89 protein-coding genes, 3 tRNA genes and 2 pseudogenes (2 of these 94 only partly in view) are annotated in these 115,343 nt (G+C 66.4%); 59 read left to right on the top strand and 35 right to left on the bottom strand.

The window, feature by feature from the left end:
• The 4 genes in view from G6N50_RS12290 to G6N50_RS12275 are tightly spaced (at most 18 nt apart) and all read left to right on the top strand, a layout consistent with a single transcriptional unit that may run on beyond the window.
• On the top strand, positions 1-898 hold the 3' portion of the coding sequence (locus G6N50_RS12290; RefSeq protein WP_083094247.1) for a flavin-containing monooxygenase. It extends 725 nt beyond the left edge of the window; the window shows 898 of its 1,623 coding nt (coding positions 726-1,623); its start codon lies off the left edge, out of view; it ends in the stop codon at positions 896-898.
• A gap of 18 nt (positions 899-916) precedes the next feature.
• Positions 917-2,059 carry a PHB depolymerase family esterase gene (locus G6N50_RS12285; RefSeq protein ID WP_083094346.1) on the top strand — a complete coding sequence of 381 codons (1,143 nt, stop codon included), beginning with the start codon at positions 917-919 and terminating at the stop codon, positions 2,057-2,059.
• Entirely contained in the window at positions 2,059-2,439 is a 381-nt protein-coding gene (locus tag G6N50_RS12280; RefSeq protein ID WP_083094246.1) for a nuclear transport factor 2 family protein, read from the top strand. The genes G6N50_RS12285 and G6N50_RS12280 overlap by 1 nt, the downstream gene beginning before the upstream one ends.
• Positions 2,436-3,500, top strand: coding sequence for a TIGR03857 family LLM class F420-dependent oxidoreductase (locus G6N50_RS12275; RefSeq protein WP_179970120.1), 1,065 nt, complete (start codon positions 2,436-2,438; stop codon positions 3,498-3,500). Before G6N50_RS12280 ends, G6N50_RS12275 begins: the two co-directional genes overlap by 4 nt.
• Before the next feature lie 31 nt (positions 3,501-3,531).
• Here the strand turns inward: G6N50_RS12275 and G6N50_RS12270 are convergent, their stop codons facing one another.
• Complete coding sequence (locus G6N50_RS12270; RefSeq protein WP_083094244.1) at positions 3,532-5,028, bottom strand: acyl-CoA carboxylase subunit beta; 1,497 nt, start codon at positions 5,026-5,028, stop codon at positions 3,532-3,534.
• 139 nt (positions 5,029-5,167) lie between these two features.
• On the opposite strand from G6N50_RS12270, the gene G6N50_RS12265 reads away from it, so the two are divergent.
• From G6N50_RS12265 to G6N50_RS12255, 3 genes are all read left to right on the top strand, one after another.
• Positions 5,168-6,190 (top strand): LLM class F420-dependent oxidoreductase, encoded by a 1,023-nt coding sequence (locus G6N50_RS12265; RefSeq protein ID WP_083094243.1) that lies wholly within the window; start codon positions 5,168-5,170, stop codon positions 6,188-6,190.
• Between the two features lie 11 nt (positions 6,191-6,201).
• Entirely contained in the window at positions 6,202-7,422 is a 1,221-nt protein-coding gene (locus G6N50_RS12260) for a cytochrome P450 (RefSeq protein ID WP_083094242.1), read from the top strand.
• A gap of 113 nt (positions 7,423-7,535) precedes the next feature.
• Positions 7,536-8,357, top strand: a complete 822-nt coding sequence (locus G6N50_RS12255) for an SDR family NAD(P)-dependent oxidoreductase (protein ID WP_083094345.1) — start codon at positions 7,536-7,538, stop codon at positions 8,355-8,357.
• A 15-nt stretch (positions 8,358-8,372) separates the two neighbouring features.
• Here the strand turns inward: G6N50_RS12255 and G6N50_RS12250 are convergent, their stop codons facing one another.
• Both G6N50_RS12250 and G6N50_RS12245 read right to left on the bottom strand, forming a co-directional pair.
• Positions 8,373-9,530, bottom strand: coding sequence for a Zn-dependent alcohol dehydrogenase (locus G6N50_RS12250; RefSeq protein WP_083094241.1), 1,158 nt, complete (start codon positions 9,528-9,530; stop codon positions 8,373-8,375).
• Entirely contained in the window at positions 9,527-10,759 is a 1,233-nt protein-coding gene (locus tag G6N50_RS12245; protein ID WP_083094240.1) for a cytochrome P450, read from the bottom strand. Before G6N50_RS12245 ends, G6N50_RS12250 begins: the two co-directional genes overlap by 4 nt.
• Positions 10,760-11,115: 356 nt before the next feature.
• Here G6N50_RS12245 and G6N50_RS12240 point away from each other — a divergent pair, with 356 nt between their 5' ends.
• From G6N50_RS12240 to G6N50_RS12230, 3 genes are all read left to right on the top strand, one after another.
• The gene (locus tag G6N50_RS12240) at positions 11,116-12,075 is read left to right on the top strand and encodes an alpha/beta hydrolase (RefSeq protein ID WP_083094239.1); all 960 of its coding nucleotides are present in this window, start codon (positions 11,116-11,118) and stop codon (positions 12,073-12,075) included.
• A gap of 213 nt (positions 12,076-12,288) precedes the next feature.
• Positions 12,289-13,440, top strand: coding sequence for an acyl-CoA dehydrogenase family protein (locus tag G6N50_RS12235; RefSeq protein ID WP_083094344.1), 1,152 nt, complete (start codon positions 12,289-12,291; stop codon positions 13,438-13,440).
• Between the two features lie 10 nt (positions 13,441-13,450).
• Positions 13,451-14,695, top strand: a complete 1,245-nt coding sequence (locus tag G6N50_RS12230; protein WP_083094238.1) for an acyl-CoA dehydrogenase family protein — start codon at positions 13,451-13,453, stop codon at positions 14,693-14,695.
• Here G6N50_RS12230 and G6N50_RS12225 read toward each other — a convergent pair.
• Positions 14,692-16,659 carry a SpoIIE family protein phosphatase gene (locus G6N50_RS12225; RefSeq protein WP_083094237.1) on the bottom strand — a complete coding sequence of 656 codons (1,968 nt, stop codon included), beginning with the start codon at positions 16,657-16,659 and terminating at the stop codon, positions 14,692-14,694. The two genes, G6N50_RS12230 and G6N50_RS12225, sit on opposite strands and share 4 nt — an antisense overlap.
• Before the next feature lie 258 nt (positions 16,660-16,917).
• Between G6N50_RS12225 and G6N50_RS12220 the strand changes: the two genes are divergently transcribed.
• Genes G6N50_RS12220 through G6N50_RS12210 form a run of 3 tightly spaced genes read left to right on the top strand, consistent with a single transcriptional unit; the run spans position 16,918 to position 19,246 of the window.
• On the top strand, positions 16,918-17,418 hold the full coding sequence (locus G6N50_RS12220; RefSeq protein ID WP_083094343.1) for an oxidoreductase: 501 nt from the start codon (positions 16,918-16,920) through the stop codon (positions 17,416-17,418).
• Positions 17,419-17,430: 12 nt separating this feature from the next.
• Entirely contained in the window at positions 17,431-18,921 is a 1,491-nt protein-coding gene (locus G6N50_RS12215; RefSeq protein ID WP_083094236.1) for a molybdopterin-dependent oxidoreductase, read from the top strand.
• A 1-nt stretch (position 18,922) separates the two neighbouring features.
• On the top strand, positions 18,923-19,246 hold the full coding sequence (locus G6N50_RS12210; protein ID WP_083094235.1) for a hypothetical protein: 324 nt from the start codon (positions 18,923-18,925) through the stop codon (positions 19,244-19,246).
• Here G6N50_RS12210 and G6N50_RS12205 read toward each other — a convergent pair.
• The 5 genes from G6N50_RS12205 to G6N50_RS12185 all read right to left on the bottom strand — a co-directional run bounded on the left by G6N50_RS12205 (position 19,194) and on the right by G6N50_RS12185 (position 24,629).
• Positions 19,194-19,562 (bottom strand): hypothetical protein, encoded by a 369-nt coding sequence (locus G6N50_RS12205; protein WP_083094234.1) that lies wholly within the window; start codon positions 19,560-19,562, stop codon positions 19,194-19,196. The genes G6N50_RS12210 and G6N50_RS12205 overlap by 53 nt on opposite strands.
• Positions 19,563-19,703: 141 nt before the next feature.
• Positions 19,704-20,909 (bottom strand): amidohydrolase family protein, encoded by a 1,206-nt coding sequence (locus tag G6N50_RS12200; protein WP_083094342.1) that lies wholly within the window; start codon positions 20,907-20,909, stop codon positions 19,704-19,706.
• Between the two features lie 165 nt (positions 20,910-21,074).
• Complete coding sequence (locus G6N50_RS12195) at positions 21,075-22,106, bottom strand: hotdog fold thioesterase (RefSeq protein ID WP_083094233.1); 1,032 nt, start codon at positions 22,104-22,106, stop codon at positions 21,075-21,077.
• Between the two features lie 490 nt (positions 22,107-22,596).
• Entirely contained in the window at positions 22,597-22,878 is a 282-nt protein-coding gene (locus G6N50_RS12190) for an SRPBCC family protein (protein ID WP_142275482.1), read from the bottom strand.
• Positions 22,879-23,108: 230 nt separating this feature from the next.
• Positions 23,109-24,629: an HNH endonuclease signature motif containing protein gene (locus tag G6N50_RS12185; protein ID WP_083094231.1), complete on the bottom strand. Its 1,521-nt coding sequence runs from the start codon at positions 24,627-24,629 to the stop codon at positions 23,109-23,111.
• A gap of 290 nt (positions 24,630-24,919) precedes the next feature.
• On the opposite strand from G6N50_RS12185, the gene G6N50_RS29360 reads away from it, so the two are divergent.
• Both G6N50_RS29360 and G6N50_RS29355 read left to right on the top strand, forming a co-directional pair.
• Complete coding sequence (locus tag G6N50_RS29360; protein WP_232068952.1) at positions 24,920-25,390, top strand: IS110 family transposase; 471 nt, start codon at positions 24,920-24,922, stop codon at positions 25,388-25,390.
• Between the two features lie 43 nt (positions 25,391-25,433).
• Positions 25,434-26,135, top strand: a complete 702-nt coding sequence (locus G6N50_RS29355; protein ID WP_232068951.1) for a transposase — start codon at positions 25,434-25,436, stop codon at positions 26,133-26,135.
• A 40-nt stretch (positions 26,136-26,175) separates the two neighbouring features.
• Here the strand turns inward: G6N50_RS29355 and G6N50_RS12175 are convergent, their stop codons facing one another.
• From G6N50_RS12175 to G6N50_RS12155, 6 genes and pseudogenes are all read right to left on the bottom strand, one after another.
• On the bottom strand, positions 26,176-27,675 hold the full coding sequence (locus tag G6N50_RS12175) for a class I adenylate-forming enzyme family protein (protein WP_083094230.1): 1,500 nt from the start codon (positions 27,673-27,675) through the stop codon (positions 26,176-26,178).
• 185 nt (positions 27,676-27,860) lie between these two features.
• Positions 27,861-28,796, bottom strand: coding sequence for an acyl-CoA dehydrogenase family protein (locus G6N50_RS12170; protein ID WP_083094229.1), 936 nt, complete (start codon positions 28,794-28,796; stop codon positions 27,861-27,863).
• Positions 28,793-29,950 (bottom strand): acyl-CoA dehydrogenase family protein, encoded by a 1,158-nt coding sequence (locus G6N50_RS12165; protein ID WP_179970119.1) that lies wholly within the window; start codon positions 29,948-29,950, stop codon positions 28,793-28,795. Before G6N50_RS12165 ends, G6N50_RS12170 begins: the two co-directional genes overlap by 4 nt.
• Positions 29,947-30,366 (bottom strand): annotated as a pseudogene (locus G6N50_RS30240) (acyl-CoA dehydrogenase family protein); the annotation flags it as partial. The gene G6N50_RS12165 and the pseudogene G6N50_RS30240, both read right to left, overlap by 4 nt.
• 57 nt (positions 30,367-30,423) lie before the next feature.
• Positions 30,424-31,035, bottom strand: a pseudogene (locus G6N50_RS30235) (acyl-CoA dehydrogenase family protein); the annotation flags it as partial.
• A gap of 8 nt (positions 31,036-31,043) precedes the next feature.
• Positions 31,044-32,114 carry an acyl-CoA dehydrogenase family protein gene (locus tag G6N50_RS12155; RefSeq protein ID WP_083094227.1) on the bottom strand — a complete coding sequence of 357 codons (1,071 nt, stop codon included), beginning with the start codon at positions 32,112-32,114 and terminating at the stop codon, positions 31,044-31,046.
• Positions 32,115-32,188: 74 nt separating this feature from the next.
• On the opposite strand from G6N50_RS12155, the gene G6N50_RS12150 reads away from it, so the two are divergent.
• The gene (locus tag G6N50_RS12150; protein ID WP_083094226.1) at positions 32,189-33,040 is read left to right on the top strand and encodes an LLM class flavin-dependent oxidoreductase; all 852 of its coding nucleotides are present in this window, start codon (positions 32,189-32,191) and stop codon (positions 33,038-33,040) included.
• Here the strand turns inward: G6N50_RS12150 and G6N50_RS12145 are convergent.
• Both G6N50_RS12145 and G6N50_RS12140 read right to left on the bottom strand, forming a co-directional pair.
• Positions 33,018-33,749 carry an SDR family oxidoreductase gene (locus G6N50_RS12145; protein ID WP_083094225.1) on the bottom strand — a complete coding sequence of 244 codons (732 nt, stop codon included), beginning with the start codon at positions 33,747-33,749 and terminating at the stop codon, positions 33,018-33,020. The two genes, G6N50_RS12150 and G6N50_RS12145, sit on opposite strands and share 23 nt — an antisense overlap.
• A gap of 19 nt (positions 33,750-33,768) precedes the next feature.
• Positions 33,769-34,590, bottom strand: coding sequence for a FadR/GntR family transcriptional regulator (locus tag G6N50_RS12140; RefSeq protein WP_083094224.1), 822 nt, complete (start codon positions 34,588-34,590; stop codon positions 33,769-33,771).
• Between the two features lie 94 nt (positions 34,591-34,684).
• Between G6N50_RS12140 and G6N50_RS12135 the strand changes: the two genes are divergently transcribed.
• Complete coding sequence (locus G6N50_RS12135; protein WP_083094223.1) at positions 34,685-37,078, top strand: CaiB/BaiF CoA-transferase family protein; 2,394 nt, start codon at positions 34,685-34,687, stop codon at positions 37,076-37,078.
• Between the two features lie 18 nt (positions 37,079-37,096).
• Positions 37,097-37,288, top strand: coding sequence for a ferredoxin (locus tag G6N50_RS12130; RefSeq protein WP_067829038.1), 192 nt, complete (start codon positions 37,097-37,099; stop codon positions 37,286-37,288).
• A 57-nt stretch (positions 37,289-37,345) separates the two neighbouring features.
• Here the strand turns inward: G6N50_RS12130 and G6N50_RS12125 are convergent, their stop codons facing one another.
• Complete coding sequence (locus tag G6N50_RS12125; protein WP_179970118.1) at positions 37,346-38,644, bottom strand: cytochrome P450; 1,299 nt, start codon at positions 38,642-38,644, stop codon at positions 37,346-37,348.
• Positions 38,645-38,737: 93 nt separating this feature from the next.
• Between G6N50_RS12125 and G6N50_RS12120 the strand changes: the two genes are divergently transcribed.
• The 5 genes from G6N50_RS12120 to G6N50_RS12100 all read left to right on the top strand — a co-directional run bounded on the left by G6N50_RS12120 (position 38,738) and on the right by G6N50_RS12100 (position 42,886).
• Positions 38,738-39,847, top strand: coding sequence for an aromatic ring-hydroxylating oxygenase subunit alpha (locus G6N50_RS12120; RefSeq protein WP_179970117.1), 1,110 nt, complete (start codon positions 38,738-38,740; stop codon positions 39,845-39,847).
• Positions 39,847-41,412 (top strand): AMP-binding protein, encoded by a 1,566-nt coding sequence (locus G6N50_RS12115; protein ID WP_083094220.1) that lies wholly within the window; start codon positions 39,847-39,849, stop codon positions 41,410-41,412. The genes G6N50_RS12120 and G6N50_RS12115 overlap by 1 nt, the downstream gene beginning before the upstream one ends.
• 62 nt (positions 41,413-41,474) lie before the next feature.
• Positions 41,475-41,900: a nuclear transport factor 2 family protein gene (locus G6N50_RS12110; RefSeq protein WP_083094219.1), complete on the top strand. Its 426-nt coding sequence runs from the start codon at positions 41,475-41,477 to the stop codon at positions 41,898-41,900.
• A 12-nt stretch (positions 41,901-41,912) separates the two neighbouring features.
• A complete protein-coding gene (locus G6N50_RS12105) occupies positions 41,913-42,443 on the top strand; it encodes an FAS1-like dehydratase domain-containing protein (protein ID WP_083094340.1) in 531 nt (176 codons plus the stop codon).
• The gene (locus tag G6N50_RS12100; RefSeq protein WP_083094218.1) at positions 42,440-42,886 is read left to right on the top strand and encodes a MaoC/PaaZ C-terminal domain-containing protein; all 447 of its coding nucleotides are present in this window, start codon (positions 42,440-42,442) and stop codon (positions 42,884-42,886) included. The genes G6N50_RS12105 and G6N50_RS12100 overlap by 4 nt, the downstream gene beginning before the upstream one ends.
• 13 nt (positions 42,887-42,899) lie before the next feature.
• On the opposite strand, the gene G6N50_RS12095 is transcribed toward G6N50_RS12100, so the two are convergent.
• On the bottom strand, positions 42,900-44,372 hold the full coding sequence (locus G6N50_RS12095) for an aldehyde dehydrogenase (RefSeq protein ID WP_083094217.1): 1,473 nt from the start codon (positions 44,370-44,372) through the stop codon (positions 42,900-42,902).
• Between the two features lie 139 nt (positions 44,373-44,511).
• Between G6N50_RS12095 and G6N50_RS12090 the strand changes: the two genes are divergently transcribed.
• Positions 44,512-45,861, top strand: a complete 1,350-nt coding sequence (locus G6N50_RS12090; RefSeq protein ID WP_083094216.1) for a secreted hydrolase — start codon at positions 44,512-44,514, stop codon at positions 45,859-45,861.
• Here G6N50_RS12090 and G6N50_RS12085 read toward each other — a convergent pair.
• The gene (locus tag G6N50_RS12085; RefSeq protein WP_083094215.1) at positions 45,841-46,998 is read right to left on the bottom strand and encodes an aromatic ring-hydroxylating oxygenase subunit alpha; all 1,158 of its coding nucleotides are present in this window, start codon (positions 46,996-46,998) and stop codon (positions 45,841-45,843) included. The genes G6N50_RS12090 and G6N50_RS12085 overlap by 21 nt on opposite strands.
• 40 nt (positions 46,999-47,038) lie before the next feature.
• Here G6N50_RS12085 and G6N50_RS12080 point away from each other — a divergent pair, with 40 nt between their 5' ends.
• From G6N50_RS12080 to G6N50_RS12030, 11 genes are all read left to right on the top strand, one after another.
• Entirely contained in the window at positions 47,039-47,932 is an 894-nt protein-coding gene (locus tag G6N50_RS12080) for a MerR family transcriptional regulator (RefSeq protein WP_083094214.1), read from the top strand.
• 60 nt (positions 47,933-47,992) lie between these two features.
• Positions 47,993-48,715 carry a DUF1906 domain-containing protein gene (locus G6N50_RS12075; RefSeq protein ID WP_083094213.1) on the top strand — a complete coding sequence of 241 codons (723 nt, stop codon included), beginning with the start codon at positions 47,993-47,995 and terminating at the stop codon, positions 48,713-48,715.
• A 531-nt stretch (positions 48,716-49,246) separates the two neighbouring features.
• A complete protein-coding gene (locus G6N50_RS12070) occupies positions 49,247-58,513 on the top strand; it encodes a type I polyketide synthase (protein ID WP_083094211.1) in 9,267 nt (3,088 codons plus the stop codon).
• Between the two features lie 85 nt (positions 58,514-58,598).
• Complete coding sequence (acpS, locus tag G6N50_RS12065; protein ID WP_083094210.1) at positions 58,599-58,991, top strand: holo-ACP synthase AcpS; 393 nt, start codon at positions 58,599-58,601, stop codon at positions 58,989-58,991.
• A gap of 78 nt (positions 58,992-59,069) precedes the next feature.
• Positions 59,070-60,395, top strand: coding sequence for a dipeptidase (locus tag G6N50_RS12060; protein WP_083094209.1), 1,326 nt, complete (start codon positions 59,070-59,072; stop codon positions 60,393-60,395).
• Between the two features lie 325 nt (positions 60,396-60,720).
• Positions 60,721-62,481: an NAD(P)/FAD-dependent oxidoreductase gene (locus G6N50_RS12055; protein WP_083094339.1), complete on the top strand. Its 1,761-nt coding sequence runs from the start codon at positions 60,721-60,723 to the stop codon at positions 62,479-62,481.
• Positions 62,482-62,677: 196 nt separating this feature from the next.
• Complete coding sequence (locus tag G6N50_RS12050; protein WP_083094338.1) at positions 62,678-68,227, top strand: type I polyketide synthase; 5,550 nt, start codon at positions 62,678-62,680, stop codon at positions 68,225-68,227.
• Between the two features lie 32 nt (positions 68,228-68,259).
• Positions 68,260-69,105 carry an ABC transporter ATP-binding protein gene (locus G6N50_RS12045; protein ID WP_142275488.1) on the top strand — a complete coding sequence of 282 codons (846 nt, stop codon included), beginning with the start codon at positions 68,260-68,262 and terminating at the stop codon, positions 69,103-69,105.
• The gene (locus G6N50_RS12040) at positions 69,105-69,962 is read left to right on the top strand and encodes an ABC transporter permease (RefSeq protein ID WP_083094207.1); all 858 of its coding nucleotides are present in this window, start codon (positions 69,105-69,107) and stop codon (positions 69,960-69,962) included. The genes G6N50_RS12045 and G6N50_RS12040 overlap by 1 nt, the downstream gene beginning before the upstream one ends.
• Positions 69,963-70,164: 202 nt before the next feature.
• Positions 70,165-71,520, top strand: a complete 1,356-nt coding sequence (locus G6N50_RS12035; RefSeq protein WP_083094206.1) for a cation:proton antiporter — start codon at positions 70,165-70,167, stop codon at positions 71,518-71,520.
• Between the two features lie 199 nt (positions 71,521-71,719).
• A complete protein-coding gene (locus G6N50_RS12030; protein WP_083094205.1) occupies positions 71,720-73,084 on the top strand; it encodes a cytochrome P450 in 1,365 nt (454 codons plus the stop codon).
• Here G6N50_RS12030 and bcp read toward each other — a convergent pair.
• Complete coding sequence (bcp, locus tag G6N50_RS12025) at positions 73,081-73,554, bottom strand: thioredoxin-dependent thiol peroxidase (protein ID WP_083094204.1); 474 nt, start codon at positions 73,552-73,554, stop codon at positions 73,081-73,083. The genes G6N50_RS12030 and bcp overlap by 4 nt on opposite strands.
• Positions 73,555-73,658: 104 nt before the next feature.
• Between bcp and G6N50_RS12020 the strand changes: the two genes are divergently transcribed.
• Positions 73,659-73,886, top strand: a complete 228-nt coding sequence (locus G6N50_RS12020) for a DUF3618 domain-containing protein (protein ID WP_083094337.1) — start codon at positions 73,659-73,661, stop codon at positions 73,884-73,886.
• A 47-nt stretch (positions 73,887-73,933) separates the two neighbouring features.
• Here G6N50_RS12020 and G6N50_RS12015 read toward each other — a convergent pair whose 3' ends face one another.
• From G6N50_RS12015 to G6N50_RS12005, 3 genes are all read right to left on the bottom strand, one after another.
• Positions 73,934-74,200, bottom strand: coding sequence for an Ntn hydrolase family protein (locus tag G6N50_RS12015; protein WP_083094203.1), 267 nt, complete (start codon positions 74,198-74,200; stop codon positions 73,934-73,936).
• A gap of 142 nt (positions 74,201-74,342) precedes the next feature.
• Positions 74,343-74,418, bottom strand: a tRNA-Lys gene (locus G6N50_RS12010).
• Positions 74,419-74,627: 209 nt separating this feature from the next.
• Positions 74,628-75,866 (bottom strand): GNAT family N-acetyltransferase, encoded by a 1,239-nt coding sequence (locus G6N50_RS12005; RefSeq protein WP_083094202.1) that lies wholly within the window; start codon positions 75,864-75,866, stop codon positions 74,628-74,630.
• 206 nt (positions 75,867-76,072) lie between these two features.
• Between G6N50_RS12005 and G6N50_RS12000 the strand changes: the two genes are divergently transcribed.
• The 3 genes from G6N50_RS12000 (at position 76,073) to G6N50_RS11990 (ending at position 80,804) form a co-directional block, all read left to right on the top strand.
• Positions 76,073-78,430 (top strand): MMPL family transporter, encoded by a 2,358-nt coding sequence (locus tag G6N50_RS12000; protein WP_083094201.1) that lies wholly within the window; start codon positions 76,073-76,075, stop codon positions 78,428-78,430.
• A 77-nt stretch (positions 78,431-78,507) separates the two neighbouring features.
• Entirely contained in the window at positions 78,508-79,410 is a 903-nt protein-coding gene (locus G6N50_RS11995) for a DMT family transporter (RefSeq protein ID WP_083094200.1), read from the top strand.
• A gap of 197 nt (positions 79,411-79,607) precedes the next feature.
• Positions 79,608-80,804, top strand: coding sequence for a L,D-transpeptidase (locus G6N50_RS11990; protein ID WP_083094336.1), 1,197 nt, complete (start codon positions 79,608-79,610; stop codon positions 80,802-80,804).
• Between the two features lie 8 nt (positions 80,805-80,812).
• On the opposite strand, the gene G6N50_RS11985 is transcribed toward G6N50_RS11990, so the two are convergent.
• The 3 genes from G6N50_RS11985 to orn all read right to left on the bottom strand — a co-directional run bounded on the left by G6N50_RS11985 (position 80,813) and on the right by orn (position 82,109).
• A complete protein-coding gene (locus G6N50_RS11985; RefSeq protein ID WP_276053453.1) occupies positions 80,813-81,160 on the bottom strand; it encodes a hypothetical protein in 348 nt (115 codons plus the stop codon).
• Between the two features lie 170 nt (positions 81,161-81,330).
• Positions 81,331-81,406: transfer RNA gene (locus tag G6N50_RS11980), tRNA-His, on the bottom strand.
• Positions 81,407-81,461: 55 nt separating this feature from the next.
• On the bottom strand, positions 81,462-82,109 hold the full coding sequence (gene orn, locus G6N50_RS11975; RefSeq protein WP_083094198.1) for an oligoribonuclease: 648 nt from the start codon (positions 82,107-82,109) through the stop codon (positions 81,462-81,464).
• A gap of 120 nt (positions 82,110-82,229) precedes the next feature.
• Between orn and G6N50_RS11970 the strand changes: the two genes are divergently transcribed.
• The gene (locus tag G6N50_RS11970; protein ID WP_083094197.1) at positions 82,230-83,810 is read left to right on the top strand and encodes a helicase HerA-like domain-containing protein; all 1,581 of its coding nucleotides are present in this window, start codon (positions 82,230-82,232) and stop codon (positions 83,808-83,810) included.
• 3 nt (positions 83,811-83,813) lie between these two features.
• Here the strand turns inward: G6N50_RS11970 and cmrA are convergent, their stop codons facing one another.
• The gene (gene cmrA / locus G6N50_RS11965; protein ID WP_083094196.1) at positions 83,814-84,620 is read right to left on the bottom strand and encodes a mycolate reductase; all 807 of its coding nucleotides are present in this window, start codon (positions 84,618-84,620) and stop codon (positions 83,814-83,816) included.
• Positions 84,621-84,689: 69 nt separating this feature from the next.
• Here cmrA and G6N50_RS11960 point away from each other — a divergent pair, with 69 nt between their 5' ends.
• Positions 84,690-86,042 (top strand): MFS transporter, encoded by a 1,353-nt coding sequence (locus G6N50_RS11960; protein WP_083094195.1) that lies wholly within the window; start codon positions 84,690-84,692, stop codon positions 86,040-86,042.
• 15 nt (positions 86,043-86,057) lie between these two features.
• Here the strand turns inward: G6N50_RS11960 and G6N50_RS11955 are convergent, their stop codons facing one another.
• On the bottom strand, positions 86,058-86,831 hold the full coding sequence (locus G6N50_RS11955) for an MmpS family transport accessory protein (protein ID WP_083094194.1): 774 nt from the start codon (positions 86,829-86,831) through the stop codon (positions 86,058-86,060).
• Positions 86,832-86,894: 63 nt separating this feature from the next.
• On the bottom strand, positions 86,895-87,551 hold the full coding sequence (locus G6N50_RS11950; protein ID WP_083094193.1) for an SACE_7040 family transcriptional regulator: 657 nt from the start codon (positions 87,549-87,551) through the stop codon (positions 86,895-86,897).
• A 195-nt stretch (positions 87,552-87,746) separates the two neighbouring features.
• Between G6N50_RS11950 and G6N50_RS11945 the strand changes: the two genes are divergently transcribed.
• The 8 genes from G6N50_RS11945 (at position 87,747) to G6N50_RS11910 (ending at position 97,375) form a co-directional block, all read left to right on the top strand.
• Positions 87,747-89,327 (top strand): carboxyl transferase domain-containing protein, encoded by a 1,581-nt coding sequence (locus tag G6N50_RS11945; RefSeq protein ID WP_083094335.1) that lies wholly within the window; start codon positions 87,747-87,749, stop codon positions 89,325-89,327.
• A 5-nt stretch (positions 89,328-89,332) separates the two neighbouring features.
• Positions 89,333-91,321, top strand: coding sequence for an acetyl-CoA carboxylase biotin carboxylase subunit (locus G6N50_RS11940; protein ID WP_083094192.1), 1,989 nt, complete (start codon positions 89,333-89,335; stop codon positions 91,319-91,321).
• A 6-nt stretch (positions 91,322-91,327) separates the two neighbouring features.
• On the top strand, positions 91,328-92,494 hold the full coding sequence (locus tag G6N50_RS11935; RefSeq protein ID WP_083094191.1) for an acyl-CoA dehydrogenase family protein: 1,167 nt from the start codon (positions 91,328-91,330) through the stop codon (positions 92,492-92,494).
• Positions 92,491-93,000: a MaoC family dehydratase gene (locus G6N50_RS11930; protein WP_083094190.1), complete on the top strand. Its 510-nt coding sequence runs from the start codon at positions 92,491-92,493 to the stop codon at positions 92,998-93,000. The genes G6N50_RS11935 and G6N50_RS11930 overlap by 4 nt, the downstream gene beginning before the upstream one ends.
• A complete protein-coding gene (locus tag G6N50_RS11925; protein WP_083094189.1) occupies positions 92,997-93,818 on the top strand; it encodes an HpcH/HpaI aldolase/citrate lyase family protein in 822 nt (273 codons plus the stop codon). Before G6N50_RS11930 ends, G6N50_RS11925 begins: the two co-directional genes overlap by 4 nt.
• A 258-nt stretch (positions 93,819-94,076) precedes the next feature.
• Positions 94,077-95,144, top strand: a complete 1,068-nt coding sequence (gene pdhA, locus G6N50_RS11920; RefSeq protein ID WP_083094188.1) for a pyruvate dehydrogenase (acetyl-transferring) E1 component subunit alpha — start codon at positions 94,077-94,079, stop codon at positions 95,142-95,144.
• Positions 95,145-95,153: 9 nt separating this feature from the next.
• Positions 95,154-96,209: a 3-methyl-2-oxobutanoate dehydrogenase subunit beta gene (gene bkdB / locus G6N50_RS11915; protein WP_083094187.1), complete on the top strand. Its 1,056-nt coding sequence runs from the start codon at positions 95,154-95,156 to the stop codon at positions 96,207-96,209.
• Positions 96,206-97,375: a dihydrolipoamide acetyltransferase family protein gene (locus G6N50_RS11910; RefSeq protein WP_083094186.1), complete on the top strand. Its 1,170-nt coding sequence runs from the start codon at positions 96,206-96,208 to the stop codon at positions 97,373-97,375. Before bkdB ends, G6N50_RS11910 begins: the two co-directional genes overlap by 4 nt.
• A gap of 131 nt (positions 97,376-97,506) precedes the next feature.
• Here G6N50_RS11910 and G6N50_RS11905 read toward each other — a convergent pair whose 3' ends face one another.
• The 3 genes from G6N50_RS11905 to G6N50_RS11895 form a co-directional block, all read right to left on the bottom strand.
• Entirely contained in the window at positions 97,507-97,674 is a 168-nt protein-coding gene (locus G6N50_RS11905) for a hypothetical protein (protein ID WP_158086048.1), read from the bottom strand.
• A gap of 95 nt (positions 97,675-97,769) precedes the next feature.
• Positions 97,770-98,540 carry an enoyl-CoA hydratase gene (locus G6N50_RS11900; RefSeq protein ID WP_083094185.1) on the bottom strand — a complete coding sequence of 257 codons (771 nt, stop codon included), beginning with the start codon at positions 98,538-98,540 and terminating at the stop codon, positions 97,770-97,772.
• A gap of 436 nt (positions 98,541-98,976) precedes the next feature.
• Positions 98,977-99,387 (bottom strand): hypothetical protein, encoded by a 411-nt coding sequence (locus G6N50_RS11895; RefSeq protein ID WP_083094184.1) that lies wholly within the window; start codon positions 99,385-99,387, stop codon positions 98,977-98,979.
• 622 nt (positions 99,388-100,009) lie between these two features.
• Here G6N50_RS11895 and G6N50_RS11890 point away from each other — a divergent pair.
• Positions 100,010-100,213, top strand: coding sequence for a hypothetical protein (locus G6N50_RS11890; protein ID WP_083094183.1), 204 nt, complete (start codon positions 100,010-100,012; stop codon positions 100,211-100,213).
• A gap of 570 nt (positions 100,214-100,783) precedes the next feature.
• On the opposite strand, the gene G6N50_RS11885 is transcribed toward G6N50_RS11890, so the two are convergent.
• Entirely contained in the window at positions 100,784-101,467 is a 684-nt protein-coding gene (locus G6N50_RS11885) for a cutinase family protein (RefSeq protein ID WP_163650842.1), read from the bottom strand.
• Positions 101,468-102,306: 839 nt separating this feature from the next.
• On the opposite strand from G6N50_RS11885, the gene G6N50_RS11880 reads away from it, so the two are divergent.
• Positions 102,307-102,615 (top strand): hypothetical protein, encoded by a 309-nt coding sequence (locus G6N50_RS11880; RefSeq protein WP_083094181.1) that lies wholly within the window; start codon positions 102,307-102,309, stop codon positions 102,613-102,615.
• Between the two features lie 282 nt (positions 102,616-102,897).
• On the opposite strand, the gene G6N50_RS11875 is transcribed toward G6N50_RS11880, so the two are convergent.
• Positions 102,898-102,971, bottom strand: a tRNA-Arg gene (locus G6N50_RS11875).
• A gap of 191 nt (positions 102,972-103,162) precedes the next feature.
• Between G6N50_RS11875 and lipQ the strand changes: the two genes are divergently transcribed.
• From lipQ to G6N50_RS11835, 8 genes are all read left to right on the top strand, one after another.
• A complete protein-coding gene (lipQ, locus tag G6N50_RS11870) occupies positions 103,163-104,410 on the top strand; it encodes an esterase LipQ (RefSeq protein ID WP_083094180.1) in 1,248 nt (415 codons plus the stop codon).
• A 128-nt stretch (positions 104,411-104,538) separates the two neighbouring features.
• Positions 104,539-106,014, top strand: a complete 1,476-nt coding sequence (locus tag G6N50_RS11865) for a WS/DGAT/MGAT family O-acyltransferase (RefSeq protein WP_083094179.1) — start codon at positions 104,539-104,541, stop codon at positions 106,012-106,014.
• A complete protein-coding gene (locus G6N50_RS11860; RefSeq protein ID WP_083094178.1) occupies positions 106,011-107,825 on the top strand; it encodes an HAD-IB family hydrolase/lysophospholipid acyltransferase family protein in 1,815 nt (604 codons plus the stop codon). Before G6N50_RS11865 ends, G6N50_RS11860 begins: the two co-directional genes overlap by 4 nt.
• Complete coding sequence (locus tag G6N50_RS11855; RefSeq protein ID WP_083094177.1) at positions 107,822-110,176, top strand: glycerol-3-phosphate 1-O-acyltransferase; 2,355 nt, start codon at positions 107,822-107,824, stop codon at positions 110,174-110,176. The genes G6N50_RS11860 and G6N50_RS11855 overlap by 4 nt, the downstream gene beginning before the upstream one ends.
• 28 nt (positions 110,177-110,204) lie before the next feature.
• Positions 110,205-112,271, top strand: coding sequence for a cytochrome c oxidase assembly protein (locus G6N50_RS11850; RefSeq protein WP_163650841.1), 2,067 nt, complete (start codon positions 110,205-110,207; stop codon positions 112,269-112,271).
• A 129-nt stretch (positions 112,272-112,400) separates the two neighbouring features.
• A complete protein-coding gene (locus tag G6N50_RS11845; RefSeq protein ID WP_083096926.1) occupies positions 112,401-112,907 on the top strand; it encodes a single-stranded DNA-binding protein in 507 nt (168 codons plus the stop codon).
• Between the two features lie 91 nt (positions 112,908-112,998).
• Complete coding sequence (ettA, locus tag G6N50_RS11840; RefSeq protein ID WP_083096928.1) at positions 112,999-114,675, top strand: energy-dependent translational throttle protein EttA; 1,677 nt, start codon at positions 112,999-113,001, stop codon at positions 114,673-114,675.
• Between the two features lie 78 nt (positions 114,676-114,753).
• On the top strand, positions 114,754-115,343 hold the beginning of the coding sequence (locus G6N50_RS11835) for an NAD-glutamate dehydrogenase (RefSeq protein WP_083096929.1). The gene runs 4,261 nt beyond the window's last position; 590 of the gene's 4,851 nt are visible here — the first part of the coding sequence; its start codon is at positions 114,754-114,756; its stop codon lies off the right edge, out of view.

Raw genomic sequence — 115,343 nt, 5'->3', positions numbered from 1 at the left:
CCACCCGATCGGGGCGGCGCGGTTGAGCGCCTTCTCCGTCCTGCTCGAGATGCTCGGCAGGCCACCGCTGAAGTCGGCGACACGCGAGGAACAGCTGCGCGCCATCGAGGAGAACGGTGTGATGGGCGCGTTGAACTGGGGCGACATCTTCTTCGACATCGAGGCCAACCGGATGGCCGCCACACTGTACGGCGAGGCGGTGGCCCGGATCGTCAAAGACCCGGACACCGCCGCGTCATTGGTGCCGGTGCATTCCTTTGCGTGCAAGCGACCGATCATCGACCAGGGCTACTACGAAACGTTCAACCGGGACAACGTCACCCTGGTCGATCTGCGGAAGTCGCCGATCCGCGAGGTCACACCGGGCGGCATCCGCACCGAGAACCAGCTGCACGAACTCGACGTCATCGTCTACGCCACCGGATTCGATGCCATGACAGGCGCGCTCAGCCGGATCGACGTCCGCGGTCGAGGCGGGATGTCGCTGGGCGAATTCTGGGCCACCGAAGGACCGCTGTCGTATCTGGGCATCGCGGTCGCCGGCTTCCCGAACCTTTTCACGGTTCAGGGCCCGGGCAGCCCGAGCGCCGCCACGAACTTCGTCGCCGCGCTCGAACAGCACGTGGAGTGGATCGGTGACTGCATTGCGTATTTGCGCGCCAACGACCTTCGCACCATTGAGGCGCTGAGCACCGCTCAGCAGGGTTGGATCGAACACGCCACCGCGCTGGTTGCGCCGACGGTGTTGGTTCACCAGTCGTGCAACTCCTGGTACAACGGCGGCAACGTGCCGGGCAAGAAGCGGATGTACAAGGGTTATACCGGCGGCATTCCCGAATACCGGCGCCGCTGCGACGAAATCGCGACCGGCGGATACACCGGTTTCAAGCTGGCCTAGCTGGTGAAGGTGAGCGACATGGCAATGGCATTGAACGGACTGGGACTGGCCAAAGACGTGGCCCGCGAACTGGGAATGCTGGTGCCGCGCACGGTCGCCGGGCTGCAAGAGTCGACCGGCTGGGCGCCACTGTCGCCACGCGGTGCGCGCCAGTTCGGCGAGGCGATGCTCGACGAGCTGGTGCTGAGCGGCTTTTCGCTGCTGGGCAGAAGCCCCGCGGCGATGCGGCCGTTGGATGCGTGCACCGCCGCGGCCGAGGAGCTTTCGTCGCTCGGTATCGACCGCGCCCATGTCGACCCGAAACCGTTGCGGGCAACCTCCATACACAGGCGCAGCATCGCGGGTCTGGCGTATGAACGGATGGCCTTCGAGCACGACCCGGCGTTGCCCGCCACGCTGGAGGCCGACGGCCTTGGCGGGCCGGCTCGGGCGGTGGTGCACCTGTGCCGGCACCACGACGGGCCCAGGCCGTGGTTGGTATGGGTACACGGCGCCGGCCAGGGTGGCACCGAAGACCTGCTGCTGTCCCGGATCGGACGGCTGCATCACAAGCTGGGGTTCAACGTCGCGCTGCCGGTGCAGCCCGGCCACGGTTGCCGACGGCGCCAATGGCCGGTCTATCCCGACATGGATCCGCTGGGCAATGTCGCGGGAATGATGCGCGTGGTCTCCGAGGTGCGCGCCGTCGTGCGCTGGGTGCAGCCGCAAGCCACCGCCGTTGTGGTGGCCGGGATTTCGATGGGCACTCCGGTGGCCGCGCTGGTTTCGCACCTGGAGAAGCAGACCGACGCCGTCGCCCTCTACACGCCCATCCTGGGGCTCAACGCCATGATCGCGCGGCACCTGCAGCGGTGGGGCCCGTCGCGGGACGGGTTTCGCGAACTGCTGGAATCCCCCGTGGTCAGCCAGCTGACGTCGGTGATCGATCCCTTGGCGGTCACTCCGGCCCCGCCGCCGGATCGCCGGCTCATCGTCGGAGCGTGGCACGACCGGATGGCGATGCGCGAGCCCACCGATGCCTTGCAGGAACGGTGGGGTGGTCAACTGTACTGGTATGACGGCAGCCACGTCGGACACATCTTCTCGCGGCGCGTGCAGTGCGTCACCGACCGTTTTCTGCGCGACGTCGCCTCGCGCCAAGACGACCCGGTGCCCGACTGATGGCGGCCACGTGGACGGCACGTACGGTGGTCGAGCTCTACAACCTCGTCGTGTGGAACGAATGCAACATCGGCCTGGCCGCGGAACTGTTGGCCGACACAGTGATTCGGCACGAAGTCGGCGGGGCGCGCACGCTGACCCACGCCGAAGCGGTGCAGCGGGTGGCGGACATGTGGCAGATGGCCGACTCGCTGCACTTCGACCTCAACGTTGTCATCGAGGGCGACGACGGCGAGCACGTGGCGATCGTCTACGACTCGACGATCACCACCAAGGACGGCACCGAGACCAACATCGCCAGCATCGAGGTGTTCCGCGTCGTCGATGGCAAGATAACCGAGGTGTGGAACTGCGGCTACCAGCAAGGGGTTTGGAATTGAGTGAGCGTTCGCTTGACGAATTGGGCTTCTACCTGCTGGCCGGGGCCGGTGGTGAGGGCCCGGCAACCTTGATGGACGAGGCCCGTCGCGGCGAGGAACTCGGCTTCGGCACCGCCTTCATCTCCGAGCGGTGGAACGTCAAAGAGGCGTCGTCTCTGGTGGGGGCGGCGTGCGCGGTGACCAATCGAATGCAGATCGCCACCGCCGCAACCAATCACAACACCCGCCATCCCTTGATCACCGGCTCGTGGGGGACCACGATGCATCGCCTGTCCGGCGGCCGGTTCACCCTGGGCATCGGCCGTGGCATCGCCGCGATCTACGGGGCCTTCGGCATCCCGCCGGTGACGACGGCGCAGATGGAGGACTGGGCCCGGGTCATGCGCCGGCTGTGGCATGGCGAGCTGATCTTCAACCACGACGGCCCGATGGGCAAGTACCCCATCCTGTTCCTCGATCCCGACTTCAACGAAGACATACGGTTGGCGCTGGTGGCCTTCGGGCCCAACACGCTCGCGCTAGGGGGACGCGTGTTCGACGACGTCATACTGCATACCTACTTCACCCCCGAGACCCTGCAGCACAGCGTCAAAACCGTGAAGTCGGCCGCGGAGAAGGCCGGCCGTGACCCCGACAGCGTCCGGGTGTGGTCGTGTTTCGCCACCGTCGGTGACCATCTGCCCGAGGAACTGCGGTTGAAGAAGACCGTGGCGCGCCTGGCCACCTATCTGCAGGGCTACGGCGATCTGCTGGTCGAGACCAACAACTGGGATCCCGCTGTGCTGCAACGCTTCCGGGAAGACCCGGTGGTTACCTCGATCGCGGGCGGGATCGATCACAAGGGCACGGCCGAGCAGATCGAGCACATCGCGACGCTGATTCCCGACGAATGGCTGGAACCGTCGGCCACCGGGTCGGCGCAGCAGTGCGTGGACCGCATCCGCAAGGAATTCGACTACGGGGCCGACGCGGTCATCATGCACGGTGCCACACCCGACGAGCTCGAGCCGATCGTCGCTCATTACCGCGAGACTGTAACTACCGACGCTCCCACTCGGTAAACGCGTCGCTAGTTGCAGTTTCGCGGCAGTCCTAAGGCATGATGACGGTCCGGGTGACCGGTTCGGCGGCCGCCTGCCTGCTGGACAGGCCGCGCTTCAGAGAGGCGAGCAGGGCGTCACGCGTCTCCCGGGGATCGATCAGTTCGTCGAAGCCCATGTGCTCGGCGGACCGGAAGGACGCCTGCAGCTCGGCGTCGCGCAGCTTGACCGAGAGGTCTTCGCCGGCGTGTGACGCGCGGCTGAGCGCCGCGGCGCTCATGGCGCCCATCGTCGCGCCGGGGTACGCGAAAGTCGCGACCTGATGGTCGAAGCCCAACAGCGACATGACCATGGACCCGAACCCATACGCCTTGCGCAGCGTGACATGCAGTTTCAACGTGGTGGCGGCGGTCTGCGCGGCGAACATCCGCGCGCCGGCACGTAACACACCGCTGCGCTCGGAGCGGCTGCCGGGCAGCATGCCGGGATTGTCGGCAAGGAACACGATGGGCAGGTGAAACGAGTCGGCCACCATGATGAAGTGCGCGGCCTTGTCGGCGGCGTCGGCGTCGATGGAGCCGGCCAGCACCTGCGGCTGGTTGGCCACTACCGCGACCGGATGGCCGCCGAGGCGGGCGAGCCCGCAGATGATCGCCTTGCCGAACTGCGGCTGTACCTCGAACCAGTCGGGGATGTCGAATACGACGTCGAGCACGGCACGCATGTCGTAGACGCGGCGGTTGTCCCGGGACACGATGTCGAGCAGCTCCGGCGTCTGCCGCGGCCCAGTGGTCCCGTCCGCGGGCAGTGGTGGCGGGTAGGACCAGGCGCTCGGCGGGAAGTACGACAGATAGCGCCGGACGTCGTCGAGGACCGCCGCGTCGTTGTCGGCGACGTTGTGGATCACCCCGCTGGGCAAAGCGACGGTCGGCCCGCCGAGGTCTTCCTTCGAAATCTCTTCTCCGGTGGACTCTTTGACGACGGGTGGTCCGGCGGTGAAGATCGCCCCCTGGGCGCTCATGATCCGGAAGTCGCAGACCGGGGCCACCAGCGCGCCATGTCCGGCGGAGGGGCCGAGCACGGCCGCGACGGTCGGCACCCGGCCCGAGCACTGCGCCTGGGCGAGCAGATCGGTGGGGGTGCGCCCGTAATGCGCGCCGGTGGGGCGAAAGCCGGCGCCTTCGAGCAGCATCACCAACGGAATCTTGTCTCGCAGCGCCAGTTCGGCGATGCGGTACCGCTTCGAGTTGCCGCCGGGCCCGATGCTGCCCGCCATGGTGGTGAAGTCCTCGGCGCCCAGCATCAGCGGTGAGCCGTTGATCTCACCGGAGCCGACGACCAAGCCGTCGGCCGCGATCTCGCCACCAACCAGGGTGCCGAGTTCGCGGAATGTGCCCGGATCGAGGAGGTACTCGATTCGCGCCCGCGCGTCGAGCTTGCCCTTGCTGCGATGTTTGTCGAGCCGCTCCGGCCCGCCCATGTCCCACGCCTGCTGACGGCGCCGCTCGAGGTCCTCGAGCGTTTCTCCCCAGTCCTGGGCTTTCGGCATGCCTATGTCCTACCTCATGGAGATTCGTCGCGCGACCAGTCCTACGGTGGCGACCCGCTGCGTCCGGCTACGCCGAGCTTTGCGATCGCCACAGATTTGTAGGGTCACATACTGGATTGCTTACTGTAAAGTTACCCGCATGCCCGACGCCGCCCGCCTCAAGGTCGACGGGGGCATCCCCAATCGGCTTGCACAGGTGGCCGATGCGTGCGCCGTTCTAGAAGAGCAGGGGTACGACGGGGGCTTCACCGCCGAAACCAGTCACGACCCTTTCCTCCCGCTGCTGCTGGCCGCGGAACACACGTCGCGGCTCGAACTGGGCACCAACATCGCGGTGGCGTTCGCGCGCAATCCCATGATCGTCGCCAACATCGGCTGGGACCTGCAGGCGTATTCGAAGGGCCGGTTCATCCTGGGGCTGGGAACGCAGATCCAGCCACATATCGAAAAGCGATTCAGCATGCCGTGGAGTCATCCGGCGGCCCGGATGGCCGAATTCGTGTCCGCGTTGCGGGCGATCTGGTCGGCGTGGACGGACGGCACCAGGCTTCGTTTCGAGGGCCGTTTCTACACCCACAAGATCATGACTCCGATGTTCACCCCTGAGCCCCAGCCATATCCGCCGCCGAAGATCTTTCTGGCCGCCATCGGTGAGGCGATGACCGAGATGTGCGGCGAGGTCGCCGACGGTCACCTGGGGCATCCGATGGTCTCCAAGCGGTATCTCGACGAGGTGACGGTGCCGGCGCTGCTGCGCGGCATGCAGCGCGGCGGCCGCGATCGCGGCGACTTCGAGGTGTCGTGCGAAGTGCTCGTCGCCACAGGTCGCACCGACGACGAATTGGCCACTGCCGCCGCCGCGGTGCGCAAGCAGATCGCCTTTTACGGCTCGACGCCGGCCTATCGCAAGGTCCTCGACCTGCACGGGTGGGGCGAGCTGCACACCGAACTGCACCGGCTTTCGCTGTTAGGGGAGTGGGACGCGATGGGATCGCTGATCGACGACGAGGTGCTCGGGGCGTTCGCCGTCGTCGGGCCGCTCGACACCATCGCCGCCGCCCTGAAAACCCGGTGCGAAGGTGCCGTCGACCGTGTCCTGCCCATCTTCTTGACCGCGTCGCAGTCCTGTATCACCGCCGCATTGAAGGAGTTTCACCAGTGAGCGCAACGACGATGGACGAGGCCGCGAAGCTTTTGGCGGACCCGTTAGCGTACACCGACGAGCAGCGGCTGCATGCAGCGCTGACGCACCTGCGCGCCAACGCCCCGGTGTCCTGGGTGGAGGTGCCCGACTACAAGCCGTTCTGGGCGATCACCAAACACGCCGACATCATGGACATCGAACGCGAGAACATGCTCTTCACCAACTGGCCCCGGCCGGTGCTGACGACTGCGGAAGGCGACGAGATGCAGGCCGCCGCCGGCGTGCGCACGCTGATTCATCTCGATGATCCGCAGCACCGGGTGGTGCGCGCGATCGGCTCAGACTGGTTTCGTCCAAAGGCGATGCGGGCGTTGAAGGTTCGCGTTGACGAGCTGGCCAAGATCTATGTCGACAAGATGATGGCGGCCGGCCCGGAATGTGACTTCGTCCAGGAAGTCGCCGTCAATTACCCGCTCTACGTCATCATGTCGCTGCTGGGCCTGCCCGAGGCCGACTTTCCGCGCATGCTCAAGCTGACCCAGGAGTTGTTCGGCAGCGACGACTCAGAATTCAAACGGGGCAGCTCGAACGAGGATCAGCTGCCGGCGCTGTTCGACATGTTCCAGTACTTCAACGGTGTGACGGCGTCGCGCCGCGAGCATCCGACCGAGGACCTCGCGTCGGCGATCGCGAACGCCCGCGTCGACGGCGAACCCTTGTCCGACATCGACACCGTGTCCTACTACCTGATCGTGGCCACCGCCGGGCACGACACCACCAGCGCGACTATCTCGGGCGGGCTGCACGCGCTCATCGAGAACCCCGACCAGCTGCGGCGCCTGAGCGACAACCTCGACTTGATGCCGCTGGCCACCGAGGAGATGATCCGCTGGGTTACCCCGGTCAAGGAATTTATGCGGACCGCCGCCAAGGACACCACCGTGCGTGGAGTGCCCATCGCCGCCGGGGATTCGGTGCTGCTGTCCTACGTTTCGGCCAACCGTGACGAGGACGTGTTCAGCGACCCCTTCGGCTTCGACGTCGGCCGCGATCCCAACAAGCACATGGCCTTCGGGTACGGGGTGCACTTCTGTATGGGCGCGGCGCTGGCCCGCATGGAGGTCAACAGCTTCTTCTCCGAGCTGCTGCCCCGACTCAAATCCATTGAGCTGACCGGTGACCCGGAACTGGTAGCCACCACCTTCGTCGGCGGACTCAAGCATCTGCCGGTTCGGTACTCGCTGGCCTGAGAGCGGCCGGCGCCTCGATCGGGAGCGTCGGCGCCCTGACGGTGTGAGCGGTCCGCTTTATTGTCGTCGACGTCACAGCGCCTATCGCTACACTCCCGGTGGAGGTCTCGGCAATGACGCGCAGAACGATGGTCATCACGGGCGCCAGCGACGGGATCGGTGCGGCGGCGGCCCGCCGGCTCAGCCGCGGCGGTGACAACGTGGTGCTGGTGGGACGCTCGGAGAGCAAGACCGCGGCCGTGGCCGCGGAGCTCGACGCCGACTACTTCGTCGCTGACTTCGCCGACCTGTCCCAGGTGCGGGCCCTTGCGGACAAACTCCGGTCCGAATACCCGCGCATCGACGTGCTCGGTAACAACGCCGGGGGTGTGTTCTCCAAGCTGCGGCGAACGGCCGACGGCCATGAGATCACTCTGCAGGTCAACTATCTGGCGCCGTTCCTGCTCACGTCGCTGTTGCTGGACGTGCTGGTCAGTTCGCGGGCGACGGTCGTCAACACGTCCAGTTCGTCGCAGCGGCTGCTGCGCAACGTCAAGCTCGCCGATTTCGACACGACGGACCGGCGCCGGCCCAGCGCCGCCTACGCGGTGGCGAAGTTGGCAAACATTTTGTTCACCAAGGAATTACATCGTCGCTTCTGCGCCGACGGACTGTCGGCGGCGGTCGTGCACCCCGGTTTCGTCAACACCAACATCGGTCACTCGTCCGGATCGTGGTTCCTGACCACCATGCAGCGCACGCCGGTCAGCCGAATGATCAAGACCGCGGATCACGGCGCCGACCAACTGGTCTGGCTGGCGACCAGCCTGCCCGGTGTCGACTGGGCGCCCGGCGAATACTATGCGAAAGGCAAAGTCGCCAAAGCCAATCGGGCGGCCTATGACCCCGTGCTCGCGCGTGAGCTGTGGGATCACGCCGTCGCGAAGCTCTTCTGAGCGGTACCCGGAGCCTTAGCCGACGCCGAAATCGATGATGCCCCGGACGATCTTGCCGTTGAGTAGATCGTCGTAGGCGTCATTGACCTCGTCGAGTCGATAGCGCTTGGTGATCATCTCGTCGAGCTGAAGCTGACCGGTCTCATAAAGTCTGGCCAGCCGGGCGATGTCCGCCTTCGGGTTGCACGAGCCGAATATGGTGCCCGCCAACGTCTTGTTCATCAGGATGAAGTCCTGCAGGTCGATTTTGACCGACCGGGTCAACTGCGACGTCATGCCGGTGAGGACGCAGGTGCCGCCCTTGCGGGTGAGCTTCACCGCGTCGCGGACGTCCTCGGGGGTGATCAGCGACGGTGAGACCACCACCGCGTCGGCCATCACCCCATAGGTCAGACCGCGCACCAGGTCCAGCGCCTCGTCAATCGTTGCCGTGCTGTGCGTCGCGCCGAATTGCAGCGCCGATTTCTGTTTGAAATCCACCGGGTCGACGGCCACGATCTGGGCGGCGCCATTGATCCGGGCACCCTGGATCGCGCCCGTGCCGATCCCGCCGACGCCGATCACCGCCACGGTATCGCCGGCGCGCATGTTCGACCGGTTGGCGACCGAACCGTAGCCGGTTGGAATGGCACAGGACAGCAGCGCGCTCGACGCCAGTGGCAGGTGTTCCTCGATCTTCACCAGCGAATTGGTCGACACCACAGTGTGTTCGGCGAATGCGCCGACCTTGGCGATATGGCCCAGGTTGCGGCCGTCGGCGGTGTGGTGGCGGAACGTGCCGTCCGTCGGCATCCCCGGGATCATGGTGCCGATGCCGACGTCGCACAGGTATTCGATTCCGCTGGCGCACCAACGGCATTGGCCGCACACGGCGACGAAGGACATCACCACGTGGTCACCCGGTGCGAAATCGGTGACGCCGGGGCCGACCTCGCGCACGATGCCCGAGCCTTCGTGGCCCCCGATGGTCGGGAACATGGTCGGCAGCCCCATGGATCGCATCACCTCGTTGGGCGCCGACATGTCGCCTTTGAGAATGTGGTCATCGGAGTGACACAGGCCGGCGGCCGCCATCTGTACCAGTACCTCGCCGGCCTTGGGGGGATCGAGCTCGAATTCCTCGACAGACCAGGGTCCGCCGACGTCGTGCAGGATCGCTGCGCGGCTTCTCATGCGGCGGGGGCGAAGGTGACCGGCAGCTTGTTCGGCGACCGGAAGGTGAGCCCGACGATTTTGGATTCCTCGCCGGTTCCGTCGTCGGGCACGAACGCCAGATCGTCGACGCGGTCGAGGAGGCTGTTCAACATGACCCGCGTTTCCAGCCGGGCCAGATGCATGCCGAGGCACATGTGGATGCCGCCGGCGAAGGCGATGTGGGATTGCCGCGGCCGGCGGATGTCGAACGTGTTGGGATCGGTCCAGCGGCTCTCGTCGCGGTTGGCCGAGCCCATGCACATGTCGATCTGGGCATCGGCCGGGATTGTCTTTCCGCCGATTTCGACCTCTTCGGTCGTGGTCCGCATGACCATGGTCAGTGGCGTTTCGAACCGCAGGCCTTCCTCGATCGCCATCGGTATCAATGACCGGTCCCGGTTGACCATTTCCAGCTGTTCGGGGTGGGTCAGTAGCAGGTAGAGCAGATTGCCCGATGAGCGGTAGGTGGTCTCCAGACCGGCCGGCAGCAGTAACCGCAAGAAGGCGATGATGGCCTCGTCGGTGAGTTTCTCCCCGTCGATTTCGGCGGCGACCAGGTCGCCGATGATGTCATCGGTGAGCTTGCGCCGGCGCTGCTCGACTTGTTTGAGGAAGTAGTCGTAGAGCTCCGTCGCGGCGTTCAACCCCGCCATGATGTCGGTGGGGATCGAGATCAGGTCGAGGGACAGCCGCCGGAACAGGTCCAGATCCTCGGCGGGCAGGCCCAGCAGCGTCGAAATGATGCGTGTGGGAAATTCGAAGGTCACGGCCTTCACCAGGTCAGCATGACCGTCATTCTTGATTTCGTCTACCAGTCGATCGCAGACCGGCCCGATGACCGACGGCTCCCAGCGTTCCAGCGCGGTCGCGCGGAACGCCTTGGCCACCAGGTTGCGGTGGTCGTGGTGTTCCCTGCCGCCCATCGCCAGGATGGTATGTCCCATCACCAGCCCGATCGTCTTGTCGTAGGCGGCCGACGTGAAAACCCGGTCATCGCGAAAGGCTTGGTGGACACCGTCATAACCGAAAAGGACCCACTCGTCGCTGGGCCTCAGCTCCTCCGGCAACTGCGTGTTGTCCGAAAGCGACCCGTGCCATACCGGGTCGGTGTGCCGCATGTGTTCGAAGAACGGGTAAGGGCTGGTTTCGCCGGTGAAATCGAGCGGGGGTACGACGGGCTGACCGTTCGGGCCAGTGCTGAGCGTCATCAGCGCTCCTCCTGAAACAACCGATAAGGCCGTTCACGCGGACGGGTTTACGAGTGCCCGCGGGATCCACGGCGGGGATGTACCGAGCGGAAAATAGCTATCATAGTATAAATAGCAACGAAGCCCAACGGCGTAGGCAACGCCACTTGAACGGTGACCGATGTGCGGCATGCGCGGACCCACCGACGTGGCTTCAGTTCCGTCGCACGCCGGTCCGCCGGACTGGAGTCGCGGTGCCGAGCACCTCGTGTGTCACCCGCTAAAAGCGCAGGTCTATCTTGAAGGTGGTTTCCGGCACGGGGCACCGTCCGGGACCGCCGAAGCGCCCGCACGACGAGCCCGAAAAACGAGTTGACATGACACAGACGAACCTGGCCCGGCCGCACGGCCTCAACCGCATCGATCCGGTGTTGCGGGACGCCGCCGTGGAGTTGGGCGCCTTCGAATTTCGCGCCGAGACACTGACCGCCGAGCGGGAACACGCCAACCTGCTGGGCGCGCAGCGCGCGGCATCGGCCGGCACCACGGGCGTCTCCATCGATTCACGATCCATCGCCGGGCCGGACGGTCAGCAGCTGGGCCTGCGGCTGTACCGCGGCCGCACGGAATCCTCCGCGCCGCTGGTGGTGTACGCCCACGGTGGCGGGTTCGTCACCGGGAACCTCGAGACCGACCATGCGCACTGCGTGGAGCTGGCCCGCGACGGTGGCTGCCTGGTGGTTTCGGTCGACTACCGACTGGCGCCCGAGAATCCCTGCCCGGCGGCGCTCGACGATGTCGAAGCGGCCTTCCGGTACGCCGTCGAGAACAGCGCGGAGCTGGACGCCGACGCCGGCCGCATCGCGGTGATGGGCCGGGATGCCGGCGCCGCGCTGGTCGCGGGCCTGACCCAGCGCATGTTCGACCAGGAAGGCCCGAGGATCCTGATGCAGATCCTGCATCAGCCGATGCTCGATTCCGATGCCACGCCGTCGCGTCGCGAATTCCAGCGCACCCCGGGCCTCAACGGCCCGGCCGTCAGCCGGGCGTGGAACCATTACCTCGGGCACGCCGGCGCCAACGGTCAGCATGTGCCCGCGCACCGAGCCAATCTCGAAGGTCTGCCGCCCACGTTCATCAGTTGCTCCGAGATCGATCCCTGCCGCGACGAGGCCATCGACTACGCCAACCGGCTGCTGCACGCGTACGTCCACACCGAATTGCACGTGATCGCCGCGACCTTCAACGGCTTCGACTCGATGGTCCCCGATTGGGTTGTTTCCCAGGAGAATCGGGCGCTGCACGCGCAGGCGCTGCGCCGCGTGTTCGCCATATAGGTCCGACCGCGCCCCGCTGAGCCGGCGCCTTGTCGAGTTGGTGGTCGACGGTCCCCTTTTACCGATTGAACTCCGGTATCTCTTACCGTATTGCGCGTTGCTAACATCGGAAATGCCAGCCAACCGAGGACCGGTCGGGCGGATGATCAAATATTCAAACCGTTTCCGTTGCAGCCGCAGCGATCGAATGTCAAGAAGGATCCCCTCGGCACCATGACCACCCTCGACTCTCCCGAAAAGATTCTTTTCACCTCGACCACCCAAGCCTTTCTGGAGAAGGAAGCGCCGCTGCGACGGGTGCGGGAGCTGCACGCCGCGGGTATGTCGTTCGACCCCGACTGGTGGCAGCGCGCCGCCGAGCTCGGCTGGACCGCCTTGCTCGTTCCGGAGGAGCTGGGCGGCGGAAGCGTCTCGGAAAACGGCTTCGCCGATCTGGCGATGGTCGCCGAACAACTCGGGAAGACGGTGGCGCCCGGACCGCTGTATCCGGTCAGCACCGTGCTGGCGGGCCTTGTCGAGTGCACAAACTCCGGCGAGCACGCCGACACCATCGAGGCGCTGATATCCGGTGAGACCGTGGCGTCGTGGGCGGTCTGCGAGCCGGGCCAGGGGTGGGCACCGCTGAATCCGTCGGTGACGGCCACCGAGACCGACTCCGGTTACCGCATCGACGGCATCAAGGACCGCGTCGAGGCGGGGGCCCAGAGTGCGGCGCTGCTGGTGGTGGCGCGCGGCGCCGCGAACGCCGGTGAGATTCGCCAGTTTCTGGTCCCGACGGACACGCCGGGCGTCCGGATCGAGCCCCAGCAGTCGGTCGATCTGGTCAAGCACTACGCCCGCGTGCACTTCGACGGTGTCGTGCTGCCACGCTCCGCGGCCGTCGGAAGCGCCGACGAGACCCCCGCGCTCGTCGATCGGCAAAGCCAGATCGCCCAGGTGCTGCAGTGCGCCGAGGTGACGGGCGCCCTGCAGACGGTGTTCGACCTCACCGTGCAGTGGGCGCTGGACCGACACACGTTCGGTCGTCCGCTGGCCTCGTATCAGGCCCTTAAACACAAGTTCGCCGACATGAAGCTCTGGCTGGAAGCCTGTCGCGCCACCACCGTGGCGGCGGTGGCCGACGTGGCCGCCTGCTCGCCGGAAGCGAACCTGTCGGCCAGCATCGCCAAGTCTTACGTCGGGGAGATGGCCGGCCAGATCGTGCAGGCGTGCGTGCAGATGCACGGCGGAATCGGTGTCACCTGGGAACACGACCTGCATCTGTATCTTCGTCGGGTCACCTTGTACCGCGGCATGTTTGGGACGCCGGAGGAGCACAATCTGCGCGTCTACGAGTTCGAGAAGGCGGGTCGTTCGGCGAAATGAAGAACACCAGATGACGTCGACGGAATCCGTTGCGGAATTCGCCGCGCGGGCCAGGGCATGGCTGGCGGACAACATGCCGCACGTCGACCGTGAGGCCCCGCCCGCCGCGCCGCGTGACGAGGAACGGTCGTGGTTGAGGGCTCGAGAACTGCAGAAGAGGTTGTATGACGGCGGATTCGCCGGCATCTGCTTTCCCCGCGAATACGGCGGCCTCGGGCTGGACTACGAATATCAAAAGGCATTCGACGTCGAATCCCTCGATTACGAAATGCCGTTGATCCTCAACACTCCGACGTTCACCATCTGCTGCGCCACGCTGCTGGACACCGGCAGCGAAGACCAGAAAAAGCAGCACATCGCCGCCGCGCTGCGTGGCGAGGAAGTCCTGGTGCAGTTGTTGAGTGAGCCGAGCGGCGGATCGGATCTGGCCGGGGTCCTCACCCGGGCCGAGCGGCATGGTGATCGTTGGATCATCAACGGCGCCAAGACCTGGAGCACGAGTGCGTTCGCCGCCGATTACGGCCTGTGTCTGGCCCGCACCAACTGGGACGTCCCTAAGCATGAGGGCCTGACGATGTTCCTGGTGCCCATCGCGCATCCGGGAATCACATTGCGGCACATCACGATGCTGAGCGGTTCCACCGAATTCTGCGAGGAGTTCCTGGACGGGGTCGACGTCGGAGATGACGCCGTCGTCGGGGAGGTCAACGGCGGCTGGGCGGTTGCGTCACGTCAGCTGTACCACGAACGCCGAGCCGTGGGGCAGGGATCCGAGTTCGCCAGCGGGAGCGGCAGCGAGGGTGGCACTGCGATTCCGGTCGATTACGTGGCCCTTGCGGAGAAGACCGGGCAAGCCGACGACGAACGCGTGCATGAGATGGCCGGTCGCGCCCTGGTGCATCGTGCGGTAGCCGAGCAATTGATCGGTCACGTGTACCGCAGCGTCAGGGACGGCGCGCTGCCGCCGGCCGCGGGAACGCTCATCAGGCTGTTCCACGCGGAGACCACTACGACAGATGTCGACACGGCCCTGGCGATCGCGGGCAGCGCCGGCGTGGTGGGGGAGCAGGGTGCCGGACTCGAAACGGGCCTGCGTTATCTGTCTCGGCAAACCGTCGCCATCGGCGGCGGCACAACGGAGATGGCCCGCAACGTCATCGGCGAGCGGGTGCTGGGCTTCCCCCGGGAATACGCCGCGGACCGCGGGGTGCCGTTCAACCAGGTGCGGCACGGCGAGCGGTCCGACCGGGTCTAACCCTCGGCGACCAGATTCTCGGCGAGGCCGCTGACCACCGGGATCTGCACCAGTGACAAGACGTGGTGCGCCGGGCTTCCCGGCGGAGCCACCAGTACGTACTCGCTGCCCTGTCGCTGCGCCCGTTCGCGGGCGGCAGCCAGCGCGCTGACGCCGGCCGATCCGAGCTGGGTGACAGCGCTGAGATCGACCGTCAACGGTGCCACGCCGGAACGGCTTTCGACCGCGATCTGCCGGTCCAGGGTGGATGCGGTGTTGGAGTCGACGTCGCCACTGACCACGATGCGGCCCGGTTCGCTGACCTCGGAGACGAATTCTGCGCTGACCGGCCGCCGACCGGTCGCCCGGCTGACCACCGAGTCCGCTATGAAATTCGCCGGCCGCGAAAGTTGGTGCGTCACACTGGCGGTCGTCCCCCCTGCGCCATGACTGACATGCGCCTCCGACACCAGGGCCTCGGCCATGGCGAGGCCGCGGCCCCGGCCCGTCTCGCCCTCGCGGTGATCCTTCCACCGCCCACGGTCGCGCACCGACGCGTGCAGGTTGCCATCGCCGGACAGCGTCGCCTCGACGACAACGCCGTCGGTGACCTCGGCCGCATAACCATGTTCGACCGCGTTCTCGACGAACTCCGAGATCGCGTGCACCACATCGGATATGTCGTCGGCGTCGGCGCCGATCTCCGACAGCCACTCTCGCAGGCGGGTGCGCACGGTGCGCGCGGCACGGATCGTCGCGTCCAGTGTCAGGTGCAGTGGTGCGGGTGGCGTCCTGCGTTGTGCGGCAAGAAGTGTCACGTCGTCGCTGTAGCCGGTCGAGCGCAGCAGCAATTCCAGAGTCTCCGAACAGATGCGGTCGATCGGCCGCACCGACGACTCGATGACGAAGCCGCGCTGGCCGCCGACGATATTCGCGGCCAGCTCGGCGAATTCGGCGGTGCTGGCGCCCAGGGGCCGGCCGGGTCTTTCGATCAGGCCGTCGGTGTACAGCAGGATCGAGTCGCCCACGTCGAGGAATTCCGTGCGTACCGGGAAGCCGGTGCCGCTGCCGAGCGGACCCGCACCGGACGGCTCGAGATAGCGTGCGGTGGCGTCCGCCGTCACCAGCAGCGGGGGCGGGTGTCCGGCGGTGCAGTAGCGGAATTCGCCGGTGCCGAAGTCGAGCGAGGCGACGCAGATCGTGGCCGTGTTCGACCCGGGGACGTGCTTGCGGAATCGGTCGACGGCCTCGAGCGCCGCGGCAATCGGATATCCCGCCACGACCTGCATCCGCAGCGCGGTCCGCAGCTGCGACATCACCGCGGCCGCTTCGACGCCGTGGCCGACGACGTCACCGACGACGAGCACCAGCCGGTCGCCGAGGGGTATCGCGTCGAACCAGTCGCCACCAGCCGCGGTGTCCTCTGCGGCCACCAGATACTGCGCGGTCACGTCGGCGCCGGGAATGACCGGCACCGACGGTGCCAGCAGCGCCTGCTGCATGACGGTGGCGGAGTCGCGGACGTTGCGGTAACGCTCGGACAGCTCCTCGAGGCGGGCTTCGGCGGCCATCCGCGTTTGCACCCGGGTGGTCACGTCGACGAAGGCCAGCTGGACGCCCTCGATCGAGCCGTCCTCCGCGCGGCGCGGCGTGACGATGAAGTCGAAGAAGTGTTCCTGTGCTTGCCCGGTGCCATCGAAGTCCGCCTGTACCCGCCATTCCGTGCCCGACTGCGGTTCGCCCGTCTGATACACCCGGTCGAACATCTGGATGATTTCCTGGCTCTCCAGCTCGGGGTAGATGTCGCGGACAAATAGCCCGATGGAGTCAATCGGCGGACTGAGCGTGCGGTAAGCCGCATTGACCGCGACAAATCGGTGGTCGGGCCCCTCGAGCCCGACCAAGAGCGCGGGGACGTTCTCGAAGACGCGGCGTACGTCGTCCGCCGCGCCGACGGTTCTGTCCCAGTCCTTTTCGGCCGCCATTTGGCCGTTCCTCCTAGCAGCCCCGAAGGCCCCGCAAAGCGGGGCTGAGTCGAAAACCGGGTCAAATGGGCTGACCTAATTGCACACGTAGATGTTCACATTAGCAATCAATCCGGCATACGCATTGCAATGGTTTGGTACCCGTCGGATTGGTGTCGCCGAATTCGCGGAGAAATGCGATTGACGGCGGCGAAAAGCGGGGTCAGCTAACCCCACAGCGGCCCGTTTGCGGATGTGCGCGGCGGGTACCACGCAATCGTGGCCGATCTTGTGGCACGACACGCGACGGGGTTCTGGCGGCGCCTCCTGTCGTCGCCGGCGCTCACCCTGAACGGCTGGGTGGCGTTCAACCTGCCGCGCACGGTGACCGCGCTGGGCGGGGCGCTGCTGACCGGTCTGGTGGCGGTGCACGTCTACACGCTGACCGCCGAGCCTGACCCGCCCCGGTACTTCGTTGCCTACGTGCTGGTGCTGGCGGCCGCGTGTCTGATCGCAGCGAGCGCGATGCTGGTCGGCATCAAACCGTCTGTGCCCCAGGCTGGCTGGTTTCTCGGCAGTTTGGTCTGCGTGGCTTTTCTCGGCGTGTATCTGGTCACTCGGTGGGTCAGTCTGCCCGGGCTCGCCACGGTGACCGCCCGATGGGACTTCGCGCCCGGAACATTGGGAATGGCTAGCGCGGCAGCGTTCATCGCCGTGCATACGACCGTGTTGTCGGGCATCAACGTCGCCTACCCGCAACGGCAGCAGTGGTATGACTGACGGAGCCCGGGCATGACGACGTTGGATTATCCGGTATGGCTGCGCGTCGATCATTGGCTGAACGTCTTGTTTGTGACGCTGATTCTGCGCAGTGGTATCGAGATTTTGGCCACCCACCCAAAGTTGTACTGGAACGACGACAGCAAGCCGGGCACGGAGTGGGCACGCTTCACCCGAAAGGTGATGCCGCGGGACAGGCTCTACGACACCCTCGACGAAGAAGAGGACTACAGCCCGTTCATTTCGCTGCCCGGGCGCGCGCAGCTGGGTGTGGGCCGTCACTGGCACTTCTTTGTGGTCATCGGCTGGATTCTGCTGGGCCTGTCGTACTACATCCTGTTGTTCGCCACCGGCCAATGGCACCGGTACTGGCCGGCTTCCTGGTCGATCTTCCCCGAAGCGTGGGACGACATCGTCACCTACCTGACGTTCAACTTGCCGCCGGTGTTGCCAGGTGAGCCGCTGGACGCCATGCAGAAGCTGACCTATGCCGGGGTCATCTTCGTCCTGGCGCCGTTCCAGATCCTGACCGGAGCCGCTCAGTCCCCGGCGATCGAGGCGCGGTTCCCGTGGTACGTGCAAATGTGGGGCGGTCGGCAATGGGCCCGAAGCCTGCATTTCCTGGGGCTGATCGCATTTCTGGCCTTCATCGTGATTCATCTATCGATGATTTTCTTCTGGGGCTGGGGCAGGCTAACCGCGGCAATGATTTTCGGCGCCGTCCGTAACACGCACTGGGCGACCGCGATCTCCCTTCTGATCATCGCGGCGATCATCGCCGTCCATGTCGCGGCGACGATCTGGAGTCTGCGCAACCCACGGTCGGTGCAGCGCGTGCTGGGGGCGGTGGTCACCGCGGCCCGACTACTGCTGCTGCGGCCACTGAACTCACGGCAGAACTATCCCGCGCACAAGATTTCCAAGCAGCACCGCATCAACGGAAAGCCGCCCACCAGCACGGAATACAAGGTGATGGCGGTGCACAACTTCGTGGACTGGCGACTTCGGGTCGGCGGCCTGGTGGAGAACCCGGTGACCCTGGACCTCGGTGCGCTGCGCGCGCTGGCCGAGTCCGAAACGCAATGTGTGATGCACAATTGCGTGCAGGGCTGGACCAGCATCGGCGAATGGACCGGGGTTCATCTGCATCAGCTGGTGGACCTGGTGCGGCCGCTGCCGCAGGCGCGGTACATCTGCTTTTTGACCATGCAGGACAACAGCACCGACGAGCCGGCATCGCACGGCGGCGGCCAGTTTTATGAGGTGCTGGACCTCGAATTCGCCGACAAGCCGCAGACCCTGCTGGCCTATGAAATGAACGGCGCGCCGTTGCCGATCCAACACGGTGCGCCCTTGCGCCTGCGGGTGGAAACCCAGGTGGGTTTCAAGATGGCCAAGTGGATCAACCAGATCGAATTCGTCGAGGACTACGCCGGGATCGGCATGGGTACGGGCGGCTGGCGCGAGGATCGCGTCTACTACGACAAGGACGTGGAGATCTGAGATGGCCGAAACAGCGACCGACGGGGTGAGGGTACGCCCCGAGCTGATCAGCTTGGAGACGGTGGCCCGCCATCGCGTTCTCGAACAGGTCGCGGCGAAGGGCGGCCATTGTGAAGCCTGCGGCGCAACCGATTTCGCCGTAGGCGACGCCCTCTACCTCGGCTTCCTGTTTTTGAACGAGGAGGCCGATGCCTACATGGTCGCGCTGACTTGCCGCAATCCGAGCTGTTCCAAGCCGCGAACCGCGATCAGGTTGCGCGACAACGAGTTTCTCACCTACGCAGGAACCGACTCGGGCGCTTCCGGGCCTGACGCCCACCGCTAGCCTGACCGTCCGTGGAGCCCGGAAGCTGCGGCCGGGCCAGGTCGAAACGGTCTATCAGAGGGGACAATTCGCGTAGCTGATCGCACAGCGACTGAAACCGGCGCTGATCGTCGTCAGCGAGGCGGCCCAGCGAACTGTAATGCGCCACCCGGGGTAGCCGTCCCGCAAGCGCGGTACCCCACCTGATGCTGAGGTCATAGATCTCTTCGTCGTCGACGTCGTCACGCTGTCCGAGTTGTCGCAGCGCTTCGATCTGCTCGGTGACAAATGCGACGTCGTCATCGATGCTGACCGGGGTCCCGTCGTGCGGTGCCACGCTCGTCTGCCCTCCATCCGCCGGAGACTCGTCGACGCGATGGGCGCACGGACGTGTGATCGCGCGCGAAGCCGTCGACGGTTATGCCGACGAGTACCCTCCGGCCGTCCGGCTACACCCATCCGGCGGGTCAGGCCGGGGTCAGGCCGAGACCGGCTTTTTGGCCGGCGCGGAAACCTTCATGAGCTTCATCAGGTTGCCGCCCATGATCTTGGCGATGTCCTCTTCGGAGAAGTCGCTCAGCTCGTCGACGAAGGAGATGGGGTCCTTCAGGCCCTCGGGGTGCGGCCAGTCGGAGCCGAACAGCACCCGGTCGGTGCCCACCATGTTGACGATCTCGGTGAACCGGTCCTCCCAGAACGGGGTGATGTACACGCACCGCTTGAACGCCTCGATCGGGTCCTCGAGGAATGCTTGGGGCATCTTCTTGTAGACGCCTTTGAGGCCTTTGAACAGGTCCGGCACCCAGTCGGCGCCATTTTCGATCGACAGGATCCGCAGCTCGGGGTTGCGTGACAGTGCGCCGTGGCACACCAGCGCACCCATGGCGTCCAGGATCGGCCGGTGGCCCATCGCGAAGCTGCGGAAAGCGGTCGGCTTGAACGGCAGGAACTCGTCGCCGGGCTCCCACACGTTCGCGAATTCGGAGTAACCGCTGTCCGAGGCGTGCATCGAGACCGGGATCTCGGCCTTGATGCAGGCCTGCCAGAACGGGTCGAACTCCTCGAGCCCAAAGGATCGGCTGCCCTTGAAGCCGGGCACCGGCGCCGGGCGAACCAGCACGGTGCGGGCGCCGCGCTCGAGGCACCACCGGAGCTCTTCCAGTGCGCGGTCGACGATCGGCAGCGTGATCACCGGGGTGGCGAAGATGCGGTCCTGGTAGTTGAACGTCCACTGCTCGTGCATCCACTCGTTGAGCGCGTGGATGACGTCGTGGGTCATCTCCGGGTCGTCCTTCATCCGCTCCTCGACGAGGCTGGCCAGGGTCGGGAACATCAGGGCGTAGTCGATGCCGAGCTCATCCATGACCTCAAGCCGCGCGCCCGGTTCGCGGAACGCGGGGATGGACTTCATCGGCTCGCCGAGGATCTCGCGGTAGGTCTTGCCCTGCGCGCCGTTGCGGAAGTAGTCCTCCTGGGCGCCCGGCTTGGCGACCTTCTCGAAGGTCGGGTTGGGGATGTACTCGCTGATGTGGCCGCGCACGACGATCTTGGTGCGACCGCGAACCTGCACGTAGTCGATGACGTTCTTGCGCTTCTCCGGGAGGTACTTGGTCAGCGCTTCCTGCGGCTCGTACATGTGGTTGTCGGCGTCGAACACGGGGAAGGAAAGTTCGCGAGAGGGCATGGCGATCTCCTTGCAGAAGTCCTGATTCTCACTGTGTGGTAATGACGTTACCACTTTGGTCCGGTCGCGTGTAGCGCCCTCAACCGGCTCGGTCGCGCTGAACGTCACGCTGGCGTGACGTTCGATGGCGGCTGCCACGCTGGCGTGACGCTCGCCGTCGTCGGCTCAGGCGTCCGGCCAGCTCGGCAGCTTGGGTGTGGCCCCCTCGATCACGGCGAAATTGACGGTCGCCGTCGCCAACAGCTCGTCGTCGCAGTCACCGTAGATGTCGATTTGCATGACCATCGCTCGCCGACCGGAGCGCAACATCCGGGGCACTGCGAACGCCACGCCCTGCCGGATCGGTCGCAGGTAGCGGATGAACAGATCGGCGGTGGTCATCGTGGTGCCCGGCTGCAGGTAGCTCAGCCCGAATTGTCCGCCCGCCACATCGACGAGCGTGGCGATCAGGCCGCCCTGTAACGCGCCCGAGGTGTTGACGACCGCGGGACTGACCGGCATGGTCATGGCGAATTCGCCGTTGCGGATGCTCGGGCGCATGCCGATCTGACTGAACAGCTCGCCCAGCGACGGGGCGGCCGATTCCTCGTCGGTGTCGCGGATGCCCAGGGCGCGGCTGCAGAAGTCATAGAGCTGGCCGTCATCGACCGGTGTTCCGTTCAATTCCGAGCCCAGCCAATGCAATCGCTGCGCACCCATCACCGTCTGCATCACGATGGCGGCCGACGCGCCGACGTCCAATCCGGGGTTGAAGACGCCCTCGGTGATGCCCTGACCGACGATGTCGCGGATCAGGCCGTGCAGGGGAGAGAGCACCCGGGCGTATTCGCGGGGCCGGGTCTCGGCCAGGTGCTGGTTGTAGAGGGTCAACGCGCGGTTGAGGCTGTGCTGGGTGCTCGACTCCGGTTGCTGGCTGAGTCGGTCGATGAGCAATTTCAGTGCCGAGGTGCTGTCCAGGCCAGTGGTTTCGGCGCGCCACGTCTGCACCGATTGGGCGATGGTTCGATCGAACAGCGCCAGCAGTAGCTCGTCCTTGCTGCTGAAGTGTTGGTAGAAAGCCCGCAGCGACGTCTTCGAGCGGGCGACCACCTCTTGCACGGTGAAGTCGGTGCGTCCCGTTTCGCCCAGTATCGCCACGGCGGTCTTGATGAACCGGTCGCCGCGCGGTATCTCAACGTCGTCGCTGGGGTCGGCCATGAGCGATTGGTCCTCTTCCATAGGGCGCTGCGCGCTATGAGAATGAGGTTACCGCGCGTCACCACCGGCTGTGACAAGACGGTGCCGGCCGAGCTATGCGCTTGTTGGGATTGATAGCGGAATGGCCCTTGTGTCCTTGTCAGGAGTACACCGCCCGAGGCGGGGCGGGCAGAAAGGGAAACCCGTCATGGCAACCAATCGGATCATCGCCCCCCGCATGCTGGGGTTGGGCGGTGTAGCGATCCTGGCTTTGGTCTGGCCGCACCCGCTCGGGCCGACCCGTCCTATTGGCACTATTGCCCAGGGCATTGGCAGTACACCGTTCCGGTTCCGGCGGGAACCGACATGAGCGTGTGCCATTGGTTCGCCGTTACCGTTGTTCGCGGTCCGTCGGGCCCGGTCTACAACTTCGTCGAAGTTGATCAGTCCCAAGTGCCTGCGCCCGCGCCTGGCTTCCCTTGCCCATGAAAGTAACTGGGAAGGGCCAATTTCACTCGCGGGGTGCGCGCTCTGCCTCGTGGGCCAGGGCCTCGGCCAGGCGCGCATAGGACGCGCCAATCCTGGACTGCATGAAATTTCCGAAGCCGGGGATGCGCGGTGTGCACCTCACGGTCCATATGATGCGGCACCCGTTCGGGTGATCTTCGATGCGGATATCGCCCCGGTAATCCTTCAGCCCCATATACCAAGGAAGTGATGCGACATAGGCCTGATGACATGGTCGCGTTCCATCGACGATCGTGTCGCGAATCACGCTGTGTCCGATGCGCATTCACCTGATGCCACCCCTCTCGGTGTCGGGCTCTCCGGGCCGTTCCCATGATGCGGCGGACACTGTTGGCAGGAAATCTGACCAACGCTCGACATCCATGAGTACGTCGCATACCGCTACAGGTTTCGCGGTCGACAGCTGTTCGGCCCGGCGTGACAAGGACCTACTCATGCTGCCGAAACGTAATACAGGAGCCCGGCTCCACGCGGTGATTCGGGCGAATCCCTCGCTCAGAATGGCGGCGGGTCGTCATCGCCGTCGCCCGGTGGGGCGGGGCCGGGTGACGCGGCGTGCTGTGCGGATTGGCGGGCTTGACGTACTGCGCGGTTATGCCGGCGCTCGTCGGCAATGTACTTCGCGCGGTTCTCGGCGCGGGTGCGCCGCCGCCTGGGCATCATGGCGGTCCGATCGGTAACGCGATCGCGCTGGCGCGGCTGGGCTATCTCACCAGTTGGTGCGCATAAGGACGGAAACAACAGCGCACTGCCCGGCGTGGTCACGTAGGTGTCCCCCGACGGGGAGCGCCAGATCACCGTTCCGTTGGCCAGCTGCTGATCCTGCCATCCCCAGAAGGTTTTGATCAGATGATGTTGGCGACAAAGACATTTCAGGTTGGATGCGTGCGTCGGGCCGCCCTGAGAGTGGGGAATCGTGTGGTCGAGATCGGCTTCGGTGGCGGGGCAGTCACAGCCGGGGAAGCGGCAGGTTAAGTCGCGGCAGCGCACGAAGTCGGCCAGCGTCTGCGAAGGGACATACCCGCGCTCAGGCGATGCTATCCCGGGATGCACCAGCGGTCGCAGTCGCGACGAGTCGGCAAGCTGCGCAACCAACTCCGCAGGGATCAGCACGTCGGTGCCGACGATCGCGCCAGGGTCTGGCGCGGCGCCGTCAACGGTGGACTGATTGGCCACTACGTGGATCACGACCGGGCCGGGCACCGGGCTCGCACCGGCGGAACAATTCGGCTGCCCGCAGCGGCACTGCAGACTTTCGGCTCCGGCCGCCAACGCCCCCATCGCATCGGCGCGACGCTGCTGCAGAGTTCGCGGGTCGCTTTCACAAACGGTGCCGGCCAAGGCATTCAGCCGGGCGTCCACGGCGTGGGCATCGGTGGCGAACAGTCTTGCGTGAACCTCCGACAGGCCGTCGCCCCCGTCCCAAATGGAGAACTCACGACTCGCTTGCTGCTCGCGGCGACGCCGGACCGCGTCGCGGTCGGCCCGGGCCACGACCCGGTCCACCGCGGCGGCCAGTCGTGAGCGCGTCATCGTCGGCCATCGTTGGACCCTCAACGCGAGCGCAGTATCGACCGCGGCCATCACCTCGGCATCGTCGATCAAGTCGGTGCGGAACACGATCGTCTGGAACGCCGAATAACTGATGTCACCGGAAACCAACGCGGAGCCCACTTTTGGTAGGCGATTGCGCATGGCGCGCGAGTAGTTGAGGTAACTCGACGCCTGCGCGTGGCTTATTTCCAGCGCCGCTGCGATCTCTGCGGATATGGAATCCCACGTGTCGGTCCACCAGGTCTCGCGTTCCCCGTACTGGCGCAGCCGCAGCGTATCGAGTTCGCCAATTGCCGCCAGTCGCTCACCGGCCGCCTGGTTCTCCGCACGCGACCACGAACAGATCCGTTCCAGCAAGGCCGCCGACTCCGGCGTCGAAGCCGGATAGAGGCGCTCGAACATCGCGTCCAACCGCGTGATCACCTCGGGCGGAGACCCGCGACCCCCAGTCGATTCGAACATACATTCGACTATAGGTCGCCGGTCCGACATTGATTTTGTTCAACTGGTTCGGGTGAGGATGGTCTTGCCCGTTCGCCGTTGGTGATGGCCCTCGCTCCGACTGACGCCCTGTTGGGTTGTCCTCCAATTGATTTGTCTCACCAGCGACGAGCGGGCAAGCACCGCCAGAGAGCCCGGTGGGGCGGACATGACCTAATCAGGAGCCTGGTCGTTCCTCATCAATGTCTTGTCTGCCCGCCCCGCCGGGTTGTCATCACCGCGACATCACCTTCGGAGAGGACACCACCATCGTGACATCCCCACGGCGCATCGTCATCGGCGTCGACACCCACCTGGACACCATCCACGTTGCGGCCATCACCGATACCTGCCGACCCCTCAGCGACGCCGAATTCCGCACCAACCCGACCGGGTACTACATCGCCGTCCAGTGGGCACGAAGCTTGGGGGAAGTCCTGATCGCCGGCGTTGAGGGTACCAGCAGCTACGGCGCCGGATTCACTCAAGCATTGCAGGACAATAACATTCACGTCATCGAGGTCAACCGCCCCGACCGCGCCGCCCGTCGTCGCCAGGGCAAATCCGACCCTCTGGACGCTTATTGCGCCGCCTGCGCGGTGCTGGCTGGCCATGGCCTGACTGTCCCCAAAGACCCCAACACCGGCGCACTGCGCGCTGCTGACCGCGCGCCGCGGCGCCGTCAAAGCCCGTACCGCGGCCATCCAGCAGATCAAAGATCTGCTCATCACCGCACCGGCTGACCTTCGCGAACGCTATCGCCGCTACACCACCACGCTCAGGCTGGTGCAAGCTCTGTTGACGTGCCAGCCGACCGCGCATGACGATGCGACCACGGTCGCGGTGCTGATCGCCTGCAAAGCTTTGGCTCAGCGCATCGAGTTCCTCGAACGCCAAACCGACGATCTGACCGCCCAGATCGACACGCTGACCACCCGCCTCAATCCCGCTCTCCGGGCCGCTTTCGGGGTGGGCCCCGACACCGCCGCTCAATTGCTCATCACCGCTGGCACCAACACCGACCGACTGCGCAGCGAAGCCGCGTTCGCCAAGCTCAGCGGTGCTGCCCCGATTCCGGCCTCCTCCGGGAAAACAACCAGACACCGGCTCTGCCGAGGCGGCGACCGTGCCGCCAACAATGCCCTGCACCGCATCGCCCTGGTCCGCTGGTCGCATGACCCACGCACCCGCGACTACATCACCCGCCAACTGGCCGCCGGTCGCTCCAACAAAGACATCCTGCGTCTGCTCAAACGCGCCATCGCCCGCGAGATGTTCAAACACCTCACCGCGCCCTGCCCAATCGACGACTACAGCGACCTACGCCCCACCCGACAAGCCAGAAACATCACCCTGACCAGCGCCGCAGCACACTTCGGCGTCTGGCCCAACGACATCTCCCGACTCGAACGCGGACTCAAACGCGACGACACCCTCGCCGCGAACTACCGAAGGTGGCTAAACAACCAGGTCATCGACGCCGCTTGACCCCGTAACACAGATAGGAGCATCACCCGGCTCCGAGCGCTCAGCCGCCCCGCGCTTCGATCATCGCCGAGCGGTTGACCTTGGTCGCCGCGGTGCGGGGAATCGCGTCGACGAATTCGACGGTCTTGGGGGCCTTGTAGTGAGCCAGCCGGCCCTTCGCGTACTCGATCACCTGTTGTTCGGTCAGCGGTGCGCCCTCCGCGGCCTCAATCACCGCATGCACCCGGCGTCCCCACTGCGTATCGGACAACCCGATGACCACCACGTCGGCGATGTGGGGGTGGCCGGCGAGCGCCGACTCGACCTCGGCTGGAAAGACGTTGGCTCCGCCGGTGACGATCATGTCGACGCGGCGATCGACGATGTAGAGGAAGCCGTCCTCGTCGAGGTGGCCGATGTCGCCCGCGGAGCGGAAGCCGTCCTCGGTCGAAGGCAGCGGTGCCGCACCACCCAGGTAGCGGGATCCCGCACTCATCGGTGCGCGCAGGTATATCTCGCCGTGTTCACCGGGGCCAAGCGGTTTCCTTGCGGCGTCGAGAATGCGAATCTCGGTCTCCCGGAAACCGCGGCCCACACTGCCCGGATGAGCGAGCCACTCGTCGCCCCGCAGCGCGGTGAGCCCGAGGTTCTCCGTCATGCCGTACGCCGACACGATCTGCTCCGGGCTCAGCAGTTCAAACCAGGTGTGCATCAGCGACGGCGGCATCACAGCGGCGCCCTGCAGGATGAAGACGACGCTGGACAGGTCTCGCTGCCGAACGTCGGGCCGGGCCGCGATGCGCGCCAGCATCGTGGGCGTGGCCGTGAAGTTGGTGATCCGAAATCGTTCGATCACATCCAACACCAGTGCGGCGTCGAACTTTTCGAGGATGACAAGGTGGTCGCCGGCCAGCAGGAAGAAGAAGGTGGCGAAGCCGTTGGTGTGATACATGGGCGCGGGCACCATGATGGTCTGCGGCTGCGCCACCGGCGTCCAGTTCGACAGGAACGGCTCGCCGTGCTGAGGCGTCCACAGCGACGGTGCCAAGCTGAGGATCACTTTGGGGACGCCGGTCGAACCGCTGCTGCAGATGCCGTTGACATGCGGGGAAACGACGGGGGGCAGCGGGCTTGCGGACTCGCCGGCGGCGCAGGTCTCCAATTCCCACCGTGTCTTTTCGTCGACGACGACGGCGGGGTCGATTACGTCGCGCACCCGGTCCCGCTCCCATTCGGGGAGATCCCAGTGCATGGGGACGGGAACCGCGCCGATCTTCCAGCACCCGAGAGTCGCCAGTACCAGATGCACCGAGTTCGGAATGGCCAGTGCCACAAGGGAACCCTTTTGCGCTCCTTTGCCGGCCAGTGCCCGGCCCCACTGGTTGGCGCGGGCATCGAGTTCACCGAAGGTCAGCGAGGTCGCGCTGCCGTCGAGCGCGACAATCGTCACCCCGAGATCGTCGCGCCGCTCCTCGGCGAGCTGTTGCAGCTTGATCCCGAACGGGATCCCGTCCTCGAGCGGGTTGGGTGTCACCGCGGCCGCGACGGGTTCGGTGGTCATCTGCGCCGCTCCTCCTCATCGCGTTGCTCTGCATCGTCGCGGGCGGTGGTCATCTGCGCCGCTCCTCCTCATCGCGTTGCTCTGCATCGTCGCGGGCGGTGGTCATCTGCGCCGCTCCTCCTCATCGCGTTGCTCTGCATCGTCGCCGGCGGTGGTCATCTGCGCCGCTCCTCCTCAACGCCGGCTCATGCGGACACCGGCTCGCTGAACAGTGTCTCCAATGACCCGTCCGACACGCAGGGAATCAGGCGCAGGGCGAGTTCCTCGGTGCCCAGCGGCAACCGCATCAGCGGTTGGGTGTGCCGGTCCAGCACGCTGACGTCGGACTCGTCGCAGAAGCCCAAGGCTCCGAGCAACTGGTGGGAAGTGCGCATCACCTGCCGAGCCGTGTCGGCGGCCTTCAATCGAAGAACCAAAGCATCGGCCGAATGAATCTGCGCTGGAAGGGTTTCGGGGCGGCAGATGGTGAACTTCGCGAGCTCGTGCAGGCCGCGCACCGCCACGGCCGCATCCGCGACGGCGAACCGAACGGCCTGAAAGTCCGCGAGCGGCTTGCCGAACTGAATCCGGGCGCGCACGTGGTCGGTGACGATCCGCAACGACTGCTGCACCGCTCCCAGAATCCACCATGATCCCAGCACGAGATGAAGGTTAACGTCGGCGGCGGGCACGGTTCCCTCGGGTGCGCTCAGGGTGGCCGGGACCAGGAACGGCCCCAGCTTGGCGCCGGTCCGCGAGGCCGGCTGCGGCCGGTACCGGTTGCCATCCAGGTCCGCGGCGATCCAGTCACCGGCCAGGTCGCCGTGGTCGATGCGCGGGGCCGTCGGATTGACCAGGGTCAGACGCGCGCCGTCGATCGCCAGCAGCTCCTCCACCAATGGATAGGGGAGCACGGTGGCGCCGGCGGCCTGGCAGAGCACCGCGCCGGCCATCAGGTCATCGGACGCCGAGCGTACGTCGAGGTCGAACGCGCCGACATCGTTCAGCGCCGTACGCGCCGCATCCCGGACGGCGTCATCGGTCTCGGCGCGCAGCGCGGCCGGCGGCCCACCCAATCGGATGAGCCGCTTGCCGGCGACCGCCGCGAAGTCACTGATGTCTTGTGGTAGATCGGTTTTCACCTGTGTTCTCCCAATACGTCTCGTGCCACCAGCATGCGTTGCACCTCGATGGTGCCCGATGCCACGGTGGCCGCCTGCGCGTAGCGCCAGTGGTCTTCGATCGCTCCGTGCAGTGCCGCGGAGGTGCCGCTGTCCAGCGCCGTCGGGCCCAGCACGTCGAACAGCAGCTCGGCGACCAGTTGATCGCACGTCGTGGTGATGATGCGCGCGGCACTGGCTGCCGCCCCCGCCGCCGGATCGTCCTGCAGCGATACGGCGCGATAGGCCAGCAACCGGGCGACCCGCAGGTCGACGAGCGCGCGCACCCACCGGGTGCGGATCGTTTCGGGCAGCCGGTCCCAGTCTTCGCCGAGTTGTGCGCGCATCCGTTCGAGCAGCGACTCGCAACGTGCGTAGCGCGCGATGCCCACCCGCTCGAAAGCCAGGGCCTCGCGCATCACCCGCCACCCGTCGCCGACCTCGCCCAGGACGTCGCCGGGAAACGCCTGCACGTCGTCCAGGAACATTTCGTTGAGGTGGTGCGGTCCCAGCATCGACGGAATCGGCCGTACGGTGAAGCCCGCACGGTCCATCGGAATCAGAAAAAGGGTGAGCCGCTTGTTCTTTGGGGCCTCGGGGTCGGTGCACGCCGCCAACACGCACCAGGATGCCATCAGCGCATACGACGTCCACACCTTCTGGCCGGTGATGCGCCACCCGTCACCGTCGGCAACTGCGCGGGTGCGCAACGACACCAGATCGGTTCCGGCCTCCGGCTCGGAAAAGCCCTGGCACCAGATCACGTCTCCGGAGGCGATGGCCGCCAGGTGCTTGGCCTTCTGTTCTTCCGTCCCATAGCGCATGAGTGCCGGACCGACCCAGTTGATCCCCATGTACTGCGGACCGCGCGGCTCGTGCTGGGCCCACATTTCCTCGCGCAGCACCGTCTGCTGCCAGACCGAACCACCGCCGCCGCCATGCTCTTTCGGCCATGCCAGCGCCAGCAGCCCCTCGGTGGCCAGCAGTTTGCAGAACGTCTCGGTGGTGGCGAGGTCCTGAGGGTTTTCGGTGCAGGCACCGAGGAAGTCGGCCGGGATGTGGTTGGCAACCAGCTCGCGCAGATGGCTGCGCAGTTGTCCGGCGTCGTCGCCGAGGTCGTAGTCCATTGTCGTCATCCCTTCGGCAGCCCGAGCAGCCGCTCGGCGATGATGTTGCGCTGAACCTCCGACGTTCCGCCGTAGATGGTCGCGGCCAACGCGTCCTGACGTTCGAACAAGAGATCCGGATCGGTGGCCGAACGGGGGCCCGCGGCGGCCGCACTCAGTTCCCAAACACGCTGCAAGGTAAGCGATCCGAGTAGCTTCATGGTGTCGGCCTCCGGGCTGGGCCGGCCCGCGAGTTCGTTGCCCAAGGCGCGATATCCGGTGGCCCGCAACGCTTCGGCATCGGCGAGCAGCGAACCGAGTTCGGCGTACACGTCGTGGCTCGCTGCGCCGGCATCGCGCACCGAGTCGAGTCCGCGTTTGATCTCGACCCAATTCATGATCCAGATCATCTGGCGCTCATGGTGCAGCGACGACATCGCGACATTCCAGCCACCGTTGAGTGGTCCCAGCAGATTCTCGGCCGGCACCGCGACGTCATCGAGAAAGACCTCGCAGAACGTCTCGTCGGAGATCGACGCCATCCGGATGGGCTCGATTCTGACCCCGGGCGAATGCAGATCGAGGATGAAGCACGAAATGCCACGGTGCTTCGGCGCATCCGGATCCGTGCGGGCATACAAGGTGCACCATCGCGACTCGTGCGCTTGCGTAGTCCAGATCTTGTGGCCGTTGACCCGGAACACGTTGCCGTCGCGTTCCGCGCGGGTACGCAGACCGGCGAAATCCGACCCCGCCTCGGGCTCGGACATGCCCAGCGCCCACCACTCGTCACCGCGCAGCAGCGGAACGAGCAGCCGCTCGACCTGGGCGGGCGTGCCGAACTGACGGATGCCGGGTGCGGCTACACCGGGGCCTTGAATATTCGGCAGCTTGGGCGCGGACCGCAGCGCCGCCTCGATCCGGACTTCCATCGCGTCGCGCAAGCCCAGCGATCGGCCACCGTGCTTGCGCGGCCAGGTCGGTTGTAGCCAGCCGGCCTCGAACGAAGCCCGCTGGTAATCGCGCCGCAAACCCAGGTCCCAGCGGTACTGCCGATAGTTCGCGTAGTAGTCGTCGGGCAGAAACTCCGCCAGCCACGCGCCGAATTCCTCCACCACCGGGCTCACGCCGCACCCCCACAGAATCGGCGACCCGCCTCGTAATACAGGGCGCGGCTGTCGCCCAGCAGGGCGGCGCCCTGCCAGGCGCGCCTGACATAGAGGTGGGCGTCGTGCTCCCAGGTCTGCCCGAGCGCGCCGTGCACCTGGACCGCGGTGCGCGCACAACTGGCCGCCGCGTCGTTGGCAGCCGCTTTGGCCAGCGCGGCGGCGGTCCACACCTCGGCGGGCGGGGTGGTCGGGTCGGCGAGCCGGGCCGCGGCCGCATAGGTCAGGCTGCGGGCGCGCTCGACGCCGACGTAGTTGTCCGCCAGGGCGTGTTTGATGCCCTGGAATGCGCCGATCGGCCGGCCGAACTGGCTCCGCGATTTTGCGTGCTCGACCGATCGGTGCAACGCCGTGCTCGCCACGCCGAGGAGGTCGGCGGCCGAGGCCACCCACGGCGCCGTCAACGCCGCCTCGAGGTCGACCGGCGCCACGGCGACGGGCTCGGTGTCGATCTCGAGGTCGGCCAATGGCTGAGCGGGATCGGTGGATTCGGACGCCGGCGCCGCGGTGATTCCGTCGCCGCAGCGGGCGACCGCCACCACGGTGTCACCGTCCTCGGAGCGGGCCAGCGTGACGACGAACTCCGCGCGCGAGAGGTTGGGGACCGCGACCGCCGTGCCGCGCAGGCGTCCCTGACCCATGGTCATCGGCGCCCCGGGCAGTCGGGATCCCGGGGCGTGCAGGGCCACGGTGGCCACGGCACCACCGGCGATGTCGGTCAGCACCGAGTCGAGCCCGCTGTTGCGCAACAGGCCCGCGGCCAGACCGACGCTGCTCAGCAACGGAATTGGTGCGAGGGCGGCGCCGCACTCCTCGAGAACCACGACCAGCTCGACCGGTCCGTAGTCGGGGGCGTCCGGGGCGGCGAGCTCGGTCCAGCCGAGGTCGACGACCGTCTTCCACAGCGTGCGCCAGCGCTCCGGATCGGTCATCGCTTGACGAGCGGCATCGGTCGGACACTCCGTACGTAATATGCCGCGTACGGTGTCGCGCAGCGAGAGCTGCTCCGAGTTCAGCCCGACATCCATAAGACCTCTAACATAGTAAAGATAATAAACTAGCCGTGCCGTCAATCGCACGGGTCCGGACGCATAGGTGGCGCATGGCTGAGTGGTATCTGTTCCTGCCGCAGGTGAGGTTGGCGGCGGCCGACATCGCCGACCGGGCACGTCACGCCGAGGCCAGCGGCTTCGACGGCATCGCCTTCATCGACCACCTCGAGGCTCCCGGGCTGCCCGACGAAAGCATCTGGGAGGCAATGGGCATTGCCACCTGGGTCGCGGCCAGGACCGAGCGGTTGCGGATCGGGCATTTGGTGCTGTGTGACGCATTTCGGCATCCGGCCGTGCTCGCAAAGCAGGCCGTCACCTTGTCGGAGGCCTCGGAGGGCAGGTTCGAGTTGGGCCTCGGGGCGGGATCGTGGCCCTCGGAATTCGCCAGATTCGATATCGGCCAGCAGGATCCGCGGGCCAGGGTCGAACAACTCGGCCGTCACCTGGAACTCATCAGGGGATACTGGGGCGACGACGACGAACAATCCGGCCAGGCTCCGCGACGGTCGTACCCGATACCGCTGGTTCTGGGTGGGAGCGGACCCAAGATGATGGAACTCGTTCGCAGATACGCGGATTGGTGGAATCTGCCGGCCAACCAGCTCGACAGGCTGCCGAAGCTCGCCCCGTCCGCGGGAACCGCCCGGATGTCGATTCAGCAGATGGTGGGCTTTGTGCGGTCGGGCAGCGATCCCGACACCGTGCGCGAGGTCAGCACCCGGCGATTCGGCAACCTCGGGTCCGGACTGGCCTGCGGCGACGCCGACGAGCTGATCGGGCACTTCCGTGGGTTGGCCGCGCAGCGGGTCGAGCGGTTCTACGTCTGGTTCGCCGACTTCGCCGCGCCGGACTCCCTGCGCGAGTTCGGCGAATCGGTGATCAAGGCCTTTCCGGCGCCGTAGACCTCGCGCGGCGACGGGCTTCGGTGGGCACGACCGGCGGTCGCGCGAAGGGGCCGCGCCCCACGGCGGACAGCCGGATCTCCGGCAGGTCGACCGAGGGGTCGACGGTATCCAGCCAGGCAACCGCCTCGGCGACATCCGACACTTGAATCGCGTACATCTCGAAGGGAACGTCCTGCAGCATCTCGGTGGCCACCGGGCCCGGCGTGACGATGTGCACGCTGATGCCGTCGCGGTCGACTTCGAGCGCCAGGGCCCGCGCGAACGCGTTCATGCCGGCCTTCGACGCGGAGTAGGCGGTGCGGGCCGGCATCGGCTCGTGCGCCGCCGACGACGAGATGAACACCAGCCGCGAGCCCGCTGTCATCTTGGGCAGCACCGCGGACGTCACCACGAAGCACGAATCCAGGTTGGCCGACATGATGGACTGCCACTGCTCGAAGGTCTGCTTGCGTGCGTAGGTTCCGCCGAGTGCGCCGGCCGCGTGCACGACCAGGTCGACCGTCTCCAATGTGCTTATGGCAGTGGAGAATCCGTTCGGATCGGACGCGTCGGCCACGATGTGGCGGGCACCGATCTCCTCGGCGGCCGCGCGCAACGGTGCCTCGCGGCGGGCCGAGAGCACCACGTCGTAGCCGCGCTCAACCAGCTTGCGGGCGCACCCTTTTCCGATCCCGCCGCTGCCGCCGGTGACCAATGCGGTTCGCATGACCGTTGCAGGCCGCCCTTCAGGAGTGCCGGACGTCCCGCGGCCGCGACAACGCCTGCGGGGAGAGCGCGTAGATGCGTTGATCGTGCTGATCGGACAGGACGTAGGTCTGCGTGTCAGCCAGATGGCGACCCGCGATGCGGCGGGCCCGGTCGACGTTGCCCTCGGCGATCGTCTCGGTCAGCTTGACGTGCGTGTTGAGCACCGCGCGGCGCTGAGTGAGCGAGGGGTAGGTGCCGCGGGACGCGCTCTCGTCGGCCCACTGCCGCTCGTGGCTGCTCCACAGTGTCTCCAGGCTGCCGACGACGGCGATGATCGTGTGATTGCCGCAGCCACGGACGACCTGGTCGTGGAATTCACGGCCGATTTCCGTGAAAAGCCTTCCGTCGTCCAGGTTTTCGGCCATCGAGTCATTGATTCGCGTCAGTTCGGGCACCAGGGTGTCGGCCCGGTCCGGCCGGCGGGCGGCCAGGGCGGCGCAGGCGGGCTCGAGCTCCTGCAACGCCATGCCGAGGTCGGCGACCTCAACGGACTCGCTCTGCAGCAACAGGCCGAGCATGTAGGCGGCGCTGGTCTTCGCCGGGGCGTGCACGACGGCACCGCCACGGTTGCCCCGCCGCACCGAAACCAGCCCCTCGGTCTCGAGAATCCGCAGGGCTTCGCGCAGCGAGACCAGGCTCACGTTGAACTGTTCGACGAGCACCTCTTGGCGTGGCAAGAGATCGCCGTCCGCGAGCTCGCCGTCGATGATCTGACGGCGCAACTCATCGGCTACGATTTCGGCGATCCGCGGCGCCGACAACCGGCGCCGGGCGCCGGGGCCAATTCCCAAGGCGGTCATCCGATCCTCGAAACACAAGCAACTCGCTGGCTTAGCTATTTTAGCAGTAATGATATAAATAGCTTCTCTGATCGCATGTCGATCGGAAGGGCGGGTGCAATTGAGCGAGCGGTCCGACAGCCGGCCGACACCGCTACACGATTTGCGTGTCGTCGAGATCAGTGACCGGATAGCGGGCAGTTACTGCGGGAAGCTGTTGCTCGACGCCGGTGCGCAGGTGCACAAAATCGAGCCGCCGCAAGGGGATTCGCTGCGGCGGTACTCTGCCAGCGGTTCGTCGGTTCCGCCGGGGGACAGCGCGCCGTTTTTCGGCTATCTCAATGCGGGCAAGCGCAGCGCGACCTTCGCGCCCGGGTCACAGCGCTACCGCGACGAACTGGCCGCCGCCGACGTCGTGGTCGTGACGGCCGGCCCGGCGCGGGCCGCGGCGCTGGGCATCGACCCGCAGCAACTGCTGGACCGCTCGCCGCGGGCAATCGTCGTCACCATCTCCGACTTCGGCTGGACCGGCCCCTACGCGGATCGGGCCGCCACCGAGTTCACCTTGCAGGCGTGGGCGGGCTCGCCGGGCTTCCGCGGCGATCCCGCCGGGCCGCCGATTTCGATCGGCGGTGATCTCGGCGAGTACATGGGTGGGGTGTTCGCCGCGTTCGGCGTCCTGGCGCTGCGCCGCCGCGTCGAGCGCGGCGGCCTGGGCGAACACCTGGACCTGTCCATGCTGGAAGCGATCACCACGATGCAGAGCAGCGAATGGCTGCATTCGCAGCTGCTGCGCGTCCCGCCGATCCGCCGCACCACCGAGGTGCCGTCGATCGAACCCGCCAAGGACGGCTACGTCGGCATCACCATGGTCACCGGTCAGCAGTGGCTGGACTTCGCCGCGATGGTCGAATGTCCGCAGCTGGAGCAGATCGAACAGCTGCGGTTTCAAATCGGCCGGTGGCAATACCGCGACCTGATCCGCGAACAGATCCATCCCTGGCTGGCCGAACGCACCGTCGCGGAGATCGTCGAACTCGGACAGCTGTTCCGGCTGCCGATCGCCGCGCTGGGCAACGGCTCCACCATTCGGGAGCTGGAGTACGTGCGCGAGCGCGGGGTCTTCACGCAAAACCCCGCCGGCTTCCACCAGCCCCGGCCGCCGTGGCTGATGTCGGTGTGTGCGCCCGCACCCGTGGGTGACACACCCCTGCTCGGTGAGGCGGACAACGAGTCCCCTTGGTGCCGTGCGGAACTCGAAGCGGATCCGACGCTGGACGGACTACCGCTGGCCGGAGTTCGCATAATCGACCTGACCGCGTTCTGGGCCGGCCCCGCCGCAACCCACCTGCTGGCCGCGTTCGGCGCCGACGTCGTCAAGATCGAATCGATTCAGCGCCCAGACGGCATCCGCTACTCGGGCGGGATGCGCACGGATGTGGACGACTGGTGGGAGTACGGCTGGGTGTTCCACGCGATGAATACCAACAAGCGTTCCGTCACACTGGATCTGGGATCCGAGCCGGGTCGCCGCCTGTTCACCGAGCTGGTCGCCGGCGCCGACGTCGTGATCGAGAACTTTTCGCCGCGGGTGATGGAGCAATTCGGACTCACCGACGACGTACTGCGCAAGGTCAACCCGAAACTGGTGTTCGCGCGCATGCCCGCGTTCGGAGTGGAGGGGCCGTGGCGGGAACGGGTCGGGTTCGCCCCGACCATGGAACAGATCGCCGGCTTGGCCTGGGTGACCGGCCTGCCGGACGCCCCGCCGGTGACACCGCGCGGGGCCTGCGATCCGCTGGCCGGCGTGCACGCCGCGTTCGCCGTGCTGGCCGCGCTGAACTTCGCCGAACGCACCGGGACGGGCCAGCTGGTCGAGCTGCCGATGCTCGAAACCGTGCTCAATGCCACCGCGATCCAGGCGATCGAGTCGGAAGTCTTCGGGGTGACGCTGAGCCGTCGCGGCAACCGCGGCCACAGCGCGGCGATCCAGAACATCTACCGGTGCGCCGGTTCGGACGACTGGATCGCGATCACCGTTCGCGACGATGCGCAGTGGACCGCGCTGGTGGACCTGATGGATCGACCCGGGTGGTGCGACGACGAGGGCTTGTCCACAATCGCCGGACGCCACCAGCGAGCCGACGACATCGATGCCCGGCTGGCGGACTGGTTCGCCGGGCAGCCGCTCGACCCGACCGTGGAGCGTCTGGCGGGCGCGGGCGTTCCCGCGGCTCCCGTCGTATCGCCGTCGCTGGTCACCGACAATCCGCAATTGCGCGAGCGCGGCTTCTTCGAGGCGTTGCATCATGCGAGTACCGGACTGGGTCTATACCCCTGCCCGCCGTTCGCCCGCCTCGCCGGGCAGGACACTTGGCTGCTGCGGCCGCCGCCGAAGCTGGGCGAGCACAATGAAGAGATCCTGCACGACCGGTGCGGGTTGACCGACGAAGAACTGACACGCCTCGCGACCAGCGGGGTGATCGGGATCCGACCCAAGGGCCTCTAGAGAAGTGGAGGGTATCTGATGCGCGTAACGGTCGACGAGAACTTGTGTGAGGCCAACGGCTTCTGCGAATCGCTTGCGGCGGAAGTGTTCGAGCTGGGTGACGCCGATGTGGTGCAGATCGCGGACGGTCCCGTGCCGCCGCGCCTGGAAATCGACGTGCGCGCCGCGGTGGACCAATGCCCCAAGGCCGCGTTGCGGCTGCTGGACTGACTTGCCCGACGACGGTGAGCGCGGGACGGCGCGAGTGTGGGGGCCGCGCTATCTGAGTCAGCGCCGCTCGGTCAGCGATATGGCCATCTCGTCGTAGATCGACATGTTGGTGGTCAGGTTCGGATGCGCCACCCTGGCCGGACCGATCTCGATGTCATCGCAGCGCAACAACAGTTCGTCGAGGACCGCGCGGAGTTCCGCTCGGGCCAGCATCGCGCCCAGGCAGTGATGCGGTCCGCCGCCCCCGAATGCCACGTGGGGGTTGGGCTGCCGGCCGATGTCGAAGACGAACGGCGACTCGAAGACCTCCTCGTCGCGGTTGGCCGAACGCAGCGTCGACACGACGCGTTCGCCCTTGGCGATGTGTTGGCCGTCCATCTCGACGTCGACCTTCGCGGTGCGAGTCCAGTACGCCACTGGCGACGCCCAGCGCAACACCTCCTCGACCGCGCCGGCCCGCAGGGCTTCCTCCGAGCGATACCGCTCGATCTGCTCGGGGTTGGCGACGAGGGCTTGCAACCCGATGGCCAGGGCGTTTTTGGTGGTGTCGCTGCCAGCGAACGCCAGCACAAAGAAGAAGAATTCGAGTTCGTTGGCGGGCAGGCTGAACGGCTCGCCGTCGTCACCGGTGATGACCGCCGACGCCAGCGTGCTCCAGATGTCGTCGGTTGGGTTGCGCCGCTTTTCGGCGGTGAGCTCCATCGCGTACTCGAAGACCGAGCCGAAGAGCTCGAGTTCGACCTGACCACTCGGGTGGTCCTCGGGCGCAAGCGCCTTGAGGATGCGGTCGAATATGTCGAAGATCCGCGGCCGATCCTCCTCCGGAATGCCGATGATGTCGCCGATCACCGTCATCGGCAACGCGTCGGCGACGTCCTCGATCCAGTCGCCACCGCCCTGGGCGAGCAGCCCGTCGATCATCCGCGCCGCGCGGGCTCGGATGCCGTTCTCCAGCTTGGCGATCGCCCGCGGATTGAACGCGTTGGAGATCAGCTTGCGGCGCTTGTTCAGTGCCGGCGGGTCCAACGTGATGATTGTCGGGAACGACGAGAACATGGCGACAGGTTGAATGAGTGGGCCGTCGGCCGCGGTAAACGAGTCGGTGTCGCGGTGCAGGCGGACCGCGTGCCGATGTTTGGTGGCGACCCAGAATTGGCGCTTGACGGTGGAGGCGACACCCGGCGTCAGGTCGTGCCGGAACAGCGGGTTGCTGCGCCGCAGTTCGGTGAACAACTCGTCGGGAAAGCCGTTACGCCACAGGGCGAAATCGGAAAGATCGACTGCCGCGGCCGTCATGCACCACCCCGCTTGCTCAGGCGTCACGCGACCACCGGCGGGCGCCGCGTTGACGTTCAATGTCTAAAATAGTAAAAATAGACTTTAGTCGTCGAAACGCGGTGGGGTAAGAGCGGCCCAATTGCGCCCGGCCGCGTGGGAAACGGAGTTCTCGTGACGAATACGATTCCAGAATCAGACCCTTCAGAACGGGAGTTCGGGCAGGCCGGCATCGCGCTGTCGACCTACCGCTTCCCGACGGGCTGGTTCATCGTTGCTTTTGGGACCGATCTGGCTCCCGGCCAAGTCAGGCGCGCGCACTACTTCGGTGAGGAGTTGGTGCTGTTCCGCACGCAGTCCGGCCAGGTCCACGTGATGGAGGCCTACTGCCAGCATCTTGGCGCTAACCTCGGCGTCGGCGGCACCGTGGAGGGCGAAAACATCGTCTGCCCCTGGCACGGGTGGCGATGGCGCGGCGACGGAACCAACGCGCTGATTCCCTACAGCAAGATCGGCTGCAAGAACAACGTCCGCATCCGGACTTACCCGAGCATGGAGTGGTACGGCTTCATCCTGGCGTGGCACGAGCGGCACGGCCGGGCGCCGTACTGGCAGCCCCCGGTGCTGCCCGAGCTGGAAACCAACGAGTACTACCCGCTGCACCCGCACACCCAGATGCTCAACCGGGTCAAGGTGCACCCGCAGATGATCATCGAGAACGCCGCCGACCCCTACCACGTGCAATACGTGCACAAGGCCGCCAATCCGGCCACCACGGCGTCGTTCGAGGTCGCCGGGTATCACCTGCACGCCACGGTCAACGCGCATTTCGGCGGGGGACGGGCGCAGACGTGGCTGACCCCGAACGGTCCGGTCGACGCCAAGATCATCTACGACAACTACTCGCTGGGCCTGGGCGTGGTGCGGTTCCCCAGCGAGTTGGTGGCCACCGTGCAGGTCACCGGTCAGACGCCGGTCGACGAGGACTACACCGATTACTTCTACACGCAGGCGTCCGTCCGGGAGCCGGGCGACAGCGGTGACGTGCCCACCGGACGTGCCGCCCGGTTCCTGGCTCTCCAGCAAGAGGTCATCAAACAGGACTTCTTCACGTGGGAGAACATGAAATACCTGGAGAAGCCGAACCTGGCGCCCGAAGAGGCCCACGACTACGCGGCGCTTCGCCGCTGGGCATACCGCTTCTACCCGGGGCAGCAACCATCGCCCTCCGACTTCGGCTATAACGCCGACGGAGAGCCCGACCCCTCGGCCGCGAAAGCTTGATGCGGGGCCCCGCCGACTTCGGCGTCGACCGTTTCACCGTGCCGGCCGTGCTGGATCGCCGCGCGCAGCAGTATCCCGACCGGGTGATGATGTCGATTGCCGGCGTCGACGTGACCTTCGAGCAGATGCGCCGACGGTCCTGCGCCGCGGCAAACATGTTGACCGACTTGGGTGTCGGGCGGGGCGACCGCGTCGCGTTGTTCACCGGCACATGCCCGGAATGGGTGTACTTCTGGCTGGGCGCCGCGCGAATCGGAGCGGTGAGCGCGGCGATCAATGCCGCGAACAAGGGCGACTTCCTGCTGCACGCCCTTCGGTTGTCGCGGGCCAAGGTGCTGCTGACCGACGCCGAACGCCGGCCCCGCGCCGCCGAGGTCGCCGACGCGGTGGAAACCCTGACGAGCGTTGTGGTGCAGGATGATTCGCTCACAGCGACAGTCAGTCAAAACACCGACGGTGCACCGGCCGGGGGCCCCGGTCAGGCGGACGACCTCGCCTGCCTGTTCTACACGTCGGGCACCACCGGCCCGTCCAAAGCGGTCGCGACGACATGGCAATACCTCTTTTCGGTCGCCGCGACGGCCTCATCGGCCTGGGAATTTCGCGAGGGTGAGGTGCTGTGGACGGCGATGCCGCTGTTTCACCTCAGCGCGGCGCCCAGCATCCTGGTCCCCATGCTTGTTGGCGCAACCACGGTGCTGGCGGGGGCTTTTCATCCCGGCGAGGTCTGGGACGACATACGCGCCCGCGGTGCCATCGGGTTCGCCGGCGCCGGGGCGATGGTTTCGATGCTGCAGAACATGCCTGCGGATCCGCGCGACGCACAGCTGCCGTTGCGGTTCATCTCCGCCGCTCCGATCGATGCGGGTTCCTACCGCGCGATCGAAAAACGCTACGGCTGCCGCATCGTCACGATGTACGGACTCACCGAGGCATTTCCCATCGCGGTCAAGGCGGTGGCCGACAGCGGGGTTCCGGGCACCTCGGGACGGCCGAATCCCGATTTCGAGGTGCGCATACTCGACGAACAGGGAAACCCGCTGCCCGCCGACACCGTGGGTGAGATTGCTTGTCGACCCAGGCATCCGCATGTGATGAGCGAAGGTTATGTCGGCGCGGATTCGCAGATAGCGCCGCACCCGGAATGGTTTCGCACCGGCGATCTCGGGAGGCTTGATCGCGATCAGAATCTGACATATGTGGACCGACTCAAGGATTCTTTGCGCCGCCGCGGCGAAAATATCTCTTCGGTCGAAGTGGAGAGCGTCGTCATGTGCCATCCCGCCGTGGCAGAGGCCGCGGCCGTCGGCGTGCCCAGCGACCTGGGGGAGGACGACGTGCTGGTGGTCATCACGTTGCGGCCAGGCGCCACACTGGATTTCGCGGAATTGCTGGACTTCTGCTCGGCCCGCATGCCGTACTTCTGCGTGCCTCGATTCGTCGAGACGGTCAATGAACTGCCGAAGAACATAATCGGACGAATACGTAAAGATTTGTTGCGTGCTCGTGGCTTGAGTGAGGCTACTTGGGATCGCGAAGAACACGGTTATGTCGCTCGCCGCTGAGTTAAGTTACTGTTACGTTAGGCAATTTCCCGTCATTTCCCTACAGAGGCTGGAGAGCCACCATGACCCTGACCTATCAACAAGAGCAGTTCCTCCACGCCGCGACGGGACGCGCTGCCATCCTGGATCTGAACGCCCGCCACAACCGGGCCTACTCGGCCGGCGATCGCGACCGCTGGATCTCCACCTTCCGCCATTCCGGCGCCAGCTATACCCGCGACGGTGAGCGGTTCGACGACCTGCGTTCGGCCTTCGACGGCGGCGACGGTCAGCGACTGGTCACGGTCGATCACGAGATTCGCATCGACGGGGTCAACGCGTCCCAGCATTGTGTCGTCGTGCTGTTCGCCGCCATGTACGGCGACACCACACTGCGGGCCACCGGGACATTCCGCGACACCCTGATCTACGAGCGGGGCGGCTGGTACTTCACTTCCCGTACGTTGCAGTGGGATTCGGTCCCGAGTCGGCACCCGCTCGTCATGTGAGTGGCCCAATACGTGGATCAGGACTTCAGCCAGCGGCTGGCCTTCGGCACCTATCAGGATGCGCTGCGGATGGTCGGCACGAAAGGCGAGCCCCGCACCGCGGCCACCGCGGTCAGCGCCGCCCGCATCCAGTTGTTCGCCGCGATGGTCCGCGACGGCAATCGCTCCTATTGGGATCCCGAGTTCGCCCGCCGGCACTGGGGAGGCCTGCTGGCGCCGCCGGCGCTTTTGATGGGCTGGCTGATCGCGCCGCCGTGGCAACCCGGAGGCAGGAGGTCGGGTTCGCTGATCGCCCTGCGGGTGCCGCTGCCCGGCACCACATTCATCAACGCCGCCAACACGGTTGAGTTCCCCGAGCCCATCGTCGAAGGTGACGTGCTGACCGTCGTCGACGAGCTGGTGTCGGTGTCGCCGGAAAAGCGGACGCGGCTGGGCGTCGGCCACTTCGTCGAGACGCTGGAGACCTACCGCCGCCAGGACGGGACCGTGGTGGCCACCTGCCGCAATACCTTGTTCCGCTTCACCCCTGGGATGTCCTTGTGACCGGCGACGGCCTGGACTGGAACCGGATCACCGTTCCCGCCGAGCTGCCGGAGGTGGTCGACCACATCAGTTACCAGCGCGTGGTGGAGAACGCCGGAGCGACGTGGGATTATTTTCCCGGGCATTTCGATCCGAATTATGCTCAGGGCCAGGGCAATCCGACGATCTACGTCAACACGATGCACCTGGCCGGTTTCGCTGACCGGGTCGCGACCGACTGGGCGGGCCCGCGGTCCCGGGTGGTACGCCGCTCCATGCGGCTGGCCGGCTCGGTGCATGCCGGGGACACGATGATCGGTCGGGGCCGGGCCGTCGCGAAGCGGCGGGACACCACGGTGGACCCGGCGCGCTGCCTGGTCGACATCGAAATCCAGGTGACCAATCAGCATGGCGCCCTGTGCTGTCCCGTCGAGCTGACCCTGCAGGTGCCCGAAATAGCTTGAGCGCCCGTGCGTTTCAGTTGGACATCGGCGGCAGCTGGCCCTTGCAGATCAGCGTCTGCAGCTCGACGTACTCGTGCAGCCCCTCGGGCCCGAACTCGCGCCCGATGCCGGACTGCTTAAAGCCGCCAAACGGTGCCCCGATGTCGAGGGTGTACATGTTGATGCCATACGTCCCCGTGCGGACGGCGGCCGCGACGTCCAGGCCGTGTTCGATGTCGGCGGTCCACACCGAACCGGCCAGCCCGTAGTCGGTCTCGTTGGCGATGCGGATCGCGTCGTCCTCGTCGCGGTAGCGCAGCACCGTCAGCACCGGACCGAAGATCTCCTCCCGGGCGATGCGCATGTCGTTGGTGGCGTCGGCGAACAGCGTGGGCTGCACGTACCAGCCGCGCTCGGACGGGCTCTGTTCGCCACCGAGCACGACGCGGGCGCCTTCGCTGCGGCCCGACTTGATGTAGTCCTGGACGCGGCGCTGTTGTCGTTGCGCCACAAGCGGTCCGATGTCCGTCGCCTCGTCGGCCGGATCGCCGACATTCAGCGCCGACATCATGCCGGCCAGCGCGTCGACGACCTCGTCGTGTTTACGGTCGCTGACCAGGATCCGGGTCTGCGCGACGCAGGCCTGCCCGTTGTTCATCAGCCCCGCGGACTTCAGGCCGGCCACCGTCTTCCCGATGTCGGCGTCGTCGAGGATGATCGCCGCGGACTTGCCGCCGAGTTCCAGGCTCACCCGTTTGAGCTGCTCGCCGCACAGGGCGGCGATCCGGCGCCCGACGGCACTGGAGCCGGTGAACGCGACCTTGTCCACCCCGGGATGGCGCACCAGCGCCTCGCCGATCTCGGGGCCGCCAGGCAGCACCGACACCACGCCTTCGGGCAGACCGATCTGCTCGATCATCTCGGCCAACCACAAAGCGTCCAAGGGTGTTTCGGGCGCGGGCTTGATGATGACCGTGCAGCCCGCGATCAACGCCGGGATCAGCTTGGGCATGATCAAAAACTGTGGGACGTTCCACGGCACAATCGCTCCAACCACCCCGACCGGGGCCCGGCGCAGGTGCACTTCGCCGAGCACGCCCTGGCGGCGCTCCTCCCACGCGAAGTCACGGGCGGCGGCCAGCGAGAGGTGGATCAGCGCGGCGGCGGCCGCCCCCTGGCCCATCCGGCTGAAGCTGCGCGGCGACCCCATCTCGTCGGTGATGAGGTCGGCCATCTCGTCGGCGTGGCCGGCATAGATTCCGGCGAGCTGTTCGACCTTGGCCATCCGGTCGGCATGGCTCATCCGTGGCCACGGGCCGTGATCGAACGCGTGCCGCGCGGCGGCGACGGCGGCCTCGACGTCCTCGGGGCCGGCGACCTGGACATGGCCCACCGGTTCCTCGGAATGCGGCGAGATCACAGCGAGCTGCTGGGGATTGGCGGGCTTGCGCCACTGCCCTCCGATGAACAGTTCGTCATAGGAACGATGGTCGGAGTTGTTCGTCATCAGGGCACTTCCTTGGGGGGCGGCGGGTGCAGGATGAGACGGTGTCCGCAACTTTCTATTGACGCTAACATAGCGAAATAAGGACTGGTCAGAAATCCGCGGGCGGATCATCAGCGACGATGGCGAGGCGAGGCGCGACATGAATAACGACTGGCGCAGCTATCCATTTCAGTTGGTGGCCGGCGACAATCAGTTGGAGTTTCCCGCCGCCGAAGGTGAACACCCCGATCAGGAGTCGGACACGTGGTTCATCGCCGGTCAGCTCGACGCCGCGGAGACCGGTCGGTCGTTCGCCTTCCTGACCATCTTCAACAAGAACCGCCCCGGAGGGACGGTCGTCGCGGACTTCTACACGATGGCGCTGTTCGACCTCGACACCGGCGATTACGGCACCTTCACCGATTACGACATGCCGCCGGCCAATATGGAGCCGGGCGCCCAGCGCAAGCTGACGATGGCGTCGGGACATCTCGACATCACCTACCACAGCAGGGCGGGAACCGCGTCGTGGACTACCAGCCGCAACAGCGACGGCGAACTGCTGCCCTACACCTATCGGGTCAGCCTGGTCGGTATGGATCAGTCCGGTCGGCCCATGCGACTGGATCTGGCCGTAACACCAACGCGCGCACCGACACCGGTGGGTGCATCGACGTATAACGGAAAGATCGTCTGCTTCGGTCAGAGCGACACCTATTCCTACTTTCAGACCGGTATGGCGATGACCGGCACCTTGCGTTGGGGCGACGTGGTCCAGCAGGTATCCGGCACCAGCGGGCACGTCGATCGGCAGTGGTTCCCGAAGTACGCCGGCGGCGGTGGGTCCGGGGGAGACCCGCGGGCCAGGTCGCACGAATGGCGCACGATCAACTTCGACAACGGTGTCGACCTGAGTATCTGGCGCCAGTTCGACCGCGCAGATGGCAATGCGCTGCAGCCTTTTACCGGTGTCACGACCAGCCACCCTGACCCCGCGATTGCGCCGGAATGTGCCGAAGACCTCGAGGTCACAGTCACCAGTTATGTGCGCTGGCCGGAGGCCATCCGTCCCCTGGTGCGGCCGCTAGCCCCGGCTCGGTACATGCCCGACCGGCACCGGATCACTTGTCCCACACTGCAATTGGACCTCATCGGAGAGCCGTTGGTGGCGGCCCCGGCGCACGGCCTGCCGATCGAGTACATGGAGGGTCCCTACCGCTACCACGGGACGATGTGGGGAAACCCGGTCACGGGCTTCGCGTTCAATGAACGCTCGCTGGCGCTGTACCGGGATTGGGAACTGATCGAAGTGCTTTCCACCACCGTCGCGAACCTGGCGCCGCCGGCCCCCGAGCTGCAGACCATGGTGGATCAGGTCGTGCCCCTGGTGGCCGCCGGCCATCGCAAAGCGGCCGTTGAGCTGCTGTTCAGCTCGGCGCCTGTCGAAAGTGACGCGCTGGCAATGCTTCTCGATGACCTGATCACGGTGCTATCGGCTGACGGCAGTTGACTGCTGCGACAGCGCCCGGGCCCACATGATGTGGCGATGCTGCAATCCCGGCTCGTTGCGGCCGAACACCAGGTGGTCGCGGGCTCCCGACTCGAGATTGGCTTGCAACCCCTCGGCCAGCCGGTAATCCTCGTCGCGCACGGTGGCGTGCGCATAGTCGAAAACTTGTTGGACGGCTGTTGCCACCGCTTCATCGGAGACGTCTTGCGGTGTTGCGTTCTGGTGGACGGTGATTGACCTGCCGGGCCGATCCCCGGGGTAGACCCGGAACAGCTCACCGTTGGCGATCGTCACCGAGATCACGATGTTGGGGAACAGCGCATAAATCATCACCACGTTGTAGAACGGACTCCACTGATCCTCGGGCACGTCATCGAGCTCCAGGATGGTGTTGAGCGGAAAGATCAGCCGGTGGTGCGGCCCGTAGGAGTCGAACACCGTGCAGTTGCTCCGTGCGATCGTGGCGAAGGTCTGCTGATGGACGGTGGCGAAATGATAGTTCTCGGCGAAGGTGTCGATCGCCAATTTCCAGTTGATCGGGGAGTCCAGCACCTTCTCACCCAATGGGGACCAGCGCCCGATGCCCCACGAGTCGAGTTCGTCGCTGAGCGGGCCCAGGTGCGCGGCCACGTCCAGCGTCGCCCCGGGATCCAGTGCCACCCAGAGGAATCCGGCGAATTCCGTGGCCGGGAGCTCGGTCAGGCCGGCGGACCCCAGCGGTACATCAGGAAACCCCTCGCGTCCCGGCATCCCGGCCAGCCGTCCGGTGTTGTCGTACGTCCAGGCGTGGTACGGACAGGTGAACCGCTTGGCGGTGCCGCATCCCGACGCCACCTGCGACTGGCGGTGCAGGCAGACATTGTTGAAGGCCCGCACCGCTCCATCGGCGGCTCTGGTCAGCAGGATGGATCGCCCCATCACCGTCTTGGTGCAATACGCGCCGGGGGCGGGAAGTTCCGAGACGTAGCCGACCAGCTGCGGGCTGGCCAGCAGCATGGCCCGGTCCTGGTTGTGCCGCTCGATGCCGGTGTAGTCCCGCGCCTCGACCGTGTGCTGGGCGGGAGCGAGATCGGTCGTCCTGTCCCGCGCCAACTTCAACGCGCGCCGGGTCAGGTCAATGAGCTGGTGGTGTTCCATCTGCTGATTACAGACCTTGTGACAGTTGTAAGGTCAAGGAGTGGCTGAGCAGTTGCTGATCGGCGACGTCACGGCCTTGACCGGCATCGCTTCCGGCCGTATTCGCCATTACGAGAAAATTGGGTTGCTGCACGCGCAGTACCTGTCCAACGGCTACCGGGTCTTCGACGTCGAGCAGGTCCTCGACTTGTTGCGCATCGACCTGATGCGGAGCCTCGGCCTCGGCATCAACGACATTCAGCGGCTGATCGAAGGTGGGCACAGCACGCTGGCCGGCCTGCTCGACGAGCACCGCACGTTGCTGATGCAGCAACGCGAGCGGCTGGACCGGCTGATCCAGGCCATCGATGCCGCCACCGACTGCGGCGGCGGGGACCTCAACGAACACATCCTGCGGCGGTTGGCGACCACACACCGCGACAGCATCGGTGTGATCGGGCGGCTCAGCGCCCCGCTGTCGGCACCCGTCGCCGCGATGTACGCCGATCTGTTCGACGAGTGGGACCTCCCGGTCCCGGCGTTGTTCGGACAAATGGTGCTGCCGACCGCGGCCAGCACCCTGTTGTCGCACCTGGCCGAGACGCCGCGCCGCGAGGTGCTGTTCGCTCGGTTGCGCGACCTGGCCGCCAATGTGATCGCGTTGGGCGAGGACGTTGCGGCGGCGGACAAACTCGCGCGCAGCTGGATCGACCAGCAGCTCGCCGATCCCCTGCCCGAAGATGTGGTGGCCGTGCTGCGGGGCGTGCAACCGCTGCTGGAGCGCGATCCGGTGATCGTGCAGGGGTTTCGCGCCTGGGCGGGCTCCATCAGCCCGGCTGCCGCCCGGTTCATCGAGGAGATCGCCCAGCAGACGGCTTGCCGCGGATTGGAGGCCGTGAGCGTCATCGTGCTGCCCGCGCCGGAACCCGTTCAAACCGACGATGCGGCACTGTGATGCAGATGTGACCAGTGTGGTCAATGTGGCATATGGGGTCTCTGTCGTACCCTGTGGCTTGTGTCATCCGTTTCGCGACGCGAGCTGCTCAAATTCGCGGCCACCGCCCCGGCCCTGCTCGGCCTGGGCGCCGCGGGCGCGTCGCTCAGCGCCCCGCCGGCATCGGCTTCGCTCGGCACCCTGCTCGACTACGCGGCCGGAGTCATTCCGGCCAGCCAGATCCGGGCCGCGGGCGCCGTGGGATCGATCCGGTATGTGTCGGATCGTCGCCCCGGGGGCAACTGGATGCTGGGCAAGCCGATCCAGGTTGCCGAAGCGCGGGACCTCAACAGCAACGGCCTCAAGATCGTGTCCTGCTATCAGTACGGCAAGGCCAGCACCGCGGACTGGCTGGGCGGCGCCAACGCCGGCCTGCAGCATGCCCAGCGTGGGATGCAGTTGCACGCCGCGGCCGGCGGGCCCGCCTCCGCGCCCATTTATGCCTCGATCGACGACGATCCCTCCTATGAGCAGTACAAAAGCCAGGTGGCTCCCTATCTGCGTTCGTGGGAGTCGGTAATCGGTCATCAGCGCACAGGCGTGTACGCCAATTCGAAAACCATCGACTGGGCGCTGCACGATGGATTGGGCTCGTACTTCTGGCAGCACAACTGGGGTTCGCCCAAGGGGTACGCCCACCCGGCGGCCAATTTGCACCAGGTTGAAATCGACAAACGCACTGTCGGCGGGGTCGGCGTGGACATCAACGAGATCCTCAAGCCCCAATTCGGTCAGTGGGCCTAACGCCCGACGCCGTCGTCCGGCGCCGCCGAAACGCTGGCTCTTAGAAATCCAGCAAACACTCGTTCGCTCATTTCGGAGACGGGCGCGCGCGGGCGATCGCCGTCAAATGCTGCCGATGGCGCCACGACGGCACTCCGCGGCCCAAAATTTTTATGTAACGATTCGATAACAAGACTGCCTTGATCTGCGCAGTTATAGCTACTCGACCGTAACCACCTGCATGCAGCAGGTTTGTTAATCGGGTCCGCGCCGCCGGTGAAACCGCGTGTTACCCAGGACACGGTTACCCATGCGTAGAACTCATCAGTAACCGATCAGCACGCAAAACGAGGGCTGATCCTTATGACACTCTTAGTACAGCCGGTGGAGTCCGTCGCGCCGCTCAGCACCACCCGGGCGGTCCGCCGATCAACACACCGGCCAGCCGTTTTCCCGGCTGCGATTCGACGCGGAATCGACAGAACCCCCGCCCGGCGGTGGTGACCGCCAGACGAACGAGACCTAAAGACGCATACAGGGGAGACAGACAAAGTGACGATCCACGAGCACGACCGGGTGTCCGCCGACCACGACGGGCACGGCCCGCAGGGAGGCAAGCACCCGCAAGCCGGGGACACCCACGCTCTTGTCGACCGCCTGACGGCCGGCGAGCCCTACGCCGTGGCGTTCGGCGGCCAGGGCAGCGCCTGGCTGGAGACGCTCGAGGAACTCGTGTCGTCGGCCGGCATCGAGTCCGAGCTGGCGACGCTGGTCGGCGAGGTGAACCTGCTCCTCGAGCCGGTCGCCAAGGAACTCGTCGTGGTGCGTCCAATCGGCTTCGAACCGCTGTCGTGGGTGCGTGCGCTGGCGGCCGAGGATCCCGTCCCCTCGGCCAAGCACCTGACTTCGGCCGCGGTGTCGATACCGGGCGTGCTGCTCACCCAGATCGCGGCCGTGCGGACGCTGGCACGGCAGGGCATGGACCTGAAGGCGACGCCGCCGGTGGCAGTCGCCGGACACTCCCAGGGTGTGCTCGCCGTCGAGGCGCTGAAGGCGGGGGGTGCCCGCGATGTCGAGCTGCTGGCGCTGGCCCAGCTGATCGGTGCCGCCGGCACGTTGGTGGCACGCCGGCGCGGGATCTCGGTGCTCGGTGACCGCCCGCCGATGGTGTCGGTCACCAACGCCGACCCCGAACGCATCGGCCGGCTGCTCGACGAGTTCGCGCAGGACGTGCGCACCGTGCTGCCGCCCGTGCTCTCCATCCGCAACGGCCGCCGTTCGGTCGTCATCACCGGCACCCCGGAACAGCTGTCCCGCTTCGAGCTCTACTGCCAGCAGATCTCGGAAAAGGAAGAAGCCGACCGCAAGAACAAGCTGCGCGGCGGCGACGTCTTCTCGCCGGTCTTCGACCCGGTCCAGGTCGAGGTGGGCTTCCACACGCCCCGGCTGGCCGACGGCATCGACGTCGTCGGCAGCTGGGCCGAGAAGGTCGGCCTGGACGTCGAGCTGGCCCGGCACCTGACCGAGTCGATCCTGGTGCGTCCGGTCGACTGGGTGGAGGAGATCACCCGAGTCAACGACGCCGGCGCTCGCTGGATTCTCGACCTGGGGCCCGGTGACATCCTGACCAGGCTGACCGCGCCGGTGATCCGTGGGCTCGGTGTGGGCATCGTGCCCGCGGCGACCCGCGGCGGGCAGCGCAACCTCTTCACCGTCGGCGCCGTCCCCGAGGTCGCGCGGGCCTGGTCGAGCTACGCCCCGACGCTGGTTCGCCTGCCCGACGGCAGGGTCAAGCTCTCGACCAAGTTCACCCGGCTCACCGGCCGCTCGCCGATCCTGCTGGCCGGCATGACCCCGACCACCGTCGACGCCGCGATCGTGGCCGCCGCGGCAAACGCCGGGCACTGGGCCGAGCTGGCCGGCGGCGGGCAGGTCACCGAGGAGATCTTCGCCGACCGCGTCGAGCAGCTGTCCGGGTTGCTCGAGGACGGCCGTACCTACCAGTTCAACGCGCTGTTCCTGGACCCGTATCTGTGGAAGCTGCAGGTCGGCGGAAAGCGGCTGGTGCAGAAGGCGCGCCAGTCCGGCGCGGCCATCGACGGCCTGGTGATCAGCGCCGGCATCCCCGATCTCGAGGAGGCCGTCGAGCTGATCGAGGAGCTGGGCGAGGTGGGCATCAGTCACGTCGTCTTCAAGCCGGGCACCGTCGAGCAGATCCGCTCGGTTATCCGCATCGCGACCGAGGTGTCCACCAAACCGGTGATCGCGCACATCGAGGGTGGACGCGCCGGCGGTCACCACTCCTGGGAGGACCTCGACGACCTGCTGCTGGCAACCTACTCGGAATTGCGGTCGCGCCCCAACATCACCGTCTGTGTCGGCGGCGGCATCGGCACGCCCGAGCGGGCGGCCGAATACCTGTCCGGGCGCTGGGCGCAGGAATACGGCTTCCCCCTGATGCCGATCGACGGCATTCTGGTCGGCACCGCGGCGATGGCGGCCAAGGAGGCCACCACGTCGCCGTCGGTCAAGCGGATGCTGGTCGAAACCCAGGGCACCGATCAGTGGATCGGCGCCGGAAAAGCTTCGGGCGGAATGGCTTCCAGCCGTAGCCAGCTCGGTGCGGACATCCACGAGATCGACAACAGCGCCTCGCGATGCGGCCGGCTTCTCGACGAGGTCGCCGGTGACGCGGAAGCCGTCGCGGAACGTCGCGACGAGATCATCGCGGCGATGGCCACCACCGCCAAGCCGTACTTCGGCGATGTCGGGGAGATGACCTACCTGCAGTGGCTGCAGCGGTACGTCGAACTGTCCATCGGTGACGGCGATTCGACCGCCGACACCGCATCACCGGGCAGCCCGTGGCTCGCCGACACCTGGCGAGACCGTTTCGAGCAGATGCTGCAACGGGCCGAGGCGCGTTTGCACGCACAGGATTTCGGTCCCATCGAGACGCTGTTCGACGGCTCCACCGACGACGGCGCGCGGCTGCTGGAAAATCCCGCCGAGGCCATCGCCACCCTGCTTGCGCACTACCCCGACGCCGAGCGCGTACAGCTGCACCCGGCCGACGTCCCGTTCTTCGTCACGCTGTGCAAGATGCTGGGCAAGCCGGTCAACTTTGTGCCGGTGATCGACAAGGACGTGCGGCGCTGGTGGCGTAGCGACTCGCTGTGGCAGGCGCACGACGCCCGTTACGACGCCGATCAGGTGTGCATCATTCCGGGTACCGCGGCGGTGGCCGGCATCACCCGGATGGACGAACCCGTCGGTGAACTTCTGGACCGCTTCGAGCAGGCGGCCATCGACGAGGCGCTCGCCGCGGGAGTGGAGCCCAAGGCCGTCACGTCACGCCGCACCGGCCGCGCCGATGTGACCGGTCCGTTGGCCGTCGTGCTGGACGCCCCCGACGTGCTCTGGGCCGGCCGCACCGCGACCAACCCGGTCCATCGGATCGCCGACCCCTCCGACTGGCTGGTGCATGACGGACCCGAGAGCCGCCGCGCCACGCATTCGTCCACCGGGGCGCGGCTCCAGGTCGACGGCGACCGCGTCGTGCTCAGCGTTCCGGTGTCGGGCACCTGGATCGAAATCCCATTCACCTTGCCCGCCAACACTGTTGACGGTGCCACCCCGGTGGTCTCCACCGAGGATGCCGCCACCGCCATGCGCGCGGTGCTGGCCATCGCCGCCGGGGTCGACGGGCCCGACTTCCTACCCGCGGTCACCGACGGAACGGCCACCGTCACGGTGGACTGGGACCCCGAGCGGGTCGCCGACCACACCGGCGTCACGGCCACATTCGGAGAACCGTTGGCGCCCAGCCTCAAAACCGTGCCCGACGCGCTCGTCGGCCCCTGCTGGCCCGCCGTCTTCTCGGCGATCGGCTCGGCCGTCACCGACGCCGGCGTTCCGGTTGTCGAGGGCCTGCTGAGCCTGGTGCATCTCGACCACGCCGCCCACATGGTCGGCACTCTGCCGAAGTCCCAGTCGCAATTGACCATCACCGCAACGGCTTCGGCGGCCATCGACACGGACATGGGCCGCGTCGTCCCGGTTTCGGTTGTCATTGGCGACGCCGACGGTCACGTGATCGCCACGCTCGATGAGCGTTTCGCCATCCTGGGACGCACCGGCTCCGCCGAACTGACCGACCCGGCGCGCGCCGGCGGTGCGGTCTCACAGAACGCGACCGACACCCCGCGTCGGCGCCGCCGCGACGTCACCATCACCGCCCCGGTCGACATGCGGCCGTTCGCGGTGGTCTCCGGTGACCACAACCCCATCCACACGGACCGGGCCGCCGCGCTGCTGGCCGGCCTGGAATCGCCCATCGTGCACGGCATGTGGCTGTCGGCCGCCGCCCAGCACGCGGTGACCGCCACCGACGGCCAGGCCCGCCCGCCGGCGCGACTGATCGGCTGGACCGCGCGCTTCCTGGGCATGGTGCGCCCCGGCGACGAGGTCGCGTTCCGGGTCGACCGTGTCGGAATCGACCAGGGTGCAGAGGTTTTGGAGGTCGCCGCCCGAATCGGATCCGACCTGGTGATGTCGGCGACGGCACGCCTGGCGTCCCCGCACACCGTCTACGCCTTCCCCGGCCAGGGTATCCAGCACAAGGGCATGGGCATGGACGTCCGGGCCCGGTCCAAGGCCGCCCGCAAGGTGTGGGACAAGGCGGACAAGTTCACCCGCGACACCCTGGGCTTCTCGGTCTTGCACGTGGTGCGCGACAACCCGACCAGCATCATCGCCAGCGGTGTGCACTACAACCACCCCGAGGGCGTGCTGTACCTGACGCAGTTCACCCAGGTCGCGATGGCCACGGTGGCCGCCGCGCAGGTCGCCGAGATGCGCGAGCAAGGCGCCTTCGTCGAGGATGCGATCGCCTGCGGCCACTCCGTCGGTGAGTACACCGCGCTGGCCTGCGTGACGGGCATCTACGAGCTGGAAGCCTTGCTGGAAACGGTGTTTCACCGTGGATCGAAGATGCACGACATCGTGCCGCGGGACGAGCTCGGCCGGTCCAACTACCGGCTGGCGGCGATTCGGCCGTCGCAGATCGACCTGCCCGACGATGAGGTTCCGGGGTTTGTCGCCGGAATCGCCGAGAGCACAGGCGAGTTCCTTGAGATCGTCAACTTCAACCTGCGCGGCTCCCAGTACGCGATTGCCGGCACGGTGCGCGGCCTGGAAGCGCTCGAAGAAGAGGTGGAGCGGCGCCGCGAGATCACCGGCGGCAAGCGCTCGTTCATCCTGGTGCCCGGCATCGATGTGCCGTTCCACTCGCGGGTGCTGCGCGTCGGTGTGGCGGAATTCCGGCGGTCGCTCGACCGGGTCATGCCGCGCGACAAGGACCCCGACGTCATCATCGGCCGCTACATTCCGAATCTGGTGCCGCGTCCGTTCACCCTGGACCGCGACTTCATCCAGGAGATCCGCGACCTGGTGCCGGCCGAACCGCTCGACCCGATCCTCGCCGACTACGACACTTGGCTCGCCGAGCGCCGCATCGAGATGGCACGCACCGTCCTGATCGAGCTGCTGGCATGGCAATTCGCCAGCCCGGTGCGCTGGATCGAGACGCAGGACCTGCTGTTCACCGAAGAGGCCGCCGGCGGTCTGGGTGTGGAACGGTTCGTCGAGATCGGTGTGAAGTCCGCACCGACCGTCGCGGGCCTGGCCACCAACACTCTCAAGCTGCCCGAATACGCCCACAGCACAGTCGAAGTGCTCAACGCCGAGCGCGACGCGGCCGTGCTGTTCGCCACCGACACCGACCCCGAGCCCGAGGACGAGCCGGAGGTCGCGCAGCCGGTCGCCGAATCGGCCGAGGGGGCCGCTGTGGAGGCCGCACCGGCGCCGGCTCAGGTCGCCGCCCCGTCGGGGGGCCCGCGCCCCGACGACATCGGGTTCGGCGCCGCCGACGCCACCCTGGCTCTGATCGCGTTGTCGGCCAAGATGCGCATCGACCAGATCGAGGAGCTGGACTCCATCGAGTCCATCACCGACGGTGCGTCGTCGCGGCGTAACCAGCTGCTGGTGGACCTGGGTTCGGAGCTGAACCTGGGCGCCATCGACGGCGCCGCCGAAGCGGACCTGGCCGGGCTGCGCGCGCAGGTGACCAAGTTGGCGCGCACCTACAAGCCTTACGGCCCAGTACTTTCCGACGCGATCAATGACCAGCTGCGCACGGTGCTGGGACCCTCGGGCAAGCGGCCCGGCGCCATCGCCGAGCGGGTCAAGAAGACCTGGGAGCTGGGCGAGGGTTGGGCCAAGCACGTCACGGTCGAGGTGGCGCTGGGAACCCGTGAGGGAACCAGCGTGCGGGGTGGCGCCATGGGCCACCTGCACGAGGGCGCACTCGCCGACGCCGCTTCCGTCGATAAGGCGATCGACGCCGCGGTGGCTTCCGTCGCCGCGCGTCGTGGCATCGCGGTGTCGCTGCCGTCTTCGGGCGGTGCCGGCGGCGGTGCGACCGTCGACGCGGCCGCGCTAAGCGAATTCACCGACCAGATCACCGGCCGCGACGGCGTGCTGGCCTCGGCGGCCCGCCTGATCTTGGGTCAGCTGGGCCACGACGACCCGGTAAGCGCACTGCCGGCGGCCACCGACGCCGAGCTCATCGATCTGGTGACCGCCGAGCTCGGCGCCGACTGGCCGCGCCTGGTGTCGCCGGTGTTCGAGCCGAAGAAGGCAGTGCTGTTCGACGACCGGTGGGCCAGCGCGCGCGAAGACCTGGTCAAGCTCTGGCTCAGCGACGAGGGTGACATCGACGCGCGGTGGGTGGACCTGTCCGAAAGGTTCGAGGGCGCAGGCCATGTGGTGGCCACCCAGGCCACCTGGTGGCAGGGCAAGGCCCTGTCCGCGGGCCGTCAGATCCACGCATCGTTGTACGGCCGCATCGCGGCCGGCGCCGAAAACCCGGATCCGGGCCGGTACAGCAACGAAGTTGCCGTGGTGACGGGCGCCTCCAAGGGCTCGATCGCCGCGTCGGTCGTCGCGCGACTGCTCGACGGCGGTGCCACCGTCATCGCCACGACGTCCAAGCTCGACGACGAGCGCCTGGCGTTCTATCGCGGGCTCTACCGCGACCACGCCCGCTACGGCGCGGCGCTATGGGTGGTCGCCGCCAACATGGCGTCCTACTCCGACATCGACGCGCTGGCGGAATGGATCGGCACCGAGCAGACCGAAAGCCTTGGGCCGCAGTCGATTCACATCAAGGACGCGCAGACGCCGACGCTGCTGTTCCCGTTTGCCGCACCGCGGGTCGCGGGTGACCTGTCCGAGGCCGGATCTCGCTCCGAGATGGAGATGAAGGTGCTGCTGTGGGCGGTGCAGCGGTTGATCGGCGGGTTGTCGAGGATCGGCGCCGAGCGCGACATCGCGTCGCGGCTGCACGTGGTGCTGCCGGGCTCGCCGAACCGCGGAATGTTCGGCGGTGACGGCGCTTACGGTGAGGCCAAGTCGGCGCTGGACGCCTTGGTGAGCCGTTGGCACGCCGAGTCGTCGTGGGCGACCCGGGTCAGCCTGGCGCACGCGCTGATCGGCTGGACCCGCGGCACCGGGCTGATGGGCCACAACGACGCCATCGTCGACGCGGTCGAGGAGGCCGGTGTCACCACCTACTCGACCGATGAGATGGCGGCAATGTTGTTGTCGCTCTGCGACATCGAGTCCAAGGTGGCCGCGGCGAGTGCGCCGATCAAGGCCGACCTGACCGGCGGGCTGGGCGAAGCGAACCTCGACATGGCCGAGCTGGCCGCCAAAGCCCGCGAGCAAGCCACCTCGAGCGAGGAGGCCGACGAGGCCGCCACTGAGGGCACCATTGCCGCGCTGCCGTCCCCGCCGCGCGGCTTTACCCCGGCACCGCCTCCGGAATGGTCAGACCTCCACGTCGACCCGGCCGACCTGGTGGTCATCGTCGGTGGCGCGGAGCTCGGCCCCTACGGCTCGTCGCGGACCCGCTTCGAGATGGAGGTCGACAACGAACTGTCGGCGGCCGGCGTCCTGGAGCTGGCCTGGACCACCGGGCTGATCCGCTGGGAGGACGACCCCCAACCCGGTTGGTACGACACGCAATCCGGTGATCTCGTCGACGAATCCGAGCTGGTCGAGCGCTACCACGACACCGTCGTCGAGCGCTGCGGCATCCGCGAGTTCGTCGACGACGGCGCGATCGACCCCGACCACGCGTCGCCGCTGCTGGTGTCCGTGTTCCTGGACAAGGACTTCGCCTTCGTGGTGTCCTCGGAGGCCGACGCGCGCGCCTTCGTCGAGTTCGATCCGGAACACACGATCATCCGGCCGGTGCCCGACTCCAGTGACTGGCAGGTGATCCGCAAGGCCGGCACCGAGATCCGGGTGCCGCGAAAGACCAAGCTGTCGCGGACCGTCGGCGCGCAGATCCCCACCGGGTTCGACCCGACCGTGTTCGGCATCAGCCAGGACATGGCCAGCTCGACCGACCGAGTGGCGCTGTGGAACATTGTCGCGACCGTCGACGCGTTCCTGTCGTCGGGCTTCACCCCGGCCGAGTTGATGCGCTGGGTGCACCCGGGGCTGGTGGCCAGCACGCAAGGCACCGGCATGGGCGGCATGACGTCGATGCAGACGATGTATCACGGCAACCTGCTCGGCCGGAACAAGCCGAACGACATCCTGCAGGAAGTTCTGCCGAACGTCGTTGCCGCGCACGTCATTCAGAGTTATGTCGGCAGCTACGGCGCGATGATCCACCCGGTGGGCGCCTGCGCCACCGCGGCGGTGTCGGTCGAGGAGGGCGTCGACAAGATCCGTCTCGGCAAGGCCGAGCTGGTGGTCGCCGGCGGATTCGACGACCTGACGCTGGAAGCCATCATCGGCTTCGGTGACATGGCGGCCACCGCCGACACCGGCATGATGCGGGGCCGCGGCATCCACGACTCGAAGTTCTCCCGGCCCAACGATCGACGCCGGCTGGGATTCCTCGAGGCGCAGGGCGGCGGCACCATCCTGCTGGCGCGCGGCGACCTGGCGCTCAAGATGGGCCTGCCGGTGCTGGCCGTGGTGGCCTACGCGCAGTCGTTCGCCGACGGCGTGCACACCTCGATCCCGGCACCGGGGCTGGGCGCGTTGGGTGCCGGTCGCGGCGGCAAGGATTCGGCGCTGGCGCGGTCGCTGGCCAAGCTCGGCGTGGGCGCTGACGACATCGCGGTGATCTCCAAGCACGACACGTCGACCCTGGCCAACGATCCCAACGAGACCGAACTGCACGAGCGGCTCGCCGACTCGCTCGGTCGCTCCGAGGGTGCGCCGCTGTTCGTGGTGTCGCAGAAGAGCCTCACCGGGCACGCCAAGGGCGGCGCGGCGGTCTTCCAGATGATGGGGCTGTGCCAGATGCTGCGCGACGGGGTGATCCCGCCCAACCGCAGCCTGGATTGCGTCGACGACGAACTGGCCGGCTCGGCCCACTTCGTCTGGGTGCGCGAGACCTTGCGGCTAGGGGAGAAGTTCCCGCTCAAGGCGGGGCTGTTGACCAGCCTTGGGTTCGGCCACGTTTCGGGGTTGGTCGCGCTGGTGCACCCGCAGGCGTTTGTCGCCGCGCTGGACCCGGAGCAGCGTGCGGACTACCAGCAGCGCGCGGACGCACGCCTGCTGGCCGGTCAGCGGCGGCTCGCGTCCGCGATCGCCGGCGGCGCGCCGATGTACGAGCGGCCACCGAACCGTCGCTTCGGCCATGACGCACCGGAGAAGCGTCAGGAGGCGGCGATGCTGCTCAACCCGGATTCGCGCCTGGGTGACGGCGAGGCCTACCAGGTCTCTGCCGGATGACGCCGGGTTATTGCCCGGCTTCGCACCGGTCGGCCACGCGGACCGCATCCTCGCCGCGCCCGGCCATCCGTTAGCCTGGCGACCCATGGGAATTGTCGGTGTGGGGATCGACCTCGTCTCCATTCCTGATTTCGCCGAGCAGGTCGACCAGCCGGGAACCGTCTTCTCCGAGACGTTCACTCCGGGGGAGCGCCGCGACGCGTCGGACAAGAGTTCGTCGGCGGCGCGTCATCTGGCGGCCCGCTGGGCCGCTAAGGAGGCGGTGATCAAGGCCTGGTCGGGGTCGCGGTTCGCGCAGCGCCCCGTGCTTCCGGAGGACATCCACCGCGACATCGAGGTGGTCACCGACATGTGGGGACGCCCCCGGGTGCGGCTGAGCGGCGACATCGCCAAACACCTGGCCGACGTGACGATCCACGTGTCGCTGACGCACGAGGGGGATACCGCCGCCGCGGTGGCCATCCTGGAGACGGCGTGAGCGTCACGCTGGCGTGACGGTCGACGTCCAGCGTCACGCCAGCGCAACGCTCGACGACCGCCTACTAGCCTCGAGATCATGAGCGATCTGGTTGAGCGCGTCCGCGCGGTGCTGCCGTCGGTGCGGCGCGACCTCGAAGACCTGGTGCGCATCGAATCGGTGTGGGCCGACCCCGGCCGCCGCGACGAAGTACACCGCAGCGCGCAGGCCGTCGCGGACCTGTTGTCGCAAGCCGGTTTCGGCGACGTGCGGATCGTCAGCGAAGGGGGAGCGCCTGCGGTCATCGCGCACCATCCCGCACCTCCCGGTGCGCCGACCGTGCTGCTGTACGCCCACCACGACGTGCAGCCCGAAGGCGACCGCGGCCAGTGGGTGTCGCCGCCCTTCGAGCCGACCGAACGTGACGGCCGGCTCTACGGGCGCGGCAGTGCCGACGACAAGGCGGGCATCGCAACGCATTTGGCGGCGTTTCGGGCACACGGTGGTCAGCCGCCGGTGGGCGTGACGGTCTTCGTGGAGGGGGAGGAGGAATCCGGTTCGCCGTCCCTGGGCCGACTGCTGGCCGCCCACCGCGATGCGCTCGCCGCCGACGTGATCGTCATCGCCGACTCGGACAACTGGAGCACCGAGGTCCCGGCGCTGACGGTGACGCTGCGCGGGCTGGTCGACTGCGTCGTCGAGGTCGCCACCCTCGACCATGGGCTGCACTCCGGCATCTGGGGCGGGGTGGTGCCCGACGCGCTGAGCGTGCTGGTGCGGCTGCTGGCCAGCCTGCACGACGACGACGGAAACGTGGCGGTCGCCGGACTGCACGAAAGCACCGCTGCCGCAGTCGATTACCCGCCAGCGCGGGTGCGCGCCGACTCCGGTCTGCTGGCCGGGGTGGCCGAGATCGGCTCGGGTTCGGCGCCGCAGCGGCTGTGGGCCAAACCCGCGATCACTGTGATCGGCATCGACACCACACCCATCGAGAAGGCTTCGAACACGCTGATCCCGCGGGCGCGGGCCAAGATCAGCATGCGCATCGCGCCCGGCGGAGACGCCGCGGCGCACCTGGACGCCTTGACCTCCCACCTACAACACCACGCGCCGTGGGGTGCGCAGGTCAGCGTCACCCGTGGCGACATCGGCGAACCCTACGCCATCGACGCCACCGGCAGCGTCTACGACGCCGCGCGGTCCGCGTTCCGGCAGGGGTGGGGGACCGATCCGATCGACATGGGCATGGGCGGATCGATCCCGTTCATCGCCGAGTTCGCCGAGGCGTTTCCGCAGGCGAAGATCCTCGTCACCGGCGTGGAGGACCCCGCGACCCAAGCGCACAGCGTCAACGAGAGTCTGCACCTGGGCGTGCTGGAACGCGCGGCGATCAGCGAGACGCTGCTGCTGGCCAACCTGGCCTGAGCCCGTCGCGCCGAGGCCTCGGCAACATCGCGACAATAGTGCTGTCCACCTCAAGGTGAGGTTTAATCCGTCGAGTACCGACTTTTGTTTCCTCTTTGTTCAATCACGCAGTTCAAGGGTCGATAGACCTCTGAGGCCTTCCGGGAAGATTTCCCCCAGGTCCTGAAATTCAGTCTGCCGCAACGAATCTGGTGGGACAGTTCTCCGGTGGCCTGCCTCAGCGGGCGCAAGTGCTCATCCGCTTGCCACCGCCCCCATTTCGTGTAACCTTCTTAACTATTAAGTAAGTGAACTGACTCTCTTGGTAAGAGGGGGACGCGTGGACGTGCGAGCGCAGCTGTCGCACTTGAGCTCGGAGGAACGCGAGACCCTGGCGGCCAGAATCATGACCCGCTTGGACGCCGATTCAGCCTCCGCCGATCACGACGTCACCATTCTCGGAGGCGGCGTCGCTGGCCTCACGCTGGCGCTTGAGCTCCGTAGCGTGCGTCCGCAGACTCGAATCCTCATCATTTCTCCGACGTCGCACCCCGTTCCGGAGGTCACCCACACGGTCGGGGAGTCGACAGTCGAGGTTTCCGCTCATTACCTCCGGGATCGGCTCGGATTGGGCGATCATCTGCATACCGCCCAGATCCGCAAAATGGGGTTGCGGATGTTTTTCTCGCACGATGGGAACACGGATATCGCCCGGCGGTTGGAGCTCGGCAGCTCCGCATTCATACCGCAGGTGACCTATCAAATCGACCGCGGCAGGTTGGAGAACGAGCTTTACCGGCGTTGCCTGGCCGCAGGTGTTGCCATCCTCCGCGGTCGAGTCCTGTCGGTCGGGGGCGGCCAAGGGGGGCGCGCACACACGGTCTCCGTGCAGAACGGTGAAACGATCACCCACACCACGGCGCGCTGGATCGTCGACGCATCGGGCCGCAACCGGACCCTGCCCCGCCAACTCGGCCTGAAGCGCCCCAACAAACACAACTGCAATGCGGTGTGGCTACGTGTCGCGACTGAAATAGACATCGGTCAGTGGAGTGATGATCCAGCTTGGCAGGCGCGCCTCATCGAAGGCGATCGTGCGCTGTCCACGAATCATCTGATGGGCGAGGGCTATTGGGTCTGGCTGATCCGGCTCGCGTCGGGATCGACCAGCGTTGGGATCGTTGCGGACCCCGCCTTCCACGAGTTCGACCGCTTCAACACGCTCGCTAAAGCCCGAACGTGGCTGCGCCAATACGAGCCGCAGTGCGCAGCGGTCCTGGCAGAGCACGAACACCTGATCAGAGACTTCAGGGTGATGAAAAACTACAGTCACGGCGCCACCAAGGTGTATGACGGCCGTGACCGTTGGTGTCTCACCGGCGACTCGGGAATCTTCCTGGATCCCCTGTATTCGTCGGGGCTCGACCTGATCGCGATCGGCAACGGCCTGATCACCGACATGATCGCCCGCGAGCTTGACGGCGAGGATGTCGTGGCACGATCCGGCATCAGCGATTCTCTGTTCCGGTCCCTCACCGACATGTGGCTTGCTGTCTACCGCGACCAATACCAACTGATGGGCTCGCCCGCCGTCATGTCGGCCAAAGTAATCTGGGATATCGCGTTCTATTGGGGCTTCGTGGGCTTGCTCTACAGAAACGGTCGATTCGTCAGTGTGGCAGACGACCCTCAGGTGGTGCCCCACCTGGAAGGGCTTATCGCGCTCAGTAACCGCACGCAAAGATTCTTCCGCGAGTGGGCCTCGGTCGAGATCGCCTGTCCGGCAGCGCAATTCGTCGATTTGTACTCGCCGTTGAATTTCATGGTGACGCTCCACATCGCGATGATGAAAGAAACTGCGGACTTCGCCGCACAGTTCGATGCGAACGCCCGGCTCCTGCGTCAGCTTGCAGGCCACCTGGTCGAGACCGTGGTGTCGGAGAAATGTGTTGATTTCGCCGAAGACGGCGTGATGCGGCAGGTGCAGGCCTGGCAACAAGACCCTCTGCTGCGCGAGCTCCGATCCATCTATCGCCATGAGCAGGCAAATAATCCGATCAGCCAAGATTGGATTCTCGGCACCGTACCCGCACTAGAAGCAAGTTGACCCGAAGAAGAATCGCCCGCGGTCTGGCTCTCGGAGCCTTGCACATTCGCCGGCCCAGCGTTCCCTTTGCTCTCGGCGGAGAGCACGGCGAACCACAGGCGTCCGCAGATGCACACAAACTCCGAATACGCACGCAACGGCCTGCCGCGGCAATCCCGCGCAAGCTGGACAAAGGCCGTACGGGGAAAGGATGAGCATGCCCGCCGAACACAGCACTCGCGAACCCTTGGCGATCGTCGGCATCGGGTGTCACTTTCCGGGCGGCGCCCACACGCCACACAGCTACTGGAACCTGCTGTGCAGTGAAATCGACGCGACGTGCACAGTCCCCGAAACACGATGGAATGCCGAGAAATACTACGATCCGAACCCGGCGAAGGTCGGCAAGATGGTTACCCGTCGAGGCGGATTCCTCAGCGAGATAGACCAATTCGACCCGCAATTCTTCGGTATCTCTCCACGAGAGGCGAACTTAGTCGATCCACAGCAACGCCTTCTGCTTCAAACGACGTGGGAGGCTCTGGAAGACGGCGGAATAGCCCCGGACAGCCTGGCGGGCACCGAGGTCGGCGTCTTCATCGGTGGTTTCACCCTCGACTACCAACTTCTGCAAAATCAGGGACGCGCCAGCCGGTACCGATTCAAAACCCATTCCGCCACCGGAATGATGATGACCATGCTGGCGAACCGGATCTCGTTCGCCTTCGATTTCCGCGGACCAAGCATGACGGTCGATACGGCATGCTCGAGTTCACTGGTCGCCGTTCACCTTGCGGCGCTGAGCATCTGGAACGGCGAATGCGACCTCGCGCTAGCCGGTGGCGTCAACATCATGATCGGCCCGAATACCGCCATCGCCGAATCGAAGAGCGGATTTCTCAGCCCGGACGGCCGCTGCAAGGCCTTCGACGATTCCGCTGACGGCTACGCGCGCGGAGAAGGTGGCGCGGTCGTCGTCATCAAACCACTGCAGCGGGCGCTGGCCGACGGCGACGAAATCTACGCCCAGATCCTCGGCACCGCCGTGTCGCAGGACGGGCGCACCGACGGCATCACCGTCCCCAGCGCCGAAGCACAAGAAGCGGCGATCACCACCGCCTTGCGACGAGCGGGCGTTCGGCCCGGCGAAGTCGGGTACGTGGAGGCGCACGGCACTGGTACCCCCGTCGGCGATCCCATAGAGGTCCGCGCCCTCGCCAATGTCCTTGCCGCAGAACGGCCGGCATCGGATCCACTGCTGATCGGATCGGTCAAAACCAACATCGGCCATCTTGAGGCCGGCGCGGGGGTAGCCGGGCTGATCAAAGCGGCACTAGTGCTCAAACACGGCTACATCCCGGCGAACCTGCACCTGAAAAACCCGATTGCCCTGGGGAGCTCGGGCCTTGCCGTCGCCGGGACCAGTCGCCCGTTTCCGGGCGACGGGCGACGCGTGGCGGGGGTCAACTCGTTCGGCTTTGGCGGCACCAACGCCCACGTTGTGCTCGCTGAGCCCCCGGCCGCAGTTCGCGCCGAAACCTCGAATCACGCTCAGCGGCCGCCGCTGGCCGTGCTGCCGATCTCCGCGCGGACAGAGGAGGCGTTGGTGGCGACGGCCGGCCGATTGGCCGAGCACCTGCGCGCCCACCCCGACCTCGCACTGCACGACCTCGGCTACACCCTCAGCCGGCGTCGGTCGCACCTGAAATATCGCGGTGCCCTCGTCGCGGACAGCATTGCCGACGCGCTTGACCAGCTCGAGGCTTTCGCCGAAGGCCGGCGGAGCCCCGCGGGCCGCACACCACCAACTTCGCCCAAGTTGGCGTTTGTCTGTACCGGGATGGGACCCCAGTGGTGGAAGATGTGCCGCGGACTGCTGGACGTCTATCCCGCCTTCACCGACAGCATTCTGCGAAGCGACCGCGAGCTCGCTCGTTACGCCGACTGGTCATTGATCGACGAGCTCCGAGCCGACGAGCCCGGCTCTCGTATGGCGGAAACGGACATCGCGCAACCCGCCAACTTCGCCATTCAGATAGCGATCGCCGAGCAGCTCAAGCAGTTCGGGGTCAACCCCGACGCCGTGATCGGACACAGCGCCGGTGAGGTCGCCGCTCACTACCTGGCCGGTGTCCTCACCTTCGAGCAGGCGATCCGCGTCATTTATCACCGGAGCCGCCTCCAGCAACGCACGCGCGGGCTGGGCCGGATGCTCGCCGTCGGCCTCAGCGCCGAAGCGCTCACTCAGTGGATCGACGGCGCGACGTTCGACCACGTCGGGGGGCGGGTGTCTATCGCCGCGGTCAACAGCCCATCGGCGGTCACCGTCGCGGGAGACAGCGATGTCCTGGAAGAGATCGCCCGCCAACTCGATGAACGCAACGTCTTCAACAAGTTTCTCGCCGTGGAAGTGCCATATCACACTCACTACATGGACGCGGTGCGAGACGATCTGCACAGCGCCTTGGACGGGCTGTCATCGAAAGCGGCGACGATCCCGCTGTACTCTACCGTGACCGGGGAACGGTTGGAGGGATACGCCGCCGGTGCCGCCTACTGGTGGCAAAATACTCGCGCCACAGTACTTTTCGAGCCCGCGGTCACCCGGATGCTCGATGAGGGATACACCCACTTCGTCGAGCTGGGACCACATCCCGTTCTGGCGCCGTCGATCGCCGAGATCGCCGCAGCCCAGAACAAAGACATTGTCGTCCTGGCGAGCCAGCGACGCAACGAGGACGATAGCCGCACGCTGATGAATTGCGTTGCCGCACTGCACTGCCACGGCCACCCGGTGGGATGGGACGCTTTATACCCGAGCCAGGCGGCGCGGCCGGTGAAGCTCCCTTCCTACCCATGGCAATTCAGACGGTATTGGAACGAGACCCAGGAAGCCGCGGAGGACCTGCACTACAACCCGGTGCATCCGCTGCTCGGGCAAGCGGTGAGCGCCGTGCACCCCACTTGGGAACTGGAGTTGAGCACCGCCACCGTCCCCTTCATCGCGGATCACCAAGTCCAGGGAAGTGTTCTGCTGCCCGGGGCGGCATACATCGAAATGGCCTTGGCCGCTGGTGAAGAAGCCTACGGGTCAGCGGACCACAGGGTGGAGAACCTGACGCTGCATCGCGCCCTCATCCTCGACGACACATGCGACCCCATCCTCAGGACAACCCTCAACCAGGACACTGGGATGCTCGAATTCGCGGCATTCACCGCGACGGCGGGCGGCGAGCTGAAGTGGACGATAACGGCGACCGCGGAACTCAATGCACGTCCGCGATCGCCCGGCCGTCACGATTTCCCCAGCGCGACAGGGCAAGTCATCACCATCGACGGCGACGAATTCTATTCCCGCACCCGAGCCGTCGGCTTGGCGTACGGTGACGCGTTCCAGACCATCACCGATGCCACTGCCGGAGACGGCTGGGCGACAGCCCGGATCGCCATTCCCGCGAGCCTCACCGGAGAAGTCGCCAGATACCGATTCCATCCGGCTCTCATCGACGGCGCCTTCCAAACGCTGCTGGGCACATCGCTTTTCCGGCGGGACGCGAACGAGAGTCCCTACCTTCCCGTTCGGATCCGCCGGAGCGCCATATACGGCGCGCCCGAAGAGAACATGACCGTTCAGGTACGGGTCGTATCGGCCACCGAAGACGAGATCGCGAGCGACATCGCGATCGTCGGCGACGACGGGCAACCGCTCGCCGTCTTCAACGGATTCACGGTGCAATCGCTCAGTGCGTCGTCTAGCATGTCGCCCGAACGTGTCGACAAGGGATTGTATGAAATCGAATGGGTCGCGCAGTCCGGCGTCGAACATGATCACCGCGAGAATCCGGTTACGCCCGAGGGAATGTCGTGGCTGATCTTCATCGATGCCGCCGGCGTGGGCTCAGCGCTCGCGGAGCGGATGCGGCGCAGCGGCCAGCGCGTCCGGACAGTAGAGCATCGACACGTCCAGTCGCTCGCTGAGCTCGATGACGGGTACGCGCTGAACCCGCGGCAGCCCCGGCAACTGCACCAGTTGCTCGAAACACACCTCGCCAGGGAAGGCCAACTTGCCGGCATCATCAACTGCTGGCCGATGAACATCCGTCCACATCCCGACGTGCCCGAAACTAATGACCAGATCGGCGTTTTCGCGATACTTCATCTCGTCAAGGCCCTAGCAGAACACGACATCGTCCAGCCCCGCCTCTACGTCGTCACGGCCAACGCGCAGCCGGCGCCCGGGACCGAAGCGCTGGCCGTCGAACAAGCGGTCGTCTGGGGACTCGGTCGCGTCGTCGGCCACCAGGAATTTGTCAAGCAATGGGGTGGCCTTATCGACATCGACGCCGCCGACGATCACGTGGAGACCGCCACGCGCATCTGCGAGCACGTTCTCGGCGATGATCCAGAGGACCAGATCGCCGTGCGGGGCAGCAAGACGTTCGTTCCGCGTCTTCGCCCGAGCGGCAGTCTCACGAAAGTCTTTCCAGCCAAACTCACACCCGACGCGACCTACGTGGTCACCGGTGGAGCAGGGGCCCTGGGCCGCACCATCGCGACATACCTTGCCCAACGGGGGGCAAGGCATATCGCGTTGCTATGCCGGAGCGAAATCCCGTCGAGGAGTTGCTGGCCGTCCCTGTCCGACGACCACCGGCATAGGTCAACCGTCGACGCGATCCGACACATCGAGCACCTCGGCGCTCGAGTGACGACGGCCAGTGTCGACGTGACCGACGCCAATCAAGTCGAGGCCTGGCTGAGTCGTCACCTCCGAGACGGAGGCCCGCCGGTTCGTGGAATCATCCATGCCGCAGGGTCTGTCGACGATCAGCTTCTGGTCAACATGACCGAAGCGGATTTCGCCGCGGTGATGGCGCCCAAGGTCACCGGCACTCGCGTGTTGCACAACTCTTTCAAAGAGCACGAGCTGGAATTCTTTGTGATGTTCGGGTCTGCAGGGTCGGTCATCGCAGCACCGGGTCAAGGCAACTACGCCGCCGCCAACGCTTTCCTCGATGCCTTCGCGCACTACCGACAGTCCGAGGGACTGCCGGCTCTCACCATCGGGTGGGGCCCCTGGTCGGTCGGCATGGTCGAAGAGCTCAAGCTCGAAAAGATCTACGCTCAGCGCGGAATCGAGTTGATCACGCCCGCGGCGGGCACCCAGATTCTCGATCGACTCATCAACCAAAAAGCGCCCAACGTCATCGCCATCACCGTCGACTGGACGCGGGCCCGCCGGGTCGGGCTTGTCGGACAATTGCCGCCGATGTTCTCCGAACTGGGAACGGCTGACGCCGCGATCGATGACACCGATTCCGAATCGTCCATACTCGACGCCCTGTCAGGTTGCCCCCAAGCCGAGAGGCTCGACATGGTCGCACGCCTCGTTCGGCAAATCGTCTCCGCGGTCTTCGAAGTCGCCGTGACCGAAATCGGACCCGAAGACGCCCTCGACGATCTTGGCTTGGACTCAATGATGGCAATGGATTTCAGGACAAGAATCGGTGCGACCTTCGCGATCGACCTACCGGTGCTGGAATTGCTCAGAGGGGTAAGCGTCAACTCACTGGCCGTTCGGATACTCGGCGAGCTCCAACTAAGCTGCGCCGACCCGCCCGGGCTCGACGAACAGCGACCGGACGCCACTACGTCCGATGACATCGATCGACTCATCGAGCAGTTATCCGAGGCGGACCTGCGGGAAGTGCTGGCCGATCTTCAACGACGTCCCACCGAGCGGGGGACGGGAGGGCCGCAGTCGTGAATCCCGTTCCATCGCCGGGCCCGGCGATGACGATGGCCGACCGTTCCTCCGCGGTGCATGTTCGGGGTTTGTCGAAGACCTACGGACAGTTGCACGCGGTGCGCGACCTGGACCTCGACGTCGGCTACGGCGAAATTTTCGCGATCCTCGGGCCAAACGGCGCCGGCAAGTCGACGACCATCGAAATCCTCGAGGGCCACCGGCAACGTGATTCGGGACACGTGCGTGTATTGGGCGCAGACCCCGGAACCGCGGGGCGGAGCTGGCGCGCCAAGATCGGCGTAGTGCTGCAAGAAGCCAGCGACTTCGGCATGCTGACGGTGTCCGAGACCGTGCAGGTCTTCACGAAATGCTATGGAAGAGCTCGTGTTCCGGAGGAGACACTCGAACTCGTCGGGCTGGCCCCGGTTTCCGATTCCAGGGTGAGGACGCTATCGGGGGGACAGCGCCGTAGGCTCGACGTCGCTCTCGGCATCATCGGCATGCCCGAATTGCTGTTCTTGGACGAGCCGACGACGGGGTTCGATCCAGACGCGAGACGACGATTCTGGGACCTCATCAGGCTATTGGCCGGCGATGGCACGACCATCCTGTTGACCACCCACTACCTGGAAGAAGCTGCCGCACTGGCGGATCGCGTGGCGGTCCTCGCCGGCGGCAGGGCGGTGGCAGTCGACTCGCCGGCGAAACTGACTGAATACGTGAACTCGGCCGCGACGGTCCGCTGGATGGAGGGAGACAAGGTCCACGTGGAGAAGACAGATCACCCCACCGAATTGATCCGGCGGCGGTCAAGAGACGGGGCGGAGCTGTCTGCGCTGACGGTCTCCCGCCCGACGCTCGAAGACGCTTATCTTCAGTTGATCGGTTTGGCGTGATGGACATCGACCAAGTCAGAAGTGCCGCACCGCCGCGACGCGGCCTGACCGTCGTCCAGCCGCCGCTTCCGTCACCGCTGCGCATCGGGTTGTCGCGAATCGTGCCTGAGTTGAAGATGTTTTACCGCCGGCCGGAGCAGTTGGTTCTCACCTTTTCGATGCCGGCCGTGATCGGCATTCTGTTGGGTTCGATCTTCACGACGAAACTGCCCCATAGCGATACCAGCACGGGCGCCGTGATCGCGGCGAGCATCCTCGCTTACGGGATACTCTCGACCTCTTTCATCAACCTCGGCATCAGCATCGCGGCCGACCGTGAAAGCGGCGCGCTGAGGCGCCTGCGGGGGACGCCGACGACCGCGTCCTCGTATTTCATCGGAAAAATCTCTTTGGTTGCCGTCGCAAGCCTCGCCGAGGCGGTTGTGCTCCTGGCGGTAGGCGTGCTCGTCTTCAAACTTCATTTACCTACCAATGGTTTTGGATGGTTCACCCTGTCCTGGGTGTTCATCTTGGGTATCGTCAGCTGCTCACTCCTGGGCATCTTCGTCAGCAACTTGGCAAGTAACGCGGTTTCCGCCGCCGTGATAACCAACGGCCCGGCGGTGGCTCTACAATTCGTGTCAGGCACATACGTTCCGCTTGTCGCATTACCGGCATGGATGTTGACTATCGGCTCCGTGTTCCCCGTGAAGTGGATGGCCCAAGGTTTCCGGTCGGTGCTCTTACCATCGAACATGGCCGCATTCGAACCGGCAGGCAATTGGGAACACTGGTCGACGTTTCTGGTATTGACGGCGTGGAGTGTGGGTGGATTGATCGCCTGCCTCGCAGTTTTCCGCTGGTCGGACACGAAATAATCCTGCCCCGGAAATCTGGTGGACGATGACGGCAGTCGGTTCGCAGCGGCCCGGCCCCCGACCGGTCATTCGAATGTTGCCCCGGCCAGCCCTTTTGGCGAGCGCCACGCGCAATCGGCGGCCGAATGAACCGACGCCATCGCGCGCGAATGCGCTACTCACCGCGCCCCAACTGCCGGCCCACTCCGGATAGGAAGCCACGATGCCTTCCCTGCTCGCTATCACGTCGCACTTCTTCCTCCAGATTGCATTCATCTTGCTCACTTATCGCCTGCTCTGGCCGCTCTTCCGCCGGCTGGGCCAGGTGCAAGTGGTCGCGATCATGGTCGCCGGATTCGTGCTCGGCCCTTCGGTTTTCGGGTGGATATGGCCGGCCGGGCAGCACTGGTTGTTCCCTACGAAGCTGACCATCGGCGCCGAAACTTTCACACATCCGAACCTCACGGCCATCTACGTCGTCGGCCAACTCGGGCTCGTGCTTTACATGTTCCTGGTGGGGGCGTCGTTGAAGCTCGAAATTCTGCGCGCACATCTGCGGCAGGCAGGTGCAACTTCGGCCGCCGGTATCGGTATCCCATTGATGCTCGGTGGTGTCACCGGATGGTTCATGGTCAGCCTCGGCGGCTATTTCACGGGCAAGGTCGCGCATTGGCAGGGTGGCCTGTTCGTTGCCTCCGCGGTGGCCATCACCGCGTTTCCGATGCTGGCGTGGATTGTCTACGACTCCGGACTGCTCAACACCCGACTGGGGACGATGTCGTTGTCGTGCGCTGCCGTTGACGACGCTTGCTCGTGGATACTCTTGGCCACGCTGGTGGCGACCGCAAAAGGCCGCGTGTCCGGCGCGGTTCTGGCGATCGGAGGCGGGCTGGCCTACTTGCTGTTCATGGTCTTCGTTGGCCGGCCACTCCTTGCCAGATTGGAAACGTGGACACCGCCCCGCGCCGACGTCGCACGCACCGGTGGATTGCCGATCGCGCACCTGTCCGTTGTCCTGCTGGTCGTGCTGACCGCGAGCTGGTTTACCGATGCGGTCGGAATCTATTCCGTCTTCGGTGCTTTCGTGGCCGGCGCCGTGATGCCCCGCGGCGCGCTGCTTGATGCAATCCGAGATCGGTTCGAACCGCTGGTCGCATACCTGTTGATTCCGGCGTTCTTCATCTACTCGGGGCTGAACACTCAGCTCAGTCTGATCTTCGACGGAGCTACCTTCGTCATGGCGATCATCGTGCTCGTCGTGTCGTTCGCGGCGAAGTTCGGTGCCATCGGACTGACGGCGCGTTGGCAGGGCATGAGCTGGAGCGAATCGGGTGCGATGGGGGCGCTCGCCAACGCCCGCGGCCTGATGGAACTGATCCTGATCAACGTCGGATTGGAAGCGGGCCTGATCACCGGCAAGACCTACACGATCCTGGCGCTGATGACGATCATCACCACGTTCGTTGCCACCCCGCTGCAGCGCCTGTTCGAACGCCGCCTGAAGAAATCGGGATGCAGGTTCGGGCCCGCGGGTGAGGAGCCTTACCGCGAAGTCATTCGCGGCCCCGGGCCCCAGTAACCGCTTACAGCGAGAGATCGCCGCCCAGCTTGGCGACGTGGGCGGTCGCATCCACGTTGTACTGGGCGACGGCGTTAAACACTGCGGCTGGCCAACCTGGGCTGCCCGCGAAACTCGAACCCCGGATTGCGTATGTAGAACGATGGTCTCGTCGCATACTGCTTCTAGATGCAGCCACTCGTCCGCAGGAGACGCCACCGTGAGTACGGAAAACACCCTGACCGGAGACGCCGGCAAGACCAACCGTTACCACTTTGATCGCCACACCCCCGAATACCGCGAGCGGTTCACCGCGATCACCGAGGAGATGCACGCCAGGTGCCCGGTGGCGTGGACCGACACCTACGACGGGCATTGGGTGGCCGCGGGCAGCCGGGAAGTCTTCGAGCTCGCTCGGTGCCCGCACGTGTCCAACGACCACGATGTCACCGGCGAAGGCACCGGCTATAAGGGCATCACGATTCCCACGCTGCCGCAGGGCACCGGCGTCCGCGCCGGCATGCTCGAGATGGACGAACCCGAGCACTCCGCCTACCGCAGCATCCTCAACCCCTACCTGTCGCCGGCGGCCGTCAAGCGCTGGAAACCGTTCGTCGACGAGATCGTGCGGGCCAGCATCGACGAGAAGATCGAAGTCGGGCGGATCGACTTCGTCGACGATCTCGCGAACGTCGTGCCCGCCGTCCTGACTCTGGCGCTGATGGGCGTTCCGCTTAAGAAGTGGCAGCTGTATTGCGAGCCGGCCCACGCCAACGTCTACACCCCCGCCGATTCCCCGGATGCCCCAAGGGTTTTGGAGCAGACGATGGCGATGGTAGCGGACCTGTTCAACCACCTCCTCGAGATCCGTGAGAACCCACGCCCCGGCATAGTGGACGCGTTGGCAAGACTGCAGATCGACGGCGAACCCGCCCCCGACGACGAACTGCTCGGAATGCTCAGCTTGATCATCGGCGGGGGTTTCGACACGACGACGGCGCTGACCGCGCACGCGCTCGAATGGCTGGCCGAAAATCCCGAGCAGCGGGAACTGCTGAGGCGGGAATCGCAAACCCTGCTCGACTCGGCGACCGAGGAATTTCTGCGTTACTTCACGCCCGCTCCCGGCGACGGTCGCACGATCGCCGCCGACCTCGAAATAGCGGGCACGCGGTTCAAGGAGGGCGATCGCCTGTGGTTGTCCTGGGCGATGGCCAACCGCGACCCCGCGATATTTCCCGATCCGAACCGTTTAGACGTGAGCCGTAAGAACAACCGGCACTTCAGCTTCGGGCTCGGCATCCACCGCTGCATCGGCTCTAATGTCGCGCGCGTCGTGTTCAAGTCGATGCTTACGGCGGTGCTGGACCGGATGCCGGACTACCGCTGCGAACCCGAAGGCACCGTGCACTATCCGACGATCGGCGTGATCCAGGGCATGCAGCACCTTCCGGCCACCTTCACGCCCGGCCAGCGGCTCGGGCCGGGGATCGACGAGACGCTGGAGAAGCTGCAGCGGGTCTGCGACGAGCAGGGGATCGCGCGGCCCATCACCGAGTACAAGGAGGCCGCCGTCATCGGCTAGACGGACAGGTCGCGCCGGAGCTTGGCGACGTGGCCGGTCGCCTTCACGTTGTACTGGGCGACGGCGATCTTGCCCTTCTCGTCGACCACGAACGTCGACCGGATGACGCCGGTGACCGTCTTGCCGTACATCTGCTTCTCGCCGTAGGCGCCGTACGCCGTCAGGACCTTGCGCTCGGGATCCGACAGCAGCGGGAACGTCAGCTTCTCGGCGTCGCGGAACTTGGCGAGCTTCTCCGGCTTGTCGGGGGAGATGCCGATGACGTCGAGGCCGGCTTCGTTGAGCTCGGCCAGGCTGTCCCGAAAGTCGCACGCCTGTTTGGTGCACCCCGGCGTCGAAGCGGCCGGGTAGAAGTACACGACGACGCGACGCCCCTTGTAGTCGGCCAGCGATATCTTGTTGCCGTCGGCGTCGGGCAGGCTGAAGGAGGGCGCTTTGTCGCCCGGTGCAAGGCGCGTGGTCTCGGTCAAGGTAGGTCCCTTTCTGTTCACCGGAGCGTCGGGGTTACCGCCAGCTGATCTAGGGTAGTTCGGGCAGGTGCATGAGCCGGATAGTGGGCGACTTGGAGGACACAGTGGCGGACCGGGACCCCGAAGCCATCAAGCAGGACATCGACGTCGCCCGTGACCAGCTGGCGGCCACCGTCGACTCGCTTGCCGAGCGGGCCAACCCGCGTCGCCTCGCCGACGACCTCAAGGTCCGGGTGATCGGATTTGTGCAGAAGCCCGCGGTGCTGGCGTCGCTGGCCGGGGTCGGGGTGCTGGTCGTGGTGGTGACGGTGCGTCGCGTCAGGAATCGCTGACGCGAGGCCATGTCTTCGACGGGGGCCTCGCGCGACCAGGGGCTCGGCTACTCCCAGCCGGGCGGATCGTTCTCGGCCATGTAGGCCTCCCACGCGGCGCGCCGCACGGTCCGGGTGTGCAGGTCCTGACAGATCGCCTGCGCCTCCGCCGCTGAGCCGGCCCGGCCCAGGTCGTGGTGCACCAGCCCGTCATCGACCCGCTCGGCGCGGAAGCCGCCCGTCGAGACCGCATGGACCCGAAACTCGCTGCGGTCGTCGATGTTGGCATGGAAGTGGCCTTTGTAGGGCTCGACCCACTTCAGCTCAGTTTTCACAAGTCCCCTCTGAGAAGCCCCGTCGGGAGAGATGGTAGGGCTCGCGGGGTTGCTGGGAAAGGGATTTGTCGGAGATTGTTACCCATCGGGTGAACCCCCATCGGAACCGGTAAAGCCACCGAATACCCAGATATTCGGTGGCTGGTGCGCCGTCAGGGTTTCGAACCCCGGACCCGCTGATTAAGAGTCAGCTGCTCTACCAACTGAGCTAACGGCGCTTGTGGTCGGCCGAGACCGCGTAGGCGACAATAACAGGCGTCCCGCCGCGGAGCGAAATCCCGACCTCGGTCCAGGATACCGCCCGGGGTGAGGGCGCTTTCCCGTGTTCGCGTCGGTGCGGGTCGCCGGCGGGTGCTCAAGACAGCCGGATCGCCGCGCCACCGCCGGTGGCGGCCGTGTCCCGCAAGGATTTTCATTTCTTGAGGCGTCACAACACCGTGCCGCAGAAGGGTGTCCGGTCGGTTCGGAAGGCGGCGTCCAGCTCGGCCAACGCGCCCTGGCGTGCCTCGGTGATGCGACCGGCCCGGGCGAGCTGGGAAGCCCGGTGCGCCCCCATGTAGACGGTGGCCAGGTCGGCCAGGCCGATCTCGATGTCCGGAGACCCGTCGTGGGGCGTGCACTTCCCGGCGCCATCGCGAGTCCGCAGCGCAAAGCGCCCTCCCGCGAGGCCGAGCGGGTCTGTGACGTCCAGCACGATGTCGGCGTCGGCGGCGTAGGTGCGGGCGCTGAGCGTCTCGGGGACATCGTTGAGGCGCACCCACAGGAAGTCGCTGACGCCCTTGGTTTCGGCGGCGCGTTGGTCGACGAGTTTGAGTGGCAGTGGATCATCGGGGGGCACGTCGATCTCGACGCGATAGAACATCTCCAGCACCAAAAGCGTCTGCAGCAACTCGGTGTGCGCCTCGTCGGTAATGGGGCAGAAGTCTTCGACGACCACGGTGCCCAGCGGTGGCCGGAACGCATGCTGGTGCGAGCCCACAACCCGGTAGGTCAAAAAGCCGTCGGGGTGAATGGTGTAATGCAGCGCAGATCCATTGCCGCGCTGGGTCGGTCGGTCGTCCAGGTAGTCGGCCCACCACGCGTCGTCCCGGGATATCGCGCCATTGGTTGTGGCACACCATCGTTCGTAGATCTCCGGCAGGTGCTGTCGCGCTTCGGCGGCGTTGACCTCCCGCGCCCGAATCCGGCTGGGCGCGGTGCGCAACTTCGCGAAGCGGCGGTCGATGGAGTAGGTGTGGCTGTAACTCGATACGCCGGCGCCGAATGCGTCATACATCGCGGTCTGCGTTGGTACGCCGCAGACGATCGGATAGCCGCGGTCCAACAGGATGCCGAGCCCCTTGGCGCTGAGCTGCGCCCAAAGTCCCTTGCCCTGATGCGTTGAGGCAACGGCGATCATCGTCAGCCACGCGACCCGCAGGTTGGCGCCACCCGGCACGGTGAGCCGCGAGGGGTAGATGATGGACGTTCCCACCAGATTTGGTTGCTCCGGATCGGAGACATCCTCGGCGATCAGGATGTTGTCCAGGCTGACTCGGCGTTTCCACCCCTCGAGGTCTTCCGGGCCCACCGGATCGCCGAAAGTCCGGGCCTGATTCTCAAAGACCGCCTGCCAATCGTCTTCGGTGGGATGCCGAATATTGGTGTCGTCGTCCTTGTTGTCCATAGCACATCCAATCTGCTTGTAGCCCAGGCAAACCGGCACTGCGCACAGCGAATCCACGTACCGAGGGTGCTTTTACCTTCGATACCCGAGTGCCCGAGGGTCAAACCTCGATCCGAACATAGGAGCGATGCGCGCGAATTCGGGCCGATGCGAGCAATTCGTTTCCGGGCGGGTCAAACGGCACGCTTTCGGGTAGGCGATAGGCCATGCTGCACGTAATCACCCGGCTTGCGATCGCCGCGCCGCGCCGCATCATTGCGGTCGCCGTGCTGGTCCTGCTGGGGGCCGCGATCTTCGGGCTGCCGGTGGTCAACGGCCTTTCCGGCGGTGGATTCCAGGACCCCACCTCGGAGTCTTCCCGCGCGACCGACACCCTTCGGGACAAGTTCAACCAGACCGACCAGCAGATGCTGATTGTGGTGACCGCGCCCACCGGCGCCCGCGGTGATCAAGCGCGCCGCGTCGGCACCGAGATCGCCGAGCAGCTGAAACGGTCCCCGTGGGTGCTCAATGTGTCGTCGGCGTGGACGTCACCACCCGCGGCCGCGGCTCAGCTGGTCAGCAAGGACGACAAGTCCGGAATGATTGTGGCCGGCCTGAAAGGCGGGGAAAACGACGCGCAGAACTACGCCAGCGCGCTGACCAAGGACCTGGTGCATGACCGCGACGGCGTCACCGTGCGCGCCGGCGGGATGGCCGTGGCGTATGCGCAGATCAACGACCAGAACCAGCGCGATCTGCTGTTGATGGAGTCCATCGCGATTCCGCTGAGTTTCGCGGTGCTGGTCTGGGTGCTCGGCGGAGTGGTGGCGGCCGCGCTGCCGATCGTCCTGGGTGCGTTGGCCATTGTGTGCACCATGTCGGTGTTGCGGCTGATCAGCTTCGCCACCGACGTGTCGACGTACGCGCTGGACCTCAGCATCGCGATGGGTCTCGCCCTGGCGATCGACTACAACCTGCTGATCATCACCCGCTACCGCGAGGAGTTGGCGCGAACCGAGGACCGGGATCGGGCGTTGTACCGCACCATGGCCACCGCCGGTCGGACCGTGTTGTTCTCGGCCACCACCGTCGGTTTGTCGATGGCGGTGATGGCGCTGTTCCCGATGTACTTCCTGAAATCGTCGGCCTACACCATCGTGGCCACCGCGGTGATCGTCGCGATCGCGGCCGTCGTGGTGACCCCGGCGGCGATCGTCCTGTTGGGGCCCCGGTTGAACACGATGGATGCCCGCCGAGTGATGCACCGCGTCCTGCACGGGCAGCGCTCGTTCCGCGATCCCGCGCACAAGCCGCTCGTGTCGCAGTTCTGGTACCGGTCGACCAAGTTCGTCTTGCGCCGCGCCATGCCGGTCGGGCTGAGCGTCGTCGTGCTGCTGCTGTTGCTGGGCGTGCCGTTTCTGGGGGTGAAGTGGGGTTTTCCCGACGAGCGGGTGCTCCCACCGTCGGCGTCGGCGCGCCAGGTGGCCGACATGCTGGACAACGATTTCGCGAACGGGCTGGGAACCTCGGTGTCCGTGGTGGTCCCCGACGCCAACGGGGTGACCCCCGGCGAACTGCGGCGTTACGCCACCGAGCTGTCCCGGGTGCCCGACGTGACCGCGGTCACCGCACCGATGGGGACGTTCGTGGCCGGAAAGCGGGTCGGGCCGCCCGCCGCGGCCACCGGCATGGCCAACGGCAGCGCATTTTTCACCGTGGGCAGCTCGGCGCCGCTGTACTCGCAGGCCTCGAACACCCAGCTCGATCGGTTGCATCGGGTCGGCGGCCCGGCGGGGCGGTCGGTGGAGATGACCGGGCTGGCGCAGATCAATCGGGACAGCGTCGATGCGATCACCAAGCGTCTGCCGCTCGTGTTCGCGCTGATCGCGCTGATTACCTTCGCACTGCTGTTTTTGCTCACCGGCAGCGCGGTGTTGCCGCTGCAGGCCCTGGTGTGCAACGTGCTGTCGCTGACGGCGGCATTCGGTGCGATGGTGTGGATCTTCCAGGACGGCCACCTCAATGCGCTGGGCACCACGCCCAACGGGACGTTGAACGCGAACATCCCAGTGTTGTTGTTCTGCATCGCTTTTGGGTTGGCCATGGATTACGAGGTGTTCCTGGTCTCGCGCATTCATGAGTACTGGCTGGCCTCGCAGGCCATCCGGGAGACGCCGCCGACGCCGGCCCAGGCGCGCCACGAGACCGACGAGAGCACCGCGCTGGGCATCGCCGGCATCGGCCGGGTGGTCACCACCGCCGCGCTGGTGATGTCGATTTCCTTCGCCGCACTGATCCCGGCGCATGTGTCGTTCATGCGAATGCTGGGTCTGGGCCTCACACTCGGTGTGCTCGTCGACGCCACCTTGGTGCGAATGGTGTTGGTGCCGGCCTTCATCCACCTGATGGGCCGCTGGACATGGTGGGCTCCCCGGTGGTTGTCGTGGCTGCGGGACCAATCCGTGACCGGCGAAGGCGGCGAGGTCGCGGTGGGGCGGGGCCGTTGGGCCCGCGATGCACCCGAGGTGCCGCGACCGATGATCCGAAGGTGGCCGACCAGAGCCGCGCCCGGGCGCAGCTGACACGACGAGGTGCGCTCTAGGGCAATGACTTTCGCATAAGAAGATGCCGGCGCTGCCAGACATCGACGGAGAACCTTATGGCTCAAGCGAATATCGCCGCGCTACTGGCGTTGAGTTCTGCGTTGTGCGTGGCGATCGGCGATGTCCTGCAGCAGCGCGCTGCGCGCTGCATCGCCGACCGGTCGGCCGGCCCCGTCGAATTGTTCTCCAGCCTGCTGCGCAATCGGCGGTGGTGGTGGGGCGCACTGCTGCTGGTGGCGAGCATCGCGTTGCAGGCTGCGGCGTTGGGCGGGGGTTCGGTGCTGCTGGTGCAGGCGCTGCTGATGTCCTCGGTGCTGTTCGCGCTGCCCATCAACGCCAGGTTCTCGCACCGCACCGTGACCGGTGGCGAATGGGTGTGGGCCGCATTGCTGACGGCCGCGGTGATCGTGGTCGTGATCGTGGGCAATCCGCAGGCCGGTCATTCGGGCGCATCGCTGCGAACGTGGGCAGCGGTGGCCGCCGTCCTTGGGCCGCTGCTGGTCGGCTGTGTGGTGGCCGGTCGCATCTGGGGTGGTGCCGCGGCCGCGGCGCTGTTCGCCTTCGCATCGGGGTCGTTGTGGGGCGTCTTCGCGGTGCTCGCCAAAGAGGTCGTCGCCCGGCTCGGTGACGGTGCGGGCGCGGTGACCCGGACCCCGGAGCTGTATGCCGGCCTCCTGGTCGCGCTGGGGGGCGTGGCGTGGAGTCAGTCGGCGTTCCGGGCGGGTCCGTTGACCGCGTCGATGCCGACCCTGCAGATGTCGCAGCCGGTGGTGGCTGCGGTGCTCGGCGTCGTCGTCCTCGGCGAGACGCTGAACACGGGCCGGGCCGGGATGATCGCCCTGGCGGTGGCGGCGCTGGTGATGACCGCGGCGATCGTCAGGCTCGCGCGCGTCGAGGCCGTCAGCACCCGCGACACGGTCGAGGCGCAGCTGCGTGACGAGGTCGGATTGCCGGCGTAATCGGCCCGCAACGGGTCTGGAAATGCTTGAGGCGGGTCCTGGACCTCGCCCGAATGACGAATTCATTGCGGTGGCGACACCGAACGGCCGCCCCGCCTTTCGTACGCATGGGCGTGTCGGCGAAAGCCATTAGAATGCCTGCAGCTACCTCGCTGGTCAGCGGTGACCAACTGGAGAAACACTGGGAAGGTCACTGGATGGCGCATTTGCGGAGACGGCGATCGTGGCTGGTGGCCGCGATGGTTCCGATTGCTGTCTTCGGCGCCGCCTGTCACAGCAACCAAGCGGCGGCACCGCCGAAGGTCATCTTCGACAAGGGCACCCCGTTCGCCGACCTGCTGGTCCCCAAGCTCACCGCCTCGGTGACCGACGGCGCCGTCGGTGTGACGGTGGATGCGCCGGTGACCGTGACCGTCGCCTATGGGGTGCTCGCGTCGGTCACCATGGTCAACGAGAACGGCAAGTCGATCAGTGGGCAGCTGAGTCCCGACGGGCTGCGCTGGTCGACCACCGAGCAGCTCGGCTACAACCGGCGCTACACCCTGAGCGCGAAGGCGACCGGCCTGGGCGGCGCGGCCAGCAAGCAGATGACGTTCGAGACCAGTTCACCCGCCCATCTGACCATGCCCTACGTCAGTCCGGCCGACGGCGACGTGGTGGGCATCGGTGAGCCGGTGGCGATCCGCTTCGACGAGAACATCGCGAACCGGGCGGCGGCCCAAAAGGCCATCAACATCACCACCAACCCGCCGGTAGAGGGCGCGTTCTACTGGCTGAACAACCGCGAAGTGCGTTGGCGCCCAGAGCATTTCTGGAAGTCGGGGACCGCCATCGACGTGGCGGTCAACACCTACGGGGTGGATCTGGGCGACGGGATGTTCGGCGAGGACAACGTCAAGACGCACTTCACCATCGGCGACGAGGTGATCTCGACGGCCGACGACACCACCAAGACGGTGACCGTGCGGGTCAACGGTGACGTCGTCAAGACCATGCCGACGTCGATGGGCAAGGACAGCACCCCAACGGCCAACGGCGTCTACATCATCGGCGCGCGCTTCAAGCACATCATCATGGATTCCTCGACCTACGGCGTTCCGGTCAACTCGCCCAACGGATACCGCACCGAGGTCGACTGGGCCACGCAGATGTCCTACAGCGGCGTCTTCGTGCATTCAGCGCCGTGGTCGGTGGGCGCTCAGGGCCACACCAACACCAGCCACGGCTGCCTCAACGTCAGTCCGAGCAACGCCGAGTGGTTCTACGACCACAGCAAGAGCGGCGACATCGTCGAGGTGGTGCATACGGTCGGGCCGACGCTGCCGGGGATTGAGGGGCTGGGCGACTGGAACATCCCCTGGGCACAGTGGAAGGCGGGCAACGCCAACACCTGACGTGCGGGTCAGTCGATCTTGTGCCAGTTCCCGCAACTGCGGGTCATGAACGCGACATCGGTCGGCAGGATCCGGACCACCTGGGGGCCGTCGCCGACGTTGTTGTCGATGATGTCGTTGGTGTCGAAACTGCGCAGCCTGGCCCAATAGCATCCGTATTTGCCGCCATCGGTGCGATAGGTGCCCGCGGCGATGTCTTTGTTGACGATGTAGGTGCCGTTGCTCTCGATCGAAGTCCTGGGCCCCGGCGGGGGTGGCGGGGCGACGGTCTTGGTCACCGTTTTGGTCTCGGCCGGCAGCGTCGAGATCACGGTCGTCGTGGTGTGACTCGACCCGCCGCAGCCCCCGAGAAACAGCGCGACCACCCCCACGGCTGTACACGTGGCCCAACGGCCCGCGCGAAGCGGGGCTCGTCTGGCCGGGGCGGGATGTTGTCTGGTCACTGCTTTCCACTCACGGGTGCATCCGCATTGCGGGGAGTCGTTAACACGATAAAAGGTCAGGGAGCGCGATGCTCCCTGACCTGTGGGGTGAGTGACGGGACTCGAACCCGCGACATTCAGGATCACAACCTGACGCTCTACCAACTGAACTACACCCACCACGACCGCAGGCCGACCTTCGCACGATCAGGGTCAACGAGCGGCGACGTCGATACTAGCCCGTTGGCGGCGCGCTGGCCGAATCGCTTGGCCCCGGTGCGTCTTTTCCGCCGTCGAGGGCGGCGACCACCGCCTCGATTTCGCTGGTAGACGGGCCCGGCGGCGAGACGAATGCGGTTTGCCGATAGAACTGCAGCTCGCGGATGGACTCATGGATGTCGGCCAGCGCGCGGTGGGCCAGCCCCTTGACCGGCTGACCGAAATAAATCCGCGGGTACCAGCGCCGGCAGAGTTCTTTGATCGAGCTCACGTCGATCATGCGGTAGTGCAGGAACGAGTCCAGGCCGGGCATGTCGCGCACGATGAAGGCGCGGTCGGTGGCGATGGAGTTTCCGGCCAGCGGCGCCGTCTTGGGTTGCTTGACGTGTTCGCCGATGTAGTCCAGAACCATCGCCTCGGCGGTCGCCAGGTCGACGGTGGAGGCCCTCACTTCGTCGGTCAGCCCGGAACGCGAGTGCATTTCGGTGACCACCTCGCCCATTGCCGAAAGCGCGGCATCGTCGGCATGGATCACCACGTCGACCCCCTCGCCGAGAATGTTCAAATCCGCGTCGGTCACCAGCGCCGCGATCTCAATCAGCTTGTCCGAACCCAGATCAAGCCCGGTCATCTCGCAGTCGATCCACACCAATTCGTCTCGCACAGCGCTCAGACTAGGCCCAGGTGGCGCCCGCGGCGGCCCTCTCCCCCGTATCCGCTGGAGAAGTAGGGTGAGCGTTGTCGAACTGCATGCCGAACCACCGGGGAAGAGGGGCGCAGCACGATGAGCACCGATTCGGCGGCCACGGCCGCGACGCAGATCGCCGGCGGCTACGCCGTCGACGGCCAGGCGCTGGAATTGGGTACGGTCGTCATCGACGGCGCGGCCGACCCGGCGGCGCAGATCCGTATCCCGCTGGCCACCATCAACAGGCACGGCCTGGTGGCCGGGGCCACCGGAACGGGCAAGACCAAGACGCTGCAACTGATCGCCGAGCAGCTCAGCGCCGCCGGTGTGCCCGTGCTGATGGCCGACGTGAAGGGCGACCTGTCCGGGCTGGCCCAGCCCGGACAGCGCAACGACAAGACCGCCGCGCGGGCCAAGGACACCGGCGACAATTGGGAGCCGACGGGATATCCGGTCGAGTTTTTGTCGTTGGGCACCAAGGGAATCGGCGTGCCGATACGCGCGACCGTCGACAGTTTCGGCCCGGTGTTGTTGTCGAAAGTGTTGGGGCTCAACGCCACTCAAGAGTCGACGCTGGGGCTGATCTTCCACTGGGCCAAGGATCAAAATCATCGGCTGGTCACCACGGACGACCTACGCGGCGCGATCGGCTACCTGACCAGCGATGCGGGCAAGGAAGACCTGAAATCGCTGGGCGGCGTTTCGGCGACGACGGCGGGCGTCATCCTGCGGGCGCTGGTGAACCTCGATGCCGAGGGCGGGGACACGTTCTTCGGCGAGCCCAAGCTCGACCCGAACGATCTGCTGCGCGCCAACGACCGGGGCCAGGGCATCATCTCGCTGCTGGAGTTCACCGGTCAGTCGGTGCGCCCCGTCATCTTCTCCACCTTCCTGATGTGGCTGCTCGCCGACCTGTACGCGAAACTGGACGAGGTCGGTGACGTGGACCGGCCCAAGCTGGTGTTCTTCTTCGACGAGGCGCACCTGTTGTTCGCCGACGCGTCCAAGGCCTTCCTCGAGCAGGTCGAGCAGACCGTCAAGCTGATCCGCTCCAAGGGCGTCGGGGTGTTCTTCTGCACGCAGCTGCCGACGGACATCCCCAACGACGTGCTCTCCCAGCTGGGCGCCCGGATCCAGCACGCGCTGCGGGCATTCACGCCCGACGACCAGAAGGCGCTGAGCAAGACCGTCCGCACCTACCCGAGAACCGATGTGTACGACCTGGAGTCGGCGCTGACGTCGCTGGGTATCGGCGAGGCCGTCGTCACCGTGCTGTCCGAGAAGGGCGCACCGACGCCGGTCGCGTGGACCAGGATGCGAGTGCCCCGGTCGCTGATGGCCTCGATCGGCACCGACGAGATCGCGGCCGCGGCCAAAAACAGTCCGCTGCAGGCGAAATACGGCCAGACGGTCGCCCAGCCGGCGCAGCCCCAGGCCGGACCACGGGATCAGCAAGCCCAACCCGCGCCGCAGCCGCCGCAGGCCCGGTCCGACTACCCGCCGGTGCCGCCGAACGAGCCGGTCCCGCCGATGCCGGAACCGGCGGAGCCCAAGGGGTCGAAAGGTCCGTCCATGTGGGAGGAAGTCCTGCAGAACCCGACGGTGAAAAGCGGTATCAACACCGCGATACGCGAGGCGGTGAAGGGCATCTTCGGCACCGGCCGCCGCCGGAAGTAACGCCTACCCGCCGCCGAGCTTTTTGTAGAACGCACCCACGATGGGCGCCACGATGGCGCGGGGACCGTACCCGCTGGCCACCGACATGGCCTTCGACGTCAGGCCTGGGACGACGCGCATCTTGTTGCGCGCCAACGCATCCAGCGACACCCGCGCGGTGTGCTCGGTCGAAATCCAGAGAAAGTCGGGCACCAGCCGCTCGACGATCGATGCCTCGGTGTCATCGGGCAGGTCGGTGCGCACCGGGCCGGGCGCCAGCAGCGTCACATTGACACCGGACCCGCGCAGCTCGCCGCGCAGCGATTCGCTGAAGGTGTTCGCGAACGCCTTGGTGGCCGCATAGGTGGCGTTGTAGGGGATCGGCGAATTACCTGCCGCCGAGCCGGAAATCAGGATGCCGCCGGCCTTCCGCTCGACCATCCCCGGCAGCACCGCCAACGTAAGGTCGTGCACACCAAGGACATTCAGCTGCAGCTGAGCCTTTTCGCCGGCCGGATTGAGCGTGGCGACCGGACCGAAGGTGGCGGTGCCGGCATTGGCGCACAGGATCGAGATGGGGCGGGCGGCCAGCTCGTCGCACAGTTTCGCGCGTTCGGCCGGGTCGGCAAGGTCGGCGGCGCGAACCTCGACGGTGACGCCGTACTGGTCGGTCAGGCGAGCGGCCAGGTCCTTGAGCAGGTCTTCGCGGCGCGCGGTGACGATCAGGTTGTGTCCGCGTGCGGCGAGTTCGGTGGCGAGCGCTTCACCGATGTTCTGCGAAGCTCCGGTGACAACGGCGCGCGCCTCGGGGCTAGGAGCGGGTATCGGCATGCGCCAATCGTAGACAGCGGGCGATACGCGGCCCGCAGGCGATCGCGGGCGCCTATAGAGTTGCCGGGCATGAGCCAGCCGGAACCGCGTGCCGCCACGCCTGTGCGGTCGCACGTGTTCGCGTGGGCGCTCTGGGATTGCGGCTCGACCGGTCTGAACGCGATCGTGGCCACCTTCGTCTTTGCCGTCTATCTGACCAGCAGCGTTGGCGTCGGGATATCCGGAACCACCTCGCCGGCGAGCTGGTTGGGCCGCGCGGCGGCCGTCGCCGGGCTGACCGTCGCCGTGCTGGCGCCCGCCGTCGGCGTGTGGGTGGAGTCCCCGCACCGCAGGCGGGTGGCATTGAGCGTGCTGACCGCCGCAGCGGTGACGCTGACCTGCCTGATGTTCTTCGTCCGCGACCGCCCCGGCTACCTGTGGGCGGGGCTGGTGCTGTTGGGCGCGACGGCCGCCTGCGGCGACCTGGCCAGCGTCCCGTACAACGCCATGCTGCGTCAGCTCTCGACGCCGCAGACGGCCGGTCGGATATCCGGATTCGGCTGGGCGGCGGGTTATCTGGGGAGCGTACTGCTGCTGCTGGTGATCTACACCGGATTCATCTCCGGGTCCGGCGCCGGACCCGACGCCACGCGTGGCCTGCTGGCAGTTCCCTTGCGGGACGGGCTGTATGTCCGCGAGGCGATGGTGGTGGCCGCGATCTGGTTCGCGGTGCTGGCGCTGCCCCTGCTGTTCGTCGCGCACCGGTTGAGCGAATCGTCGGAGACGCATCAGCCGACGAGCATGCTGGGTGGCTATCGCAAGCTGTGGACGGAAATCAGCGCGGAATGGAGGCGCGACCGCAACCTGGTGTACTTCCTGTTCGCCAGCGCGCTCTTCCGGGATGGGCTGGCGGCGATATTCGCGTTCGGTGCGGTGCTCGGCGTCAACGTGTACGGCATCTCGCAGGCCAACGTGCTGATCTTCGGGGTGGCCGCCAGCGTGGTCGCCGCGGTGGGCGCGGTGCTGGGTGGGTTTGTCGACCACCGCGTCGGATCGAAACCCGTGATCGTGGCGTCCCTGTCCGCGATCGTCGTCCTGGGCCTGACCTTGATGGTGTTGTCCGGGCCGGTGGCGTTCTGGGTGTGCGGGCTGCTGCTGTGCGTGTTCATCGGGCCGTCGCAGTCGTCGTCGCGCGCGCTGCTGCTACAGATGGCCAAGCACGGCAGGGAAGGGGTCGCGTTCGGCCTCTACACCATGACCGGGCGGGCCGTGGCGTTCGTCGCGCCGTGGCTGTTCTCGGTGTTCGTCGACGTTTTCGGCGCCGTGCGGGCCGGCCTCGGCGGCATTTCGCTGGTGCTGATCGCTGGGCTGGTGGCGATGCTGGTGGTCCGCGTTCCGCTGCGCGGCGTCGTGGTGACCGAACCCGCGGTAGAACCGTCGTAGCCGGCCGAGGCAGCGCTAGCCGCGGGCGTCGCAGATCGTCAGGCCGCCGCCGACCCGCTTGCTGACCTGAACCCCGTCGACGGTGAGCGTGCAGGTGACGCTGTGGCCGATGTTGACGATCGTGACGTTGGCCGGGTGGGAAGCGGACTTCGACAGGCTGACCTCTTTGCTCCAGGGCAGGGCGACGTTGAATTCGGTCTGGATGAGCCCGCCGGTATCGATGTACATGATGCTGATCGCGCGCCCCTCACCGGTGACGGTGTAGACGACGTCTTGCATGGCGGCCGGCCCGGTCGTCTCGGGCGGCGTCTCGGGGCCGCTGGTCGGCGGTATCGGGACCGGGATGAGCGACGGTGACCGGTGCGTCGTCGTCGGGCTCTGCGGGCTTGGCTCCGGCATCGCCGGCAACGGCGGGACGGCGGTCTGGGTCTTGATCGCGTCGTTGGCGAGCACCAGCGCGATCACCAAAGCGACGACCAGCAGGACCGCCGCACCGGCGCCGAGCCACAACCATCGCGACGACTTCGGCCCGTCCGGCGGCGGGGGAGCCATGCCCGCCGGCAGGTCGCCCGACGGAGGAAGGTCTTGCTGCCAGTAGGCCGGCAGCCGCTTGGTCGTGTTCGTTTCGTCCGGGGTGGGCGCCCAGGGCGATGGTGTTCCGCCGTAGTGCGGCGCGTACGGCGTCTGGTCGGCGTACGCGGGATCAGCGGAGGGCGAATACCTCGGCTGCTGCGGCCCCGGCTGCGATGTACTAAACCGCTCGGTGGGACGTGAATCGTTCATGTCCACCTCATGGCTTGCAGGGTACCTGGACTCGGTGTTAAAACCCTGAGTCACCTTACGACGGGCAGCTCAGGGGCACTGATTTCCGGCGGCGAGCGCGGCCACCGTCATCGCCCGCATGACGCTGCGCGACCGCGCCGCGCGGACGGTCTTGCTGCGTGAAGTATCGGGGGACTTCATGCTGTGTGGGGTCGAATTCAGCAGGCCGAACACGGCGTGCGCCGTCAGCCGGGCGTCCGCCTCGGCCAGCTCGGGGTTCAGCTCCCGCAGCACGCCCACCCAGACCTCGACGTATTGACGCTGGGATTTGCGCACCTGCTTTTCGGCGGCCTCCGGCAGGTACGCAAGGTCGCGATCCTGAATGCGAATCAGGTCGGGCTCGTTGAAGACGAAGTCCAGATGGAAGTCGATCAGCCCGTCCAACGCGGAGGCGGCGTCGGGGCTGTCGGCGAGCACCTGCCGGGCACCGGCGAGCAGCCGGGTGCTGATCCCCACCAGCAACTCGACCAGCAGCGACTCTTTGTTGGGGAAGTGCCGGTAGATGGCCGGTCCGCTGACCCCGGCGGCCGCCCCGATGTCTTCCAGCCGCACCGCGAGGAACCCGCGCTCGGCGAAGAGCCGCTCGGCGGCCGACAGCAGTTGTAAGCGGCGGTCGGACTTCAACTGGCTTCGGCGGTTTGGGGCATCGGCGGCACCGGCCCGGCCCTCGGCGGCGGACGTTGTCATGACGTACCTCCGTTTGGCCGATTGGCCCCAACGTAGCACGAGTTACTCGCGATTAACTCGCATTTTTCACCCGCTGCGGTCCTCCCTGGACCGGCAACGGCGGCAATGGTATCCTCACTCCTTGAGTTAATGAGCATTAACTCAAAAGCCCGACCGCACGACGGCAAGGAGGCTGCTGCGGCGATGAACAACGTGGTGACCGCGCCCGCGAAGGCGTCGTTCTCCGATGAGCACCGCCGGCTGGTCGGTGAGTTGAACACCAAGCTGGCGGCCGCGGCGTTGGGCGGAAACGAGCGCGCGCGGGAACGCCACGTCAGCCGCGGCAAGTTGCTGCCCCGCGAGCGGGTGGACCGCCTACTCGACCCGGGTAGTCCGTTCTTGGAGCTTTCACCGCTGGCCGCGGACGGCATGTACGGCGACGAATCTCCCGGCGCCGGAATCATCACCGGCATCGGCCGCGTGTCGGAGCGCGAGTGCGTGATCGTCGCCAACGACGCGACGGTCAAGGGCGGCACCTACTACCCGATGACGGTGAAAAAGCATCTGCGCGCGCAGGAGGTGGCGCTGCAGAATCGGCTCCCGTGCATCTACCTGGTGGACTCCGGGGGCGCGTTCCTGCCGCGGCAGGACGAGGTGTTCCCCGACCGCGAGCATTTCGGCCGCATCTTCTACAACCAGGCGACCATGAGCGCCAACGAAATTCCACAAGTGGCCGCGGTGCTCGGATCGTGCACCGCCGGCGGCGCCTACGTGCCCGCGATGAGCGACGAGGCCGTCATCGTCCGCGAGCAGGGCACGATCTTCCTGGGCGGCCCGCCCCTGGTCAAGGCGGCGACCGGGGAGATCGTGTCGGCCGAAGATCTCGGCGGCGGCGACCTGCACTCCCGGGTGTCCGGTGTCACCGACCACCTCGCCGAAGACGACGAGCACGCCCTGCGGATCGTGCGCGCGATCGCGGCCACCTTCGGCCCGCGCGAGCCCAGCCCGTGGGACGTCCGAACCCCGCTCCCGCCCACCTGCGCGCAGACGGAGCTTTACGACGTGGTGCCGCCCGACCCGCGGGTGCCCTACGACGTGCACGAGGTCATCGTGCGGCTGGTCGACGGCGGCGAATTCAGCGAATTCAAGGCCAATTACGGCAAGACCCTGGTGACCGCGTTCGCCCACATCCACGGCCACCCGGTGGGCATCGTGGCCAACAACGGAGTGCTCTTCAGCGAATCCGCTTTGAAGGGAGCGCATTTCATCGAGCTGTGCGACAAGCGCAAGATCCCGCTGCTGTTTCTGCAGAACATCGCCGGCTTCATGGTCGGCCGCGACTACGAGGCGGGCGGCATCGCCAAGCACGGCGCCAAGATGGTCACCGCCGTCGCCTGCGCCCGGGTGCCCAAGCTGACCGTCGTGATCGGTGGATCCTATGGGGCGGGCAACTATTCGATGTGCGGCCGGGCGTATTCGCCCCGCTTCCTGTGGATGTGGCCCAATGCCCGCATCTCGGTGATGGGCGGCGAACAGGCCGCATCGGTGCTGGCCACCGTGCGCGGCGAGCAGCTCGCCGGTGCCGGCAAACCCTGGTCGCCCGACGAGGAAGAGGCGTTCAAGGCGCCCATTCGCGAACAGTACGAAAACCAGGGCAACCCCTACTACTCCACGGCTCGACTCTGGGACGACGGGATCATCGACCCGGCCGACACCAGAACGTTTGTCGGGCTTGCTCTTTCGGTGTGCGCCCAGGCGCCGCTGGAACCCGTCTCCTACGGCGTCTTCCGGATGTGAGTGCAGTGTTCGAGACCGTACTAGTGGCCAACCGCGGCGAGATCGCCGTGCGGGTGATCCGGACCCTGCGACGGCTGGGCATCCGCTCGGTCGCCGTCTACAGCGATCCGGACGACGGCGCCCGGCATGTGCTCGAGGCCGACGAAGCGGTGCGGTTGGGACCCGCCGCGGCGCGTGAGAGCTATCTGAACATCGACAAGGTCGTCGAGGCGGCCGTGCGCACCGGATCTCAGGCGATCCACCCCGGGTATGGATTCCTCTCCGAGAACGCCGATTTCGCGGCCGCCTGCGAGCGGGCCGGGATCGTCTTCCTGGGGCCGCCGCCCCGCGCGATACAGGTGATGGGCGACAAGATCACCGCCAAGAACGCGGTCGCCGCCTTCGACGTCCCGGTGGTGCCCGGCGTGGCCAAGCCCGGGCTGAGCGACGACGAGCTGGTAGTGGCCGCGGACGAGGTCGGATATCCGGTGCTGATCAAACCGTCCGCGGGCGGCGGGGGCAAGGGCATGCGCCTGGTGGAGGAACCGGCCAGGCTGCGCGAGGCGCTGGTGGGGGCGCGGCGCGAGGCCGCCTCGTCGTTCGGCGACGACACGCTGTTCCTCGAACGATTCGTGTTGCGGCCCAGGCACATCGAGGTTCAGGTGCTCGCCGACACGCACGGCAACATAGTGCACCTCGGTGAGCGCGAGTGCAGCCTGCAGCGACGTCATCAGAAGGTGATCGAGGAGGCGCCCTCGCCGTTGCTCGACGAGGCGACGCGGGCGCGCATCGGGGCGGCCGCCTGCAACACCGCACGCAGCGTCGATTATGTCGGCGCGGGCACGGTCGAATTCATCGTCTCCGCGGACCGGCCCGACGAGTTCTTCTTCATGGAGATGAACACCCGTCTGCAGGTTGAACATCCGGTCACCGAGGCGGTCACCGGGCTGGACCTGGTCGAGTGGCAGCTGCGGGTGGCCGCCGGCGAGAAGCTGATGATCGCCCAGGACGACATCGAACTGCGCGGGCACGCGATCGAGGCGCGCGTGTACGCCGAGGATCCGGCCCGCGGATTCCTGCCGACCGGCGGGCGGGTGCTGCAGGTTTCCGAGCCGTCCGGTGCCGGTGTGCGGGTCGACTCCTCGCTGCTGCCGGGGACGGTGGTCGGCAGCGACTACGACCCGATGCTGAGCAAGGTGATCGCCCACGGGACCGACCGCGACGAGGCGCTGGCGAAGCTCGACCGGGCTTTGAGTCGCACCGCGATCCTCGGGGTCCAGACCAACATCGAATTCCTCCGGTTCCTGCTCGCCGACGAACGGGTGCGCGACGGCGATCTGGACACCGCGCTGCTGGACGAGCGGCTTTCGGACTTCGCTCCGCTGCCGGCACCCGATGACGTGCTCGCGGCGGCCGGTCTTTATCGGCAGTCGACCCTGGCTTTTTCGGCTCGCCGCTTCGCGGGCAATCCCTGGGCCGCGCCGACGGGATGGCGGGTCGGCGGTAGCCCGGCGCCCGTCCGCACCGACATGCGCACCCCGCTGCGCAGTGAGACGGTGTCGGTGTGGGGGCTGCCCGAGGCGGCCACGGTGCAGGTAGGCGAGGGTGAGACCCATTCCGCCGCAGTGCAAGTCGAGCGAGACCGGATGAGAGTGACGCTGGACGGTGTGCGCCGCGAATACCACTGGGCCGAGGCGGACCGGCACCTGTGGATCGCCGACGAGCGGGGAACCTGGCACCTGCGTGAGGCGGAGGAGAACAAGATCCACCGCGCCGCGGGCGCGCAGCGGGCCGAGATCGTCAGCCCGATGCCCGGCAGCGTGATCGCGGTTCAGGCATCCTCGGGCGCCGACGTTTCCGAAGGCGATGTGGTGGTCGTCGTCGAGGCGATGAAAATGGAACATTCGCTTTCCGCACCGATTTCGGGACAGGTGGAGGTGCTCGTCTCCGTTGGCGATCAGGTGACGGTGGACCAGGTGCTGGCCCGGCTGGTGCCCGAAGAAAGCGAGGATTAAAGGATCATGACGACAACGATTACCGCGGGAACGCTACCCAAGGAATACGAAGACCTTCGCGCCACCGTCGCCGATTTCGCACGTACCGTGGTCGCACCCGTATCGGCGAAACACGATGAGGAGCATAGCTTCCCGTACGAGGTCGTCACCAAGATGGGCGAGATGGGGCTGTTCGGGCTGCCGTTCCCGGAAGAGTACGGCGGCATGGGCGGCGATTATTTCGCGCTGGCGCTGGCCCTCGAGGAGCTCGGCAAGGTCGACCAGTCGGTGGCAATCACGCTGGAAGCCGGCGTGGGGTTGGGCGCGATGCCGATCTACCGGTTCGGCACCGAGGAGCAGAAGCAGAAGTGGCTGCCTGACTTGGTGGCCGGACGGGCGCTGGCCGGCTTCGGGCTGACCGAGCCGGGCGCCGGTTCCGACGCCGGCGGCACGCGCACCACCGCCCGGCTGGAGAACGGCGAGTGGGTGATCAACGGCGCCAAGCAATTCATCACCAATTCCGGCACCGACATCACCTCGCTGGTCACCGTCACCGCGGTCACCGGGACCGTCGGCGACAGCAAGAAAGAGATCTCGACGATCGTCGTGCCCAACGGCACACCGGGCTTCACCGTCGAGCCGGTGTACAACAAGGTCGGCTGGAACGCCTCGGACACCCACCCGCTGACCTTCGCCGACGCCCGCGTGCCCGAGGAGAATCTGCTGGGCGCCCGCGGAACCGGCTATGCGAACTTCCTGTCCATCCTCGACGAGGGCCGCATCGCGATCGCCGCGCTGGCCACCGGGGTGGCGCAGGGCTGCGTCGACGAGAGTGTCAAGTACGCCAAGGAACGCGAATCGTTCGGCAAGCCGATCGGTTCCTACCAGGCGATCAGCTTCAAGATCGCGCGGATGGAGGCGCGGGCGCACGTCGCGCGCACGGCATACTACGATGCGGCCGCAAAGATGTTGGCGGGCAAGCCTTTCAAGAAGGATGCGGCGATCGCGAAGATGATCTCCTCGGAGGCCGCGATGGACAACGCCCGCGACGCCACCCAGATCCACGGCGGCTACGGCTTCATGAACGAATATCCGGTGGCGCGGCACTACCGCGACAGCAAGATACTCGAGATCGGGGAAGGGACTACCGAAGTGCAGTTGATGCTCATCGCGCGATCGCTGGGGTTGTCATGAGCGCACCCGACCGGGAAGGCAAATCGGTTGTCCAGCGGGGCTTGTGGTTTGAGGAGTTCGAGACCGGCACCACCTACCTGCACCGGCCCGGGCGCACCGTCACCGAGGCCGACAACGTCCTGTTCACCACGCTGACAATGAACACCCAGTCGCTGCACCTCGACGCGGCCTGGGCCGCCGAGCAGCCCGGCTTCCGGGGCGAGCGGCTGGTCAACTCCATGTTCACCCTCTCCACACTGGTCGGGCTGTCGGTGTCGCAGCTGACGCTCGGCACCATCGTCGCGAACCTGGGTTTCTCCGAGGTGTCCTTCCCCAAGCCCGTTTTCCACGGCGACACCCTGTACGCCGAAACCGTGTGCACGGGCAAGCGCGAATCGAAGAGCCGGCCCGGCGAAGGCATCGTCACCCTTGAGCACACGGGACGCAACCAGCACGGCGAGGTCGTCGCGCGCGCCGTGCGCACCACGCTGGTGCAGAAGCGCCCAAGCAACCAGGAGACCAAGTGAACCTGCAAACCGCCGGCCCCGGATGGCTGTTCTGCCCGGCCGACCGTCCCGAGCGTTTCGCCAAGGCCGCGGCTGCCGCCGATGTGGTGATCCTTGACCTCGAGGACGGCGTGGCCGAAGCGGACAAGCCCGCGGCGCGCAAGGCTTTGCAGGAAACACCGCTGGATCCCGAGCGCACCGTCGTTCGGGTCAACGCGGCCGACACCGCGGAATACCCTCTCGACCTCGAAGCCCTGGCCGGGACCGCTTACACCACGGTGATGTTGTCCAAGACGGAGTCGGCCGCGCAGGTGACGGCGCTGGCGCCGCGCAATGTGATCGCGCTGCTGGAGACGCCGCGCGGTGCGGTGTTCGCCACCGAAATCGCGGCGGCACAGGGCACCGTGGCGCTGATGTGGGGCGCCGAGGACCTGGTGGCCGCGCTCGGTGGTAGCTCCAGCCGCAAGGCCGACGGCAGCTACCGGGACGTCGCCCATCACGTGCGGTCGACGGCCCTGCTCACGGCGTCCACCTTCGGCCGGGTCGCGCTCGACGCGGTACATCTGGACATCCGGGACGTCGATGGCTTGCGGGACGAGGCCGAAGACGCCGTCGCGCTGGGTTTCGCCGGTACGGTGTGCATCCACCCGAGCCAGATCCCGGTGGTGCGCGACGCGTATCGGCCCAGCGACGAGAGGCTGGACTGGGCACGACGGGTGCTGACGGCGGCACGTTCCGAGCGCGGGGTCTTCGCGTTCGAAGGACAGATGGTCGACTCGCCGGTGCTCAAGCACGCGCACATGACGTTGCGCAGGGCGGGTGAGACCGTCCCCGACTGACGGCTCCGCGAACCGCCGGACGGAATTCCTGCGCCGCAACGCGACACGCTGCGCCGTCTTTGCAATCCCGCGGTCTCTTCGCGTTTGAGCGCATAATGGTGAGTAGGCCAGTGTCGCGGCGAGCAAAGCCTTTCAGCCGACGATCGACGTCCGCTCGCGGTGGGTTCCGGCTGACCGTGTGCCGGGACCCGTTGTGGCTCACCGGGCCACGCGGCGCCCGGCAAGGGAGGCGGTGTGGCGTAAGTGACTTCGACGCCGATGACTGTCGATCTCGAGCCGGTGCAACTCGTCGCCCCGGATGGCTCACTGACGTCCGAACACCGCTACAGCCGTGAGCTTCCCGCCGAGACGCTGAGCTGGCTCTACGAGATGATGGTGGTCACCCGTGAGCTGGACGGCGAATTCGTCAACCTCAAGCGGCAAGGGGAACTGGCGTTGTTCGCGTCCTGCCGCGGTCAGGAAGCCGCCCAGGTCGGTGCGGCCGCGTGTCTGCGTAAGACGGACTGGTTGTTTCCCCAGTACCGGGAACTCGGCGCATTTTTGGTGCGCGGCATCCCGCCCGGGCACGTGGGGGCGGCATGGCGCGGAACATGGCACGGCGGTTTGGAATTCACCAAGAAATGCTGCGCTCCGCTGTCGATTCCGATCGGCACCCAGACGCTGCATGCGGTGGGGGCGGCGATGGCCGCCCAACTCCTCGACGAAGATTCGGTGACGGTTGCCTTCCTCGGTGACGGCGCCACCAGCGTGGGGGATGTGCACGAGGCGCTGAATTTCGCGGCCGTGTTCGCCACGCCCTGCGTGTTTTTCGTGCAGAACAACCAGTGGGCGATCTCGGTGCCGATTTGCAAACAAACCGCCGCACCGTCGCTGGCGCACAAGGCGATCGGCTACGGAATGCCCGGAATCCGGGTGGACGGCAACGACGTCCTGGCTTGTTACGCGGTGACGGCCGAGGCCGCCGCTCGGGCCCGGGCGGGCGGCGGACCGACGTTGATCGAGGCGGTCACCTACCGCTTGGCCCCGCACACCACGTCCGACGATCCGAGTCGATACCGGACGCAGGACGAGGTCGACCACTGGGCGGCGCTGGAACCGATCGCGCGGTACCGCAGCTACCTGCAAGGCCGGGGCCTGTGGTCAGAACGGTTGGAGGAACGGGTTGCCGGCCGCGCGAAGCGGATGCGGGCCGAATTGCGCGACGCCGTGTTCGACGCGCCCGATTTCGACATCGACGAGGTCTTCACGTCGGTGTATGCCGAAATCACACCGGGACTACAGGCGCAGCGGCAGCAGCTGCGGGCCGAACTCGACCGAGGTGATTGAGAGGCGTCCATGACTCAGCTCGCTGATCGGCCCGCCGGCCACGGCGAAACGCTCACCGCGGCAGTGGAGAAAGTCGCGCTTGGAGCACAGTCGTTGACGATGGTGCAGGCGCTCAACCGCGCCCTGAACGACGCGATGGCCGCCGACGATCGCGTCCTGGTATTCGGTGAGGACGTCTCGGTCGAGGGAGGGGTGTTCCGGGTAACCGAGGGACTGGCCGCGGCGTTCGGCGAGGACCGCTGCTTCGACACGCCACTCGCGGAGTCCGCCATCATCGGGATCGCGGTGGGACTGGCGCTGCGCGGCTTCGTGCCGGTGCCCGAGATCCAGTTCGACGGATTCTCCTACCCCGCCTTCGATCAGGTGGTCAGCCACCTGGCGAAGTACCGTACCCGCACCCGCGGCGAAATCAACATGCCCGTGACGGTGCGCATACCCTCGTTCGGGGGAATCGGTGCCGCCGAACATCATTCGGACTCCACCGAGTCGTATTGGGCGCACACCGCCGGCCTGAAGGTGGTGGTACCGTCCAGCCCGGCCGACGCGTATTGGCTGCTGCGTGACGCGATCACCTGCCCGGACCCGGTGATGTATCTGGAGCCCAAGCGCCGGTATCAGGGCCGTGGGCTCGTTGACGTCACCCGGCCGGAACCGCCGATCGGACGGGCGATGGTGCGCCGGCAGGGCACCGACGTGACCGTCGTGACCTACGGCAGTTTGGTCGGCACCGCGGTGGGTACCGCCGAAGAGGCGCAGCGGCAACGTGGATGGAGCCTGGAGGTCGTCGACCTTCGGTCCCTGGTGCCGCTGGACTTCGATACCGTCGCCGCGTCGATCCATCGGACCGGACGCTGCGTGGTGATGCACGAGGGACCGCGCAGTCTGGGGTATGGCGCGGGTTTGGCCGCCCGAATTCAAGAGGAGTTGTTCTACGAGCTCGAGGCGCCCGTGTTGCGCGCGTGCGGGTTTGACACCCCGTATCCCCCGGCGAGGTTGGAGAAGTGGTGGCTGCCCGGCCCCGACCGGCTACTGGATTGTGTCGAGCGCGTGTTGGAACAGCCATGAGCGACGAGCGGATCAAGTCGTTTCGGGTGCCCGACCTCGGTGAGGGACTGGAAGAGGTCACGGTGACGCGGTGGCACGTGGCGGTGGGTGACGACGTCGCCCTCAACCAGGTGCTGTGCACGGTGGAGACCGCGAAGGCCGAAGTGGAAATTCCCAGCCCGTACGCCGGGCGGATCGTCGAAAGGAACGGCGCCGAAGGCGATGTGCTCAACGTGGGGGCGGTACTGCTGCAGATCGACATCGCCCCGCTCGGCGGTGATTTGCCGCCCGCCGAAACGGCCGTGCCCACGCTGGTCGGTTACGGCACCGACTCCGGCATCGACGCCAGCCGGCGCACCACCCGTCCGCTGGCCGCCCCTCCGGTTCGCAAGCTGGCCAAAGAGCTGATGGTCGACCTCGGCTCGGTGCAGCACCTCCCGGGCGCCATCATCACCCGGGAGGATGTGCTCTCGGCGGCTCGCGGCAACGGAAACGGCGTCGATGTCCGGCCCGTCCGGGGTGTGCACGCCCGGATGGCGGAGAAAATGGCGTTGTCGCACAGGGAGATTCCGGCGGCAAAGGTCGGTGTCGAGGTCGACTGCAGCGAGCTGCTGCGGCTGTCGGACCGGCTTCGGTCGGCGCATGGGGAGATCACGCCCTTCGTGCTCATGTTGCGACTGCTGGTCATCGCGTTGCGCCACAACGAGATATTGAACTCGACGTGGGTCGACTCGCCGCAGGGACCGCAGGTGCGCATCGACCATCGTGTGCACCTGGGCATCGCCACGGCCACCGAGCGTGGCTTGCTCGTCCCGGTAATCACCGACGCCCACAGCAAGACGACCCGCGAACTGGCCGGCAGGGCAACCGAATTGATCGCCGGTGCGCGTGCGGGCACCCTGGAGCCGGGGGAATTACGGGGTTCGACATTCACCGTGACGAATTTCGGGGCGCTGGGCGTCGACGACGGCCTGCCGGTGATCAACCATCCCGAAGCCGCCATCCTCGGCATCGGGGCGATCAAGCCGCGGCCCGTCGTCCGCGGCACCGAGATCGTGGTGCGCCCAACAATGTCATTGACGTGTGTGTTCGACCATCGCGTCGCCGACGGCGCACAAGCTTCCCAATTCACTTGCGAGATCAAGGATCTGATCGAGTCGCCCGATACCGCGCTGCTGGACTTGTAAGTTCGGGTCAGGAATGCGGCGGCACCGGGCACCCGAACAGCCCGCAATTGAAATTGGGCTGGTGAAATGGCGGCGGCGGGGGGTACGGTGGCGGGTTGTCGGTGTCCCAGCACTGATTCCAGTACTTGTTCTCACCCCATGCCGGGTTCCACGGTTGATGGGGGCCACCAGTGCACTCGTGGCGCCGGCCCCGGCTGCGCGTGCGCGGCTCCCGCGGCCAGTGCGATTCCCGCCGTCGCGACCCCGCTGGACAGCAGGACCCCGGCGATCAATCGGGTCAGGGTGTGGTGGGTGTGCACGCTGCATTCCTTTGCTCAGGCCGGTGGGCGTCGTCGCAGCAAGTGCACCCCGACCGCTGCGCTACCGATCCCAAACTGCACACGCACGGGAACGCCTACCTGCGTTGTGCCGCGGCCAATCGCTTTGCGAATTCCGGTGATTGGATCGAATAGGACTGCGGCCCCAGCTCGGCGCGCATGGCGAGCTGATGTTGCTCGTTGTCCAGCGACCCCGGACTGACGGTGGCGCGCATGGTGGCCTTGGTCGCCAGCACCACTTCCCGCGGGGCCGCCGCCGGGCCGGCGGCCAGCTCGAGCGCCGCAGCGACCGGATCGTCGGCGACGCTCAGCGCCAAGCCATGCTGCACGGCGGCGTCGGCGTCGAAGCGCATACCGAACAGCAGGGCCGCGCGGGCGACCTGCGGGCCAACCGTCCGCTGCAACATCCATGTCGCACCCCCGCCGGGGTGCAGCCCCAGCTTCTGGAACCGCGCGTCGAACACGGCGCCGGGTCCGGCGATGCGCACGTCGGCCGCCAGGGCAAGATTCAGACCCGCGCCCACCGCCGCGCCGTTGACCGCGGCAATGGTGGGCAGCCGGCAACTACCCACGGCCATAAAGCCGTCGTACAGCTGCTGCAGGCCCGTCTCGGCCGCTCCGCCGCCGGCCGCGCCCAGGGCACTGAGATCCGCGCCCGCGCAGAACGCCTTGCCGGCACCGGTGACCACTACGGCATGCACATCGGGATCGGCCTCGGCCCGCTCGACGGCCTCGCGCAGGTGCCCGGACGACTCGGCGGTTACCGCGTTGCGCCGATCGGGAGCGTTGACGGTGATGAGTGCGACGCGGTTGGTGACGGTGAACAGGATGAGTTCGGACTGGACCATCGGGCACCTCCGGCTTCGGGTATCGGCTGTGGATGCACCCGACCACACCGGTGCATCGGCGGCAGCGTCACGGGCGAGGTAAGACTACTTCGCGCCTTCGGAGCGGGGTCGGCCGGTGTGAGCGTCATTAGCGAGAGCCATGGGAAAAGGCGGGCATTCCCCGGGTCTTATTGGCTCATCCCGAGCAGCGAACACCATTAGCGGGCGCCACGCGCACCTACGGCCACGCCGCGCAAACGCGAAAACCTTTGCGGGGGCGCGGGTAGTTACTAGAATCTACAAGTATTGCTGTATTTATCGAAATAATCCGACGTGTTTCGGCTCCTTGGCCAGCCCGTCGAGTCGACCTGCCACGACGCAGGGTGAAACGTCGACCCCGGCCAGGTGTCAGCGCTTTGGTGTCGTCTTGTTGGGCCGCGGAAATTAATGGGAAACGCTACAGCTCGGGTTTCGCTAACTTCTTCGCTAGCTCATCGAGTTCGGCCTGGCGCTCACGCACCGCGCACCCCCGGCGCTCCCTGCGCGTACCCTGCAGAATGGCCCTCGGCAGCGCATCGCTTCGCAACCTGGTGTTGGCGTAATGAATTGCGGCGTCGATCATCTCGATGTATCGCTCCGCGTCGCCCTCTGCGCAGGAACCCTCGATGCGCTGGATTTCGTCCCAGCACGGATAAGACGAGTATCGGGCGTCAAGCTGTTGCTGGGAGACTTGCGTTCCGAAGTAACACCGCCAGTCGCGGCTCAACCAACCCCTCGTCTTGACTTCGACTTTGATCCGATTGCCAACGCCGGCTACAAACCTCGGCTCTCCGACGCGTACTACCGGCTCCCAGTCATTCGACGCCATATCGCCAACCCCTCGAAGAGAAGACGCTCTAAGTAATGATCTCCCCGTAAGCGTCGTCTGCTCGTTTTGACACACGTTCCCGGAATGGTTAAACCGCAAACTTTTGAGAGCGACTTCGACTTTTGCGGTGCATCGGGCAGTATGGAAGACGACCCAAATGCCATTGCCGGCGGTTCCGTGTACGCGCTTTGCGGTCCTTGGCTTCGTTTGCACATATGGCCGTGACCTGCGTCGCTGCGGGTGCCGCCACGACGCACACTTCCGCCCTCCACACGCGGCTGCCACATCCGCCACTCGGGCACCGCCTGGTCGTGATGAGGTGACTTCCGAATCAGCTAGCACATGCGCTATCGGATCCGCGAAGCTCACAGTGGTCAAGCCGAGCGGTCACCCGGACTCGCCACGCGCCGAAACGCGCCCCTACCGCTTCGAGCTCCCGCAGCCAAGGATCCGTTGAGGATCCGCCAAGCCGCCGCCCCCAAGCTCATGTCAGCCCGAAGGGCATCCCACTCGGCATCGACGCTAGGAGCACCTCATGCGGAAAACGGGGTACAGGACGACGCGGTACGGGACCATGGCGTACCGGGCATACGTAAGGACACGCGATCCCAGAATCGGATCCGTGCGCCTGATGCTGGTCTCCATAACGACAGCCGGGCTGATCGGCATCGGCGTCGGTGTCGCCAGCCTCGATCGACCGTTGGCCGGCCGGCATTGTTCCGTTCCGAACGTGACCACGCACGACGCAACCGGCCTGACGCTGTTGTGCCGCCGGGCAGCGAGTGAGAACCGCGAGGCGGTGTGGCAGTATGCGCTGGCGTCATAGCCCCCGTAAGTCAAGTGCCACAGCGAATTTCGGGTCCGTCGAATACCCCTCGGCGGTGCGCCCCGGCAAGCACGAACGAGCGCCACCATTTGTGGCGCCCCGTTTGGCCCCGGGCATCGAAGGGGTGACGCTTGAACGTATCTACCCCTGCGCAGCGAATGAGGAGAAATGCGATGGCGAAGGTGCTGTTCGTGGTCACGGGCGCAAGTTATTGGACCCTGAAGGACGGCACCAGGCACCCGACGGGCTACTGGGCCGAGGAGTTCGCGGCGCCCTATCGCGAGCTCACCCGCGCCGGCCACGAGGTCGTGGTGGCCACACCGAATGGGGTTGTGCCGCACGTGGATGTGATGAGCCTGCGTCCGTCGATGGCCGGCAGCGAAAAGATCGCCGGGGATGTCGAGGACATTCTTCGGTCCGCCGAGGAGTTGCGCCGGCCGATCGAATTGGCCGACGCCCGCCCCGAGGACTACGACGCCGTCTCAGGGACCGCAACCTTTTCACGGGCCAGAATCCGCGTCGGCGGCGCCGTTGGCGCGCGACTTCATGAAAGAACTGAGTTAGGCGCCATCAGAGATGGCCGGCCACGAAAGTGGCGGCCTGACTGGGCATTCCGGACTCCTTGTAGGACAGGGCGGCCGCCGAGAACATCTCGTCGTGCGAAGGCAGCGCCAGGGGCCCACCCGGAGTGCACACCGGGTCACCGGGCGCGCACAGGTCGATGGCTTTCGCGCCGTACCACGGGCTGACCACGCTCACCGGTGCGCCCAGGTACCGGGCCGACGGGTTTGCGAACAGGGCGAGCGCGGCGACATGGTCCGCCTCGTCCGCCGTCAGGATCTGGGGAATCAAGCCCGCGATCGGTGCCTGGGCGATGGTGATCAGATCGATCACCATGGCGCCCTGAGAATATCCGCCGAGCACCAGTTTGGTGCCGGGACACGTCGCAACCATGGCCTGAACGTGAGCGCGGGCGTCGCCGGCGCCGGCCGATGCGGACGGGGCGAAATCTTCGTCGGCCGGATAGTTCACCGCATACACCGCGACGGAGCGGCCCCCGACCTGGGAACGCAACGAATCGATGAATTCCTGTCCGACCCCGCCGACGCCCGGCGGCTCAGCGGTGCCTCGGGCGAACGTCACCTCGACGTCGGGGCAGGGCGCGGCGGACGCGGAATTGGGCGGGCACAGCAGCGCCGCCCAGGCTGTCGCCACAGTGACACCCAGCAAACGCGCTACCCGGCGTGCGCTCACGCAACCAATGCTGACATATCGCGGCCGGAAAGGCACCGCCCAAATCACGCCGATCCACGTCGGAACTTTCGACCCGCACCGCTTGCCGGAGGGCGGTGCCTGCGGCCGCGTGTAATCGAAGGTATCGCTAGTCGTTATGGCTCAACGGTTCTCGATGCCCGGGTGATGCCGATTGTCGGCAACGCATGCAATGTCCGGCTAAAAGCGTCAGCAATCAGGCAGGAGCGTCCGAACGCTTCGTTGTCCGTCGAGCCCATCGCGGCGCCTGAGAATCGCCCACCCTGTTGGTGGTGGCAAAGCGGTGGCTGAAGCAGGTCCGCTAACTTCGCTGCAGGTTGAAGGGTGATCGTCGAGCCTGACTTTCTCACGGCCCGTGACTATCCGCAAAGGGGTTCTATTTGATCCTCATTTGCAATGAATGCAATACTCGTCAGCCTGATTCTGTGTTTCGTGTATCGAACTGCATTCAGGACACTCTTGAATGTATTTGTGATTTGGATTCAGGGACGTAGCCATCAACGCCTGTTTTTGCCTGAATACACTTGCTGAACTCTTATTCCTGCCGGGCAACATTTCGATCGATTTCCCTGCTCAAAGGTGCATGGCAGCGGCTGCAAAAGCAGCTACCTCAGTTTGCCGCTATCCATCACTGTTCCCAAACACGGCTGGTTGAAACCTCGGGCGAGGCCGACCTCCCACAACGCTGTCCTGAGGCCCACGCGGCTGCAACGGGCAAGCCCGTATCTGCATTCCAAAATGGCGTAGCCCACTACTCTAGCGGCTCATTCTGCCGCGCCGGAGACTAATAACGTTCTGCCCCTCCAGCGAAAGGTTAAGCCATGACCATCGTCGCTACTACGATCGTCCATCCGAACCCTGGGGTCACCTGGGACGACATTCAGAAGCAGCTGAAGCGAGCGACTGGGCTTGCTCGCAAACATGGCGCGGAGAACGTCACCGCACTGGTCAACATGATCGGAGGTCAGGGCACCAACGCCATCGGCTTGCTGACGACTGCCCAGGACTGGGCCGCCTACGGCCAGATCCAGCAGAGCCTCAATGCTGACCCGGATTACCAGAGCCTTCTCGTCGACGCGGCCCAGATGGCCACCTGGGAGAACTACGTCAGTCAGACGATCGAGGTCTGAGAACGCGCTGAGTATCACGTGATCGACAATCCTCGGCCTTGCGTATCGGCGTTGTTGATTGTCGATCGCCCATCGACGGCCTAGGTAGTCACCGGTAGTGACTACCTAGGCGTTAGGCGACCGTTCTCCACGCGAGATCGCCAATCCCGCCGAGGGCGTGCCGCAACCGAAACCGTTGTCAAGGATCAACCGAAGCAACTGTCAACCATCAGCCGAAACACTGTCAGGCATCACCCGAAGGCGAAATGTCAAGCATCAACCGACGTCATACACCGAACAGAGTGCCCCCGGCACGACTCGAACGTGCGACCTAGGGATTAGAAGGCCCTTGCTCTATCCACCTGAGCTACGGAGGCAATGTGCAGGTCAGTCTATCCAACCCCACCCGCTGAGCCGACTCGCCGCCGCGACGCGCGCGAGAACCCTTCCCGCGCCACGTTTATCGGTTATCGTGGGGACCCTCGACACACGTACAACATCGGCCGGTCATCGGCTGTTAACCGCAACGGGGCGTGTGCATAACGTCGAGTCGAGAGGTGACGTCGTAATGAGCGTGGCCAGTCGTCGAACATCGCCCTGCTCGTGGGCCGGCACCCAGGCGGCACGCCTGGCAGCCGAAGCCCGGGATGTCTACCAGCTCGGCAACCTGGTGCTGCGGGGAGGGCCGCTCGCGCTGGAATTTGTCGCCGGCTGGCTGTTCACGGAGTTTCCCCCGCACGTGGTGACCGGGCATGCGCTGTCCCGTGTTTCGCACCCGTCGGTCGGCCGGGTCGGCAAGACGTTGGCCGCCCAGCGGGCCGACCGAACCCTGACCACCGCGCTCGAGGAGGCCTTCGGCCCCGATGTCCGTGAGCAGGTATGTCACCCGGCCGCCGCCGCGGCCCTGTGCGCCCGGCGCGGTGGACTGCTGGGCAGGCCCGGGCCGCACCGCCGGTACGCGGCCCAGACGTCCGGCATCTCCTACGGTCCGAGTCCGCGCGACAACCTGCTCGACATCTGGCGGCGCGACGACCTGGCGCCCGGCTGCCGGGCGCCGGTGCTGATCCAGGTGCCGGGCGGGGCGTGGGCGCTGAACGGCAGGCGCCCGCAGGCGTACACGCTGATGAGCCGCATGGTTGAACTCGGCTGGATCTGCGTCTCGATCGACTACAGCAAGAGCCCCCGCGCCACCTTCCCCGCGCACCTCATCGACGTCAAAAGGGCGATCGCGTGGGTCCGGGAGAACATCGCCGACTACGGCGGTGACCCCGACTTCATCGCGATCACCGGCGGTTCGGCGGGCGGGCACCTGGCCTCCCTGGCCGCGCTCACGCCGAACGACCCCACCTTCCAACCCGGTTTCGAAGACGCCGACACCACCGTGCAGGCGGTCGCGCCCTATTACGGCGTCTACGACTTCACCGACTTCGAGAACATGCACGTGCTGATGTTGCCGTTCCTCGAACAATTCGTGATGAAGGCCCGTTACGCCGACGAGCCCGAGCGCTTCACGGCGGCGTCGCCGGTTTCCTACGTGCACAGCGACGCGCCGCCCTTCTTCGTGCTGCACGGCGAGAAGGACGAATTGGTGCCCAGCGGCCAGGCCCGTGCCTTCTGCTCGGCGCTGCGCGCGGCCGGCGCGGCCACGGTGGCCCACGCCGAACTCGGCAACGCTCACCACGCTTTCGACATCACGCCTACGGTGCGGTCGCGGCTGGCCGCCGACGCCGTCGCCGATTTCCTTGGTGTCGTCTATGGGCGGCGCGTCAGCTCGCTGCTGGATTCGCTGCCCCTGTCGGCCACTTCGGCCAGCTGAGTCCGCGCCCGAGTACCTGTCGCTCCTTTCACCAGCGCGGTAACCCGACTAGCGTTGGGTGACGATTGGGTTGGTGGGTCCAAGGCAGGAGGCTTGATCGACGGTGACGAGGTTGGCGCGTCAAGCTGATGACCATGACTGAGGCCGTCGAGGCGATCAAGTTGTCCGACGAGCTCGGGCCGGTTGACTACCTACTGCACAGGGGAGAGGCGAACCCACGAACCCGGTCGGGGATCATGGCGCTGGAGCTCTTGGACACCACGCCGGACTGGCAGCGGTTCCGAACCCGATTCGAGAACGCCTCCCGCCGAGTGCTGCGGTTGAGGCAGAAAGTCGTCGTGCCGACCTTGCCGACGGCGGCGCCGCGCTGGGTGGTCGATCCCGATTTCAACCTGGATTTCCACGTGCGCCGGGTGCGGGTATCCGAACCCGGCACGCTTCGTGAAGTATTCGACCTCGCCGAGGTCATTCTGCAGTCACCGATGGACATTTCGCGGCCGCTGTGGACGGCCACCCTGGTCGAGGGTCTGGCCGACGGAAAGGCCGCGACGCTGCTGCATGTCAGCCACGCCGTCACCGATGGCGTCGGCGGGGTCCAGATGTTCGCCGAGATCTATGACCTCGAGCGCAATCCGCCGGCCAAGCCGACGCTGCCGCTGCCCGTCCCGCAAGACCTGACGTCCAATGATCTGATGCGCCAGGGCATTAACCACCTGCCGTTCGCCCTCGTCGGCGGTGTGATGGGCGCGCTGTCGGGCGCGGTCTCGGCGGCCGGGCGCGCGGTTCTGGAACCGACGGCCACCGTTTCGGGGATCGTCGGGTACGCCATGTCGGGCATGCGGGTGCTCAACCGAGCCGCGGAGCCGTCGCCGCTGCTGCGGCGGCGCAGCCTGGCCACCCGCAGCGAGGCGATCGATATCCCGCTCTCGGATCTGCACAGGGCTGCAAAAGCCGGCGGCGGGTCGATCAACGACGCCTACCTCGCCGGACTGTGTGGTGCCCTGCGCCGCTACCACGAGGCGTTCGGCGTGCCGATCAGCACGCTGCCGATGGCGGTGCCGGTCAACCTGCGCGCCGAATCGGACACGGCCGGCGGCAACCGATTCACCGGTGTCAACCTGGCGGCGCCTATCGGCACCGTCGACCCGGTCGCCCGGATGAAGAAGATTCGAGCTCAGATGACGCAGCGTCGTGACGAGCCCGCGATGAACATCATCGGTTCGGTGGCGCCGGTGCTCAGCGTTCTGCCGACCGCGGTGCTGGAGGGGATCACCGGCTCGGTCATCGGCTCCGACGTGCAGGCCAGCAACGTCCCGGTCTTCCCGGGAGACACCTACATCGCCGGCGCAAAAATCTTGCGGCAGTACGGTGTCGGCCCACTGCCCGGAGTGGCGATGATGGTGGTGCTGATCTCGCGGGGCGGCTGGTGCACCATCACCGTGCGCTACGACACGGCCTCGGTGAAAAACGAGACGTTGTTCGCCCAGTGCCTGCTGGACGGTTTCGACGAGATCCTGGCGCTGGCCGGTGATCCACCACCGCGCGCGGTGCCCGCCTCGTTCACCGAGCCGGCCGCGTCGTCCCGATCGGCGGCGGGCTCATGAGCACCTCGACGGAGCAGCCCGACGAACGCGGCACCCAAAACACCGGGCAGGACATGCGGTTGCCCGGCTCGGTGGCTGAGATCATGGCGAGCCCCACCGGGCCCAAGGTCGGTGCGTTCTTCGACCTGGACGGCACGCTCGTCGCCGGGTTCACCGCGATCATCCTGACCCAGGAACGGCTGCTGCGCCGCGACATGGGTGTGGGGGAGTTGCTCGGCATGGTGCAGGCGGGCCTGAGCCACACCCTGGGTCGCATCGAGTTCGAAGACCTCATCGGCAAGGCCGCCGCGGCGCTGGCGGGGCGACTGATCGACGACCTGGAAGAGATCGGCGAGCGGCTGTTCATCCAGCGGATCGAGTCGCGGATTTACCCGGAGATGCGCGAGCTGGTGCGCGCGCACATGGCCCGCGGCCACACCGTGGTGCTGAGCTCGTCGGCGCTGACCATCCAGGTGAACCCGGTCGCGCGTTTCCTCGGCATCCCCAACATGCTCACCAACAAGTTCGAGACCACCGAGGACGGCATGCTCACCGGCGACGTCGAGAAGCCGATCCTGTGGGGGCCGGGCAAAGCCGCTGCGGTGCAACGCTTTGCCGCCGAGCGCGACATCGATCTCAAGGACAGCTACTTCTACGCCGACGGTGACGAGGACGTCGCCCTGATGTACCTGGTCGGTAATCCGCGGCCGACCAATCCCGAAGGCAAGATGGCCGCGGTGGCCAAGCGCCGCGGTTGGCCGATCCTGAGATTCAGCAGCCGTGGTCCTGTGGGCCTGCGGCGGCAGGTGCGCACACTTGCCGGACTCGGCTCGATTGTCCCCGTCGGCGCCGGCGCCGTGGCAGTGGGCGTGTTGACCGGGAGCCGGCGGCGGGGCGCCAATTTCTTTACCTCTATTTTCTCCCAAACGGTGCTCGCGACCACTGGCGTCAATCTCAATGTCGTCGGGAAAGAGAATCTGACCGCGCAACGTCCCGCCGTCTTCATCTACAACCACCGCAATCAGGTTGACCCGGTCATCGCGGGTGCGCTGGTGAACGACAACTGGGTTGCCGTGGCCAAGAAGGAACTGCAAAAGAATCCGATCATGGCCCTGCTCGGTAAGGCGTTGGACGGTGTGTTCATCGACCGGGACGATTCGGCTTCAGCGCTCGAGACGATGCGCATCGTCGAAGAGCGAGCCAAGAACGGACTGTCCATCGTGATGGCGCCGGAAGGCACCCGGCTGGATACCACCGGGGTCGGTCCCTTTAAGAAGGGGCCGTTTCGTCTTGCGATGGCCGCGGGCATCCCGATCGTCCCGATCGTGATCCGCAACGCCGAGCTCGTCGCCGCCCGCAACTCGACCGTCATCAACCCGGGCACCGTCGACGTCGCGGTCTTCCCCCCGATCTCGGTGCAGGACTGGACACTTGACGACCTGCCGGAGCGCATCGCCGGGGTGCGCCAGCTGTATCTGGACACGCTCGCCAACTGGCCCGTCGGCGAACTGCCTGAAGTCGACCTGTACGCCGAGAAGAAGGCGGCCGAAAAGGCCAAGAGCCAGGCCGCCAAAGCATCGGCGAAGAAGGTACCCGCGAAGAAGGCACCCGCGAAGAAGGCACCCGCGAAGAAGGCGCCGGCGAAGAAGGCACCCGCGAAGAAGGCATCGGCGAAGAAGGCGCCGGCGAAGAAGGCAGCGCCGAAAACGAAGCAGCCCAAGGCGAATCCCCATGAATCCCAGCCCGCCCTCAAAGACGGTGAGGCGCAACGCCTCGGTGCCGCGACCGTCAACGCCGAGCCGCGGGAGTCGCCGACCCGAGGGCATCCGTGACCGAACCGGCCGCAGATACCAGCGCGATCCTACCCAGGACAGACTCGCTGGTACTGGCGTCGATGGCCTCGCCGGTCGAGATGGATCTGGTGACGGCGTGGATGGATCGAGAGCGCGCCGCCAATCCGGGGGTGAATTTCGATCTGGTGAAATTGCCGACGCTCGACGCGCCGCCGGAAGCGATGACGGCCCTGGCCGAACAGCTCGAGTCTGAGGAAGACCGCTCGATCGTGCCGGTGCGGGTGTTCTGGCTTCCGGAGCCGGATCGCGGCCGACTCGCCAAGCTGGCCGGGCTGCTCCCGGGCCGGGATCCCTACCATCCCAACCAGCGTCAGCAAGAACAGATCGTGCGAACCGCTCCCCGGCGGGCGCGGGTGGTGGCCGGCGAAGCGGCCGCTGTCTCCGAACTGCGCCGGCAATGGCGCGACACCACCGTGGGAGAAGACAAGAACGACTTCGCCCAGTTCGTGATCCGCCGCGCAATCCTGGCGATGGAACGTGTTGAGTACCGAATCCTCGGGCCGCAGTACAAGTCCCCGCGGTTGGTGAAGCCGGAGATATTGGCGTCCAACCGGTTTCGCGCTGGTCTGGCCAAGATTCCCGGCGCGACCGTCGACGAAGCCGGGAAGATGCTTGACGAACTCGCCACCGGGTGGAGCCGGGCCTCGGTCGACCTGGTCTCGGTTCTGGGCAGGATGATCAGCCGCGGGTTCGATCCCGAGATCGACTACGACGGCTACCAGGTCGCGGCGTTGCGGACCGGCCTGGAGGCTCACCCCGCGGTGCTGCTGTTCTCGCACCGGTCCTACATCGACGGCGCCGTGGTTCCGGTTGCCATGCAGGAGAACCGGTTACCGCCGGTGCACGTGTTCGCCGGCATCAACTTGTCGTTCGGTGCGATGGGCCCGCTGTTGCGACGCTCCGGGGTCATCTTCATCCGCCGCAACGTCGGCAACGATCGGCTGTACAAGTTCGTGCTGCGCGAATACGTCGGCTACATAGTCGAGAAGCGGTTCAACCTGAGCTGGTCCATCGAGGGCACCCGTTCGCGCACCGGAAAGATGCTGCCCCCCAAGCTCGGCCTGCTGGCCTACGTCGCCGACGCCTATTTGGATGGCCGCAGCGAAGACATTCTGCTGCAACCGGTTTCGATCAGCTTCGACCAACTGCACGAGACCGCGGAATACGCCGCATACGCCCGCGGCGGTGAGAAGACGCCCGAAGGCGTCGGCTGGTTGTACAACTTCATCCGCGCGCAGGGTGAACGCAATTACGGCAAGATCTACGTCCGATTCCCCGAAGCGGTGTCGATGCGTCAGTACCTGGGTGCACCGCACGGCCCGCTGACGCAGGATCCGGATGCGAAACGGCTTGCGCTGCAGAAGATGTCGTTCGAAGTCGCCTGGCGGATCCTGCAGGCGACGCCGGTGACGGCGACGGGTCTGGTGTGCGCATTGCTGTTGACCACGCGCGGGGCGGCGTTGACGCTCGGCCAGCTGCACCACACCCTGCAGGACTCGCTCGATTATTTGGAGCGCAAACAAAACCCGATGTCCACCAGCGCATTGCGACTGCGCACGCACGAGGGAGTGCGCACGGCGGTCGACGCCCTGTCCAACGGACACCCCATCACCCGGGTCGACGGCGGCCGGGAACCGGTGTGGCGCATCGCGCCCGAGGAACAGCACGCCGCGGCCTTTTACCGCAATTCGGTGATCCACGCCTTCCTGGAGACCTCGATCGTCGAGCTTGCCCTGGCCCACGCACGCCACGCCGACGGCGACCGTATGGCGGCCTTCTGGGCCCAGGCGATGCGGCTGCGCGATCTGTTGAAGTTCGACTTTTATTTCGCCGACTCGGCGACGTTCCGGGACAACATCGCCGAAGAGATGGCCTGGCACGACGATTGGGAGGCCCACGTCGCCGCCGGCGGTGACGAGATCGACGCGCTGTTGTTCGCCAAGCGTCCGCTGATGGCGGAAGCGATGTTGCGGGTGTTCTTCGAGGCCTATGAGATCGTCGCCGACGTGCTGCGCGACGCACCGCCGGACATCGACCGGCAGGAACTGACGGAGTTGGCGCTGGGTGTCGGCCGACAGTATGTGGCGCAGACCCGGATCCGCAGCAGCGAATCGGTGTCGACGCTGTTGTTCGCCACCGCGCGTCAGGTTGTCGACGACCAGAACCTGACCGCACCCGCCCCGGACCTGGCCGAGAGGCGAGGTCAATTCCTGCAGGAGCTGCGCGACGTCCTGCGAGACTTCAACTACGTCGGGCGGATCGCGCGCGACCAGTTCGTGGCCCGCGAGGCCAGGGCGCGGCAGGACCGTCTGAACAGCCACACTCTGTAGCCGGCCGGCCCGCCCATACCCTGGATGTATGACCGTCGCTCCGCCCGCCGGCACGGCCTCGACCGAGGCCGCTGCCCAGCGCCGCGCGCTGGTGTGGCCGGTGCTGGCCGGAGTCGCCGTGCTGGCGGGCTGCACGGCCGCCGGCATCGGGACGCTCTCGCTGGCCAGCGCGCTGACCGTGACTGGCCTGCCCGATCCGGGCCAGGTGACCACCTTGGGGCTGCCGTTCGTTCGCGCTGCGGGCGAGATCGCCGCGGTGCTCGCCGTCGGGTCGTTTCTGCTCGCCGCATTCCTCGTGCCGCCCCAGCGCAGCGGTGTCCTCGACACCGACGGCTACCGGGCCCTTCGGCTCGGGACGGTGGCGTCGGGGGTGTGGGCGGTGTGTGCCGCCCTGCTGGTCCCGCTGACCATCTCGGACGTGTCCGGGCATCCCGTCGCCGACATTCCCCCGACGCGGATGTGGTCGTTGGCGGGCCTGATCACCAACGCCTCGGCCTGGCGCTGGACCGCGCTGCTGGCCGCGGTGATCATGCTGGCGAGCCTGTCGGTGCTGCGCTGGTCGTGGACGCCGGTGCTGGCCGCCGCGTCGGTGGTGACGCTGATTCCGCTGGGGCTGACCGGACATTCGTCGGCCGGCGGTTCGCACGACCTGGCGACCAACGGCCTGCTGATCCACCTGGTCGCCGCCAGCCTGTGGGCCGGTGGCCTGCTCGCCCTGCTCGCCCACGTCCTGCGCGGCGGTGGTCACCTCGGGCTGGCGGCCCGGCGTTTCTCGACGATTGCGCTGTGGTGCTGGGTCGCGATGGCGGTGAGCGGACTGGTCAACGCCGTGGTTCGGGTGCACCCGTCCGACCTGCTCGGCACCGACTATGGGCGGCTGGTCACCGCCAAGTTCGTCGCGCTGTGTCTGCTGGGCGGGCTCGGTTGGCGGCAGCGACGAGTGAGTGTGGCTGCGCTGCAAGCGGATCCGAGTCCGGTGCGCGCGCGTGGCGCGCTGCTGAGGCTGACGCTGATCGAGGCCGCCGTTTTCGGCCTCACCTTCGGCATCGCCGTCGGGCTGGGCCGCACCCCGCCCCCGCCGCCCCCGGCCCGGTTGCCGTCGATTCCCGAAGCCGAGATCGGTTACGACTTCGACGGGCCGCCCACCCTGGCGCGCATCCTCTTCGATTGGCGCTTCGACCTGATCTTCGGCTCTGCCGCCCTCGTCTTCGCCGGGCTGTATGTGGCGGCGTTGGTGCGGCTGCGCCGCCGCGGCGACAAGTGGCCGCCGGGCCGGACGCTTTCCTGGCTGCTCGGCTGCGGGGTTTTGCTGTTCGCGACGTCGTCGGGCGTCGGTCGCTACATGCCGGCGATGTTCAGCATGCACATGGTGGTCCACATGTGCCTGTCGATGCTGATCCCGATCCTTCTGGTGCTAGGCGCCCCGGTCACCCTGGCGTTGCGGGCGCTGCCGGCGGCCCGCCGTGACGATCCGCCGGGCATGCGGGAATGGCTGCTGGCAGCGCTGCACAGCCGCTTCTCCCGGTTGCTCACCAACCCCGTGGTGGCCACCGTGCTGTTCGTCGGCGGGTTCTACGGGCTGTACCTGTCGAGCCTCTTCGACACCACCGCCAGCAGCCATGCCGGCCATCTGGCGATGAACACGCACTTTCTGCTGAGCGGCTACCTGTTCTATTGGGTGGTGATCGGGGTGGACCCGACGCCGCGACCGATCCCGCCGCTGGCCAAGGTGGCCGTGGTGTTCGCCTCGTTGCCGCTGCACGCCTTCTTCGGCGTGGTGATGATGGGCACCAAGAAGGTGCTCGGCGCCGACTATTACCGCTCGCTCGGCTTGAGTTGGCACACCGACCTGCTGGGGGACCAGCGACTGGGCGGGGGCATCGCCTGGGCGGCGGGGGAATTCCCGCTGGTGATCGTGATGCTCGCACTCCTCATCCAGTGGGCGCGCAGCGATCGCCGCACCGCCAAGCGGCTGGACCGGGCCGCCGAACGCGACGACGACGCCGAGCTGGTGGCCTACAACGCGATGCTGGCGCAGTTGGCGCAGGGCGGAACCCCCAAGCGGTCCGGCCAGGCCCCCGCCGATCCCGACTGATCCACAGTCCCGGTTTCGTCCACAGCGATGACCGGCCCGGCCGGTTTTCGGGCCGTTTCCCATCGGCGTCGTCGGTGGCGCCGCGCTTACTGGCGGCCATAGCCAATGCAATCGAGAAGGGATCAGCCCATGTTCGAAACCCCGCTTACCGTCGTCGGTCACATCGTCAACGACCCCGCGCGCCGCAAGGTCGGCGACCAGGAGGTCCTCAAGTTCCGGGTGGCCAGCAACTCGCGCCGCCGTACCGGTGACGGCGGCTGGGAGCACGGGCACTCGCTGTTCGTCACGGTCAACTGCTGGGGAAAGCTGGTCACCGGGGTGGGTGCCGCGCTGGGCAAGGGCGCACCGGTGATCGTGGTGGGGCACGTCTACACCAGCGAATACGAGGACCGCGACGGCAACCGCCGCTCGTCGGTGGAGATGCGGGCGACCGCAGTAGGTCCGGACCTCTCCCGCGTGATCGTGCGCATCGAGAAGCCCGCTTACACCGGCCCCAGCGCCGGGCAGGAAGGCGCCGCCCCGGGAACTCTCGTCGACGCCGCCGACGTTAGTAGCGAGGACCCGCTGGCCGGCGACGATCCGGCCGGTACAGGTGACGCCACCGCCGACGAGGCCCCGCTCTCCATTCCCGCCTGAGCATTAACTCGGGCGCGGGGCTGCGGTCGCCGGGCGATGCCTAGGATGGTCCGCGAGATCACTTCGCAAACCAGAAAGGCAACACCGCGGCATGGCTGAGTTCATCTACACGATGAAAAAGGTCCGCAAGGCGCACGGCGACAAGGTGATCCTGGACGACGTCACGTTGAGCTTCTATCCAGGCGCCAAGATCGGTGTCGTCGGACCCAATGGCGCCGGCAAGTCGAGCGTCTTGCGGATCATGGCTGGCCTGGACAAGCCGAACAACGGTGACGCCTTCTTGGCCAACGACGCGACCGTGGGCATCCTGCTGCAGGAGCCGCCGCTGAACGAGGAGAAGACCGTTCGCGGCAACGTCGAAGAGGGCCTGGGCGAGATCAAGGTCAAGCTCGACCGCTTCAACGAGGTCGCCGAGTTGATGGCCACCGATTACTCCGATGAGTTGATGGAGGAGATGGGCCGGCTGCAGGAGGAGCTCGACCACGCCGACGCGTGGGACCTCGATTCGCAGCTGGAGCAGGCCATGGACGCGCTGCGCTGCCCGCCGCCCGAGGAGCCGGTGACCAACCTGTCCGGTGGTGAACGCCGCCGCGTCGCGCTGTGCAAGCTGCTGCTGTCCAAGCCCGACCTGCTGCTCCTCGACGAGCCGACCAACCACCTCGACGCCGAGAGCGTGCAGTGGCTCGAGCAGCACCTCGCCTCCTACCCGGGTGCGATCCTGGCGGTCACCCACGACCGCTACTTCCTGGACAACGTCGCCGAATGGATCCTGGAATTGGACCGCGGCCGCGCCTACCCGTACGAGGGCAACTACTCCACCTACCTGGAGAAGAAGGCCGAGCGAATCGCGGTCCAGGGGCGCAAGGACGCCAAGCTGCAGAAGCGGTTGACCGAGGAGTTGGCGTGGGTGCGCTCCGGGGCCAAGGCGCGTCAGGCCAAGAGCAAGGCTCGGCTGCAGCGCTATGAGGAGATGGCGGCCGAGGCCGAGAAGACGCGCAAGCTCGACTTCGAGGAGATCCAGATTCCGGTCGGCCCGCGGCTGGGCAACGTGGTGGTCGAGGTCGACCATCTCGACAAGGGCTACGACGGCCGCACCCTGATCAAGGACCTGTCCTTCACCCTCCCGCGGAACGGCATCGTCGGCGTCATCGGTCCCAACGGGGTCGGTAAGACCACGCTGTTCAAGACCATCGTGGGCCTCGAGCAGCCGGACAGCGGCACGGTCAAGGTCGGAGAGACCGTCAAGCTCAGCTACGTCGACCAGACCCGCGCCGGAATCGATCCCAAGAAGAACGTGTGGGAAGTTGTCTCCGACGGGCTGGATCACATCGTGGTCGGCCAGACCGAGGTGCCGTCGCGGGCCTACGTGTCGGCGTTCGGGTTCAAGGGACCGGACCAGCAGAAGCCGGCGGGCGTGCTCTCCGGTGGCGAGCGCAACAGGCTCAACCTCGCGCTGACGCTCAAGCAGGGCGGAAACCTCATCCTGCTCGACGAGCCCACCAACGACCTCGACATCGAGACGCTGAGTTCGCTGGAGAACGCCCTCGAGCAATTCCCCGGCTGTGCGGTGGTGATTTCGCACGACCGGTGGTTCCTGGACCGCACCTGCACGCACATCCTGGCCTGGGAGGGTGACGACGACAACGAGGCCAAGTGGTTCTGGTTCGAGGGCAACTTCGGCGCATACGAGGAGAACAAAATCGAACGGCTCGGTGCCGAGGCGGCACGTCCGCACAGAGTGACCCACCGCAAGCTAACGCGCGACTAGTGTCGGCTCTGCCCCGCGCCGCCGCGGAATGGGGCGATTGAGCGCACTGACAACCGTCGCCAGTTGGGAGCTATCGGCATGACGATCGATCCCGGAGCAAGACAGGATCTCAAGCCGTGGACGACCTTCACCCAGCAGCAGGACATTCCCGAGTGGATCGCGAGAGCCTACGTCGAGAGCTATCGCGGTCCGCATAGCGACGAGTCGGGCGGGGCCGAAACCAGGCCCATCGACCTGACCGTGCCGGCGGCGATCGTGACCCCGGCGATGCTGAGCGCGCACTATCGCCTCGGCCGGCACCGGCCCGACGGCGAAAGCCGCGTCGCGGTGTACCCGGCGGACGACCCCGCCGGTTTCGGCCCCGCGCTGCAAGTTGTCACCGATCACGGCGGCATGCTGATGGACTCCGTCACCGTGCTGCTGCACCGGCTCGGTGTCCCCTACACGGCCATCATGACCCCGGTGTTCGAAGTGCAGCGCAGCCCCGAGGGGGACCTGCTGCGGGTCGAGGCGAAATCGGCAAGCGCTTCGCAATACGCCGGCGAAGCGTGGATACACGTGCAGCTCCTGCCGTCGGTCGACAGCAAGGGGCTCACCGAGGTCGAACGGCTACTGCCCAAGGTGCTGGCCGACGTTCAGCAGGTCGCCAGCGACGCGTCGAGGTTGAT

Source organism: Mycobacterium mantenii, from assembly GCF_010731775.1.
GTDB lineage: Bacteria > Actinomycetota > Actinomycetes > Mycobacteriales > Mycobacteriaceae > Mycobacterium > Mycobacterium mantenii.
Note: the sequence above shows the minus strand (reverse complement) of the source record. Positions and strands in the feature narration are given on the sequence as shown.

What these genes read in the sequence shown, in the direction of transcription:
- G6N50_RS11935 (WP_083094191.1), top strand. Translation starts at nt 91,328, where the DNA reads ATGACGACAACGATTACCGCGGGAACGCTACCCAAGGAATACGAAGAC.
- G6N50_RS12195 (WP_083094233.1), bottom strand. Translation starts at nt 22,106, where the DNA reads ATGGCCGACCCCAGCGACGACGTTGAGATACCGCGCGGCGACCGGTTC.
- bkdB (WP_083094187.1), top strand. Translation starts at nt 95,154, where the DNA reads ATGACTCAGCTCGCTGATCGGCCCGCCGGCCACGGCGAAACGCTCACC.
- acpS (WP_083094210.1), top strand. Translation starts at nt 58,599, where the DNA reads ATGGGAATTGTCGGTGTGGGGATCGACCTCGTCTCCATTCCTGATTTC.
- G6N50_RS12280 (WP_083094246.1), top strand. Translation starts at nt 2,059, where the DNA reads ATGGCGGCCACGTGGACGGCACGTACGGTGGTCGAGCTCTACAACCTC.
- G6N50_RS12090 (WP_083094216.1), top strand. Translation starts at nt 44,512, where the DNA reads ATGAATAACGACTGGCGCAGCTATCCATTTCAGTTGGTGGCCGGCGAC.
- G6N50_RS11845 (WP_083096926.1), top strand. Translation starts at nt 112,401, where the DNA reads ATGTTCGAAACCCCGCTTACCGTCGTCGGTCACATCGTCAACGACCCC.
- G6N50_RS12150 (WP_083094226.1), top strand. Translation starts at nt 32,189, where the DNA reads ATGGCTGAGTGGTATCTGTTCCTGCCGCAGGTGAGGTTGGCGGCGGCC.
- G6N50_RS12185 (WP_083094231.1), bottom strand. Translation starts at nt 24,629, where the DNA reads ATGTTCGAATCGACTGGGGGTCGCGGGTCTCCGCCCGAGGTGATCACG.
- G6N50_RS12130 (WP_067829038.1), top strand. Translation starts at nt 37,097, where the DNA reads ATGCGCGTAACGGTCGACGAGAACTTGTGTGAGGCCAACGGCTTCTGC.
- G6N50_RS12165 (WP_179970119.1), bottom strand. Translation starts at nt 29,950, where the DNA reads ATGACGACAATGGACTACGACCTCGGCGACGACGCCGGACAACTGCGC.
- G6N50_RS11930 (WP_083094190.1), top strand. Translation starts at nt 92,491, where the DNA reads ATGAGCGCACCCGACCGGGAAGGCAAATCGGTTGTCCAGCGGGGCTTG.
- G6N50_RS12000 (WP_083094201.1), top strand. Translation starts at nt 76,073, where the DNA reads ATGCTGCACGTAATCACCCGGCTTGCGATCGCCGCGCCGCGCCGCATC.
- G6N50_RS12210 (WP_083094235.1), top strand. Translation starts at nt 18,923, where the DNA reads ATGGCCGAAACAGCGACCGACGGGGTGAGGGTACGCCCCGAGCTGATC.
- G6N50_RS12270 (WP_083094244.1), bottom strand. Translation starts at nt 5,028, where the DNA reads ATGCCGAAAGCCCAGGACTGGGGAGAAACGCTCGAGGACCTCGAGCGG.
- G6N50_RS11880 (WP_083094181.1), top strand. Translation starts at nt 102,307, where the DNA reads ATGACCATCGTCGCTACTACGATCGTCCATCCGAACCCTGGGGTCACC.
- G6N50_RS12260 (WP_083094242.1), top strand. Translation starts at nt 6,202, where the DNA reads ATGGACGAGGCCGCGAAGCTTTTGGCGGACCCGTTAGCGTACACCGAC.
- G6N50_RS12035 (WP_083094206.1), top strand. Translation starts at nt 70,165, where the DNA reads ATGCCTTCCCTGCTCGCTATCACGTCGCACTTCTTCCTCCAGATTGCA.
- lipQ (WP_083094180.1), top strand. Translation starts at nt 103,163, where the DNA reads ATGAGCGTGGCCAGTCGTCGAACATCGCCCTGCTCGTGGGCCGGCACC.
- G6N50_RS11990 (WP_083094336.1), top strand. Translation starts at nt 79,608, where the DNA reads ATGGCGCATTTGCGGAGACGGCGATCGTGGCTGGTGGCCGCGATGGTT.
- G6N50_RS12045 (WP_142275488.1), top strand. Translation starts at nt 68,260, where the DNA reads ATGGCCGACCGTTCCTCCGCGGTGCATGTTCGGGGTTTGTCGAAGACC.
- G6N50_RS11950 (WP_083094193.1), bottom strand. Translation starts at nt 87,551, where the DNA reads ATGACAACGTCCGCCGCCGAGGGCCGGGCCGGTGCCGCCGATGCCCCA.
- G6N50_RS11970 (WP_083094197.1), top strand. Translation starts at nt 82,230, where the DNA reads ATGAGCACCGATTCGGCGGCCACGGCCGCGACGCAGATCGCCGGCGGC.
- G6N50_RS12110 (WP_083094219.1), top strand. Translation starts at nt 41,475, where the DNA reads ATGACCCTGACCTATCAACAAGAGCAGTTCCTCCACGCCGCGACGGGA.
- G6N50_RS12140 (WP_083094224.1), bottom strand. Translation starts at nt 34,590, where the DNA reads ATGACCGCCTTGGGAATTGGCCCCGGCGCCCGGCGCCGGTTGTCGGCG.
- G6N50_RS11860 (WP_083094178.1), top strand. Translation starts at nt 106,011, where the DNA reads ATGAGCACCTCGACGGAGCAGCCCGACGAACGCGGCACCCAAAACACC.
- G6N50_RS12145 (WP_083094225.1), bottom strand. Translation starts at nt 33,749, where the DNA reads ATGCGAACCGCATTGGTCACCGGCGGCAGCGGCGGGATCGGAAAAGGG.
- G6N50_RS12285 (WP_083094346.1), top strand. Translation starts at nt 917, where the DNA reads ATGGCAATGGCATTGAACGGACTGGGACTGGCCAAAGACGTGGCCCGC.
- pdhA (WP_083094188.1), top strand. Translation starts at nt 94,077, where the DNA reads ATGACTGTCGATCTCGAGCCGGTGCAACTCGTCGCCCCGGATGGCTCA.
- G6N50_RS12235 (WP_083094344.1), top strand. Translation starts at nt 12,289, where the DNA reads ATGACCACCCTCGACTCTCCCGAAAAGATTCTTTTCACCTCGACCACC.
- G6N50_RS11895 (WP_083094184.1), bottom strand. Translation starts at nt 99,387, where the DNA reads ATGGCGTCGAATGACTGGGAGCCGGTAGTACGCGTCGGAGAGCCGAGG.
- G6N50_RS11900 (WP_083094185.1), bottom strand. Translation starts at nt 98,540, where the DNA reads ATGGTCCAGTCCGAACTCATCCTGTTCACCGTCACCAACCGCGTCGCA.
- G6N50_RS12050 (WP_083094338.1), top strand. Translation starts at nt 62,678, where the DNA reads ATGCCCGCCGAACACAGCACTCGCGAACCCTTGGCGATCGTCGGCATC.
- G6N50_RS12240 (WP_083094239.1), top strand. Translation starts at nt 11,116, where the DNA reads ATGACACAGACGAACCTGGCCCGGCCGCACGGCCTCAACCGCATCGAT.
- G6N50_RS12230 (WP_083094238.1), top strand. Translation starts at nt 13,451, where the DNA reads ATGACGTCGACGGAATCCGTTGCGGAATTCGCCGCGCGGGCCAGGGCA.
- G6N50_RS12095 (WP_083094217.1), bottom strand. Translation starts at nt 44,372, where the DNA reads ATGACGAACAACTCCGACCATCGTTCCTATGACGAACTGTTCATCGGA.
- G6N50_RS11995 (WP_083094200.1), top strand. Translation starts at nt 78,508, where the DNA reads ATGGCTCAAGCGAATATCGCCGCGCTACTGGCGTTGAGTTCTGCGTTG.
- G6N50_RS12040 (WP_083094207.1), top strand. Translation starts at nt 69,105, where the DNA reads ATGGACATCGACCAAGTCAGAAGTGCCGCACCGCCGCGACGCGGCCTG.
- G6N50_RS11865 (WP_083094179.1), top strand. Translation starts at nt 104,539, where the DNA reads ATGACCATGACTGAGGCCGTCGAGGCGATCAAGTTGTCCGACGAGCTC.
- G6N50_RS12225 (WP_083094237.1), bottom strand. Translation starts at nt 16,659, where the DNA reads ATGGCGGCCGAAAAGGACTGGGACAGAACCGTCGGCGCGGCGGACGAC.
- G6N50_RS11850 (WP_163650841.1), top strand. Translation starts at nt 110,205, where the DNA reads ATGACCGTCGCTCCGCCCGCCGGCACGGCCTCGACCGAGGCCGCTGCC.
- G6N50_RS12215 (WP_083094236.1), top strand. Translation starts at nt 17,431, where the DNA reads ATGACGACGTTGGATTATCCGGTATGGCTGCGCGTCGATCATTGGCTG.
- G6N50_RS12255 (WP_083094345.1), top strand. Translation starts at nt 7,536, where the DNA reads ATGACGCGCAGAACGATGGTCATCACGGGCGCCAGCGACGGGATCGGT.
- cmrA (WP_083094196.1), bottom strand. Translation starts at nt 84,620, where the DNA reads ATGCCGATACCCGCTCCTAGCCCCGAGGCGCGCGCCGTTGTCACCGGA.
- ettA (WP_083096928.1), top strand. Translation starts at nt 112,999, where the DNA reads ATGGCTGAGTTCATCTACACGATGAAAAAGGTCCGCAAGGCGCACGGC.
- G6N50_RS12265 (WP_083094243.1), top strand. Translation starts at nt 5,168, where the DNA reads ATGCCCGACGCCGCCCGCCTCAAGGTCGACGGGGGCATCCCCAATCGG.
- G6N50_RS12190 (WP_142275482.1), bottom strand. Translation starts at nt 22,878, where the DNA reads ATGCGCATCGGACACAGCGTGATTCGCGACACGATCGTCGATGGAACG.
- G6N50_RS12115 (WP_083094220.1), top strand. Translation starts at nt 39,847, where the DNA reads ATGCGGGGCCCCGCCGACTTCGGCGTCGACCGTTTCACCGTGCCGGCC.
- G6N50_RS12155 (WP_083094227.1), bottom strand. Translation starts at nt 32,114, where the DNA reads ATGGATGTCGGGCTGAACTCGGAGCAGCTCTCGCTGCGCGACACCGTA.
- G6N50_RS11960 (WP_083094195.1), top strand. Translation starts at nt 84,690, where the DNA reads ATGAGCCAGCCGGAACCGCGTGCCGCCACGCCTGTGCGGTCGCACGTG.
- G6N50_RS12245 (WP_083094240.1), bottom strand. Translation starts at nt 10,759, where the DNA reads ATGACGCTCAGCACTGGCCCGAACGGTCAGCCCGTCGTACCCCCGCTC.
- G6N50_RS12060 (WP_083094209.1), top strand. Translation starts at nt 59,070, where the DNA reads ATGAGCGATCTGGTTGAGCGCGTCCGCGCGGTGCTGCCGTCGGTGCGG.
- G6N50_RS12175 (WP_083094230.1), bottom strand. Translation starts at nt 27,675, where the DNA reads ATGACCACCGAACCCGTCGCGGCCGCGGTGACACCCAACCCGCTCGAG.
- G6N50_RS11910 (WP_083094186.1), top strand. Translation starts at nt 96,206, where the DNA reads ATGAGCGACGAGCGGATCAAGTCGTTTCGGGTGCCCGACCTCGGTGAG.
- G6N50_RS12200 (WP_083094342.1), bottom strand. Translation starts at nt 20,909, where the DNA reads ATGCCCTCTCGCGAACTTTCCTTCCCCGTGTTCGACGCCGACAACCAC.
- G6N50_RS12005 (WP_083094202.1), bottom strand. Translation starts at nt 75,866, where the DNA reads ATGGACAACAAGGACGACGACACCAATATTCGGCATCCCACCGAAGAC.
- G6N50_RS12085 (WP_083094215.1), bottom strand. Translation starts at nt 46,998, where the DNA reads ATGGAACACCACCAGCTCATTGACCTGACCCGGCGCGCGTTGAAGTTG.
- G6N50_RS12250 (WP_083094241.1), bottom strand. Translation starts at nt 9,530, where the DNA reads ATGAGAAGCCGCGCAGCGATCCTGCACGACGTCGGCGGACCCTGGTCT.